Annotated in this window: 101 protein-coding genes and 1 tRNA gene (2 of these 102 only partly in view); 57 read left to right on the forward strand and 45 right to left on the reverse strand. The window is 61.6% G+C overall.

Annotation, left to right across the window (positions count from 1 at the left end; all coding sequences use genetic code 11):
• The 6 genes from AAEZ05_RS04615 to AAEZ05_RS04640 form a co-directional block, all read left to right on the forward strand.
• Positions 1–1152: the 3' portion of a lanthanide ABC transporter ABC transporter substrate-binding protein PedA1 gene (locus AAEZ05_RS04615; protein ID WP_045060439.1), read on the forward strand. 33 nt of this gene lie to the left of the window's left edge; only the last 1152 of its 1185 coding nucleotides appear in the window; its start codon lies off the left edge, out of view; the stop codon is at positions 1150–1152.
• Between the two features lie 42 nt (positions 1153–1194).
• Positions 1195–2154, forward strand: coding sequence for a YVTN family beta-propeller repeat protein (locus AAEZ05_RS04620; RefSeq protein ID WP_045060438.1), 960 nt, complete (start codon positions 1195–1197; stop codon positions 2152–2154).
• A complete protein-coding gene (locus AAEZ05_RS04625) occupies positions 2151–2882 on the forward strand; it encodes a lanthanide ABC transporter ATP-binding protein PedB/LutE (protein ID WP_045060437.1) in 732 nt (243 codons plus the stop codon). The genes AAEZ05_RS04620 and AAEZ05_RS04625 overlap by 4 nt, the downstream gene beginning before the upstream one ends.
• A complete protein-coding gene (locus tag AAEZ05_RS04630; protein ID WP_205892749.1) occupies positions 2879–3670 on the forward strand; it encodes a lanthanide ABC transporter permease protein PedC in 792 nt (263 codons plus the stop codon). The genes AAEZ05_RS04625 and AAEZ05_RS04630 overlap by 4 nt, the downstream gene beginning before the upstream one ends.
• 167 nt (positions 3671–3837) lie before the next feature.
• Positions 3838–4395: a PQQ-dependent catabolism-associated CXXCW motif protein gene (locus tag AAEZ05_RS04635; RefSeq protein ID WP_205892750.1), complete on the forward strand. Its 558-nt coding sequence runs from the start codon at positions 3838–3840 to the stop codon at positions 4393–4395.
• Positions 4396–4451: 56 nt separating this feature from the next.
• Positions 4452–5117, forward strand: coding sequence for a response regulator (locus tag AAEZ05_RS04640; RefSeq protein ID WP_045057702.1), 666 nt, complete (start codon positions 4452–4454; stop codon positions 5115–5117).
• 59 nt (positions 5118–5176) lie between these two features.
• Here AAEZ05_RS04640 and nahK read toward each other — a convergent pair whose 3' ends face one another.
• From nahK to AAEZ05_RS04660, 4 genes are all read right to left on the reverse strand, one after another.
• Entirely contained in the window at positions 5177–7771 is a 2595-nt protein-coding gene (nahK, locus tag AAEZ05_RS04645; RefSeq protein WP_350646755.1) for a hybrid sensor histidine kinase/response regulator NahK/ErcS', read from the reverse strand.
• Positions 7740–8903, reverse strand: coding sequence for a nitric oxide-sensing protein NosP (gene nosP, locus AAEZ05_RS04650; RefSeq protein ID WP_350646704.1), 1164 nt, complete (start codon positions 8901–8903; stop codon positions 7740–7742). Before nosP ends, nahK begins: the two co-directional genes overlap by 32 nt.
• 253 nt (positions 8904–9156) lie before the next feature.
• The gene (locus tag AAEZ05_RS04655; RefSeq protein WP_045057699.1) at positions 9157–10341 is read right to left on the reverse strand and encodes a porin; all 1185 of its coding nucleotides are present in this window, start codon (positions 10339–10341) and stop codon (positions 9157–9159) included.
• Positions 10342–10514: 173 nt separating this feature from the next.
• A complete protein-coding gene (locus tag AAEZ05_RS04660) occupies positions 10515–11321 on the reverse strand; it encodes a sulfite exporter TauE/SafE family protein (RefSeq protein WP_205893762.1) in 807 nt (268 codons plus the stop codon).
• Between the two features lie 158 nt (positions 11322–11479).
• Between AAEZ05_RS04660 and AAEZ05_RS04665 the strand changes: the two genes are divergently transcribed.
• The gene (locus tag AAEZ05_RS04665) at positions 11480–12343 is read left to right on the forward strand and encodes an MBL fold metallo-hydrolase (RefSeq protein WP_350646705.1); all 864 of its coding nucleotides are present in this window, start codon (positions 11480–11482) and stop codon (positions 12341–12343) included.
• A 102-nt stretch (positions 12344–12445) separates the two neighbouring features.
• Here the strand turns inward: AAEZ05_RS04665 and bkdR are convergent, their stop codons facing one another.
• Positions 12446–12934: a Bkd operon transcriptional regulator BkdR gene (gene bkdR / locus AAEZ05_RS04670; RefSeq protein ID WP_122839594.1), complete on the reverse strand. Its 489-nt coding sequence runs from the start codon at positions 12932–12934 to the stop codon at positions 12446–12448.
• Positions 12935–13119: 185 nt separating this feature from the next.
• On the opposite strand from bkdR, the gene AAEZ05_RS04675 reads away from it, so the two are divergent.
• The 5 genes from AAEZ05_RS04675 to AAEZ05_RS04695 all read left to right on the forward strand — a co-directional run bounded on the left by AAEZ05_RS04675 (position 13120) and on the right by AAEZ05_RS04695 (position 19338).
• Positions 13120–14355, forward strand: coding sequence for a 3-methyl-2-oxobutanoate dehydrogenase (2-methylpropanoyl-transferring) subunit alpha (locus AAEZ05_RS04675; RefSeq protein ID WP_122839593.1), 1236 nt, complete (start codon positions 13120–13122; stop codon positions 14353–14355).
• A 1-nt stretch (position 14356) separates the two neighbouring features.
• Positions 14357–15415: an alpha-ketoacid dehydrogenase subunit beta gene (locus AAEZ05_RS04680; protein ID WP_045057695.1), complete on the forward strand. Its 1059-nt coding sequence runs from the start codon at positions 14357–14359 to the stop codon at positions 15413–15415.
• The gene (locus AAEZ05_RS04685) at positions 15416–16687 is read left to right on the forward strand and encodes a dihydrolipoamide acetyltransferase family protein (protein WP_350646706.1); all 1272 of its coding nucleotides are present in this window, start codon (positions 15416–15418) and stop codon (positions 16685–16687) included. It abuts the gene before it with no gap.
• Between the two features lie 3 nt (positions 16688–16690).
• The gene (lpdA, locus tag AAEZ05_RS04690; protein ID WP_350646707.1) at positions 16691–18076 is read left to right on the forward strand and encodes a dihydrolipoyl dehydrogenase; all 1386 of its coding nucleotides are present in this window, start codon (positions 16691–16693) and stop codon (positions 18074–18076) included.
• A gap of 242 nt (positions 18077–18318) precedes the next feature.
• On the forward strand, positions 18319–19338 hold the full coding sequence (locus AAEZ05_RS04695; protein ID WP_045057692.1) for a branched-chain amino acid aminotransferase: 1020 nt from the start codon (positions 18319–18321) through the stop codon (positions 19336–19338).
• A 203-nt stretch (positions 19339–19541) separates the two neighbouring features.
• On the opposite strand, the gene AAEZ05_RS04700 is transcribed toward AAEZ05_RS04695, so the two are convergent.
• The 3 genes from AAEZ05_RS04700 to AAEZ05_RS04710 all read right to left on the reverse strand — a co-directional run bounded on the left by AAEZ05_RS04700 (position 19542) and on the right by AAEZ05_RS04710 (position 22130).
• Entirely contained in the window at positions 19542–20408 is an 867-nt protein-coding gene (locus AAEZ05_RS04700) for a TIGR03915 family putative DNA repair protein (RefSeq protein ID WP_350646708.1), read from the reverse strand.
• The gene (locus AAEZ05_RS04705) at positions 20405–21625 is read right to left on the reverse strand and encodes a putative DNA modification/repair radical SAM protein (RefSeq protein WP_122839587.1); all 1221 of its coding nucleotides are present in this window, start codon (positions 21623–21625) and stop codon (positions 20405–20407) included. The genes AAEZ05_RS04700 and AAEZ05_RS04705 overlap by 4 nt, the downstream gene beginning before the upstream one ends.
• 166 nt (positions 21626–21791) lie before the next feature.
• On the reverse strand, positions 21792–22130 hold the full coding sequence (locus AAEZ05_RS04710) for an FKBP-type peptidyl-prolyl cis-trans isomerase (protein WP_045057689.1): 339 nt from the start codon (positions 22128–22130) through the stop codon (positions 21792–21794).
• Positions 22131–22259: 129 nt separating this feature from the next.
• Here AAEZ05_RS04710 and AAEZ05_RS04715 point away from each other — a divergent pair, with 129 nt between their 5' ends.
• Both AAEZ05_RS04715 and AAEZ05_RS04720 read left to right on the forward strand, forming a co-directional pair.
• Positions 22260–23318 (forward strand): M4 family metallopeptidase, encoded by a 1059-nt coding sequence (locus AAEZ05_RS04715; protein ID WP_350646709.1) that lies wholly within the window; start codon positions 22260–22262, stop codon positions 23316–23318.
• Positions 23315–23638 carry a protealysin inhibitor emfourin gene (locus AAEZ05_RS04720; RefSeq protein ID WP_350646710.1) on the forward strand — a complete coding sequence of 108 codons (324 nt, stop codon included), beginning with the start codon at positions 23315–23317 and terminating at the stop codon, positions 23636–23638. The genes AAEZ05_RS04715 and AAEZ05_RS04720 overlap by 4 nt, the downstream gene beginning before the upstream one ends.
• Before the next feature lie 101 nt (positions 23639–23739).
• Here AAEZ05_RS04720 and AAEZ05_RS04725 read toward each other — a convergent pair whose 3' ends face one another.
• The gene (locus tag AAEZ05_RS04725) at positions 23740–24048 is read right to left on the reverse strand and encodes an RcnB family protein (protein WP_205893755.1); all 309 of its coding nucleotides are present in this window, start codon (positions 24046–24048) and stop codon (positions 23740–23742) included.
• 193 nt (positions 24049–24241) lie between these two features.
• Between AAEZ05_RS04725 and AAEZ05_RS04730 the strand changes: the two genes are divergently transcribed.
• Both AAEZ05_RS04730 and AAEZ05_RS04735 read left to right on the forward strand, forming a co-directional pair.
• The gene (locus tag AAEZ05_RS04730; protein WP_350646711.1) at positions 24242–26053 is read left to right on the forward strand and encodes a monovalent cation:proton antiporter-2 (CPA2) family protein; all 1812 of its coding nucleotides are present in this window, start codon (positions 24242–24244) and stop codon (positions 26051–26053) included.
• 156 nt (positions 26054–26209) lie between these two features.
• The gene (locus AAEZ05_RS04735) at positions 26210–27310 is read left to right on the forward strand and encodes a DNA alkylation repair protein (protein ID WP_350646712.1); all 1101 of its coding nucleotides are present in this window, start codon (positions 26210–26212) and stop codon (positions 27308–27310) included.
• Between the two features lie 94 nt (positions 27311–27404).
• Here AAEZ05_RS04735 and AAEZ05_RS04740 read toward each other — a convergent pair whose 3' ends face one another.
• A complete protein-coding gene (locus AAEZ05_RS04740; protein ID WP_350646713.1) occupies positions 27405–28307 on the reverse strand; it encodes a LysR family transcriptional regulator in 903 nt (300 codons plus the stop codon).
• 121 nt (positions 28308–28428) lie between these two features.
• On the opposite strand from AAEZ05_RS04740, the gene AAEZ05_RS04745 reads away from it, so the two are divergent.
• From AAEZ05_RS04745 to lldD, 3 genes are all read left to right on the forward strand, one after another.
• Positions 28429–30075 (forward strand): GMC family oxidoreductase, encoded by a 1647-nt coding sequence (locus AAEZ05_RS04745; protein WP_350646714.1) that lies wholly within the window; start codon positions 28429–28431, stop codon positions 30073–30075.
• A gap of 200 nt (positions 30076–30275) precedes the next feature.
• Complete coding sequence (locus tag AAEZ05_RS04750) at positions 30276–31898, forward strand: MFS transporter (protein ID WP_045057681.1); 1623 nt, start codon at positions 30276–30278, stop codon at positions 31896–31898.
• A 92-nt stretch (positions 31899–31990) separates the two neighbouring features.
• Positions 31991–33148, forward strand: a complete 1158-nt coding sequence (gene lldD, locus AAEZ05_RS04755; protein ID WP_045057680.1) for an FMN-dependent L-lactate dehydrogenase LldD — start codon at positions 31991–31993, stop codon at positions 33146–33148.
• Between the two features lie 11 nt (positions 33149–33159).
• Here lldD and AAEZ05_RS04760 read toward each other — a convergent pair whose 3' ends face one another.
• Complete coding sequence (locus AAEZ05_RS04760; protein ID WP_350646715.1) at positions 33160–33522, reverse strand: DUF427 domain-containing protein; 363 nt, start codon at positions 33520–33522, stop codon at positions 33160–33162.
• Positions 33523–33850: 328 nt separating this feature from the next.
• Between AAEZ05_RS04760 and AAEZ05_RS04765 the strand changes: the two genes are divergently transcribed.
• The 4 genes from AAEZ05_RS04765 (at position 33851) to AAEZ05_RS04780 (ending at position 37886) form a co-directional block, all read left to right on the forward strand.
• The gene (locus tag AAEZ05_RS04765) at positions 33851–35800 is read left to right on the forward strand and encodes a DNA topoisomerase III (protein ID WP_350646716.1); all 1950 of its coding nucleotides are present in this window, start codon (positions 33851–33853) and stop codon (positions 35798–35800) included.
• A gap of 78 nt (positions 35801–35878) precedes the next feature.
• Positions 35879–36508: a glutathione S-transferase family protein gene (locus tag AAEZ05_RS04770; protein WP_350646717.1), complete on the forward strand. Its 630-nt coding sequence runs from the start codon at positions 35879–35881 to the stop codon at positions 36506–36508.
• A 25-nt stretch (positions 36509–36533) separates the two neighbouring features.
• The gene (locus tag AAEZ05_RS04775; RefSeq protein WP_350646718.1) at positions 36534–37037 is read left to right on the forward strand and encodes a GNAT family N-acetyltransferase; all 504 of its coding nucleotides are present in this window, start codon (positions 36534–36536) and stop codon (positions 37035–37037) included.
• A 519-nt stretch (positions 37038–37556) separates the two neighbouring features.
• Entirely contained in the window at positions 37557–37886 is a 330-nt protein-coding gene (locus tag AAEZ05_RS04780; RefSeq protein ID WP_045057705.1) for a hypothetical protein, read from the forward strand.
• 71 nt (positions 37887–37957) lie between these two features.
• Here AAEZ05_RS04780 and AAEZ05_RS04785 read toward each other — a convergent pair whose 3' ends face one another.
• A complete protein-coding gene (locus tag AAEZ05_RS04785) occupies positions 37958–39460 on the reverse strand; it encodes an aldehyde dehydrogenase family protein (protein WP_045057675.1) in 1503 nt (500 codons plus the stop codon).
• A gap of 230 nt (positions 39461–39690) precedes the next feature.
• Between AAEZ05_RS04785 and AAEZ05_RS04790 the strand changes: the two genes are divergently transcribed.
• Positions 39691–40206, forward strand: a complete 516-nt coding sequence (locus AAEZ05_RS04790; RefSeq protein ID WP_045057674.1) for an HvfX family Cu-binding RiPP maturation protein — start codon at positions 39691–39693, stop codon at positions 40204–40206.
• A 52-nt stretch (positions 40207–40258) separates the two neighbouring features.
• Positions 40259–40957: a dienelactone hydrolase family protein gene (locus AAEZ05_RS04795; RefSeq protein ID WP_350646719.1), complete on the forward strand. Its 699-nt coding sequence runs from the start codon at positions 40259–40261 to the stop codon at positions 40955–40957.
• 75 nt (positions 40958–41032) lie between these two features.
• Here the strand turns inward: AAEZ05_RS04795 and AAEZ05_RS04800 are convergent, their stop codons facing one another.
• On the reverse strand, positions 41033–41647 hold the full coding sequence (locus AAEZ05_RS04800) for a cell wall hydrolase (protein WP_045057672.1): 615 nt from the start codon (positions 41645–41647) through the stop codon (positions 41033–41035).
• Between the two features lie 199 nt (positions 41648–41846).
• Between AAEZ05_RS04800 and AAEZ05_RS04805 the strand changes: the two genes are divergently transcribed.
• From AAEZ05_RS04805 to cahR, 4 genes are all read left to right on the forward strand, one after another.
• On the forward strand, positions 41847–42698 hold the full coding sequence (locus AAEZ05_RS04805) for a CAP domain-containing protein (RefSeq protein WP_045057671.1): 852 nt from the start codon (positions 41847–41849) through the stop codon (positions 42696–42698).
• Between the two features lie 199 nt (positions 42699–42897).
• The gene (chrA, locus tag AAEZ05_RS04810; protein ID WP_045057670.1) at positions 42898–44256 is read left to right on the forward strand and encodes a chromate efflux transporter; all 1359 of its coding nucleotides are present in this window, start codon (positions 42898–42900) and stop codon (positions 44254–44256) included.
• 92 nt (positions 44257–44348) lie between these two features.
• Complete coding sequence (locus AAEZ05_RS04815) at positions 44349–45227, forward strand: serine hydrolase domain-containing protein (RefSeq protein WP_045057669.1); 879 nt, start codon at positions 44349–44351, stop codon at positions 45225–45227.
• 105 nt (positions 45228–45332) lie between these two features.
• Positions 45333–46337 (forward strand): transcriptional regulator CahA, encoded by a 1005-nt coding sequence (gene cahR, locus AAEZ05_RS04820; RefSeq protein ID WP_045057668.1) that lies wholly within the window; start codon positions 45333–45335, stop codon positions 46335–46337.
• A gap of 37 nt (positions 46338–46374) precedes the next feature.
• Here the strand turns inward: cahR and AAEZ05_RS04825 are convergent, their stop codons facing one another.
• Positions 46375–47703, reverse strand: coding sequence for an MFS transporter (locus tag AAEZ05_RS04825; protein ID WP_350646720.1), 1329 nt, complete (start codon positions 47701–47703; stop codon positions 46375–46377).
• Positions 47704–47908: 205 nt separating this feature from the next.
• On the reverse strand, positions 47909–49120 hold the full coding sequence (gene creA / locus AAEZ05_RS04830; RefSeq protein ID WP_045057666.1) for a creatinase: 1212 nt from the start codon (positions 49118–49120) through the stop codon (positions 47909–47911).
• Positions 49121–49455: 335 nt separating this feature from the next.
• Between creA and speF the strand changes: the two genes are divergently transcribed.
• Positions 49456–51639 (forward strand): ornithine decarboxylase SpeF, encoded by a 2184-nt coding sequence (gene speF / locus AAEZ05_RS04835; RefSeq protein ID WP_045057665.1) that lies wholly within the window; start codon positions 49456–49458, stop codon positions 51637–51639.
• Between the two features lie 203 nt (positions 51640–51842).
• Here the strand turns inward: speF and AAEZ05_RS04840 are convergent, their stop codons facing one another.
• Positions 51843–53519, reverse strand: coding sequence for an MFS transporter (locus AAEZ05_RS04840; RefSeq protein WP_350646721.1), 1677 nt, complete (start codon positions 53517–53519; stop codon positions 51843–51845).
• 421 nt (positions 53520–53940) lie between these two features.
• Between AAEZ05_RS04840 and AAEZ05_RS04845 the strand changes: the two genes are divergently transcribed.
• The 6 genes from AAEZ05_RS04845 (at position 53941) to AAEZ05_RS04870 (ending at position 59757) form a co-directional block, all read left to right on the forward strand.
• On the forward strand, positions 53941–55251 hold the full coding sequence (locus AAEZ05_RS04845; RefSeq protein ID WP_350600057.1) for a flavin-containing monooxygenase: 1311 nt from the start codon (positions 53941–53943) through the stop codon (positions 55249–55251).
• Between the two features lie 21 nt (positions 55252–55272).
• Positions 55273–55689, forward strand: coding sequence for a RidA family protein (locus AAEZ05_RS04850; protein WP_045057663.1), 417 nt, complete (start codon positions 55273–55275; stop codon positions 55687–55689).
• A 139-nt stretch (positions 55690–55828) separates the two neighbouring features.
• Positions 55829–56506 (forward strand): DUF1028 domain-containing protein, encoded by a 678-nt coding sequence (locus AAEZ05_RS04855; RefSeq protein WP_045057662.1) that lies wholly within the window; start codon positions 55829–55831, stop codon positions 56504–56506.
• A complete protein-coding gene (argE, locus tag AAEZ05_RS04860; protein WP_350646722.1) occupies positions 56503–57654 on the forward strand; it encodes an acetylornithine deacetylase in 1152 nt (383 codons plus the stop codon). The genes AAEZ05_RS04855 and argE overlap by 4 nt, the downstream gene beginning before the upstream one ends.
• Positions 57655–57950: 296 nt before the next feature.
• On the forward strand, positions 57951–59366 hold the full coding sequence (locus AAEZ05_RS04865; RefSeq protein WP_350646723.1) for a purine-cytosine permease family protein: 1416 nt from the start codon (positions 57951–57953) through the stop codon (positions 59364–59366).
• A 172-nt stretch (positions 59367–59538) separates the two neighbouring features.
• Positions 59539–59757, forward strand: coding sequence for a PLD nuclease N-terminal domain-containing protein (locus AAEZ05_RS04870; protein ID WP_122839556.1), 219 nt, complete (start codon positions 59539–59541; stop codon positions 59755–59757).
• 239 nt (positions 59758–59996) lie between these two features.
• On the opposite strand, the gene AAEZ05_RS04875 is transcribed toward AAEZ05_RS04870, so the two are convergent.
• From AAEZ05_RS04875 to AAEZ05_RS04890, 4 genes are all read right to left on the reverse strand, one after another.
• Positions 59997–60545: a cupin domain-containing protein gene (locus tag AAEZ05_RS04875; protein WP_028623608.1), complete on the reverse strand. Its 549-nt coding sequence runs from the start codon at positions 60543–60545 to the stop codon at positions 59997–59999.
• A gap of 243 nt (positions 60546–60788) precedes the next feature.
• The gene (locus tag AAEZ05_RS04880; RefSeq protein ID WP_350600062.1) at positions 60789–62072 is read right to left on the reverse strand and encodes an NAD(P)/FAD-dependent oxidoreductase; all 1284 of its coding nucleotides are present in this window, start codon (positions 62070–62072) and stop codon (positions 60789–60791) included.
• A gap of 54 nt (positions 62073–62126) precedes the next feature.
• Positions 62127–63617 (reverse strand): aldehyde dehydrogenase, encoded by a 1491-nt coding sequence (locus AAEZ05_RS04885; RefSeq protein WP_350646724.1) that lies wholly within the window; start codon positions 63615–63617, stop codon positions 62127–62129.
• 171 nt (positions 63618–63788) lie between these two features.
• On the reverse strand, positions 63789–65165 hold the full coding sequence (locus AAEZ05_RS04890; RefSeq protein ID WP_045057655.1) for a glutamine synthetase family protein: 1377 nt from the start codon (positions 65163–65165) through the stop codon (positions 63789–63791).
• 280 nt (positions 65166–65445) lie between these two features.
• On the opposite strand from AAEZ05_RS04890, the gene AAEZ05_RS04895 reads away from it, so the two are divergent.
• The 5 genes from AAEZ05_RS04895 (at position 65446) to AAEZ05_RS04915 (ending at position 70774) form a co-directional block, all read left to right on the forward strand.
• Positions 65446–66207, forward strand: coding sequence for a gamma-glutamyl-gamma-aminobutyrate hydrolase family protein (locus AAEZ05_RS04895; protein WP_045057654.1), 762 nt, complete (start codon positions 65446–65448; stop codon positions 66205–66207).
• Positions 66208–66528: 321 nt separating this feature from the next.
• Positions 66529–67671, forward strand: a complete 1143-nt coding sequence (locus AAEZ05_RS04900) for an ABC transporter ATP-binding protein (protein ID WP_205894210.1) — start codon at positions 66529–66531, stop codon at positions 67669–67671.
• A 29-nt stretch (positions 67672–67700) separates the two neighbouring features.
• On the forward strand, positions 67701–68582 hold the full coding sequence (locus tag AAEZ05_RS04905) for an ABC transporter permease subunit (RefSeq protein ID WP_350646756.1): 882 nt from the start codon (positions 67701–67703) through the stop codon (positions 68580–68582).
• Positions 68579–69460 carry an ABC transporter permease subunit gene (locus AAEZ05_RS04910; protein WP_045057651.1) on the forward strand — a complete coding sequence of 294 codons (882 nt, stop codon included), beginning with the start codon at positions 68579–68581 and terminating at the stop codon, positions 69458–69460. Before AAEZ05_RS04905 ends, AAEZ05_RS04910 begins: the two co-directional genes overlap by 4 nt.
• A gap of 216 nt (positions 69461–69676) precedes the next feature.
• Positions 69677–70774, forward strand: coding sequence for a polyamine ABC transporter substrate-binding protein (locus AAEZ05_RS04915; RefSeq protein ID WP_045057650.1), 1098 nt, complete (start codon positions 69677–69679; stop codon positions 70772–70774).
• A gap of 222 nt (positions 70775–70996) precedes the next feature.
• Here the strand turns inward: AAEZ05_RS04915 and thpR are convergent, their stop codons facing one another.
• Positions 70997–71536, reverse strand: a complete 540-nt coding sequence (gene thpR, locus AAEZ05_RS04920) for an RNA 2',3'-cyclic phosphodiesterase (protein ID WP_350646725.1) — start codon at positions 71534–71536, stop codon at positions 70997–70999.
• Between the two features lie 60 nt (positions 71537–71596).
• Here thpR and AAEZ05_RS04925 point away from each other — a divergent pair, with 60 nt between their 5' ends.
• Positions 71597–71791 carry a hypothetical protein gene (locus AAEZ05_RS04925; protein ID WP_045057648.1) on the forward strand — a complete coding sequence of 65 codons (195 nt, stop codon included), beginning with the start codon at positions 71597–71599 and terminating at the stop codon, positions 71789–71791.
• 14 nt (positions 71792–71805) lie between these two features.
• Here AAEZ05_RS04925 and AAEZ05_RS04930 read toward each other — a convergent pair whose 3' ends face one another.
• The 3 genes from AAEZ05_RS04930 to AAEZ05_RS04940 all read right to left on the reverse strand — a co-directional run bounded on the left by AAEZ05_RS04930 (position 71806) and on the right by AAEZ05_RS04940 (position 73498).
• A complete protein-coding gene (locus AAEZ05_RS04930; RefSeq protein ID WP_045057647.1) occupies positions 71806–72159 on the reverse strand; it encodes a DUF1428 domain-containing protein in 354 nt (117 codons plus the stop codon).
• A gap of 2 nt (positions 72160–72161) precedes the next feature.
• On the reverse strand, positions 72162–73244 hold the full coding sequence (locus AAEZ05_RS04935; RefSeq protein ID WP_045057646.1) for a hypothetical protein: 1083 nt from the start codon (positions 73242–73244) through the stop codon (positions 72162–72164).
• 92 nt (positions 73245–73336) lie between these two features.
• Entirely contained in the window at positions 73337–73498 is a 162-nt protein-coding gene (locus AAEZ05_RS04940) for a hypothetical protein (protein WP_160298059.1), read from the reverse strand.
• 184 nt (positions 73499–73682) lie between these two features.
• On the opposite strand from AAEZ05_RS04940, the gene AAEZ05_RS04945 reads away from it, so the two are divergent.
• Positions 73683–73961, forward strand: coding sequence for a hypothetical protein (locus tag AAEZ05_RS04945; RefSeq protein WP_045057645.1), 279 nt, complete (start codon positions 73683–73685; stop codon positions 73959–73961).
• 56 nt (positions 73962–74017) lie between these two features.
• Here AAEZ05_RS04945 and srmL read toward each other — a convergent pair whose 3' ends face one another.
• Positions 74018–75166 carry a PheS-related mystery ligase SrmL gene (srmL, locus tag AAEZ05_RS04950; RefSeq protein ID WP_045057644.1) on the reverse strand — a complete coding sequence of 383 codons (1149 nt, stop codon included), beginning with the start codon at positions 75164–75166 and terminating at the stop codon, positions 74018–74020.
• A 253-nt stretch (positions 75167–75419) separates the two neighbouring features.
• A complete protein-coding gene (locus tag AAEZ05_RS04955) occupies positions 75420–76457 on the reverse strand; it encodes a GGDEF domain-containing protein (RefSeq protein ID WP_082069110.1) in 1038 nt (345 codons plus the stop codon).
• Positions 76458–76734: 277 nt separating this feature from the next.
• On the opposite strand from AAEZ05_RS04955, the gene AAEZ05_RS04960 reads away from it, so the two are divergent.
• The gene (locus AAEZ05_RS04960) at positions 76735–78360 is read left to right on the forward strand and encodes an NADP-dependent glyceraldehyde-3-phosphate dehydrogenase (RefSeq protein ID WP_122839543.1); all 1626 of its coding nucleotides are present in this window, start codon (positions 76735–76737) and stop codon (positions 78358–78360) included.
• Between the two features lie 44 nt (positions 78361–78404).
• A complete protein-coding gene (locus AAEZ05_RS04965; RefSeq protein WP_350646757.1) occupies positions 78405–79448 on the forward strand; it encodes an FUSC family protein in 1044 nt (347 codons plus the stop codon).
• Between the two features lies 1 nt (position 79449).
• On the opposite strand, the gene AAEZ05_RS04970 is transcribed toward AAEZ05_RS04965, so the two are convergent.
• On the reverse strand, positions 79450–80343 hold the full coding sequence (locus AAEZ05_RS04970; protein WP_350646726.1) for a DMT family transporter: 894 nt from the start codon (positions 80341–80343) through the stop codon (positions 79450–79452).
• A 135-nt stretch (positions 80344–80478) separates the two neighbouring features.
• Between AAEZ05_RS04970 and AAEZ05_RS04975 the strand changes: the two genes are divergently transcribed.
• Entirely contained in the window at positions 80479–80916 is a 438-nt protein-coding gene (locus AAEZ05_RS04975) for an Lrp/AsnC family transcriptional regulator (RefSeq protein WP_045057639.1), read from the forward strand.
• A 57-nt stretch (positions 80917–80973) separates the two neighbouring features.
• Positions 80974–81303 carry a YceK/YidQ family lipoprotein gene (locus tag AAEZ05_RS04980; protein WP_350646727.1) on the forward strand — a complete coding sequence of 110 codons (330 nt, stop codon included), beginning with the start codon at positions 80974–80976 and terminating at the stop codon, positions 81301–81303.
• 57 nt (positions 81304–81360) lie between these two features.
• Here the strand turns inward: AAEZ05_RS04980 and AAEZ05_RS04985 are convergent, their stop codons facing one another.
• Positions 81361–82032: a Bax inhibitor-1/YccA family protein gene (locus AAEZ05_RS04985; protein WP_045057637.1), complete on the reverse strand. Its 672-nt coding sequence runs from the start codon at positions 82030–82032 to the stop codon at positions 81361–81363.
• 123 nt (positions 82033–82155) lie between these two features.
• Between AAEZ05_RS04985 and AAEZ05_RS04990 the strand changes: the two genes are divergently transcribed.
• Together AAEZ05_RS04990 and AAEZ05_RS04995 are read left to right on the forward strand one after the other, a co-directional pair.
• Positions 82156–82243 (forward strand) — tRNA-Ser (locus AAEZ05_RS04990).
• 272 nt (positions 82244–82515) lie between these two features.
• Positions 82516–82794 (forward strand): hypothetical protein, encoded by a 279-nt coding sequence (locus AAEZ05_RS04995; RefSeq protein ID WP_045057849.1) that lies wholly within the window; start codon positions 82516–82518, stop codon positions 82792–82794.
• Positions 82795–82877: 83 nt separating this feature from the next.
• Here AAEZ05_RS04995 and AAEZ05_RS05000 read toward each other — a convergent pair whose 3' ends face one another.
• From AAEZ05_RS05000 to AAEZ05_RS05070, 15 genes are all read right to left on the reverse strand, one after another.
• On the reverse strand, positions 82878–85433 hold the full coding sequence (locus AAEZ05_RS05000) for a bifunctional diguanylate cyclase/phosphodiesterase (RefSeq protein WP_045057848.1): 2556 nt from the start codon (positions 85431–85433) through the stop codon (positions 82878–82880).
• 148 nt (positions 85434–85581) lie between these two features.
• Complete coding sequence (locus AAEZ05_RS05005; protein WP_045057847.1) at positions 85582–85764, reverse strand: hypothetical protein; 183 nt, start codon at positions 85762–85764, stop codon at positions 85582–85584.
• A gap of 53 nt (positions 85765–85817) precedes the next feature.
• Positions 85818–87644 (reverse strand): ABC transporter ATP-binding protein, encoded by a 1827-nt coding sequence (locus AAEZ05_RS05010; RefSeq protein WP_350646728.1) that lies wholly within the window; start codon positions 87642–87644, stop codon positions 85818–85820.
• Positions 87645–87744: 100 nt separating this feature from the next.
• Positions 87745–88953, reverse strand: a complete 1209-nt coding sequence (locus AAEZ05_RS05015; RefSeq protein ID WP_350646729.1) for an acyl-CoA dehydrogenase family protein — start codon at positions 88951–88953, stop codon at positions 87745–87747.
• A 24-nt stretch (positions 88954–88977) separates the two neighbouring features.
• A complete protein-coding gene (locus AAEZ05_RS05020) occupies positions 88978–90690 on the reverse strand; it encodes a dipeptide ABC transporter ATP-binding protein (RefSeq protein ID WP_350646730.1) in 1713 nt (570 codons plus the stop codon).
• A complete protein-coding gene (locus tag AAEZ05_RS05025) occupies positions 90687–91550 on the reverse strand; it encodes an ABC transporter permease (RefSeq protein WP_350646731.1) in 864 nt (287 codons plus the stop codon). Before AAEZ05_RS05025 ends, AAEZ05_RS05020 begins: the two co-directional genes overlap by 4 nt.
• On the reverse strand, positions 91547–92539 hold the full coding sequence (locus tag AAEZ05_RS05030) for an ABC transporter permease (RefSeq protein ID WP_350646732.1): 993 nt from the start codon (positions 92537–92539) through the stop codon (positions 91547–91549). Before AAEZ05_RS05030 ends, AAEZ05_RS05025 begins: the two co-directional genes overlap by 4 nt.
• The gene (locus AAEZ05_RS05035; RefSeq protein WP_350646733.1) at positions 92536–94221 is read right to left on the reverse strand and encodes an ABC transporter substrate-binding protein; all 1686 of its coding nucleotides are present in this window, start codon (positions 94219–94221) and stop codon (positions 92536–92538) included. The genes AAEZ05_RS05030 and AAEZ05_RS05035 overlap by 4 nt, the downstream gene beginning before the upstream one ends.
• 217 nt (positions 94222–94438) lie before the next feature.
• Entirely contained in the window at positions 94439–96097 is a 1659-nt protein-coding gene (locus tag AAEZ05_RS05040; protein WP_350646734.1) for a dipeptide ABC transporter ATP-binding protein, read from the reverse strand.
• Positions 96094–96981 carry an ABC transporter permease gene (locus AAEZ05_RS05045; RefSeq protein WP_350646735.1) on the reverse strand — a complete coding sequence of 296 codons (888 nt, stop codon included), beginning with the start codon at positions 96979–96981 and terminating at the stop codon, positions 96094–96096. Before AAEZ05_RS05045 ends, AAEZ05_RS05040 begins: the two co-directional genes overlap by 4 nt.
• Positions 96982–97027: 46 nt before the next feature.
• Complete coding sequence (locus AAEZ05_RS05050; protein ID WP_350646736.1) at positions 97028–98080, reverse strand: NADP(H)-dependent aldo-keto reductase; 1053 nt, start codon at positions 98078–98080, stop codon at positions 97028–97030.
• A 37-nt stretch (positions 98081–98117) separates the two neighbouring features.
• The gene (locus AAEZ05_RS05055) at positions 98118–99467 is read right to left on the reverse strand and encodes an LLM class flavin-dependent oxidoreductase (RefSeq protein ID WP_350646737.1); all 1350 of its coding nucleotides are present in this window, start codon (positions 99465–99467) and stop codon (positions 98118–98120) included.
• On the reverse strand, positions 99464–100738 hold the full coding sequence (locus tag AAEZ05_RS05060; protein ID WP_045057837.1) for an acyl-CoA dehydrogenase family protein: 1275 nt from the start codon (positions 100736–100738) through the stop codon (positions 99464–99466). Before AAEZ05_RS05060 ends, AAEZ05_RS05055 begins: the two co-directional genes overlap by 4 nt.
• A gap of 23 nt (positions 100739–100761) precedes the next feature.
• Positions 100762–101694: an ABC transporter permease gene (locus tag AAEZ05_RS05065; protein WP_045057836.1), complete on the reverse strand. Its 933-nt coding sequence runs from the start codon at positions 101692–101694 to the stop codon at positions 100762–100764.
• A complete protein-coding gene (locus AAEZ05_RS05070; RefSeq protein WP_350646738.1) occupies positions 101691–103286 on the reverse strand; it encodes an ABC transporter substrate-binding protein in 1596 nt (531 codons plus the stop codon). The genes AAEZ05_RS05065 and AAEZ05_RS05070 overlap by 4 nt, the downstream gene beginning before the upstream one ends.
• 1225 nt (positions 103287–104511) lie before the next feature.
• Between AAEZ05_RS05070 and AAEZ05_RS05075 the strand changes: the two genes are divergently transcribed.
• From AAEZ05_RS05075 to AAEZ05_RS05085, 3 genes are all read left to right on the forward strand, one after another.
• Positions 104512–106665 (forward strand): TonB-dependent receptor family protein, encoded by a 2154-nt coding sequence (locus AAEZ05_RS05075; RefSeq protein WP_350646739.1) that lies wholly within the window; start codon positions 104512–104514, stop codon positions 106663–106665.
• A 91-nt stretch (positions 106666–106756) separates the two neighbouring features.
• Complete coding sequence (locus AAEZ05_RS05080; RefSeq protein WP_177328537.1) at positions 106757–106924, forward strand: hypothetical protein; 168 nt, start codon at positions 106757–106759, stop codon at positions 106922–106924.
• A 155-nt stretch (positions 106925–107079) separates the two neighbouring features.
• Positions 107080–107370 (forward strand): hypothetical protein, encoded by a 291-nt coding sequence (locus AAEZ05_RS05085; protein WP_205893780.1) that lies wholly within the window; start codon positions 107080–107082, stop codon positions 107368–107370.
• 265 nt (positions 107371–107635) lie between these two features.
• Here the strand turns inward: AAEZ05_RS05085 and AAEZ05_RS05090 are convergent, their stop codons facing one another.
• Together AAEZ05_RS05090 and AAEZ05_RS05095 are read right to left on the reverse strand one after the other, a co-directional pair.
• Entirely contained in the window at positions 107636–107833 is a 198-nt protein-coding gene (locus AAEZ05_RS05090; protein ID WP_045058841.1) for a YbdD/YjiX family protein, read from the reverse strand.
• A 10-nt stretch (positions 107834–107843) separates the two neighbouring features.
• Positions 107844–109901 carry a carbon starvation CstA family protein gene (locus AAEZ05_RS05095; protein ID WP_045058840.1) on the reverse strand — a complete coding sequence of 686 codons (2058 nt, stop codon included), beginning with the start codon at positions 109899–109901 and terminating at the stop codon, positions 107844–107846.
• Between the two features lie 397 nt (positions 109902–110298).
• On the opposite strand from AAEZ05_RS05095, the gene AAEZ05_RS05100 reads away from it, so the two are divergent.
• The 5 genes from AAEZ05_RS05100 to AAEZ05_RS05120 all read left to right on the forward strand — a co-directional run.
• Positions 110299–111660 (forward strand): cache domain-containing protein, encoded by a 1362-nt coding sequence (locus AAEZ05_RS05100; RefSeq protein ID WP_350646740.1) that lies wholly within the window; start codon positions 110299–110301, stop codon positions 111658–111660.
• Positions 111661–111690: 30 nt separating this feature from the next.
• Positions 111691–112323, forward strand: coding sequence for a response regulator (locus AAEZ05_RS05105; RefSeq protein WP_350646741.1), 633 nt, complete (start codon positions 111691–111693; stop codon positions 112321–112323).
• 51 nt (positions 112324–112374) lie between these two features.
• Positions 112375–112770 carry a hypothetical protein gene (locus tag AAEZ05_RS05110; RefSeq protein WP_152644333.1) on the forward strand — a complete coding sequence of 132 codons (396 nt, stop codon included), beginning with the start codon at positions 112375–112377 and terminating at the stop codon, positions 112768–112770.
• A 316-nt stretch (positions 112771–113086) separates the two neighbouring features.
• Entirely contained in the window at positions 113087–113677 is a 591-nt protein-coding gene (locus tag AAEZ05_RS05115) for an amino acid synthesis family protein (RefSeq protein WP_045062786.1), read from the forward strand.
• A 43-nt stretch (positions 113678–113720) separates the two neighbouring features.
• Positions 113721–114528, forward strand: the 5' portion of a protein-coding gene (locus AAEZ05_RS05120; protein WP_045062787.1) for an alpha/beta fold hydrolase. Its footprint extends 26 nt past the window's final position; only the first 808 of its 834 coding nucleotides appear in the window; the start codon lies at positions 113721–113723; the stop codon falls past the right edge of the window.

A 114528-nucleotide genomic window follows, 5' to 3' on the forward strand; every position in this document is an offset into this window, starting at 1 on the left:
CTGCTGGCGATCGCCTGCACCGCCCTGCCGTCCGCTCACAGCCGGGCCGCCGAGGCGCCGTTGCAGGTGCGGATCGGCTACCTGGGCTATCGCCCCGACCCGGGTCCTGTGCTGTCGAACATCATTGCCGAACCGGACGATGCCGGCTTGCGCGGCGCCGAACTGGCGATCACCGACAGCAACAGTACCGGGCGCTTTCTCAACCAGAGCTACACCCTGGTCGACGGCAGTGCCGACAGCCCGCAAGCCCTGCTCGAGGCCGCCCAGGCGCAACACCGGCAAGGTCTGCGGTTGTTCGTGGTGAACGCCCCGGTCGACAGCCTGCGCCAACTCAGTGCGGCCCTGCCCGACAGCCTGCTGTTCAACGCTGGCAGCCCCGACGACAGCTTGCGCACCACCGACTGCCTGGCGAACGTGCTGCACAGCCTGCCCAGCCGGGCGATGCTGGCGGACGCCCTGGCGCAATTCCTGGTGGTGCGCAAATGGCAGCGGGCGCTGCTGATCGTCGGCCCGACCGCCGACGATCAAGCCTATGCCGCGGCCCTTCGGCGTGCAGCGAAACGCTTCGGCTTGAAGCTGGTGGCGGAGAAAGCCTGGAGTTTCGACAACGACCAGCGCCGCAGCGCCCAGGCCGACATGCCACTGTTCACCCAGACCGCCGAGTACGACGTGGTGCTGGTAGCCGATGAGCGCGGCGACTTTGGTGAATACGTGCCCTACCAGACCTGGTACCCACGCCCCGTCGCCGGCACCCAGGGCCTGACCCCGGTGGGCTGGCACAAAACCGTGGAAACCTACGGCGCCGCGCAGTTGCAGAAGCGTTTCGAAGCCCTGGCCGGACGCTGGATGAACGACCGGGATTTTGCCGCCTGGATCGCCGTGCGCAGCGTCGCCAGCGCGGTGAGCAAGCTGCGCCAGGCAGATCCCCTGGCAATCCGTCAGCTGCAACTCAGCGATCAACTGCCCCTGGACGGTTTCAAGGGCCGCAAGCTCAGTTATCGGCCGTGGAACGGTCAACTACGCCAGCCCATTCCTGTCGTGCAACCCCGGGCGCTGGTCAGCACCTCGCCCCAGGAAGGCTTTCTGCACCCCTTCAATGAGATGGACAGCCTGGGCTACGACAAGCCCGAGGTCAGCTGCCGCTTTCCCTGACCCCTGACGTTCGACAACTACAACAACAAAAAGGAATTCGCCATGCGCCGCACCCTGCTCTCATGCGCCCTGCTACTCGCCGCCGGGCATGCCGCGGCCAGCACCGCCTGGGTCTCCAACGAGAAGGACAACAGCCTCAGCCTGATCGACATGCAGACCCTGCAAGTCACCGATACCCTGCCCGTCGGCCAGCGTCCACGAGGCCTGTTGCTGTCCCACGACAACACGCTGCTGTACATCTGCGCCAGCGACTCGGATCGCGTGCAGGTCATGGACGTCGCCACGCGCAAGATCATCAAGGAACTGCCATCCGGCAAGGACCCCGAGCAGTTCGCCCTGCACCCTAACAATCGCTGGTTGTATGTCTCCAACGAAGACGATGCGCTGGTGACGGTGATCGACACCGAAACCTCCAAGGTGCTGGGCCAGATCAGTGTCGGCGTCGAACCCGAAGGCATGGCCGTCAGTCCCGACGGCAAATGGGCGGTCAACACCAGCGAAACCACCAACATGCTGCACTGGATCGACACCAGCACCCAGACCCTGGCGGACAGCACGCTGGTAGACCAGCGCCCGCGCTTCGTCGAGTTCACCCCAAACGGTGCGCAATTGTGGGCCTCGGCGGAAATCGGCGGCACGGTGACCATTCTCGACGTTGCAACCCGCCAGGTGCTCAAGACCCTGACGTTCCAGATCAAGGGTGTGCACCCGGACAAGGTGCAGCCGGTGGGCATCAAGCTCAGTGCCGATGGCAAATACGGCTTCGTTGCCCTCGGCCCGGCCAATCATGTGGCGGTGATTGATGCCAAGACCTTCGAGATCCTCGATTACCTGCTGGTGGGCCGGCGAGTCTGGCAGATGGCGTTTACCCCGGATCAGAAGCAGCTGCTGGCCACCAACGGGGTCAGCGGTGACGTATCGGTGATCGATGTCGACAGCCTCAAGGTCAGCAAGTCGGTCAAGGTTGGACGTTATCCGTGGGGCGTGGTGGTCACGCCATGAACGCGCTGGAGGTCAGCGACCTGAGTTTTGCCTACGGCGCGCGGGAGGCGTTGCGCAAGGTGAGTTTCAGCCTGGCGCCAGGGCGGTTTGCCGCATTACTGGGGCCCAACGGCGCCGGCAAATCCACGCTGATCGCCTTGCTCACCCGACTCTACGACCTGCAACGCGGCGACATTGTCGTGGGCCAGTGCTCACTGCGCACTACGCCACGCCCGGCCCTCAGGCAGTTGGGTGTGGTGTTCCAGCAAAGTACCCTGGACCTGGACCTCAGCGTCGAACAGAACCTGCGCTACCACGCGGCGTTGCATGGCCTGGGCCGCCGGCAGACCGCGCTGCGGGTCGATGCCGAGCTGGCCCGCCAGGGCCTGACCGAGCGGCGCGGTGAACGGGTTCGCGAGCTCAATGGCGGGCACCGCCGCCGGGTGGAAATCGCCCGTGCGCTGTTGCACGAACCGCGCCTGCTGCTGCTCGACGAGGCCAGTGCGGGCCTCGATCCAGCCAGCCGCCTGGCCCTCAACCAGCATATCCGCAGCCTATGCCGCGAGCAGCAGATCAGCGTGCTCTGGACCACTCACCTGCTCGACGAAGTGCAAGCCGGCGACGACCTGTTGATTCTGCATCAAGGACGCCTGGTCGCCAGCGGTCAGGCTGATGCCCTGAGCCTTGAGCACGGCGGCGACCTGGGTTCGGCTTTCGCGCACCTGACCAACCCGGGAGCTTCACGATGAATGCCTACTGGCACTGCTTCAGCGGCATCGTGCTGCGCGAATGGCTGCGCTTTGTGCTGCAACGCACGCGTTTCCTCAGCGCGCTGGTGCGGCCTTTGCTGTGGCTGCTGGTGTTCGCCGCCGGTTTCCGCGCAGCGCTGGGGATCGCGATCATCGAGCCCTACGACACCTACATCCCCTACGAGGTGTACATCATCCCGGGCCTTGCCTGCATGATCCTGCTGTTCAACGGTATGCAGGGCTCGCTGTCGATGGTCTACGACCGGGAGATGGGCAGCATGCGCGTGCTGTTGACCAGCCCGCTGCCGAGGACCTTCCTGCTGTGCAGCAAGCTGCTGGCCACCGCGCTGATTTCGCTGTTGCAGGTGTATGCCTTCCTGGCGATTGCCTGGGTGTACGGCGTGCAACCGCCGGCCATGGGCCTGCTGGTCGCCTTGCCCGCGTTGCTACTCGTGGCATTGATGCTCAGCGCACTGGGGTTGTTGCTGTCCAACGCCATCCGCCAGCTGGAGAACTTCGCCGGGGTGATGAACTTCGTGATTTTCCCGTTGTTTTTCCTGTCTTCGGCCCTGTACCCGCTGTGGAAGATGCGCGAGTCGAGTGAGTGGTTGTACTGGCTGTGCGCGATCAACCCGTTCACTCATGCGGTGGAGTTGGTGCGATTTGCGTTGTATGAGCGGTTCAATCCGCTGGCGCTGGCCGTCTGCGCTGCATTGACCCTGGTGTTTGCGCTGCTCGCAGTGATGACCTTCAACCCGCAACACGCGGCCCTGCGCAAATCAACCTGAGCCCGCATCGTGTTGGGCACCCCGACAGTGGAGCTTCATTCATTCACCGGGAACGGGGTGCGCAGGGTAAAAATTACTACTTTAGTACTGGTTTTCCTGTCTATCGTCGCATTCCCAAAGCACCGCGACTGGCATGTAATGGGTGCATAACTATAAGGATTGCCCCCATGCCCCGTGCCCGACGTCGCCTTCTGCGTCCCACACTCGCTGCGCTGTCCCTGAGCTTGCTCCTTTGCACCGCCCACGCCGAGACCGCGTTGTTCTCAGCCGACGGTTATCGCATCGGGTTGTACCGCAGCCCTACCCCGGCTCAAGCGCAGGGCGCGACGATCATCGACACCGCCGCCCTGCAAGCCTTGCTGAGCCAGACCCCGCGTCCGGTGTTGATCGACGTCTACCGCCGCCAATGGCTGCAAGGGAAATTCATCGAAGACCAGCCCCACGAAAATCTACCCGGCAGCCATTGGCTGGCCAACACCGGTGACGGTGACCTGACTGCGGCCTGGGCAGAGTATTTCGCGCGTAACCTTGAAGCCTTGACCCAGGGTAATCAGGCACAACCACTGGTGTTCTACTGCCGCTCCGACTGCTGGTTGAGCTGGAATGCGGTCAAGCGCGCTGCCGCGATGGGCTATAAGACACTGTACTGGTACCGCGACGGCCTGGACGCCTGGCAGGCCGCCGACCTGCCCGTGACACCCGCCCAGCCCGAACCCTTTCCCTGATCTTTACGCGTGCGTGTTGTTGCCCCACCATAATCAAAATAATGAGGTGAAAGGCTATGTACAAAATTCTGATTGCCGACGATCACCCGCTGTTTCGCGAAGCCATTCACAATGTCATCAGCGACGGATTCCCCGGCAGTGAAGTGATGGAAACCGCCGACCTGGACAGCGCCCTGCTGTTGACCCAGGACCACGACGACCTGGACCTTATCCTGCTCGACCTGAACATGCCCGGCATGCATGGCCTCAATGGCCTGATCAACCTGCGCAACGAGGCGCCGACCATTCCGGTGGTGATTGTCTCAGCCGAACAGGACAAACAGATCGTGCTGCAAGCCATCACCTATGGCGCGGTGGGCTTCATCACCAAATCCTCGCCACGGGTGCAGATGACCGAGGCCATCCAGCAGATCCTCAACGGCAACGTCTACCTGCCGCCGGACATCATTCGCACGCAGAAAAGCGGCACCCATCGGCGGATGAACGATACGCCCAGCTTTCCCCCGGAACTGCTCCAGGCGCTGACGCGCAAGCAGTTGCTGGTACTGGAGCGCATGACCAAGGGCGAATCGAACAAGCAGATCGCCTACACCCTGGAAATCGCCGAGACCACGGTGAAGGCGCACGTATCGGCGATTTTGCGCAAACTCAATGTGCACAATCGGGTGCAGGCGATTTTGAGTGCAGGGGATATAGATTTCGGTTCATACCTGCGGCGTTAAGTGGCCTGCAAGATCGGATCGTGCCCATCGCGAGCAGGCCGGCAGTACCGGCTCAAGGCTCAAGGCCTGCCAAGCAAATGACTCATCGCCGTCTTCAGCTTCATTGGCCGCACCGGCTTGTGCATCAGGGTGTGGCCCAGCTCGCGAATCTGCAGTTTCAGCTCGTTGCTGTAGTTGGCGGTGATCATCATGGCCGGGATCGTGCAGGCCCGGCGCGCATTGATGCGGGCCACAGCGTCCACGCCGTTCTGCTCGTTATCCAGATGATAATCGGCGATCAGCAGATCGGCGTCCTGGTGGTAATTGTCCACCTGCCGTGCCAGGTCCTGCTCTGACAACGCGGTGACCACCACACACCCCCAGGTCTCCAGTAACGTGCGCATGCCCGCGCAAATGGCTGCGTCGTTATCCAGCACCCATACCCGTGCCCCGCGCAGGCGTTCCAGCATGGGCTCACTCATCAACGGGTTGGGTAACGCCTTGGGCGCACTCGCGCTGATCGGCACCTCGACAGAAAACATCGACCCCCTGCCCGGCCATGAACGCACGTGAATCCGGTGCCCGAGTATCCCGGCAATTTTTTCGACGATCGCCAGGCCCAGCCCCAGGCCGCGATCCTGATCCGGACGCTGCACATCGCCGCGCTTGAACTCCTGGAAAATCTCCTCCAGGCGGTTCTCCGCGATGCCCATGCCGCTGTCCCAGACCTCGATCGACAAGCGCTGGTGATGCCGTCGACAACCCAGCACCACACGACCGCTGTAGGTATAGCGAATGGCGTTGCTGAGCAGGTTGCGCAGGATCCTGGCGAGCAACTGGATGTCGCTGCGCACCAATGCCGAACAGCCGATGAAGTGCAGTTCAAGTCCCTCGCTGCGGGCCACCTGGGTGTACTCGGCGGCGAGGTTCTCCAGCAGTTCGCTGAGGGCGAACGGCGCGATGTCGGCCTTGATCACGCCGGCATCAAGCTTGGAAATATCCACCAGGGTGCCCAGCAGGTTTTCCACGTCCTCCAGCGAATTGCTGACGTTGCGCACCAGGATTTCGTTGGCCATCGGCTCCCGGCGCTCAAGCAAGGCACTGGTGAACAGACGCGCGGCATTCAGTGGTTGCAGCAGGTCGTGGCTGACCGCGGCAAGAAATTTGGTCTTCGACAGGTTGGCCTGTTCGGCGTCGAGCTTGGCCTCGCGCAGCCGCGACTCCACTCGTCGACGCTCATCGATTTCACGCAGCAACTGGTCGTTGAGGGTGGTCAGTTCCGCCGTGCGCTCACGCACGCGCAGCTCCAGGTTCTGATACGCCTGATGCAGCGCCTCGGCGGTACGGCGGCGCTCGGTGATGTCGCGGATCAACACGAAGATCCCCACCACTTCCCCGGTGGCCAGGCGATTGGGCACGTAGGAGCGCAACATGTAGCGCTCCTGGTTATTGATATTGGTTTCGGCGAACTCGAACGTCACGCTCTCCCCGGCCAGGGCCCGCGCCACATAGGCTTCCAGGCGCTGATAATGTTGTTCGCTGTGTACCTCGCGCAGGCTCTGGCCGAGCATTACGCCCCGGGGCCAGCAGTACCATTCTTCGTAGACCTTGTTGGTAAACTCGTAGACCAGGTCGGCATTGAGGTAGGCGATCAGCGCCGGCACGTGGTCGGTGATCAGGCGAATCCAGCGCTCGCTCTCGCTCAGGGCTTCAGCGTGCTGGTAGCGTTCGGTGATGTCGGTGAAGGTGTTGACGAAGCCGCCGGTGGGCAGCGGGTGAGTGCGAATTTCCAGCACCCGGCCATCGTACAGGCGCTGTTCGCATTCCTGCACCGGCCGCCCGTTGACGTCGCGGCTGGCAGGGGTCAACAGGTGCAGTTCACTGTCGGCGATCACCTCGGCAAACGGTCGATGGGCCGCCACGGGCGCCAGGCCACTCAATTCGAGGAAGCGCCGGTTCCACAGTTCCAGCACGCCGTCGGCATTGACCATCGCCACACCCTGGGACAGGTTGTCGACCGCACGCTGCAACAGGTGGGATTTTTGCGCCACCGCCTGCTCGCGGCGCAGGGTCTCGTTGAGTTTGACGTCTGTGATGTCGGTAAACAGGATCACCCGGCCGCCTTCCTGGGTCGGCCGCTCGCTGACTTGCAACCAGCGCCCGTCCTGCAGACGATACAACAGGCTTTCGTCGGCGTGCCCACGAGGCTCTTCGGTGAACAGCCCGGTCGCGCTCATCAGCCGTTTGACCTCGGCCAGGCGCATGCCCGCATTGATCCGCACGCGGCTATGGATCCAGAACGCCTTGAAGCGGCTGTTGAACAGGACGATGCGCTGGTCGGCATCGAACAGCACGAATGCATCGGAAATACTTTCGATGGCGTCGATCAAATGCTGGTGGGCCGTTTCCGCGCGCAGGCGTGCTTCGCTGAGCAAATGGTTGCCCGACTTGAGCTCGGCCATGGCCTGGTTCAACGCATCGGTGCGCTCACGCACCTGCTCGGCCAGTACCACTGAGTGCTGGAAGGCCGCGTAGGGATCATTGCCCCGGGTGACGCCCGACTCGATGCGCTCGATCAGCGCGCTGTTGATCCGCTGCAGCTTTTGATTTTCGTGGCGCAGGCTGGCGAGTTGCGCCTGGAGTTCAGCGCTGTCCAGGGCTGCGGCCCCGGGCAATGGCAACGCCGGTGAAGGTCTGGTTGATATGCATGCCATTGAACTGTTCTCCGTAGGTGTTGAAACCCATCACCCGCTGGTCACGCAAAAATGCCCCGACCTGCTCCAGGTTGCCGCTGTTTTCCAGCTCCATGCGCCGCAGGAAACAGTCGCAGCCGAGGGTCAGCAGCAGCTCGCCAAGTCGCTCGTGCAAGCCGTCGAACAGGTCTTGCAGGTTGGGCAGCATCGGCCCCGGCGTCATGACCGTGAGGACGATGCCGTTTTCCACCGCGCAATAGAAACTCAGGCTCAGGTCCGGATGAACCTGCTGGATGGCCCGCACGTAGTACTGGTCGTTGATGCGCACCGCCAAGGGGTGCGCGGCGAAGATCCGGTGATCGAGCTCGGCCACCGGCACGCCGATGTGCCGGGCGTATTCCTCGGCGGCGGGCTCGGCATTGAGCTCAAAGACCCGCCGCGACGTGCTGTCGGCGCCAGTCACCACCAGTTTTTCCGCCCGGGGCAGAATGTGGTGGGTGGTGAACACTTCGAAATCCAGCCAGGTGTTGACCAGCACCACCACGGCCGCGCCGCTGTGGAACTCGCCGCCGAAATACACGTGGGTACGCGTGAGATAGTTGTCGTCACCGGCCGAGCCACCAAAGTGCGGGATATCGCCCAAGGCGGCGCTGAGGGCAGCCAGGACCATTTCTTCACGGCTCGACAAGCCATCGAGCAGGGTCAGGGCGAAGCTGTTGCCCTTGATCGGTGCCAGGGTATTGCTGCGACAACCACTGACCAGGCGCTCGACCATCTGCTGGGCGTCGATCAGGCTGAAACGCTCCATTTCATCGATGAGCTCAGCGTCGATGGAGAAGTGCCGATGATCAAACCCCACCGCCGTCACGCAATTGCGTCCGTAGCCCAGCGGGGTGATTTCCCCGGCGCTGGTGCAACCGACCAGGCGAATCCCGCCAAAGCTCTGCTGCAATGCCTGGCCAAGCGCCTGCAGGTTGTATTCGGCGGAACAGAAGAACAGCACGAAGCCCAAGTGCGGATGCAGCAACTGCCGCGCCAGCTCCTGGGCCACCTGCTGGGCATCGGTGGCCTGGGACATCGCACTGACCACACCGTCACTGTAAACCTGCTGCATTGTCGCCTCCCGCAGGTGCGCGTGTATGAGGCACGAGTGTACGAACCCGGCAGGCTGCGACCTATGCTACTTGGGTAGCGGGTAGCCGCTTCGATGGGATGAGAGTCGCACGAATATCGCAAACAACGCCCCCCTGTAGGAGCGAACTTGCTCGCGATGGACGTTAACGATAACGGGGACTGCCTGCATACACGCGGTGCCTGTGCGTCCATCGCGAGCAAGCTCGCTCCTACAAGGGGGGGCGAATTTGCTCTTACCAGGTCAACACCGCCCCCACTGCAAAGGTATCGGTGTCTTCATTTTGCGCACTGGTGTCGTGCCCGTTGATTTCGAACTGGTTGTACTCGGCCACCAGCTTGAGGTTGCTGTTGACGTCATGGAACAGCGCAATACCGCGGGTCTCGTAATCCGCGCCGCTGCCGACCACGCCATTGCCGTCGTCCTGGGTCTTGCCATAGGACAGCGCCAGGCGGTTCTTGCCGAGTTTGTAAGAGCCCTGCAGCAGGTAACCGTCGCTGTCGACGTTGCGCAACGTCGGCTCCCCGGCATTGTTGGTAAAGAACGGGTTGATGCCCTTGGCCTGGAAGCCGGAACCGGTCAGCGACAAGCCACCCACCTTCGCCTGCACACCGTAACCAACACCCTTGGAGGTCACGGACTCGACGCTTGGGTCAGTGTTGTCCGAGGTCTGGTAGCTGCCGTTGACCCAGCTGTAGATCTGCGCACCGGCCAGGTCGAACTGGTAGGTGATCTCGCTCTCGGTTCGCGGGTTCTCCTGGTAGGCCTTGCCCGTCGGACTGCTATCGTTGGTGTCCACCGGGTCCATGATCCCCACCGCCACCCGCAAACCGTCCATCACCGGCGTGCGGTAGGTGATCTGCGAAGTGGGAAACGGGTACGGATAACCACTGCCGATATTGCCGAACGACACGCCGCCACCGTCCACCAGGCCCAGGGTATCGCTGACCTGGCCGTAACCGGCGAGCAGTTCGTCGAGCAGGATGTTGGAGCGGGCAAACAGGCCGAAGTCCTTGCCGATCAGCACCTCGCCCCATTCGGGATTGGCGACCGTGCCGTAGAACTGGCGGACGTCGATGGCCGTATCGGTGCCATTGGTTTGACTGTCGTTGATGGTTACCCAGAACGAAGCGCGCGCACCGAGCTTCAGGTCATCGATCTGCTTGCCCATGTTGAAGCCCAGGTAATTGGGCAGGAAGCCCATCTTGACCCGCGACTGGCGCCGGTCGTACTGCTCGCCCTCGCGGTCCACATCACTGTTGACGTAAAAGGCATTGATGTAACCGTCGGTAGAAAAAGTCGTCTGGTCCTTGTCGTACAGCACGATCTCGGCTTGGGCCATCGGGCTCAAGCCCAGGGCCGACAGGCTGGCGATCAAGGCAGGCAAATAACGATGCTTGAAGTTCTTATTGTTGTGCATGACGCGCTCCGCAGCGGGGACTGGATGTCGGAGGCGATTATCGAAAGTGCACCGGCGGCGTCATACGCTGCCTTTGGGGCGATCAGCAGGTGCTTTGGACTGGCTGGCGTGAGGCGGCAAGTTGGGCGTAAGACCGGCCCGCGCCTGGGCCCGCCACTTAGGGTGTAAGACGCTCAGACGCTTGCGCGCAGCAACATACAGGCCGCGATGACCAGGCACAGGCTGGCGAACCCGACCTGCAGGGCCCGGGCCGGGACCCGCGTACAGAATCGCCGGCCGATGATCATGCCGACGATGCTGGCGATAATGAAGCCCACGCCCAGGCCTTCGATGCGCACTCCCGCGTGGAATGCGCCGATCACACCGATGGCCGAGATCAGGCTGATCACCATCAGGGAAGTGGCGACGATGCCGCGCATCTGCACGTCGGTCAGTTGCTTGAACGCCGGGACGATCAGGAACCCGCCGCCTACCCCAAGCAAGCCGGACACCACTCCCGTGACTGCGCCTAACGCGGCCAGGGTCGCGGTGCATTTGGCGGTCCAGGAAAAGCGCCCGGTCTGCTGGTCGAGCATGCAGTTTTTCTGGCCCCAGTTGGCATGGCCGTGGTCGCTCGGCCCCTCGCCCTGGCGCTCGCGACGCAGCATGCGCCAGGCGACCATGATCATCAGCAGGCTGAACAGCATCATCAGGGCCTTTTCCGGAAGCTGATGAGCGAAAAAAATCCCCACCGGCGAAAAGATCGCCCCCAGCAGCGCAATGAGCAACGCTGCGCGATAACGCACCAGCCCGTGGCGCAGACCGTCGATGGCGCCCACTGCGGCCGCACTGCCCACGGCAAATAAGGCAATGGGCGCTGCCTGGGTCATGCTCAGGCCGAGCCCCAATACCAGCGCCGGCACCGCCAGAATGCCGCCCCCAGCCCCGGTCAACCCAAGGACCAGGCCCATCACCCAACCAAAAAAAATTGCCAGTAGCATAAAAAATCTTAATCCATGAAAAACCGGGAACGCCCAGTATCGATGGTGTACAGGATAGAGCCAGGGCGCGATTTTTCCTTCCCCCAATTGCCAGGGGCTGGCCAATCCGGGGCAAATGAATCTACGCTGACCGCTTGTTCAACGAAGAACCGGCCAACATGCCTGCCCTGATTGAAGCTTTTCTTGACCCTGCCTCATCGACCTGGAGCTACGTGATCCACGAGGGCGATGGCAGTGCCTGCGCCATCGTCGACCCGGTGCTGGATTACGACGCCGCGGCCGGTCGCACCGGTACGGTCCAGGCCGATCGCATCAGTGCATTTGTGCGTACTCACCAATTGCAGGTGCAGTGGTTGCTGGAAACCCACGCCCATGCCGATCACCTGTCAGCGGCGCCCTACCTGCGTCGCGAACTGGGCGGCAAGATCGCGATTGGCCAGTCGATCAGCAAGGTCCAGGACGTATTCAAGCGCCTGTTCAACCTGGAGCCCGGGTTTGCCGTCGATGGCTCGCAGTTCGATCACCTGTTTGCACCGGACGAGTCATTCATGATCGGCAATCTCAAGGCGACGGCCTTGCACGTGCCCGGGCACACCCCGGCGGACATGGCCTATCTGGTCGACAGCACGCTGATTCTGGCGGGCGATACGCTGTTTATGCCGGACGTAGGCACCGCTCGCTGCGACTTTCCAGGAGGGAATGCCAACCAGATGTTCGCCTCCATTCACAAGCTGCTGGCGTTTCCGGCCAGCGTGAATCTGTACGTCTGCCACGATTACCCGCCAGAGGGCCGCGAGCCTCGTTGCGTGACCACAGTTGGGGAGCAGCGCAGAAGCAATATTCATGTGCGTGACGGCGTCGACGAAAGCGAGTTTGTGGCCATGCGCAACCAGCGCGATGCCGGTTTGGGCATGCCGAACCTGTTACTGCCGGCGATTCAGGTGAATGTGCGGGCGGGGAATTTGCCGCCGGCTGAAGACAATGGCGTGAGTTACCTGAAAATCCCGCTGAATACATTTTGACTGCGAAAGATCGCAGCCTCGTTTCTCTCGACAGCTCCTACGGGATTGAGGCGGCGCATAGGCTCAATGTAGGAGCTGGCGCAGCCTGCGATCTTTTGATCTTCAGGTAGCCAGCGTCAACCCGTTCGCCGGCAACGGCAGCGCGGTCTTATAGCGCACCTGCTTGAGCGCAAAGCTGGAGCGGATGTTCGCCACCCCGGGCACCTTGGTCAGAAAATCCATCATGAAACGCTCCAGCGACTGAATGGTCGGCACCAGCACCCGGATCAGATAGTCCGGGTCGCCGGCCATCAGGTAGCACTCCATCACTTCCGGGCGATCGGAAATTGCCTCCTCGAAATGCTGCAACGCCTCCTCCACCTGTTTTTCCAGGCTGACGTGAATGAACACGTTGACGTGCAACCCCAGCAGCTCGGCGTCCAGCAGCGTGACCTGCTCGCGAATCAGGCCCAATTCTTCCATCGCCTTGACCCGGTTAAAGCACGGGGTGGGCGACAGGTTGACCGAGCGCGCGAGGTCGGCGTTGGTGATGCGCGCATTCTCCTGAAGGCTGTTGAGAATGCCGATGTCGGTACGGTCCAGTTTGCGCATGAGACAAAATCACCTGTTTTTTATGTTTATGCAGGTTTTTTATCCTCAAATGATCTTCGGCGCAACGAAACAGAGAGAAATATTCTTCTTGAGCCGGCCTATGATTGTTGTAGGACAAGATTTCTTCCACCGAAGAATGACCGTCAGCTCACTACAAGAAATTCACAAGATCGAGCGTAGAAGCCATGAATCAAGCGTACGAACCGCTGCGCCTGCACGTGCCCGAACCTTCGGGTCGCCCAGGCTGCAAAACCGACTTCTCCTACCTGCGTCTGACCGATGCCGGCACGGTGCGCAAACCCCCAATCGACGTTGAACCGGCCGACACCGCAGACCTGGCCAAGGGCCTGATTCGCGTGCTCGATGACCAGGGCAATGCCCTGGGTCCATGGGCTGAAGGCGTACCGTCCGAGATCCTGCGCACAGGCATGCGCGCCATGCTCAAGACGCGCATCTATGACAACCGCATGGTGGTTGCCCAGCGTCAAAAGAAAATGTCGTTCTACATGCAAAGCCTTGGCGAAGAAGCCATCGGCAGCGGCCAGGCCCTGGCGCTGAATGTCGATGACATGTGCTTCCCGACGTATCGCCAGCAGAGCATTCTGATGGCGCGCAACGTGCCGCTGGTGGACCTGATCTGCCAGCTGCTGTCCAACGAGCGCGACCCGCTCAAGGGACGCCAACTGCCGATCATGTACTCGGTCAAGGATTACGGCTTCTTCACCATTTCCGGCAACCTCGCCACCCAGTTCGTACAGGGCGTGGGTTGGGGCATGGCCTCGGCGATCAAGGGCGACACCAAAATCGCCTCGGCGTGGATCGGCGACGGCGCCACCGCTGAGTCGGACTTCCACACCGCCCTCACCTTCGCCCACGTCTACCGTGCACCGGTCATCCTCAACGTGGTCAACAACCAGTGGGCGATCTCGACTTTCCAGGCGATTGCCGGTGGTGAAGCCACGACATTCGCCGGTCGTGGCGTGGGTTGCGGCATTGCCTCCCTGCGGGTCGATGGCAACGATTTCGTCGCGGTCTACGCCGCTTCTGCCTGGGCCGCCGAACGCGCCCGCCGCAACCTTGGCCCGACCATGATCGAATGGGTCACCTACCGCGCCGGCCCGCACTCCACCTCCGATGATCCATCCAAATACCGTCCTGCCGACGACTGGAGCTGCTTCCCGTTGGGCGACCCGATTGCGCGCCTCAAACAGCACCTGATCAAGATCGGCCAGTGGTCCGAAGAGGAACACGTCGCCGTCAGCGCCGAACTGGAAGCCGAAGTCATTGCCGCGCAGAAAGAAGCCGAGAAGTACGGCACCCTCGCCGGAGGCCAGATTCCGAGCGCCGCGACCATGTTCGAGGATGTCTACAAAGAGATGCCGGAGCACTTGAAGCGCCAGCGTCAGGAGTTGGGGATCTGACATGAACGATCACAACAACAATATCGAGCTGGAAACCGCCATGACCACGACCACCATGACCATGATCCAGGCCCTGCGCTCGGCCATGGATGTGATGCTTGAACGTGATGACAACGTCGTGGTCTTCGGCCAGGACGTGGGCTACTTCGGCGGCGTGTTCCGTTGCACCGAAGGCCTGCAAACCAAATACGGCACCTCGCGGGTGTTCGACGCGCCGATTTCCGAAAGTGGCATCGTCGGCGTAGCCGTCGGCATGGGTGCCTATGGCCTGCGCCCGGTGGCAGAAATCCAGTTTGCCGATTACGTTTACCCGGCCTCCGACCAGATCATTTCCGAAGCGGCGCGCCTGCGCTATCGCTCGGCGGGCGAATTCACCGCTCCGATGACCCTGCGCATGCCTTGCGGCGGTGGCATCTACGGTGGCCAGACCCACAGCCAGAGCATCGAGGCGATGTTCACCCAGGTCTGCGGCTTGCGCACGGTGATGCCGTCCAACCCCTACGACGCCAAGGGCCTGCTGATCGCGTCTATCGAGAACGATGACCCGGTGATCTTCCTGGAGCCTAAGCGCCTGTACAACGGCCCGTTCGACGGGCATCACGACCGCCCCGTAACCCCTTGGTCGAAACACCCGTCGGCGCAAGTGCCGGATGGCTACTACACCGTACCGCTGGACGTGGCCGCGATTGCGCGTCCGGGCAAGGATGTGACCATCCTGACCTACGGCACCACGGTCTATGTGTCGCAAGTTGCCGCGGAAGAAACCGGCATCGACGCTGAAGTCATCGACCTGCGCAGCCTGTGGCCGCTGGACCTGGAAACCATCGTCAAATCGGTGAAGAAGACCGGACGTTGCGTGATCGTTCACGAAGCGACCCGCACTTGCGGTTTCGGCGCCGAACTGGCCGCCCTGGTGCAGGAACACTGCTTCCACTACCTGGAAGCGCCCATCGAGCGCGTCACCGGTTGGGACACCCCCTACCCGCACGCGCAAGAGTGGGCGTATTTCCCTGGCCCGACCCGAGTGGGCGCGGCTTTGCATCGGGTTATGGAGGTCTGAATGGGCACGCACGTTATCAAGATGCCGGACATTGGCGAAGGCATTGCAGAAGTGGAATTGTCGGTATGGCACGTCAAGGTCGGTGACCTGGTCGTCGAGGACCAGGTGCTGGCCGATGTCATGACCGACAAGGCGATGGTTGATATTCCATCGCCGGTTCATGGCAAGGTGATTTCACTGGGCGGCGTGCCCGGGGAAGTCATGGCGGTCGGCAGCGTCCTGATCAGCATTGAGGTCGAAGGCGCCGGCAACGTCAAAGAGTCGGCCCAGCCGGTGGTTGCCGCTGTAAAAGAAGCACCGGCACCGAAAGTCGAAGCCGCTGTAGCACACAAACCGGTCGCCGCTGCGCCGTCACGAGCAGCTGTTTGCCAGGGCCCGATAGTCGCTCGCGAGGCCGATGAACGCCCGCTGGCCTCTCCGGCCGTGCGCAAACATGCGCTTGATCTGGGCATCCAGCTGCGTCTGGTGCGTGGCACCGGCCCTGCCGGTCGGGTGCTGCACGAAGACCTCGACGCCTACCTGGCGCAAGGTCAGTCGAGCGCATCGAGCGCCACCGCCGCGTACGCGCCGCGTAACGACGAAGAGCAAATCCCGGTGATCGGCATGCGCCGCAAGATTGCCCAGCGCATGCAGGACGCCACCCAGCGCGCCGCCCATTTCAGTTATGTCGAGGAAATCGACGTCACGGCCGTGGAAGAACTTCGCGTGCACCTGAACGAAAAACACGGCGCGACCCGCGGCAAGCTGACCCTGCTGCCGTTCCTGGTCCGCGCCCTGGTGGTTGCCCTGCATGATTTCCCCCAGATCAACGCCCGCTACGACGACGAAGCCCAGGTCATCACCCGCCTTGGTGCCGTGCATGTAGGCATCGCCACCCAGGCCGACATCGGCTTGATGGTGCCGGTGGTGCGTCACGCCGAAGCCCGCAGCCTGTGGGACAACGCCGCAGAAATCTCGCGCCTGGCCAGCGCTGCACGTAATGGCAAGGCCAGCCGCGACGAGCTGTCCGGCTCGAGCATTACCCTGACCAGCCTTGGCGCGTTGGGCGGTATCGTCAGCACGCCGGTGCTGAACCTGCCGGAAGTGGCCATTGTCGGCGTGAACAAAATTGTCGAGCGCCCGATGGTCGTCAAAGGCCAGATCGTGATCCGCAAGATGATGAACCTCTCCAGCTCCTTCGATCACCGCGTGGTCGATGGCATGGACGCGGCGCAGTTTATCCAGGCCGTTCGCGGCTTGCTCGAACAACCCGCCACCCTGTTTGTGGAGTAGGTCATGCATCAGACTTTGAACACCACGCTGCTGATCATCGGCGGCGGCCCTGGCGGTTACGTGACCGCGATCCGTGCCGGCCAGTTGGGCATCCCGACCATCCTGGTGGAAGGCCAATCCCTGGGCGGCACCTGCCTGAACATTGGCTGCATTCCGTCCAAGGCACTGATTCACGTCGCCGAGCAGTTTCACCAGACCCGCCACCACAGCCAGCACTCGGCCTTGGGGATCAGCGTGGCGGCCCCCACCCTGGACATCGGCAAGAGCGTCGAGTGGAAGGACGGTATCGTTGATCGCCTGACCACTGGCGTTGCCGCGTTGCTGAAAAAGCACAAGGTCCAGGTCATTCAGGGCTGGGCCAAGGTCATCGACGGCAAAACCGTCGAGGTCGGCGACACGCGAATCCAGTGCGAGCATCTGGTGCTGGCCACCGGCTCCACAACCGTGAACCTGCCGATACTGCCGATTGGCGGTCCGATCATCAGCTCGACTGAAGCCCTGGCGCCGACCTCGGTGCCCAAGCGCCTGATCGTCGTTGGCGGAGGTTATATCGGCCTGGAGCTGGGGATTGCCTATCGCAAACTGGGCGCTGACGTGAGCGTGGTCGAGGCGCAGGAGCGCATTCTGCCGGCTTACGATGCCGAACTGACCCAGCCTGTGCATGACGAGCTGAAAAAGCTGGGCGTGAAGCTTTACTTGAAGCATAGCGTCCAAGGCTTTGATTCTTCTAGCAATACCCTCCAGGTTCTTGAGCCGGGGGGCGACACGCTGAATCTGGAAATGGATCAGGTGCTGGTGGCCGTCGGTCGCAAACCCAACACCCAGGGCTGGAACCTTGAGGCCCTGAACCTGGACATGAACGGTGCAGCGATCAAAATCGACGGCCGCTGCCAGACCAGCATGCGCAACGTGTACGCCATCGGCGACCTGAGTGGCGAACCAATGCTCGCGCACCGCGCCATGGCCCAGGGCGAAATGGTCGCCGAGCTGATCAGCGGCAAATCCCGCGAGTTCAACCCGACCGCCATTGCTGCCGTGTGCTTCACCGACCCGGAGCTGGTGGTGGTCGGCAAGACCCCGGACGACGCCAAGGCTGCCGGGCTGGACTGTATCGTTTCCAGCTTCCCGTTCGCGGCCAATGGCCGGGCAATGACACTGGAATCGAAAAGCGGCTTCGTGCGGGTCGTGGCGCGTCGGGACAATCATGTGATTGTCGGCTGGCAGGCGGTCGGCGTCGGGGTTTCGGAGTTATCGACAGCGTTCGGCCAGAGCCTGGAAATGGGCGCTCGCCTGGAAGACATTGCCGGCACCATCCATGCGCACCCGACCTTGGGAGAGGCGGTGCAGGAAGCGGCGTTGCGTGCTCTGGGGCATGCGTTGCATCTGTAGTTCAGAACAATGGATGGCGACAGAAATGGCCCCATCGCCAACAGGCTAGCTCCCACATTTGGAATGCGTTCTCCTGTGGAAGCTAGCCCGCTGGCGATTTCTTTAGGCCAACTCGATTTATCTGCCTGTCATCCGATAGTCCGGGCTGCGAAACAGGCCCGGAATGAAGTATTGTTGTCCCCATCCAAAAAACGTCAGAAGCCTTGAACCGCTTTGGCGGTTGTTCAGTGATAGAGGGTGTCATGGGTAACGAAAGCATCAATTGGGACAAGCTGGGTTTTGATTACATCAAGACAGACAAGCGCTATCTCTCGTACTGGCGTAACGGCGAGTGGGACAAAGGCACCCTGACCGAAGACAACGTGCTGCACATCAGCGAAGGCTCCACGGCCCTTCACTATGGCCAGCAATGCTTCGAAGGCATGAAGGCCTATCGTTGCAAGGATGGCTCGATCAACCTGTTCCGCCCTGACCAGAACGCCCTGCGCATGCAACGCAGCTGTGCGCGCCTGCTGATGCCGTTCGTCGAAACCGAGCAGTTCATCGAAGCCTGCAAGGAAGTGGTTCGTGCCAACGAGCGTTTCATCCCGCCTTACGGTACCGGTGGCGCGCTGTACCTGCGCCCGTTCGTGATCGGCGTAGGTGACAACATCGGCGTGCGTACTGCGCCGGAGTTCATCTTCTCGATTTTCTGCATTCCGGTCGGTGCCTACTTCAAGGGTGGCCTGACGCCGCATAACTTCCTGATCTCCAGCTATGACCGCGCGGCCCCACAAGGCACCGGTGCGGCCAAGGTCGGTGGCAACTACGCGGCCAGCCTGATGCCAGGTTCCCAGGCGAAGAAAGCCCACTTCGCCGACTGCATCTACCTGGATCCGATGACCCACACGAAAATCGAAGAAGTCGGCTCGGCCAACTTCTTCGGGATCACCCACGACAACAAGTTCGTCACGCCGAACTCGCCGTCGGTGCTGCCGGGCATCACCCGTCTGTCGCTGATCGAACTGGCCAAATCGCGCTTGGGCATGGAAGTGATTGAAGGCGACGTGTTGATCGACAAGCTGTCGGACTTCAAGGAAGCCGGCGCTTGCGGTACTGCGGCGGTCATCACGCCGATCGGCGGCATCAGCTACAACGATCATCTGCATGTATTCCACAGCGAAACCGAGGTTGGTCCGGTTACCCAGAAGCTCTACAAGGAGCTGACGGGTGTACAAACCGGCGATATCGAAGCGCCCGCTGGCTGGATCGTCAAGGTCTGACCTGACGCTCGCGACACCCCGGCCCCCCATTGCTGGCGCAATGGGGGGCTTTTTTTGCCTGGGCTATAACAGATTTGGATAGATCTGTAGGAGCTGGCGAGTGAAACGAGGCTGCGATCTTTTGATCTGGCTTTTTCAGAAAACAAGATCAAAAGATCGCAGCCTCGTTTCACTCCGCAGCTCCTACGGGGCTCATGCGGGGTTCATAGGGGTTCATAGGGGTTCATAGGGGTTCCACGGGACGACTCCATCTTGGTTTGACCAATCCGCTTGCCCTGGCGCCCCTTGATCCCGCTGGCCTGGCCATCCTGCTGCTTGCCCGTACGGGCCTGGGTGATCAACCCCGGGATCAACGCCCCCTCCGGCAGATTCTTCCAGAATCGGGCGGGCAAGTGCCCTTCCATGACCTTGGGGTTCAACCGCGCCGGGTTGAAAATATGGCTGTAGTAGGTCAGCCACATGTCACCGTGCGGATCGTCTACGTTCTGCGCCATCTGCTGCCATTGCACCGGGCATTGACGCAGGTAGTTCAACTGCTCGCCATCGTAATAGACCCCATCCCTGGGCGTGGCAATCATCCAGCGATGGCGCCCCATGCGGCCAATGAAATGTTCGCTGGCACTGTGCAGAATGTCGTGGGCGGGCTCATGCCAGGCGACATACTGCGGCCCGACGCAGTCGGGCAATTCAACGAACCGCACAAATGCATGTAAATGATGAGACTCACGCTGTACCTGTTTGATTCTTCTCTGTAATTCACTGCCCAGCTTGTCCCCGGACATCATTGCAGTGCGATCCCCATGACTGACTCGCCACAGCACCTCATACAACAGGCTCCAGCGCTGGTCACCGCGATAACGGGCGGCTTGTTCGAGGGTGTCGAGCAGCGTTCGCGGAATGCGCGCCAGGAACGGCCCCTGTGATTCGGGCAGCGCGTGATCGCTAGCGAACAGGTCCTGCACGCCTTCGCTGGCCCACGCCACCAGGCTTGGATCAACCTCATGGCTCAGGAGCCAGCGCGCTTGCAGGCGCCAGGTCTCGAACAAGTCGTCGCAATCGAGATTGATCATCCCCACAACCCCATTTGCTGCGGCTGCGGGCGGTCGCGCAGTTGTTGATACAGCAGATGGCTGGTGACTTCCGCTTGCTGCGGATGGTAGTCGCTGGTGATGAAGAACGGCTTGGCCTTGGCCAGCACACAGCGCATGCGCGCCAGGTCTTCGTAACGGATGCGACGCTGACGACGCAGTTCCACCAGACGCTCGGTCGTGCGCAGGCCAATGCCGGGAATGCGCGAGATCAGGGACGCCTCGGCACGATTGAGGTCCAGTGGGAAAATATCCCGATTCTCCAGCGCCCAAGCCAATTTAGGGTCGATGTCCAACGCCAGGTGGCCCGGGCCTTTGAACAGCTCCCCGGCGGTGTAGCCATAACTTCGCAGCAGGAAGTCAGCCTGGTACAACCGGTGCTCGCGCATCAAAGGCGGCGCGGCCAGGGGCACGCTTTTCGGACTGTCGGGGATCGGACTGAACGCCGAATAATAGACCCGGCGCAATTTGAAGTTGCCGTACAGCGACTGGGCGCTGTGGAGAATGGTGCTGTCATCGGTGTCATCGGCGCCCACGATCATCTGCGTGCTCTGACCGGCTGGCGCAAACCTCGGCGCTCGCGGCTCGTTGAGAACGGTTTGAACGCCCGTGTAGATCGTCTGCATCGCGCCTTTGATCGAGCCGATGTGTTTTTCCGGTGCCAGGGTTTGCAAGCTGGCGTCCGTGGGCAACTCGATATTGACGCTCAGCCGGTCGGCATAGCGCCCCGCTTGCTCGATCAGCGCCGGATCGGCCTCGGGAATCGTCTTGAGATGGATATACCCGCGAAACTCATGCTCTTCACGCAACAGCCGCGCCACCCGAATCAACTGCTCCATGGTGTAATCCGCCGAACGAATGATCCCGGAGCTCAGGAACAACCCACTGACGCAGTTACGACGATAGAAGTCCATAGTCAGCGTCACTACTTCTTCCGGCGTGAACCGCGCCCTTGGCACGTCGCTGGAGCGGCGGTTGACGCAGTACTGGCAGTCATAGAGGCAGAAGTTGGTCAGCAGGATCTTCAGCAACGACACACAGCGCCCGTCGGGGGTATAGCTGTGACAGATGCCCATGCCATTGCTAGCCCCGAGGCCGCTTTTGCCCTCGGAACTGCGCTTGGGCGCACCGCTGCTGGCGCAGGACGCATCGTATTTGGCGGCGTCGGCGAGAATGCTGAGTTTGTCGATGAGTTCCATGGGGGGCACGCCGCTAACTGTTTGGATATACAGTATAGGGTCGCTGTTCGGGGTTCAAGTTGTTAAACAGCCCTTGGTCCGATTTTTGGAGGGATCAGAGAAGGTCAAAAGATCGCAGCCTCGTTGCACTCGGCAGCTCCTACAGAGTTGAACACGCGGCCAGCGCTCAATCGTCCCGGGTCAGTACTTCCAGCAATTCGATCTCGAAAATCAGGTTCGAATTCGGCGTAATCGCGCCCATGGTCCGCTCGCCATAAGCCAGATGCGCCGGCACCAGCAATTTACGCTTGCCGCCCACCTGCATGCCGAGGATTCCCTGATCCCAGCCCTTGATGACTCGACCCGTGCCAATCACGCACTGAAACGGTTTGCCCCGGCTGTAGGATGAATCAAACTCCGTGCCGTCTTCCAGCCAGCCGCGGTATTGAGTGGTGATCAGGGCGCCCTTGACCGCCGCCTTGCCGTCGCCTGGCAACAGGTCAATGATCTGTAATTCGTCGTTCATGAATCTTGCTCGCTAGCGGTTAATCAGGGCGTTGTCGCAGAATTCGGCGTGGTTGGCAATCCATGGAACTGAAACGGCAACCGTCCGTCCACATGAGTATCGACTCCGTACTCAGGAAAGGACGCTCTGATGACCGACTCACCGCACAGTTTCATTCCGCCCTATATCCTCAACCGCATCATCGCCCGCGGCTCCGAGCGGCAGCGTTCCAGTGCGCAGAGCACCCTCACCCACGTGCGTACGCTGCGCCACACTCCTCGCCCGCCAACGCGCCCGCCTGCGACCACCTTGCTGCCACCGTCCACTCGGCCCGGCTTGGCCGAGCGCAGTATCCATGACGCCCAGGGCAAGATGCTCCTGCCGGGGATGCCGGTGCGCGTTGAGGGCCAGCCGGCGACAGGTGACCCAGCGGTCGACGAAGCCTATGACGCCTTGGGGGCGAGCTATGATTTCTTCTGGAAAGTGCATGGCCGCGACTCGATCGACAATCAGGGTTTTGCCCTGATTGGCACCGTGCATTACGGGCAGGAGTACGAGAATGCGTTCTGGAACGGTGCGCAGATGGTGTTCGGCGACGGCGATGGCGAAATCTTCGAGCGCTTCACTCGCTCCCTGGATGTGATCGGCCACGAATTGACCCACGGCGTGATCGAAAGTGAAGCCGGGCTCCTTTACGCCGATCAGTCCGGGGCGCTCAATGAATCGATATCGGACGTGTTCGGTGTATTGATCAAGCAGCATGTACTGGGCCAGACCGCCGAAGAGGCTGACTGGTTGATCGGCGCCGACCTGCTCGCGCCACAGATCAAAGGCGACGGCCTGCGCTCAATGGCCCACCCCGGCACCGCTTATGACGACCCGCTGCTCGGCAAAGACCCGCAACCCGGGCACATGCGCAATTTTGTCGTCACCGAGGAAGACAATGGCGGCGTGCACATCAATTCCGGCATCCCCAACCGGGCGTTTTACCTGGCGGCCCAGGCGCTGGGCGGATTCGCCTGGCAGAAAGCCGGCCATATCTGGTACGACACGTTGTGCGACCCGCGCCTGGGCACGCAAGCGTCATTCAGTGAGTTTGCCGCGCTGACCATTGAGCAGGCGCTCAAGCGCTTTGGCGCGGACGAACAGTTCGCGGTGGCGCAGGCCTGGGCTGATGTGGGTGTAGAACCGAATCGGGAGTCATTATGAAAACCCTGCCAACCTTGGGCGATGATGCCGTCGTCCACCTTTCCCGCCAGGGCGGCGTCGCCGCCATCCATGCCCTGACACGCCCGCGCAGCATCGACTTCGCGCAATGCGACATCGAGCAGCGCTCGCGCATCTGCAGCGTGCTGGAAGGCTGCCTGCCCTACACCGAACAGGCAGCAGGCCAGGGTGATCAGCGCTTTTATGAAATCGAAGTGCTCTATCGTAGCGGCGAGCAGGATGACCGGATGGTGATGAAAGTGCCTGAAGACCAGGCACCTGGAGATCTGGTACATCTGTGGGACAAGGGCGAAGTGTTTTAAGTCAGCCGAAGGCTGGCAACTCAACCTCCGGTTGCCTGGCAAGGGGCTTCAGAAGCAGCCTTTATCCCGCATTGCCGAAACTTCACCGCATGACCGGGCGTTTATTTTTCCACCGGCGTGATATCGACGATCGTACCGTTGGTGATCATCACCATCATGTACTTGTCATGCACCTGCACCCACTGAGCTTGCTCTACAGGGGCTTTCAGGCCTTTAGCTTTCCAGTTTTTCAGCGCTTTTTCAGGGCGCTGATAAATATCCGGGGCGCGGTCATTGACATTCAGTTCACGGGTATTGGTAGCACTTGGCTGCACGGTTTTTTCAGGTGAGTCAGCCGCTTGAACGATGGGACTGATTCCGGCAACGCCGGCGGCAATGGCCAGGGCGGCGATGAGGGTTTTGCTGTTCATGGTTGATCCTCCAGAAATGTCGTAATACCTGAACTCCGACTACGGGCGGAGAAAATCATTCACTCAGGACGCAACGATTCGCCAAGGCCGGCAAACAGGCTGCATTCATACAATCATGCCGGCCCATGGCTGACGCATCCGGTTACAGGCTTTATCCTTGTCGCCCCCGCCGTACCGAGTTCTGGAGTAAGCCATGCCCCATGAAGGCAATTTGTTGCAAGCCGCTGTCGTCTTTCTGTTTGCGGCGGTGCTGACCGTGCCCCTGGCCAAGCGCCTGCAACTGGGCGCGGTGCTGGGCTATCTGTTTGCGGGAGTGATCATTGGCCCGTCGGTGCTGGGCCTGATCGGCAATCCACAGAGCGTCAGCCATATTTCCGAGCTCGGCGTGGTGTTGCTGTTGTTCATCATTGGGCTGGAATTATCACCGAGACGGTTGTGGGTGATGCGCAAATCCGTGTTTGGCGTCGGCCTTGCACAGGTCCTGCTGACCGGGTCGGTGATTGGCGTGACCGCCTTGTTCATGTTCGGCCAGCCGCTCAACAGTGCCATCGTGCTGGGTCTGGGCCTCGCCCTGTCATCCACCGCCTTCGGCCTGCAGAGCCTCGCCGAGCGCAAGGAACTGACCAGCCCCCACGGCCGACTGGCCTTTGCGATCCTGCTGTTCCAGGACATCGCGGCGATCCCGCTGATCGCCATGGTGCCGCTGCTGGCGGGAGGCGACCACACCTCCACTGCAGCCGAAGATGTCAATCATGGGTTGCGGGTGCTCGGCAGTATCGCCGTGGTGGTGATCGGCGGGCGCTACCTGTTGCGGCCGGTGTTTCGCGTGGTGGCCAGGACGGGGCTGCCGGAAGTGTCCACCGCCACCGCGTTGCTGGTGGTGATCGGCACGGCGTGGCTGATGGACCTGGTGGGCGTGTCGATGGCCCTGGGGGCGTTTCTCGCCGGGCTGCTGCTGGCGGACTCCGAGTACCGTCATGAACTGGAAGCGCAGATCGAACCGTTCAAGGGTTTGCTGTTGGGCCTGTTTTTCATCAGCGTCGGCATGGGCGCCAACCTGAGCCTGCTGCTGAGTGCACCGATCACCGTGCTGGGCCTGACCCTGTTGCTGATCGCCATCAAGTTGCCGCTGCTGTTTGTTGTCGGGCGGCTGGCCGGCGGCCTGGGCAAGGTCAGTGCGATTCGCCTGGGTATCGTGCTGGCGGCGGGCGGTGAATTCGCCTTTGTCGTGTTCAAGATCGGCCGCGACCAGGGCCTGTTCGAGCCGCGCCTTTACGATTTGCTGGTGTTGACCATCACCTTGTCCATGGCCGTGACGCCGCTGCTGTTGCTGGTGTGCGCACGCCTGGTGAGCCCGAAGGTGCAGCCGGTGGTGGTGCCGGAGAAGTTTCGTGAGATCGACACCGACGCCCCGCGAGTGGTGATCGCCGGCATGGGCCGCATGGGGCAGATCGTTGCGCGGATCCTGCGGGCGCAGAACATCAAGTTCGTCGCCCTCGACACTTCAGTGGAAACCATCGAATTGTCTCGCAGTTTTGGCGGCGTGCCGGTGTTCTACGGCAACCCTATGCGCCCGGAAATCCTCAGCGCCGCCAAGGTCGAACAGGCGGAATACTTTGTGATTGCCACCGATGACCCCGACGCCAACATCAAGACTGCCGAGGTGGTGCACAAGCTCTACCCGCACATCAAGATCATCGCCCGCGCCCGTAACCGCCAGCATGTGCACCGCCTGGTGGACCTGGGAGCCGAGGCGATTCGGGAAACCTACTATTCGAGCCTGGAAATGAGCCGCCGCACGCTGGTAGGGTTGGGCCTGACCCAGGCCCAGGCCGACGCCCGCATCAAACGCTTCAAGCATCACGATGAACAGGTGCTGGAAGCCCAGCATGCGATTTATGACGATGAGGCCAAAGTGCTGCAGACGGCGCAGGAAGCCAGGGCGGAATTGGCGAAGCTGTTTGAGTCGGATCAGCTGGAAGAGGAGAAATTGGGTAAGGTTTGAGTTGTTGTTGTGTGGAAGACCGCTATCGCGAGCAGGCTCGCTCCCACATGGGAGCAGTGCATTGTCTGCGCCGCCTCTGGTTGCTCCGGGTGGCGTCTCGACGATGAACGATGCCGCGGCAGATTCAGATAAGTAATGAATTCAAAGGAACCCACAATGGCTGCTGATCAACCCGCTCCTGCGCTCAAGGAAATCTTCAACGCCGAGCGCCTCCGGCACATCGCGACCGAGATGAGCGCGGTGTATCCCGAGTTCAATGCCAAGGCATTCATGAAGATGGCCAACGAAGGCCTCGCCGAATTGTCGATCATGCAGCGCATGGCCCGGGTCAGTGAATGTCTGTATGCGGTGCTGCCGTTGAGCTACGAGGAAACCCTCGGCGTGCTGCGGGCCTTGGCGCCTCGGTTGAACAGCGGTTTCGTCAGCATTTCATTGCCGCATTATGTCGCGACCTACGGCAGCCATGCGTTCGAAGAGTCGATGGCCGCCCTCAAATACTTCACCACGTTCGGTTCATCGGAGTTTGCAATCCGATATTTCCTGCGCAGCGATTTCGAGCGCACCCTGGCGGTCATGCACCAGTGGTCGCTGGATGACAACGAACACGTCCGCCGCCTGGCGAGCGAAGGCAGCCGGCCGCGACTGCCCTGGTCTTTCCGGCTGGAGCGGATTCAGGCTGATCCGGGCCTGGCCGCGGCGATCCTCGACAACCTCAAGGCCGACGACAGCCTGTACGTGCGCAAGTCCGTGGCCAATCATTTGAACGACATCACCAAGGAGCATCCCGACTGGGTGCTGGACCTGATCGAGGGCTGGTCGCTGGAGAACCGGCACACTGCCTGGATCGCCAAACACGCCCTGCGCAGCCTGATCAAGCAAGGCAATCGACGGGCGCTGGCGATCATCGGCGCAGGCGGCAAGGCCGAGGTCCAGATCACGGACGTTCGGGTTGAGCCTCCAGTCATTAAGCTTGGTGAGAAGATCACTCTGTCGTTTGCCGTGCAATCCACGGTCGAGCACGGCCAGCGGCTGGTGATCGATTATGCGATCGACTACGTCAAGGGCAATGGCAGCACCTCGGCGAAGGTGTTCAAGCTCAAGGCGCTGACCCTGCCGGGCAAGGCTTGCGAACGAGTAGCGCGCAGCCAGCAGATCAAGGAGCTCACCACCCGCCGCCATTACGCGGGCAAGCACGCGGTGCATGTGATGGTGAACGGCGAGCGGTTGGCCACAACGGCCTTCGAGATCCTGCCGTGAAACACCAATCCCTTGTTCGCGATGGAGGTACACGATAAGGCGGGGCAACAGGTTACCCGCCGCGACCTTAAGACCATCGCGAGCAAGCTCGCTCCTACAGTGCAGCTTGATCCGTGCCCAGCAACAGGCCCTGCTCGCTCTCACACAACGCCACCACGTAGTCCCACAACACCCGCAGCCGCACCGACTTGTGCAGCTCGCGGCGGGTGCTGATCCAGTAGCTGCGCAGAAGGCTTTCATCCGGCAGTAGCGCCACCAATCCCGGGTCGGCACTGGCCATGTAGCAAGGCAGCACCGCGATCCCCAGCCCCGAGCGTGCCGCCTGCTGCTGGGCGATGACGCTGGTGCTGTGGAACACCACCTGGGGGTTGCGGCAGAAACTGTTGAGAAACATCAGTTCCTGGCTGAACAGCAGGTCGTCGACATAGCCGATCCACGCATGCCGGCCTAGGTCTTCACGGCTGCGCAGCGGGGGCGCACGATTCAGGTAGTCCTGGCTGGCATAGAGCGCCAGGCGGTAGTCCGTGAGCTTGCGGGTGACCAGCATGTCGGCCGCCGGCCGTTCCAGGTGGATGCTGATTTCGGCTTCGCGGTTGAGGATGCTGACAAAACGCGGCACCGCGACCAGCTCCACTTCCAGACCGGGGTAACGCTCGAAGAGGTCACTCATGCGGCTGGCGAGAAACATGATGCCCAGCCCTTCGGTGACACCCACGCGGATCTTGCCAAGGGGCGCCGTCGATTGGGTCATTTCTTCCTGGGCCAGCAACGCGACGTTTTCCATGGCCTCGGCGTGTTTGAGCAGCGCTTCGCCAGCAGGCGTCATCTGGTAACCCTGGGCATGCTGGACGAACAGCGCGGTCCCCAGGCTTTTTTCGATGGCTTCGATATGCCGGGCGACGGTGGCATGGGTGGTGTTCAAACGACGCGCGGCGGTGAGCAAGCGCCCGCTGCGCTGGAGTTCAAGAAAAAACCGCAGGTCATTCCAGTCGAACATCGATCGTCCCCAAGGCCGCACTGTTTAAAAACGCACAGCGGCTGCGCAAAAATTAACATTCTTTAAACGAAAGCTAACAACTAGGATGTCTGACAACAAGAACAACAATACGAGGTCAGGGATGTCGACTTCCCTTGATGAATACGACTATGTAGTGGTCGGGGCCGGTCCGGCCGGTTGTTTGCTGGCCAATCGACTCTCGGCCAACCCGCAGCATCGGGTGTTGCTGCTCGAAGCGGGCGGGCGCGATAACTATGCGTGGATTCACATTCCGGTGGGTTACCTGTTCTGCATCGGCAACCCGCGTACCGACTGGTGCTTCAAGACCGAAGCGCAAGCCGGGCTGCAAGGGCGCGCCCTGAGCTATCCACGGGGCAAGGTGCTGGGCGGCTGCTCCTCGATCAACGGCATGATCTACATGCGCGGCCAGGCGGGCGATTACGACAGCTGGGCCGCCGACGGCAACCCCGGCTGGGGTTGGGACCAGGTGTTGCCGCTGTTCAGGAAAAGTGAAGACCACTTTGCCGGCGACTCGCAGTTTCATGGCGCTGCCGGGGAATGGCGGATCGAACGCCAGCGCCTGTCCTGGCCGATTCTGGACGCGTTCCGTAGCGCCGCCGAACAGAGCGGAATTGCCAGCGTCGATGACTTCAACAAGGGCGACAACGAAGGCTGCGGGTATTTCCAGGTCAACCAGAAAGCCGGGGTTCGCTGGAATGCGGCCAAGGCGTTTCTCAAGCCCGTGCGGCACCGGCCCAATCTCACGGTACTGACTGACGTCGAAGTTGATCGCGTACAACTGGACAATGGCCGCGCCTCGGCGGTCATCAGCCGCTGCCAGGGCCAACCGAGAACATTCAGGGCTCGCCAGGAGATCATCCTGTGCGCAGGCGCCGTCGGCTCGCCAAGTATCCTGCAACGCTCGGGCATCGGCCCTCGCCCACTCCTGCAATCACTCGGCATCGGTGTGGCCCATGAACTACCGGGGGTTGGCGGCAACCTGCAGGATCACCTGCAACTGCGGCTGATCTACAAGCTGGAAAATGCCCGCACCCTGAACCAGATCGCCGGCAGCGTGTGGGGCAAGATGGGCATGGGCCTGCGTTACCTTTACAACCGCAGCGGGCCGCTGTCGATGGCGCCGAGCCAGTTGGGCGCTTTTGCCCGGTCGGGGCCGGAGCAGACCTCGGCCAACCTCGAGTACCACGTGCAGCCGCTGTCGCTGGAGCGCTTCGGCGAGCCGTTGCATGCCTTTCCCGCCTTCACTGCGTCGGTGTGTGATTTGCGCCCCCAAAGTCGTGGTCGCGTGGAAATCCGCAGCGCCAATGCCCAGGACGCGCCACTGATCCAGCCCAACTACCTGAGTCATCCGCAAGACCTGCGGGTCGCGGCGGATGCCATTCGCCTGACCCGGCGCATCGTGTCGGCACCCGCCCTCGCCCGCTTCAACCCGGTGGAATATCTGCCCGGGGACAGTTTGCAAAGCGAGGAAGAACTGCACGAAGCGGCCGCGCGCATCGGCACGACGATTTTTCACCCGGTGGGTACCTGCCGCATGGGCAACGATCGGGACGCGGTGGTCGACGCGCAGCTCAAAGTCCACGGCATCCCCGGTCTGCGGATTGCCGACGCTTCGATCATGCCAAGAATTACCTCGGGCAACACCTGTTCGCCTACGCTGATGATTGCGGAAAAGGCCGCTGAATTGATCCTCAATCCAACCTTAAGGAGCACCACCACGCCAAAGGAACGGGTCACCACCACCTGAAACCCCCGCGCCCCCCCGTAGGAGCTGCCGGAGGCTGCGATCTTTTGATCTTGAAAAGCAACATCAAAAGATCGCAGCCTTCGGCAGCTCCTACGGCGGCGGGGCCTGCACGCACTACCTACATCGAAGTACCGGCACCCGCCCACAAGGCAGGCGCCGACAGTGGAACAAAAAAAACAATCACTGTAAGGGATACCGATATGTCAGAACATGTTCAGCCGCTGGAGACCGTGGGCCGCGCCGAGATCGGTCACGACACCCGCAAGGTCATCTTCGCCTCGTCACTTGGAACGGTCTTCGAGTGGTACGACTTTTTCCTCTACGGCGCGCTCGCCGCAGTGATCAGCAAGCAGTTTTTCTCGGGGGTCAATGACACCACGGCGTTCATCTTTGCCCTGATGGCCTTCGCGGCAGGCTTCATCGTGCGGCCGTTCGGCGCGCTGGTGTTCGGCCGACTGGGCGACATGATCGGGCGCAAGTACACCTTCCTGGCGACGATCGTGCTGATGGGCGTGGCGACCTTCTGCGTCGGCCTGTTGCCCACCTACGCCAGTATCGGCATTGCCGCGCCCATCATCCTGGTGGTGCTGCGCATGCTCCAGGGCCTGGCCCTGGGCGGTGAATATGGGGGGGCGGCTACCTACGTGGCGGAACACGCACCGATCGGCAAGCGCGGCTTCCACACCAGCTGGATCCAGTCCACCGCAACCCTCGGCCTGCTGCTGTCGCTGCTGGTGGTACTGGGTTGCCGCTATTTCACCGGCGACCAGTTTGAAGTCTGGGGCTGGCGGATTCCGTTCCTGTTTTCCATCGTGCTGCTGGGGATTTCCACCTGGATTCGCCTGAGTCTGCACGAGTCCCCCTCATTCGTGAAAATGAAAGAGGAAGGCAAGCTGTGCAAGCAGCCGATTCGTGACTCCTTCGGCAAATGGGAAAACCTCAAGGTGGTGCTGATTGCCCTGTTCAGCATCAACGCCGGTCAGGCCGTCACCTTCTACGCGGCGCAATTCTATGTGCTGTTCTTCCTCACCCAGTTCCTGAAAATGGACCCGGCCCTGGCCAACAGCCTGCTGATCATCAGCGTGATCATCGGCGCGCCGTTCTTCATCTTCTTCGGCTGGCTGTCGGACAAGGTCGGGCGCAAACCGGTGCTGATGCTTGGACTGCTGCTGGCCACGGTCCTGTACTTCCCGATCTTCAAATCCCTGGCGCACTATGCCAACCCCGCCATTGACCTGGCCAGCCAACAGGCGCCGATCACCGTGCTGGCCGACCCGGCCACCTGCACCTTCCAGTTCGATCCAGTGGGCAAAGCGAAATTCGACAGCCCATGCGACAAGGTCAAGACCTTCCTCGTCAAGCAAGGGCTGCCCTACAGCAGCGCCGCAGCCCCCGCTGGCAGCGCCGTGCAGGTCAGCGTCGGCGACGTGAAGATCGACGGCTACGACGAAGCCGCCCTGCGCGGTGCGATCACCCTGGCCGGTTATCCGTCACAGGCAGACACCCAGCTGATCAACAAGCCAATGATCGTGGCATTGATCGTCGGGCTGATCATCATCTCCGCCATGTGCTACGGCCCGCTGGCAGCGCTGATGGTCGAGCTGTTCCCGACGCGCATCCGCTACACCTCGATGTCCCTGCCCTATCACATCGGCAACGGCTGGTTCGGTGGCTTCCTGCCGACGGTGTCGTTTGCGCTGGTGGTGTACACCGGGGATATTTTCTACGGGCTCTGGTACCCGGTGCTGATCACCGGGGTGAGCCTGGTGGTCGGCTTGATCTGTTTGCGTGAGACGAAAAACGTCGACCTGGACACCAACTGACAGCAGACGAAAAAACGCCCCGCACACGCGGGGCGTTTTCGTTAACCTGAGCACATGGGTCATCGCAATCACCAGACCGAGGCAGCGTCTTCATGATCATTTCATCTGCATCCGACTATCGCGAGGCGGCGCGGCGCAAACTCCCGCGCTTTTTGTTCGATTACATCGACGGCGGGGCCTATGCGGAGCATACGTTGCGGGCCAACAGCGCCGATCTTAGCGGCATCAGCCTGCGCCAGCGGATCCTGAAAAACGTCGAGACCCTGAGCCTGGAGACCACCCTGTTCGAACAGAAACTCGCAATGCCAATCGTGTTGGCGCCGGTCGGCCTGACGGGCATGTTTGCCCGCCGGGGTGAAGTCCAGGCCGTCAGGGCTGCGCAAAACAAAGGCATCCCCTTGTGCCTTTCGACGGTATCGGTGTGTTCGATCGAGGAAGTCGTCGCCCAGAGCCAGCAACCGATCTGGTTTCAGCTGTACGTGCTCAAGGACCGCGGTTTCATGAAAAACGCCCTCGAGCGAGCCAAGGCGGCCGGCGTGAAGAACCTGGTATTCACCGTGGACATGCCAACGCCCGGCGCGCGTTATCGCGATGCGCATTCGGGGATGTCCGGCCCGTATGCTTCGACACGGCGCATGCTGCAAGCCATGACCCGGCCCGACTGGGCTTTCAACGTCGGCCTCATGGGCCGTCCCCATGATCTGGGCAACATTTCCAGATACCTCGGCAAGGCCGTGACCCTGGAGGATTACATGGGCTGGCTGGCGAATAATTTCGACCCGTCGATCAGCTGGAGTGACCTGGAGTGGATACGCGATTTCTGGCAAGGACCGATGATCATCAAGGGCATCCTCGATCCCCAGGATGCCAGGGACGCGGTCAGCTTCGGGGCTGATGGCATCGTCGTGTCGAACCATGGCGGCCGCCAACTGGACGGCGTGCTCTCGACCGCCCGGGCATTGCCGCCGATCGTGCAAGCCGTGGCGAATGACCTGACCGTGCTGGTCGACTCGGGCATTCGTTCGGGGCTGGACGTGGTGCGCATGCTCGCGCTGGGTGCCAAAGGCGTCCTGCTGGGACGATCAATGGCCTACGCGCTGGCCGCCGACGGTCAACGCGGAGTGGAAAACATGCTGGATATCTTTGCCAGGGAAATGCGCGTGGCCATGACCTTGACCGGGGTGACGTCGATCGATCAGATCGACGAAACCACCTTGGTCCAGGCACAGCGGCTATCGGACCTGGTTTAACTGGCGTTTTATCAGACCTCGACGTCCAGCAATTCGAACTTAACCTGATTCGGGTAGAACGCGACGTAATCCTTGATCTGCGCCACCGACACCTTGGGCTTCTCGTAACTCCACACCGCGTTGGCCCCCTCATGCCCGGGAACCTGCAGGCTGAAATAGCTGGCGTCGCCCTTGTACGGGCAATAACTGGTGTGATCGGTGCGGGCGAAGTACTTCTCGTCGATGTCTTCGCGCGGGACGTAATACACCGGCGGGTAATTGGCCTCCAGCAGCACCAGCGCGCGCGAGGACGCGGCCACCTGGATGCCGTGGAATTTCACCAGAAGACAGCCCGGTTGTTCAGCAATGGTAATGACAGCGGGGGGAGTTGACATGGAGTGGATTCCTCTTGGAAGACTTGACTCGATCGGTGCGAAAGCTTGTACCCGCGGGGGGCGAGCATCCTCATAAAGGGCAGCTTGGCGTGGTCAAAACCTGCATCACCAGCTATCAGGTATAACCCAAGTTACGCCTGCACGAACGCTTCACAGCCGAACGGAAGCTTCACTCCAGGCCCTTCGGTGACGGGCTCGGCCCAACGGCAGTGGCTCAGGGCAACGAACGGAAACTCATCTGCTGTACATCCATACAGATAAAGGTTGATCCCTCGCCCGTCAACCGCCATTCTGTGCACCTCTCGTACACTGAACATCGATGGTGGTCATGCGGCTGTACCTCTGTGAAAAACCTTCCCAGGCCAAGGATATTGCGGCCGTGCTCGGCGCCCGGCGTCGCGGCGATGGCTGCTGGCTGGGTACGGACGTCACGGTGACCTGGTGCATCGGCCACCTGCTGGAAACCGCGCCACCGGATGCCTACGACGCACGCTACAAGCGCTGGGTGCTGGCAGACCTGCCGATCATTCCTGATAAATGGAAGATGACCGTCAAGCCGCGCACTGCCAGCCAGTACAAGGCAGTCAAACGGCTGCTGGGCGAAGCCGATGAGCTGGTGATCGCCACGGACGCCGACCGCGAGGGCGAAATGATCGCTCGGGAGCTGGTCGAACATTGCCGGTATCGCGGGCCGATTCGTCGCCTCTGGTTATCGGCGCTGGATGACGCATCAATTCGCAAGGCGCTGGCGGCGCTCAAGCCGGGAGCCGAGACGTTCAGCCTGTACCACTCCGCCCTGGGCCGCTCCCGGGCCGACTGGCTGATCGGCATGAACATGAGCCGCTTGTTCACCCTGCTGGGACGGCAGTCCGGTTATCAGGGCGTGTTGCCGGTCGGTCGAGTGCAAACGCCCACCCTGCGCCTGGTGGTGGACCGGGATCGCAGCATTGCCGATTTCGTCCCGGTCGCCTATTGGGCGATTGACGTGCAACTGCTGCACGACGGCACACCATTCACCGCGCAATGGCGCGCAGCTTCCGAGGTTTGCGACGACCAGGACCGCTGCCTGAACCCGGAACTGGCCCGGCAGGCCGCAGCAGCTATCAGCCAGGCGGCCAGCGCCCGGGTGGTCAAGCTGCGTACCGAGCGCCTGCGTGAAGTCGCCCCCCTGCCCTTCGACCTGGGCACTTTGCAGGAGGTCTGTTCGAAGAAACTGGGCCTCGGTGCCCAGGAGACGCTCGACATCGCCCAGGCACTCTACGAAACCCATAAAGTCATCACCTATCCTCGAAGCGACTGCGGCTACCTGCCGGTCAGTCAGCACGGCGAGGCGCCCGGCATTCTGGCAGCGTTAAGGCAGGCCGATCACGGCCTGAACGCATTGAATGATCACCTTGAACCGCACCGACGCTCCCGCGCCTGGAACGATGCCAAGGTCAGCGCTCACCACGGGATCATCCCCACGGCGGCAGCCAAGAACCTCGAGCGACTGGTGGGCAAGCAGCGGGCGGTGTACACATTGATTCGCGCACGCTACCTGGCGCAGTTCCTGCCCAACCACGAGTATGACCGGACCCAGGCCGACTTCGACTGCGCCGGGCAAGCGCTGCGAGCTGTTGGCAAGCAGATCGTCGAGCCTGGCTGGAAACGCGCCCTGCCCGAGGCCCTGGCCCCGGCCAAGGGACGCGAAGCGCCGGTTCCGCAAACCTTGCCGACCCTGGCCGAAGGTCGTGAATGCAAGGTTGTCGACGTCAAGCTCAAGGACCTCTGGACTCAGCCGCCCAAACCCTTCACCGAGGGCGACCTGATCAAGGCGATGAAAAATGTCGCCAAGCTCGTGGAAGATCCGCTGCTCAAGCAAAAACTCAAGGACACTACCGGCATCGGTACCGAAGCGACTCGCGCGTCGATCATCCAGGGGCTGCTCGACCGCGGCTACCTGATTAAAAACGGCAAGGCGCTGGCCGCGACCCCGGCGGCATTCAGCCTGATCGACGCCGTGCCCCGGGCCATTGCCGACCCGGGTACCACGGCGATCTGGGAACAGGCGCTGGACATGGTGCAGAGCGGCGAGATGAGCCTGGAAGAGTTTGTCACCAAACAGGCCGCCTGGATGAGCAAACAGGTGGCCCGCTGCGCAGGCCTGAGCCTGACCATCAGCGGGCCTGCAAGCCCGGCAGGGCGCGGAGCCACGCCGTGGAAAAACAAACGCAAACCGGCCAAGCGCAAACCGGCCACCAGCGCCCGGCGCACGGCAAAACCGGCAAGCAAACCATAAGGGCACTTCGCGCGGACTGTGATGGTCTAGTGTTGTTCAAGCCCGGCGCCAGCCCTACTACCTGAAAAGGCCAAGAACATGATTATCGTCCATCACCTGAACAACTCTCGCTCGCAACGGATTCTCTGGCTGCTGGAAGAACTGGGCATCCCCTATGAGCTCAAGCGCTACCAGCGTGACCCGAAGACCAACCTGGCACCACCGGAGTTGAAGGCAGTCAATGCCCTGGGCAAGTCCCCGGTCATCGAAGACGGTCAACAGACGTTGATCGAGTCTGCGGCCATCATCGATTACCTGATCCGACGCCACGGCCAGGGCCGCCTGCAACCTGACCCCGCCACAGCCGCCTATGATCAATACGTGCAATGGCTGCATTTCGCCGAAGGTTCGGCGATGCTGCCACTGATGCTGAACCTGTACGTGGGTCGACTGGGCGAGGCTGGCGCGCCATTGCATCCACGGATCAACTCGGAAGTGGCCAACTACCTGGGTTACCTCGACACGGCGCTGAGCCAGGGCGACTACCTGCTGGGCGCTGAATTCAGCGCCGCGGACATACAGATGAGCTTTATCGGCGAGATCGCCAGGGCGCAAGGCAAACTCGATCAGTACCCGCACGTCGCCGCCTGGGTCGACCGCTTCCAGAAACGCCCAGCCTACGCGGCCGCACTGAAGACCGGTGGCCCATACGATTTCGCGCCCCACTGATCAACCCGGTCAGGAGCCACTTTTAATGCCCGTGATAGAACTGCACGCCGCCCAACGCGACGATCTGGACACCATTGAAAACCTGATGCAGTTCTACGTGTACGACTTCAGTGAATGGCTCCCGCTGAAGCTCGCAGGGCACGGTTTCTTCAGTATCCAGCCCCAGGTGGACTACTGGAGAAAGCCGGCCACCCGGCCCTTCCTGATTACGGTTGACGGCGAACTGGCCGGCTTCGTGACTGTCGACGACCAGACCCACCTCGATAGCGCGCAGTTGAACTTGGGTTATCTGTTCGTCACTCGACGTTTTCGTGGCCAAGGCGTCGCGAAGTTTGTCGTCTCTGCCCTCTTGAGCGGCCACCCGGGCCAATGGCAAATTTTCCATATCGATGCAAACCAGCCGGCACGGCGGTTCTGGGCCGGACTCATACCGATTCTCACAGGCCACCAGTACAGCCTGCACCAGCGACCGGTGGATGGACATCCCTGCACCTTTTACCGCTTCGAAACCCCGCCCCAGGCCGTCTGAACGGGGCGCGCTGCCTCGCCCTGCTCATTCCAAACCGCTTTGTCCGACAATATGTAGTGAACAAAAATAATCACTACATAACCATTGACGCCTCCGATTTGCCCTTGCATGATGCAGACATCTCCCCGATCGGGAGTACGGCAACATGTTTGAGCAAGCTCGTCTGACCGCCGAGCTGTTATTCCCGGATACACGCTGCCCACAAGGCAGATTGAAGAAGCTGACCTGGCCCGAACGTCCAGTACAAGGACGAGAAGCGCTGGCGATCAATCCTCATGAAGCTTGTGGCCGACCCTGAAAAGTCGGCAGTGGCCTCCAGGTTTTCGCTGCTTCTCTTCGTTGTGACGCTATTGCGTAGCAGTTATTCAACACGACTACATGCAACAGACGCGGGACCTCGCCACATTCGGCGAATGAACGCTGACGTCCTGGTTTCGGTGCCAGGGATCAACTAACCGATGGGCTACCTGTATTAGCGAACCAACTTTGAAAGATCACCAAATGGTCAAGGGGCAAATCATGAATCTGAACAATCAACCCACTATCGAAGAACTGGCTCGCATGTTCGCTGCGCAAAAAGACAGCCACGACAGCCATATTCTGTGGATCAGCAAGTCGGGCCAGGTTCATATGGACTGCCTGGCAACGCACGCCGATGAGACGGAATTCGACAAGAACAACCAGAACCTGCTTGCCCGACTGAAGATGTACCGTCGCGGCCAGGGCTACGTTGGCAAGAAAGCCGCCGCTGATAAAGACTTCATCGGCAGTGTTCTGCAAACGCTGAAACAGGCGTGGGCGTCGATGCAGAACCAGAACGAAGTTCGGGTGATTGACCGGTTCTACTGATACTTCACACCTCTAATATAAAAAGGGCCTGCTCTCGCCAAAGAGCAGGCCCTTTTTTGTAGCCAGCTTTTTTAGCGTTTAACGCCCAGATCAATCTGGGTCATGCGACTGCGAATGGTGAACACCCCATCCCCCGAGAGAATCGCGCTGCGTGCAAACAGGCGACCGCTCTCCCAGTTCGAAAGGCCCAGCTCCGGCTTGCTCAATGCGTACTGGCCATCCACCCAACGGGTGATTCCGTTACCCACGAAAGGCGCATTCACCGCGTTGTAGAAGCGCTCCTGGGTGCTGGCGTCCTCACTGATCAACGACACCGTGAATTGCGGGCTGTAGCGGTTGAACAGGTCGATGGACTGATCCAGGTCATCCACGATTTTCAGACTGACTTCGGGCGTTTCCTCCCATTCCCATTCACGCCCCAGTTGAGCCTCGGGCAATGGCTCAGCCAGCGCTTCGGTGCGGTAGCCATCGGCGCGATAGACCTCGACGCTCGCCGTTTGCCACTCCGGCGGCAAGCGCCCTTCGCTGCCCTCGACGATGTGCAATTTGCAGCCTTGACCACGGCTGTTGCCGGCCTGCTGCAGGGCGTCGAGAAACAACGGCACCAATTCATCGGCCCGGTCGCGGTGAATCAGGCAGACGTTCAGGGTGTTGCAGACTTTACGGTCGAGGGAGTTGCGCACCACGGCGGCAAAACGCCGGGCGTCGGCGTCCTTGTCCGCTATCAGCCAGGCACCTCCGGTGCCGTGCAGGCTGACGGCGGTGCCGGCCTGCTGGGCGATACTGCCCAGCTGGCTGACTGCGCGGCCAGAACCTCGGGCCACGGCCAGCGACAGGCGCCGGTCGGCGAACATGGCCCAACCCGCTGCGTGATTGACACTTTCCACCAGCGACACAGCGCCGGCGGGCAAGCCGGCATCCGCCAGCGCCGGGTTCAATGCATGGGTAACGATGGCCTGGGCAGTGCCCAACGCATCACTGCCGATGCGCAGCACGGCGGTGTTGCCCGTACGCAGAACGCCAGCAGCGTCGGCAAAGACATTCGGTCGACCCTCGAATACAAACGCAACAATGCCCAGCGGTGAGACCACCTGTTCGACCTTCCAGCCGTCATGCTCGACGCAACTGATGACTTTGCCGCGAGACGCCGACGCATCGCGCCAGGCCTTGAGTCCGGCGATCATGTCGCGGCGCATCGGCTCATTGGCCAGCAGTCGCGTGGTGGAACGTCGACGGGCCTTGGCCCGCTCGATATCGGCCAGGTTCGCCGCCTCGATCAACGCCCAGGCCTGCGGGCTTTCCAGGCGCTGCGCGAAGTGGTCGAAAAATTCGCTGATCGCCTCATCCGACACGGCCGACATCGCCTTGAAAGCCGCTTCGGCGCGCTCGATCGCCACGGCTGCCGCTTGCTGGTCAGCCACCGGAATCAAGAGCAATTCACCACTGACCTGCTCCACCAGAAGGTGGTCACCGGGCTGGAACCGCTCAGCCAGTTCGGGGCTGACGACAGTGACACGATTCCCGGCGAACGGAATGGGCGTGCCAGCGACTAGACGATCGAGCGCAAGAGACATGAAGCGGTTTCACCATGCAATGGAGGGGCAGAAAAGGTACCGGAAAATCCCCGAAGCGTCATTCCCGGCATTTCAACCAGCTCAAGCGTATCCATGTGTATCCACCCCCATCCCCGACACACTAACCCTCCAATCTCCCTGGCCCACGACACATCGCTGATACACCCGGCTGATGAAATCCGCCGGTCGATTGGCCAGGCCGATCAAAACGCGCAACGGAGATCCCGCCCATGAACACCTCACTCTCTTCGGCCGTCAAAGGCCTGCACTTCAACCTCGACCGCGCCGGCCGCTGGATGGCGCCGCTGACCTTGCGGGTGTTCCTGGCCTGGGAATTCTTTGAGTCGGGCCTGGAAAAGTGGAACGGGCAGAATTGGTTTGCCGACATTCAGGAGCGATTTCCGTTTCCGTTCAACCAGGTCCCCGCCACCTTCAACTGGGAACTGTCGATGTGGGCCGAGCTGATCTGCGCCCTGGCCCTGCTGGTAGGCCTGGGCACGCGAGTCTCGGCGCTCATCCTGATGGTGGTGACCGTCGTCGCCACCGCAGCGGTCCACTGGCCGGCCGATTGGTCTACATTGAGTGAGCTGGCCCAGGGCTACGCCATCAGCAACAAGGGACATGGCAACTTCAAGCTGCCGCTGATTTACCTCGCCGCTCTCCTTCCGCTGGTATTGACCGGCGCAGGCAAACTCAGCCTCGATGCGCTGCTGGCATGCACTTTCTGGCGCCGTAACATTCGTTGAAATGTTACCGTGGCAAGCTACACCCCCCTCACTCGCGTAGACAGGAGCCACCATGAGCGTAACCACCCAATGGATCGAGATCGACAGCGCCGACGGTAAATTCGGTGCTTACCTGGCGATTCCCCACACGCAAAAAGGCCCGGGGATCGTATTGATCCAGGAGATCTTCGGCGTCAACGAGCACATCCGCTCGGTCGCCGAACAATACGCTGCCGACGGCTACCTGGTGGTCGTGCCGGATCTGTTCTGGCGTAGCGGCGCGCGCATCGAGTTGACGTACGACGAAGCCGGCTGGAAACGCGCCGTCGAACTGATGAATGCCACGGACATCACCAAAGCCCAGGACGACATCAAGCTGGCCATTGCCGCTCTCAAGGACCAGCCGGGCCTGGATGGCGGCGTGGCCTCCATTGGCTACTGCTTCGGCGGCCTGCTGTCCTACCTGACCGCCGCCAACGGCCTGGTGGACGTGGCGATCACCTACTACGGTGGCGGTATCCAGGACCAATTGGACCGCGCCGACGAAATCACCGTGCCGCTGTTGATGCACTTTGGTGAAGAGGACAGCCACATTCCACTGGAAGCGGTGGAAAAAATCGCCGAGCGCTTCGAGAACAACGACTTCGTGGAAATCGTCATCTATCCGCGAGCCGAACACGGTTTCAACTGCTCGCACCGCGACAGCTACAACCAACGGGCTGCGGCTGAAGCCCATGGCAATACGCTGATCTTCCTGGGTCAGGAACTGTAAGACGGCGGCACACGAAAAAGGCACCTGGGAAGGTGCCTTTTTTGTCGCCCATTCCTGAAGCTCGTCTCCACGCCCCTATTTCGCGTCCCCGCCCCGCGGCTTGTAGAACCTGAACCTGCCGATATCCGCCGTCTTGATGTACTTGCCCGCCCAATCCGGCCGCACCGTTTTGTCATGGAAATACATTGCCCCCAGTGTCCGGTCATTGAGCGTGCGGTTCAGCGCCTTGCGCGCGATTTCCTTGGCGACCGCGTACTCGGCATCCTCCCTGACCTGATCCGAACGCCCGTCGCACCACCAGGAAAACTGACAGTTACGGCTTTCCGAGCCCTCCTTGACCACTGCGCATACCGTGTCGGGAAAACCTTCGTGCCCCAGGCGGTTCATGACCACGCTGGCCACGGCTTCCATTTCCCGGGTCTGCCTGCCCTTCGCCTCCCAGTAGATGGAACGCGCAAGACAGGTTATGGCGTCATCCAGCGGCGCCGAGCCGGCGGGATCGACCGCCTGCACCTCCGAGGTGGTGATCGCCTCGGCTTTGGGCACCGGGACATCGGGGCCTTTTTCCGCCGCCTTTTGCTCAAGCACCTCAGCCTTGTCCTCGGCTTTTTGCTGTTCAAGTTCAGTGGCCATCACCTGGCCGCCGACCAGGGAGAGTGCCAGGCAGGTTGCAGTCCACATCAAGCGCATGATCGACCCTTCTCAAAGAACCGGATGGGGCAGCGCATTATCGACGCTGTTACGCGCTAATCGGCGGCCTGGCTTAATTGTAGTCGCCCCAATTCATTTCATCCGGCGGCCAATAAAACTGTTTCCTGGCACAAAAAGGCATTGCGCAAGCGGGGGTGAAATCGCGCATCATGGGCGCAGTCTGCCCAAGGGGATTTTCATGCGCTTCATTTCATCCGTTATGCGCCTCGCCGCGTTGTCGCTGGGCCTGTCATTCGCCGCCCAGGCGCTGGCGGTCGATGAGAAACAACTGATCGATTCGATCAACCTCTACCGCACCCAGCCCCAGCGTTGCGCCGACCAGGTATCACCGGAACTGCCGCCACTGGCAGGTGATCCACGCCTGGCACTGTCGGCAACAAACGTGCGCAACCTGCAGCAAGCCATGGCCAGTGCCGGCTACCCGATGGTCAATGTGCAGGCGATCACCCTGTCCGGCCCGCGCGATGCGCAATCGGCCATGCAAGCCATTCGGGAAAGTTTCTGCCACGTGGTGCTCGACCCGCAGTTTGTCGACATCGGCGTGAGTCGCGACGACCGCGATTGGCGCATCGTGCTGGCGCGGCCGCTGATGTCCGCACGCCTGGGCGATTCCCAGGCCGAAGGCCAGAAAGTCCTAACCCTGCTCAACAACGCCCGCAGCCAGGCTCGCCAGTGCGGCACGCAATCGTTCGCTGCTACCACCCCGCTGGCCTGGAACGCGACATTGGCGAGCGCCGCCGAGACCCATTCGCGAGCCATGGCCAACAACAATTTTTTCGACCACAAGGATCGCGACGGCCGCACGCCGGGTGACCGCGCGGAACTGGCCGGCTACATCGGCCAGCAGATCGGCGAAAACATCGCCGCAGGGCAAGACACCGTGGGCAAGGTCGTCGACGGCTGGATCGCCAGCCCTGGTCACTGCGCCAACCTGATGAACCCCGCGTACAAGGAACTGGGCGCGGCCTACGCGGTAGACCCGAAGAGCGATGCGGGGATTTACTGGACGGCGATGTTCGGCACCCAGTAATGACCGAGGTATCAATTGCTTCGATCTTTCAAATCATGAAGGCGAATTTTTTATTTCTGCGCGACCTGTTCAAGATGGCTGCACTTTTAGCACTTTACGGAACAAGCCCTCATGAACCTCAATTTCGCGTTTGCGTGCATGATCGTCGTGTCGTTTGCGATCGCGTTGGGTCACGGTTAAGTCATTCGGGAGCACCTGTTTGAGCCATCCCCCCTGCTCCGCCGACGAACAGGCTCAGGCATCACCCCGGGCGGTCCCGCTACGGGAAGCCTTCGGGTTCTGGCTCAAACTGGGGTTGATCGGTTTTGGCGGCCCGGCCGGGCAGATCTCGATCATGCACCAGGAACTGGTGGAGCGCCGGCGCTGGATCTCCGAGCGCCGGTTTCTGCACGCCCTCAACTACTGCATGTTGCTACCGGGCCCCGAAGCTCAGCAACTGGCGACCTATCTCGGCTGGTTGATGCACCGCACCTGGGGCGGCGTGATTGCCGGCGCGCTGTTCGTGCTGCCGTCGTTGTTCATCCTCATTGCATTATCCTGGGTCTACATTGCTTTCGGCGAAGTGCCGGTCGTGGTCGGGGTGTTCTACGGGATCAAGCCGGCGGTCACCGCCATCGTGCTGCAAGCCGCGCACCGCATGGGTTCCAGGGTGTTGCAGAACAACTGGCTGTGGAGCATTGCCGGCGCCTCCTTTGCCGCTATCCTGTTGTTGAACGTGCCCTTCCCTTTGATTGTGCTGGCCGCAGCACTCATCGGGTACGTCGGCGGACGCCTTGCCCCCGGAAAATTCACGGTCGGCACAGCGCTGGCCAAGGGTAAATCGTTTGGGCCCGCGCTGATCGATGACGATACCCCGCCCCCCGCACATGCCCGCTTCAGCAGCCTGAAATTGCTGCGCCTGGCGTTTATCGGGGCAATCCTGTGGACGCTGCCGATGGGCGCGCTCACCCTCCTGTTCGGTTGGCACGGCACCTTCACCCAGATGGGCTGGTTCTTCACCAAGGCCGCGCTGCTGACCTTTGGTGGCGCCTATGCGGTGCTGCCCTATGTGTACCAGGGCGCGGTCAGTCATTACGGATGGCTGACACCCACCCAGATGATCGACGGCCTGGCGCTGGGCGAGACCACCCCAGGTCCGTTGATCATGGTGGTGGCGTTCGTCGGCTTCATTGGCGCCTACGTGCAACAGGTATTTGGCCCGGACCAGGCGTTCCTGGCGGGCGCGCTCGCGGCGGCGCTGGTGACCTGGTTTACGTTCCTGCCCTCGTTCCTGTTCATCCTGGCTGGCGGTCCCCTGGTCGAATCGACTCACAACCAACTTAAATTCACCGCGCCGCTGACCGCCATCACCGCAGCGGTGGTCGGGGTGATCCTCAACCTCGCGGTGTTTTTCGGCTATCACGTGCTGTGGCCAGGCGGGTTCAGTGGCGGGTTCGACTGGGTGTCGCTGTTGCTTGCAGTGGTGGCGGCGATCGCGCTGCTGGTTTTCAAGCGCGGTGTGATCGAAGTACTGCTGGCATGCGCGCTGGCGGGCGTGCTGGTGCATTGGCTGCGCTAAGGTCATTCAGCAATGACCGGATGTAAACATTTGATCACCGGCTTTTGCATTCTGGCAAACTCTCGCCGCGCCCCCTTTCAGAGCAGCCAGCAATGCTTTTCTCCCTTATTTCCAACGGTACACCCCTGACCCCGGATCGGTCCGATGCGACGATCCCTTGGTGGAGCTTTACCAAGACCGTGCTGGCGGCTGCCGCCCTGACGCTGGTGCGCGATGGCCTGATCGAGCTGGATCAGCCACTGCCCGAAGGCCCCTTTACCCTGCGCCAATTGTTGCGCCATGAAGCAGGCCTGGCGGACTACAGCGAACTGGCCGATTACCACGGCGCAGTCGCCCGCGGCGACGTTCCCTGGCCGGCGGATGAAATGCTGCAACGCCTTGACGCAAGCCGCCTGCGTTACGCACCGGGAGATGGCTGGCACTATTCGAATGTCGGTTATCTGTACGTGGCGCGACTGATCGAGCGCTTGACTGGCCTTGCCCTGGATGAAGCCCTGGCGCAACGGGTGTTCGTACCGCTTGGCCTGTCCCGGGTCCGTCTCGCCAGGCGTGAAGTCGATCTGCACGGGGTAAACATGGGCGCTGTCGCCACCTATGACCCGGGCTGGGTGTACCACGGGCTGCTGGTAGGGCCGTTGGTGGAGGCCGCCTCGTGCCTGGACCGTTTATACGCTTCAGACTTCCTGGCGCACTCCTTGCTTGCTCAAATGCAGGCAGTGCGCACGCTCGGTGGACCGATCCCGGGACGTCCCTGGATCGCCCCCGGTTACGGCCTCGGCCTGATGCACGGGCCGGTCGAGGGTGGACGCATCCTCAGTGGTCATACCGGCGTCGGCCCCGGCAGTGTCGTGGCGGTTTATCGCAGTGTTTGCGGCCCGGATATCACCACCTGCGCGGTCTTTTCCGATGGCACCGACGAAGGCGCCGTGGAGGCCGAGGCCGTGCGCCTGTTGAGCGAGCACTGGGTGTAATATTCAAGCACTCGGTACCTGCACATGACCCTCAGGAAAACGCGATGATGCCGCAACAGGTTGCTACCTGCGCAGAACGCGTCAATGGTACAGCGGAGAGTATTGATGAAGGCGAACACGCCGCCCGTGGACGGCCCGGCAGGTGAACAACGGCCGGTGAAAACCGTTGGCTTTCTGGTCATTCCCAATTTCACCACTATTGGCTTTGCCTCCTCCGTGGAAACCCTGCGCATGGCCAATATGGCGGCGCGCCGGCCGATGTTTCGCACGGTGGTGATCGGCGCCACACTGGACCCGGTCACCGCCAGCAACGGGATGCGCATCCTGCCTGATTACTCGATCGTCGACGCCCCCGAGCTGGACATTCTGTTCGTGGTCGGCGCAAACCCGATAGTCTCCAATCACAGCAGCCGGCCACTGCTCAACTGGCTGCGCAAGCTTGCCCATCAGCAGGTCACGCTGGGCGGCATCTGCACCGGCAGCCACCTGCTGGCGCGCGCGGATCTGCTCAAGGGTTACCGCTGCACCATTCACTGGGAAGATATCGAGGCACTCAAAGAGCGGTTTCCCGGGATCATCATCTCCAATCAGCTGTTCGAACTGGATCGCGATCGCTACACCTGCTCCGGCGGCGTGGCGTCCATGGACATGACCTTGCAACTGATCGCCCGCGAACCTGGTGGCCGCGACATCGCCGCCCATGCCGCCGAGTTGCTGCTGTGCGACCGGGTGCGCGGGGCGCAGGAGCAGCAGCGCGTGCCTTTAAGGCAGAAGCTGGGGACCTCGCAGCCCAAGCTCAGCCAGATGGTGGCGATCATGGAAGCCAATCTTGAAGAGCCGGTCAGCCTGGAAGAGCTCGCGCGTTTGAACGAAGTGTCGGTGCGCCAGCTGGAGCGCCTGTTTCACAAACACCTGCAGCGCACCCCCAGCCAGTACTATCTGGAGCTACGCCTGTCGCGGGCGCGGCAATTGCTGCTGCGAAGCGAGTCGCAGGTCCGCGATATCGCGCTCGCCTGCGGCTTTGTGTCCCCGGCACATTTTTCCAAATGCTATAGCCGGTTTTTTGGAGTGTCGCCGATCGGTGAGCGCAAGCAGTTGGCAGTGCATTGATGCAAGGACGCCATCGCGGGCAAGCCTTGCTCCCACATTAATCCTGCAAAGCCTTGTGCGCCGTCTCCCGGCTAGCCAGCATGGCCACCAACGCTACCGCTGCAGCGGCCAGCAGATACCAGGCCGGTGCCATCTTGTTACCGGTCATCTGGATCAGCCAGGTCGCGATAAACGGTGCGGTCCCGCCAAACACCGCGTTGGCGATATTGAAGCTGAAGGCAAACCCGCTGAAGCGCACGCGAGTGGGAAATATCTCGGCGAGGAAACACGGCAAGGTGCCGTCATTCATGGCCAGGATTGCACCGAATGCGATCTGGATCATCAACACCACCAGCAGTGGCTGATGATCGAGCATTCCGAACAGCGGGAAGGTCAGCAACAGGAACAACACCGAAGCCGTCAGCAGCATGGTCTTGCGCCCAAAGCGGTCCGACAGCCTGCCCATCAGGAAAATCAGGCCGATGTAGGTCGCCAGGGACACCGTTGACGCCAGGAACGAATCACTTTCGCTCATGCCCATTTCAGTCGACAGGTACGTCGGCATGTAGCTGAGCAGCAGGTAAAACGCCACGGCGTTCAGGCAGGTCACGCCGATGCCGATGATCAGGCTGCGCCGGTGCACGGTCAGCAGCTCGCGAACCGGGGCATGGGTCGCACACTCCTTGGCTTCGAGGCGCTTTTCCATCTCCAGGAACTTGGGCGTGTCCTGCAGGCTCATGCGGATGTAACGCCCCACCAGGCCAAACGGCGCCGCCAGCAGAAACGGCAAGCGCCAGCCCCAGCTGTGCAGGTCCTCGACGCTGAGCCAGGCATGCAGGCCCGCCACGAAGACCGCGCCAAACAACAAACCGGCGGCGGTACTGGCCGGGACAATGCTGGTGTACAGGCCGCGCTTGCCTTCCGGGGCGTACTCGGCGAGGAATGCCGACGCACCGGCGTATTCACCGGACGCAGAGAACCCCTGGAACAGGCGGATCACCAGCAGCAACGCCGGTGCCCACAGGCCGATGTGATTGTAGGTGGGCAGGATGCCGATGCAGAACGTCGAGACCGACATAATCAGGATCGACCAGGACAACGCGCTGCGCCGCCCATACTTGTCACCAAAATGCCCCCAGACCAGGCCACCCAGGGGACGGACGATGAACGACAGGGCAAACACCGCGAACGTCGCCAGCAAGGCGCTGGGCTTGTCGGTCTGCGGGAAGAATGTCAGGGCGATGACGGTGGCCAGGTAACCGTAGGCGGCGTAGTCGAACCATTCGACGAAGTTACCCATGAAGCTGGCACTGGCCGCGCGCCGCAGGGCTTTGCGCTCGGAAGTTCTTTCGTGGGTCTGCGCGAGGGTGAGGCTTGCGGTGCTCATTGCGCACCTCCCGGGGTGGAGGTGCAAAAACGGGGAAGAACAGTCGAGACATGTGACATGACAAATACCCTCTATTGTTTTACTTGGCAGGGATCAAGGTCAGTAAGTGCTGCACGTTCTTGGGCGCGCATGCCGTATGGTGTCCAGCAATGGTCGATAAACAAGCGTGGGAGCGGCGAAGCTCCCACGCTTGTCTGTTACGCCGTTACTTGCGAATGATGTTGTGCTCCGGCCCGTACGGGAATTGGGTGATGTTCTCGCCGCCCTGCTCGTTGACGATCAGGATATCGTGCTCGCGGTAACCGCCAGCCCCCGGCAGGCCTTCGGGCAGCATGATCATCGGTTCGATGGACACCACCATCCCCGGCTCCAGCACCGTGTCGATGTCTTCACGCAGTTCCAGCCCGGCTTCGCGGCCATAGTAATGGCTCAGGGTGCCGAACGAGTGTCCGTAACCGAAAGTGCGGTACTGCAGCAGATCGTGTTCAAGGAAAATCTCATTGAGTTGCTCGGCGATATCGCAGCAGCGCATGCCCGGCTTGATCAGCTTCAGCCCGGCTTCGTGGACCTTGACGTTGACTTCCCACAGGCGCAGGTGCTCATCGGAACAGTGGTCGAGAAACAGCGTGCGTTCGAGCGCCGTGTAATAGCCGGCGATCATCGGGAAGCAGTTGAGGCTGAGGATATCGCCCTTGTTGACCTTGCGCGAGGTCACCGGGTTGTGTGCGCCATCGGTGTTGATGCCGGACTGGAACCAGGTCCAGGTGTCCATCAGCTCCGAGTCCGGGAAGGTCCGGGCGATCTCGCGCACCATGGCCTGGGTCGCATGCAGCGCCACTTCATATTCCGGCACCTGGTCACGCAGTGCTTCGACGATCGCGGCGCCGCCAATGTCCGCCACCCGTGCACCGTGACGGATAATCGCGTGCTCTTCGGCCGACTTGATCATACGCATGCGCATGCAGGGTGCAGCGATGTCCACCAGCTCGGCCTGGGGGTAGCGGCTGGCCAGTTTGTCGCGGTTGAGCAGGTTCAAGTGATCGAACTCGATGCCAATGCGCCCCGCCTTGGGCAAGGCTTGCTGGATGGCGACGAAGTAGTTGTCGCGCTGCCAGTCGGTGTAGACGATGTTCTCGGTGCCCACGGTCCGGCGCCAAGGCTGGCCGCCATCGATGTTGGCGCTGATGGTGACGGCGCTGTCCTGAGTCACGACCAGGGCGTAGGGGCGGCCGAACGAGCAATAGAGGAAATCGCTGTAGTAGTTGATGTTGTGATAGGAAGTGAAGACTGCCGCGTCGATGTTGTTTTGCGCCAGATAAGCGCGCAGTTTGCCCTGGCGGTTGGCGTATTCCTGAGCCGAGAAGGTCGGACTGACTTTTTCGCCGTTCTTGATCTGGATGGTTTTGGGCATTTGCATGTCATTGATCCTTGTCAGTGATTGAGCGACAGAGGGCGCCACTCTGGTGGGCCGCTGGAGATCATTCGAACAGATGCAAGACGAGGTTTTTTGCGCGAATCCGACCTGTAGTTGGTCAGATCCGCTGTGCACGCAACCACATGTTCACGCGGATGCGCGCCGAAACATGGCTTGTCAGGAGTCGACTGCGGATTGTCCGTCGCTACCCATCTGGCCAAACACGTCTATAACCAGTGTTGGCATGATTCAGGTCAGGGAACCTTGATGGTTCCCTCGGTACATTGATTTCTTGCAAACGGTGGACAAGTGAGTGTCCGCCAGGAGATTTCCCCCGCATGAAAATTTTGAAAATTGCTGCCAGTGATTCCGCGATCGACTGCTTCCAGACTTATCGGCAAGTAGTGCCGCTCAGTCAGACCGACTACACCGACATCGCCGTCGCCGTGTTCTCGGTGGAAGACGTGATGGCCGGAGCCCTGGAATCGCTCCAGCGCACCGGCTTCGATATCCCGATTTTCCTCGCCACCTCCCCGGGTACAGGCAACCGCGCGCGTGATGTGTACAAGCACCTGGAAGACGTGCTGCTGCAGGTCAACGGCATCTTTGACCGTTCGCGCAACAATGCCGAATACCATGGCAACCAGCTGGAAACCGCGGCCAAGGCCTATGAAGAAAGCCTGTTGCCGCCATTCTTCGACTCGCTCAAACGCTATACCGAATCAGCCAACGTCACCTTCGCCTGCCCGGGCCATCAGGGCGGCCAGTTCTTCCGCAAGCACCCGGCCGGCCGACAGTTCTTCGACTTTTTCGGCGAGACGCTGTTTCGCGCCGACATGTGCAACGCCGACGTCAAACTGGGCGATCTGCTGATTCACGAGGGCCCTGCGCTGCTGGCGCAGAAACACGCGGCCAAGGTGTTCAACGCCGACAAGACCTACTTCGTGCTCAACGGCACCTCCGCCTCCAACAAGGTGGTAACCAATGCCCTGCTGACGCCCGGCGACCTGGTGCTGTTCGACCGTAACAACCACAAGTCCAATCACCAGGGCGCACTGATCCAGGCGGGCGCCACGCCGGTCTATCTGGAGACCGCGCGTAACCCTTACGGCTTTATCGGCGGCATCGACGCCCATTGCTTCGAAGAGAGCTACCTGCGCGAATTGATCGCCGAAGTGGCACCGGACAAGGCCCAGGTCGCCCGCCCGTTCCGCCTGGCGATCATTCAGCTCGGCACCTATGACGGAACCGTCTACAACGCCCGCCAGGTGGTCGATCGCATCGGCAAGCTGTGTGACTACATCCTGTTCGACTCGGCGTGGGTCGGCTACGAGCAGTTCATCCCGATGATGAAGGACTGCTCGCCACTGCTGCTGGACCTGCACGAAGACGACCCGGGCATCTTCGTCACCCAGTCGGTGCACAAGCAGCAGGCCGGTTTTTCCCAGGCCTCGCAGGTGCACAAGAAAGACCGGCACATCAAGGGCCAGGCCCGCTACTGCAACCATGCGCAGCTGAACAATGCATTCATGGCCCAGGCCTCTACCAGTCCGTTCTATCCGATATTCGCCTCGCTGGATGTCAACGCACGTATCCACGCCGGCCGCAGTGGCCTGAAGCTGTGGGATGACTGCGTGAAATTCGGCATCGACGCGCGCAAGCTGATCCTCGAAGCCTGCACCATGGTCCGCCCGTTCGTGCCCGCGACCATTGAAGGACGTGCGTGGGAAGACTACCCGACCGAAGAAATCGCCAATGACCTGCGGTTCTTCGAGTTTCATCCCAAAGACCGCTGGCATGCCTTCCAGGGCTACGGCGAGAAGCAGTACTTCATCGACCCCTGCAAGTTGCTGTTTACGACCCCGGGCATCGACCCGGTGGATGGCAGCTACACCGACTTCGGCATACACGCCGGCATCCTCGCCAACTTCCTGCGCGAAAATGGCATCGTTCCGGAAAAGTGCGACCTGAACTCGATCCTGTTCCTCCTGACCCCGGCGGAAGACTGGGCGAAGATGACTCATCTGGCCGCGCAGATCGCGCGTTTTGAGCGCTTCGTCAATGACAACGCGCCGATGAGCCGGGTCTTGCCGGCGATCTATGCGCGGTACGAGGAGCGTTATCGCAACTACACGATCCGCCAGCTGTGCCAGGAAATGCACGACCTGTATCGCAGCCACAATGTGCAGCAATTGCAGAAAGCGATGTTCCGCAAGGAACACTTCCCGGTGAAGGCGATGAACCCGCAAGCGGCGCAGTTCGAATTCATCCGCGGCAACATCGAGCTGGTGGCGCTCGCCGATGCCGATGGTCGCATCGCCGCCGAGGGTGCGCTGCCCTACCCGCCTGGCGTGCTGTGCGTGGTGCCCGGGGAAATCTGGGGCGGCGCGGTGCTCAAGTATTTCCTGGCGCTGGAAGAAGGCATCAACTGCCTGCCAGGCTTCACCCCGGAACTTCAGGGCGTGTATTTGAAGGAAGTTGAAGGGCGTATTCGCGCGTATGGGTACGTGATCAAGAACTGACCGGGGTGTACGCAGCGGACTCGCCGCGATCTGCCGCTGCGTTATCCAGAATGACGCCAAGGGTGTTGAGAAACAGATCACTGCTTCGCCGAAAACGCGGCGTCGATTGAGTGATGCTTCCCGGGGTGGGAACAGGTTGGGGCATGCGGCGGCGTGATGGTTCAGAAACAGCCCCCTCCCTTACGAGAGAGGGCGTCGAGGGATCAGTCGTTGAGGATGTCGCGATCCTTGGTTTCCGGCAGGAAGAAGGTGCCCAGCACAGCAGTCATTACGGCAATGACGATCGGGTACCACAGCCCGTAGTAGATATCACCCGTGGCCGCGACCATGGCGAACGCCACCGTCGGCAGGAAGCCGCCGAACCAGCCGTTGCCGATATGGTATGGCAGCGACATCGAGGTGTAGCGGATGCGCGTGGGGAACAGCTCCACCAGCCAGGCGGCAATCGGGCCATACACCATGGTCACGTAGATCACCAGGATGGTCAGCAGCAGCAACACCATGGGGTAGTTGGTCTTCGCCGGGTCGGCCTTTTCAGGGTAGCCGGCCTCCTTGAGCGAAGTGCTCAGCGATGCAGTGAAGGCGTCGTTGCGGGTCTTGAAGTCGGCAGCCGGCATGCCGGTGCCTTCGAAGCTGGTGATCACCTTGTCGCCAATACGCACCTGCGCCACCGTTCCCGGCTCGGCCTTCTCGTTCTTGTAGGGGATGGCGCGCTTGGCCAGCAGGGTCTTGGCCAGATCGCAGGAGCTGGTGAATTTGGCCTTGCCCACCGGGTCGAACTGGAACGAACACTGCTCGGGATCAGCCACCACCGTGACCGGATTGCGCGCCTGGGCGGTGAACACGTCGGGGTTACCGTACTGGGTCAGCGCATGGAAGATCGGGAAGTAAGTGAGCGCGGCCAGAATGCAGCCAGCCATGACGATGCCTTTGCGCCCGATACGGTCGGACAGGCTGCCAAATATCACAAAGAACGGCGTACCGATCAGCAGCGAACCGGCGATCAGCAAGTTGGCAGTCTGCGGGTCGATCTTCAGCGTCTGCAGCAGGAAAAACAGCGCGTAGAACTGCCCGGTGTACCAGACCACAGCCTGCCCTGCCGTGCCGCCCAGCAACGCCATGATAACGATCTTGAGGTTGTCCCAGCGGGCGAAGGACTCGGTCAGCGGCGCCTTCGACGCCTTGCCTTCGGCCTTCATTTTCAGGAACGCTGGCGACTCGCTCAGTTGCAGGCGGATGTACACCGAGATGACCAGCAGCAGGAGCGACAGCAGGAATGGAATCCGCCAGCCCCAGGCCTCAAAGTCTTCGGTGCCCAGAATGGTGCGGCAGGCCAGGATCACCAGCAAGGACAGGAATAGCCCGAGGGTGGCCGTTGTTTGAATCCACGAGGTGAAGAAACCCCGCCGGCCTTTCGGCGCATGTTCGGCCACATAGGTCGCCGCGCCCCCGTACTCACCACCCAGCGCCAGGCCTTGCAACATGCGCAGGGTGATCAGGATGATCGGTGCGGCCACGCCGATAGTCGCGTAACCGGGCAGGAAACCCACCACGGCCGTGGAGATCCCCATGATCACAATGGTGATCAGGAACGTGTGCTTGCGCCCGATCATGTCGCCCAGGCGCCCGAACACGATCGCGCCGAAAGGCCGTACGGCAAACCCGGCGGCGAACGCCAGCAGCGCGAAGATAAAGGCGGTGGTCTCGTTGACCCCGGCGAAAAAATGCTTGGCGATGATCGCTGCGAGCGAGCCGTACAGGTAAAAGTCGTACCACTCGAATACCGTGCCCAGGGAGGACGCGAAGATGACCTTGCGCTCCTCCCTGGTGATCCCCTGATTGGGCGGGCTGCCCGTGGTGGTGTTGTCGATTGCGGCCATGAGTGTTCTCCGTGTGTCTCTTGTTGTAGGCCGGAGTACCCCACTACCAAAACGCCGCACCCAGGCCCTGGGGCTGATGTCGTAACGCATGCGAACAGGCTGACGACCTCGCATCGCTGCAAGGTTTCCTACAGCATAATCAGCTTCGCGCAGTTATCCACTCGACTGCGCGATAAGCCTGGCCTGGCGACTAACCGCGGGCGCCTGTCTGCGGCATCAGGCTGCTATCGACCCGACGATTGAGTTGTTGATCGATCAAACGCATATCCTGCAAATCACCTCAAGCCAAAGCCTCTGCCTCAGTTATTTGTACTCAAATGCCAGCTTAATAATATTTTACCGATACCAGGGTCATCCCTAGTCTTGAGCCCAACAGATGGCAGGCCATAAGCGCCTGAATCCCATGTCGAAGGGTAGAGAGATGACCACTGAAATAACAAAAACAGACACGCTGATTGTCGGCGCCGGTCAGGCTGGCGTGGCGATGAGCGAGCACTTGAGCAAACTCGGGGTGCCGCACCTGGTGCTGGAACGCGAGCGCATTGCCGAACGCTGGCGCACTGGCCGTTGGGATTCGTTGGTGGCCAACGGCCCGGCCTGGCACGATCGGTTTCCCGGCCTCGAATTTGATGACCTGAGCCCCGATGGCTTTGCGCCGAAAGAGCGGGTTGCCGACTACTTCGAAGCCTACGCGAAAAAATTCAATGCCCCCGTGCGTACCGGGGTGGAGGTGTTGAAGGTCGAGCGCAATGTCGGTCGTCCTGGCTTCACCATCGAAACGTCCCAAGGCGTGATCGAAGCCAACCGGGTCGTCGCGGCCACCGGGCCGTTCCAGCGCCCGGTCATTCCGCCCATCGCACCGCAAGATACACCGTTGCTGCAGATCCACTCCGCTGATTACCGCAACCCTGGGCAACTGCCGGAAGGCGCAGTGCTGGTGGTGGGCGCCGGCTCGTCCGGGGTGCAGATCGCCGATGAACTGCAACGTGCCGGGAAAAAGGTCTACCTCTCGGTGGGCGCCCACGACCGCCCTCCTCGCGCTTATCGCAACCGGGATTTCTGCTGGTGGCTGGGGGTGCTCGGCGAGTGGGACCAGGCGGCGATGAAGCCCGGTCGGGAGCATGTGACCATCGCCGTCAGTGGTGCCCATGGCGGGCGGACGGTGGATTTCCGCGGCCTGGCTCATCGCGGCATGACGCTGGTGGGGTTGACCCAGGCCTTCAACGGAAGCGTGGCGACGTTTCGGCCGAACCTGGCCGAGAACCTGGCCCGCGGCGACGAGAACTACCTGGCGCTGCTTGACGCGGCCGACGCCTACATCGAACGCAATGGCCTGGACCTGCCCCATGAACCCGAGGCGCGCCACACCTTCCCCGATCCGGACTGCGTGACCACGCCGATTCTCGAACTTGACCTGGCCCGGGCCGGCGTGACCTCGATTATCTGGGCCACCGGGTTCGCCACCGATTACAGCTGGCTGCACGTCGACGCGTTCGATGAGCACGGCAAGCCCAGGCATCAGCGCGGTGTGTCCAACGAGCCCGGCGTGTATTTCCTCGGCCTGCCGTGGCAGTCCCGGCGCGGTTCGTCGTTTATCTGGGGGGTGTGGCATGACGCCAAATACGTCGCGGACCACATCGCCATCCAGCGCTCATACCTCGACTACCACAATGCCGCACAGCGCCAGGCCGAGACCCTTTCGATCGCGTCCAAAACGCCGATCAGTGCCTAATTCCCTGTTCAGGAGCTCCACATGTCCACGCCAACTCATACCCGTATTCGCATGTTCAACACCAAGGAAACCTACCCCAACCAGAGTCTGGACAACGACCTGTGCCAGGCCGTACGCGCCGGCAATACGGTGTATGTCCGGGGTCAGGTCGGCACCGATTTCGAGGGCAACCTGATCGGCCTCGGTGACCCGCGGGCGCAGACCGAGCAGGCCATGCGCAACGTCAAGCAGTTGCTGGAAGAGGCCGGCAGCGACCTGAGCCACATCGTCAAGACCACCACTTACCTGATCGACCCGCGTTACCGCGAGCCGGTCTATCAGGAGGTGGGGAAATGGCTTAAAGGCGTATTTCCGATTTCCACCGGGCTGGTGGTGTCGGCGCTGGGGCAGCCGCAGTGGTTGATGGAGATTGATGTGATTGCGGTGATTCCGCAGTAAAGACCGCGGCGCAGCCATCGCGAGCAAGCTTCGCTCCCACAGCTAGTCACTCTGGGATTCCCACTGTGGGAGCAAAGCTTGCTCGCGATGAGGCCAGCTCAGACACCACCCTAAAAAAGGCCAACCTAGGAGCCCCCCCATGACCTTCTCCATCGCCGCCCGCTGCCCCGAAACCGGCCAGTTCGGCATCGCCATCAGCTCCTCCAGCATCGCCGTCGGCGCCCGTTGCCCCTGGCTGCTGCCAGGTGTCGGTGCCGTATCGACACAGAACATCACCCTGCCCTCCCTCGGCCCGGAAACCCTGGCCCTGATGGAACAGGGCCTGGCACCCGCAGAAGCCCTGGACAAGGTGCTGACAAGCAATGGCTACAGCCAGTACCGGCAAATCACCGCCATCGACCACCTGGGGCGCACCGCCCATTTCAGCGGCAGCGAAACCCTCGGCAAGCACAATGCAGTGTCCGGCGAGCAATGCGTTGCTGCCGGCAACATGCTCGCGGACCGTTCGGTGATCGAGGCCATGGTCAGCGCATTTGAACACGGTGAAGGGCAACTGGCAGACCGCCTGATCACCGCCATGAACGCCGCGATCGAAGCAGGCGGTGAAGCCGGGCCGGTGCATTCCGCAGCGCTGGTGGTGGTCGGTGAACTGACCTGGCCGATCATCAACCTGCGGGTCGATTGGGCTGACGAAGCGCCGATCGCGCAACTGGAAAAGCTCTGGGAAGCCTACCGTCCCCAGGTCCAGGACTACATCGACCGCGCCCTCGCCCCCGACAGGTCCCCGGGCTATGGCGTCGCTGGAGATGATCGATGAGTCACAGTGTCGACCTGCTCAAAACCCTGGTGGCGTTCGACACCACGAGCCGCGAATCCAACCTGCAGCTCATCGAGTTCGTGCGCGACTACCTGGCGAATTTTTCAGTGCCCTGCGAGCTGATCTACAACGAACAGCGCAGCAAGGCCAATCTGTTCGCCAGCATCGGCCCGGCGGATGTGCCGGGCATCGTCCTCTCCGGCCACACCGATGTGGTGCCGGTCGACGGCCAGCCGTGGACCCTGCCGCCGTTTGCGCTGACCGAGCGCGAGGGCAAGCTGTACGGTCGTGGCACCGCAGACATGAAAGGCTACATCGCCTGCGTGCTCGCCCTGGTGCCGGCCCTGGTGCAGGCGGATCTGCGCATGCCGGTGCACATTGCCCTTTCCTACGATGAAGAAGTCGGCTGCCTGGGTGTTCGCTCGTTGCTCAAGGCGCTGCAGCAGCGACCGGTCAAACCCAGGCTGTGCATCATTGGCGAGCCGACGGAGTTGAAACCGGTGCTGGGTCACAAGGGCAAACTGGCGATGCGCTGCGATATCCACGGCGAGGCCTGCCATTCCGCGTATGCGCCGCTCGGGGTCAACGCGATTGAATACGCCGCCGAGTTGATCGGCGAACTGGGACGGATCGGCAGTCGGCTCAAAGCCCCCGAGCATCAGGACGCCCGTTTCGACCCGCCTTTCAGCACCGTGCAGACCGGCGTCATTAGCGGCGGCAAGGCGCTCAACATCGTCCCCGCCGATTGCCGTTTCGACTTTGAGATTCGCGCGCTGCCGGCCCAGGATCCCAGTGAGGTCGCGCAGCAGCTGCAGCGGTACGCCGAGCAGCAACTGCTGCCGCGCATGCGCGCCGTGAGTGAGCACAGTGGTATCAGCTTCAGCGAACTGTCGGCGTACCCGGGATTGGCGACCGACGCGCACAGCGAAGCGGCAGAACTGCTCGCCGCATTCAGCGGCTCCCGCGAGTTCGCCACCGTAGCCTTCGGCACCGAGGGCGGCCTGTTCGACGCCGCTGGCATACCCACCGTCGTCTGCGGCCCGGGCAGCATGGACCAGGGCCACAAACCCGACGAATTCGTCAGCCTCGACCAACTCGCTGGCTGCGATCAAATGCTGCAACGAATGCTGCTATCCATTTGCAGATAAAGCCCGGCTCGAGCAACTTTCTTCCCTGCAAAAATTCCCTGTGGGAGCGGGCTCGCTCGCGAAGATGGCCTGACATTCAACACCCATAGCGACTGTCAGTCCGCCTTCGCGAGCAAGCCCGCTCCCACATTTTTACCGCGCCCGCAGACCTACTTTTTTTAACGTCTATACCAACAAACTTACTAATTTATCTATCCCGCCCGACCGCACATCATCGACTCCAACAAGAAAAGCGTTGCCCTCGGGCAGCGCTCACCGAAGTACGTCCACGTACTCAAATTGCCTTGGAGTTCCTCATGGTCACCTCTGCAGCAACCTCCGCTCCGCTCATTGAAAAACACACGATCGGCTACGTGCCTCCCGAAGATCGGCATGGAAAAACCCGGGACCTGTTTACCCTCTGGTTCGGCGGCAACATAGCGCCGCTGCCCATCGTCACCGGCGCCCTTGCCGTGCAAATGTTCCACCTCAACCTGGTGTGGGGCATCGTTGCCATCCTCGTTGGGCACCTGGTCGGCGGCGTACTGATGGCGCTGCACTCGGCCCAGGGGCCGCAGATGGGTATCCCGCAAATGATCCAGAGCCGGGCCCAGTTCGGCTCACTGGGTGCGCTGCTGGTGGTGCTGATCGCCGGCATCATGTACATCGGCTTCTTCGCCTCCAACATCGTCCTGGCCGGCAAGTCCCTGCACGGCGTGGTCGACAGCGTGCCGGTGCCGGTGGGCATCGTCATCGGTGCGCTTGGCTCAGGCATCATCGGTATCATTGGCTACCGGTTCATCCACGTGCTCAATCGCATCGGCACCTGGGTGCTCGGTGCCGGCATCGTGCTGGGTTTCGGCTACATCTTCACCCACGTGCAGACCGCCGATTTCCTCACCCGCGGCAGCTTCAACATCTCCGGCTGGCTGGCAACCGTATCCCTGGCCGCGCTCTGGCAGATCGCCTTCGCGCCCTATGTCTCCGACTACTCGCGCTACCTGCCGGCCAACGTGCCGGTAGCCGCCACGTTCTGGACCACCTACCTGGGCACCGTGCTCGGCTCCAGCCTGTCGTTTATCTTCGGCGCCGTGGCTGTGCTGGCCACGCCCGCAGGCATGGACACCATGGACGCGGTCAAACTCGCCACCGGCTCCATCGGCCCACTGATGCTGGTGCTGTTCCTGCTCAGCGTCATCAGCCACAACGCCCTTAACCTCTACGGCGCCGTGCTGTCGCTGATCACCCTGGTGCAAACCTTCGCCTACCGCTGGATCCCCACCGCCAAAAGTCGCGCCGCCATCTCGATCATCGTCCTCGCTGGCTGCTGCTTCGCCGCCGTCGGCGCCTCGGCGGACTTCATCGGCCACTTCGTCGACATGGTGCTGGTGCTGCTGGTGGTGCTGGTGCCGTGGACCGCGATCAACCTGATCGACTTCTACGCGATTCACCAAGGCAAGTACGACATCAACTCCATCTTCCAGGTGGATGGCGGAATCTACGGCCGCTACAACCCACAGGCACTGCTGGCCTACGCAATCGGCATCGTGGTGCAGATTCCGTTCATGAACACGCCGCTGTACGTCGGGCCGATTTCCAAGCACATCAATGGCGCGGACTTATCATGGCTGGTCGGTTTGCTGATCACTTCGCCGCTCTATTACTGGCTGGCCAATCGCGACACCGCTTACAAGCGCCGCCTCTCCACCGGCAAACTGGCCAACTCGATCTAACCCGCACCGCTGGCTCCCTGTGGAGCCACCCTGTGGGAGCGAGCCCTGCTTGCGATGGGTCCGTGACAGCCAATAACTGCCCCGACGGGACACTGATGGAACTCTGTACGCCAATAAAATGAACCCTGAGCGCCCCTGCCCGCCTAACTGAAGGACTATCAGGAGGTGGCTTATGCAAATCGAAACGATCTGGATCGTACTCGCGGCAGTTCTGGTGCTGGTCGAGTTGTGGGCGATTAATCGGGTGCGTAAAGCCGAGGGCAAGTCGAGTAACAAGCTGGTATGGATCGTGGTGATCGTCTTTGTGCCACTGTTCGGATTGCTGGCATGGGCCGTGGCTGGACCCAAGCACACGGCCCGCAACCCGCATTCACCACAGGCCAGGCAGTAAAGCCGGCGACACGCGCCTATAAATCAAAAAAAGCCCCGACGATTCGGGGCTTCGTTATTTCAACTGACACACACCTCCCGTAGGAGCTGCCGAAGGCTGCGATCTTTTGATCTTGGCGTCCGAAAATGGCGTAGGAAATCCCCTCCTGCCGCAAGAATCGAACAGCGTGGCTTGGAACCGCCTGTGACATAGCGAGCTGCGGACGCAGCCTTCGCCACCTGCTGCAGCCCGCAGTGATATCAGAAGTTGGCCGGGGTGTTGGCGCTGATGATTTCCGCTTCATCCTGGCCAATATTGCGGAAGCGGTGCGGCAGCGTCGTCGGGAAGTAATAGCCATCGCCCGCATTGAGCACGCTGATCTGGCCATCGACGGTCAACTCGACCGTGCCGCGCGTCACCAGCCCACACTCCTCGCCTTCCGAATGCACGATGGGCTCTTCCCCCGAGCTCGCCCCAGGTGCGTACTGCTCGCGCAAAAGGCGCATCTGCCGACTCGGCACCGAAGCACCGATCAGCAGCAGCCGCAGCCCGTGACGGCCAAGATCCGGCTGTTCGTTGGCGCGGAAGACGTATTGGTGCTCGCGGGGCGGCTGGTCGAAGGTGAAAAAGTCCGCCAGGGACATGGGGATGCCTTCGAGCAGTTTTTTCAGGGAACTGACTGAGGGACTGACGCGATTCTGTTCGATCAGGGAGATGGTAGCGTTGGTGACGCCGCTACGCCGCGCCAGCTCGCGCTGGGAGAGTTTGTAGCTTTCGCGTACTAGTTTGAGTCGTGAGCCCGTGTCCATGACAGCCTTATGCGAGGAAAACTTAAGGGTTATGGGGGTGGATGGCGGGCGACTTTTGGCCGCGAAGGTACCGCTTCCCTGTCCCGGAGATTTGAAAGTCGGGTATTAAATCACGTTTGGGGGTGTTGCTGTAGGAGCGAGCTTGCTCGCGAAGAACCTCCAGACAACACGTTCATGCAGACAGCACGCGTTATCGTTGACGCCCATCGCGAGCGAGCTCGCTCCTACAGGGAGGCGCCTGCTTTAGATACCGAAGCGATCACGCAGCGCGTAGTACGCGGCGCCCATGGCGGTCAGCGGGGCCTGGAAGGTGCGCCCGCCAAGCATGGGCATGTGCGGCAAGGAGGCGAAGGCGTCGAAGCGCTCGGCGTCGCCGCGGATCATTTCCGAGATCAGTTTGCCGGCCAGGTGCGAGCAAGTGACACCGTGGCCGCTGTAGCCTTGCATGTAGTAGGCGTTTTTCTCGATGCGACCGAATTGCGGCATGCGCGACATGGTCAGCAGGAAGTTGCCGGTCCAGCGATAGTCGATCTTCACGTCCTTGAGCTGCGGGAAGGTCTTGAGGATCTTCGGCTTGATCAGCTGTTCAATGTCGTCCGGCTCGCGTGCACCGTAGACCACGCCACCACCGTACAGCAGGCGGTTATCGGCGGTCAGGCGGTAGTAGTCGAGCAGGTAGTTGCAGTCTTCGACGCAGTAGTTGTTCTTGATCAGGCTGCGCGCGACCTGTTCGGACAGCGGCTCGGTGACGACGATTTGCGAACCGCACGGCATGCTTTTGCTGGTCACTCGATTGTCGAGGCCCTGCGGCAGGTAGGCGTTGCCGGCGATCAGCAAGTACTTGGCGCGCACTACGCCCTTGGCCGTACGCACGGTAATCGGCTCGCCATAGGTGATTTCCACCGCCGCCGATTGTTCGTAGATCTTGCCGCCCAGGCCGATGATCGCCGAGGCTTCGCCGAGCGCCAGGTTAAGCGGGTGAATGTGGCCGCCCTGCATGTCGAGCAGGCCGCCGACGTAATTGTCGCAACCGACTTCACGCTTGATATCGGCCGCATCGAGCATTTTCAGGTTCTTGTTGCCGTAGCGTTCCCAGCTGCTTTTCTGCTCGGCCAGGCCTTTGAGCTGCTTCTTGTTCAGCGCAGCGAAGATACCGCCCGGCTTGTAGTCGCACTGGATGTCGTAGTGCTGTATGCGCTGGCGAATGATGTCGGCGCCTTCGAAGATCATGCTGCCGAGCACTTCGGCCGTCTTGTCGCCGTAGCGCTCTTCGATCACATCGACGTCGCGGCTGTAGGAGTTGACCAGTTGCCCGCCATTGCGACCACTGGCACCAAAACCGACTTTGGCGGCTTCGAGCACGGTCACGCTGTAGCCCGCCTCGCAGAGGAACAGTGCCGAGGACAAACCGGTGTAACCGGCGCCGATCACGCAGACGTCGCAGTCCACCGCGTGTTCCAGCACCGGGAAGTCGCCGGTGAAGTTGCGGGTGGCGGCGTAGTAGCTGTTTACATGTGTCTGTTTCATAGGTTTCTCCGATGGCCGCTGGCATGTGCCGGCGACCGTCGCTTTTTATAGGGTTTAGAGCTTGATCCAGGTCGCTTTCAGTTCGGTGTACTTGTCGAACGCATGCAGCGATTTGTCCCGACCGTTACCCGACTGCTTGTACCCGCCGAACGGCGCCGTCATGTCGCCGCCGTCATACTGGTTGACCCACACGCTACCGGCGCGCAGGCCGCGAGCGAAGGTGTGGGCCTTGCTCAGGTTGCTGGTCCAGACACCCGCCGCCAGGCCGAAGATGCTGTCGTTGGCGATGGCCAGCGCTTCTTCAGCGGTATCGAAGGTGATCAGCGACAGCACCGGGCCAAAGATTTCCTCCCGGGCGATGGTCATGGCGTTGGTCACACCGTCGAAAATCGCCGGCTCCACATACAGCCCACCGGTGGCTTCCAGGGTGCGACTGCCGCCCGCGATCAGTTGCGCGCCCTGGTCTTTACCGACCTGGATATAACGCAGCACGTTGTCCAGTTGACGCTGATCAACTACGGCCCCGACAGTGGTTTGCGGATCAAGGGCGTGCCCCGGTTTCCAGGCCTGCAGTGCCTCCACCAGCAGCGGAATAAACTGCTCGCGAATCGAGCGTTCTACCAGCAACCTCGAGCCAGCGGTGCAGACTTCGCCTTGGTTGAAGGCGATAGCACCCGCAGCCGCCTGGGCCGCCGCGCGCAGATCCGGCGCGTCGGCGAACACCACGTTCGGGCTCTTGCCGCCCGCTTCGAGCCAGACGCGCTTCATGTTGCTTTGCCCGGAATAGATCAACAGCTGCTTGGCAATCGCGGTGGAGCCGGTGAACGCCAGCACATCGACGTCCATGTGCAGCGCCAGGGCCTTGCCGACGGTATGACCGAAGCCCGGCAGTACGTTGAACACGCCTTTGGGAATGCCGGCATCAAGCGCAAGCTGCGCGATGCGGATGGCGGTCAGTGGCGATTTTTCCGAAGGCTTGAGGATGAACGAGTTGCCGGCGGCGAGCGCCGGGGCGAACTTCCAGCTGGCCATGATCAGCGGGAAATTCCACGGCACGATCGCCGCCACGACACCGGCAGGTTCGCGGGTGATGAGGCCAAGCTGGTCGTGGGGCGTGGCGGCGACTTCGTCGTAGATCTTGTCGATGGCTTCGGCGCTCCAGCGGATCGCGTTGGCGGTCGCCGGGATGTCGATGTTCATCGAGTCGTTGATCGGCTTGCCCATGTCGAGGGTTTCGAGCAGGGCGAGTTCTTCCTGGTGCGCCAGGATCAGGTCGGCGAAGCGGATCAGGATGCGCTTGCGTTCGGCCGGGGCCAGATTGGCCCAGACGCCGGATTCGAAAGTACGCCGCGCAACCGCCACGGCTTCGTTGGCGTCGGCTTCGTCGGTGCTGGCGACGTTGGCCAGAAAGCGGCCATCGACCGGACTGATGCATTCGAAAGTGTCACCGCTGTGCGCTGCGCGGTATTGGCCGTCGATGAAGGCGCGGCTTTCGATGGAAAGGGACTGGAAGCGTTGCTCCCAGTCGCTGCGGGTGTTTGTCATGGTTGTGACTCGACGCAGGAAATTAGTGATCGTTGGAATGAATGCCCTGCAGGAACTGGCGAAGGCTGCGATCTTTTGATCTTGATCCTTAAAAAGCAAAGTCAAAAGATCGCAGCCTTCGGCAGCTCCTACAGGGTTATTCGCCCGCCATCAAAGATGGGTGTTGGCCAATCAAACCGTATGCAGGTACCAGTTGTACTCAAGGTCCGAGATGGAGTTCTCGAACTCGGCCAGCTCGCTTTCCTTGCATGCCACGAACACGTCGATGTACAGCGGGTCGATGTAGCGCGCCATGACTTCGCTGTCGTCCAGCTCGCGCAATGCGTCGCGCAGGTTGTTGGGCAGGCTCTGCTCGTTCTGCTCGTAGCTGTTGCCTTCCACCGGTGCGCCCGGTTCGATTTCGTTGGTCAGGCCATGGTGAATGCCGGCCAAAACCGACGCCATCAGCAGATACGGGTTGGCATCAGCGCCGGCAACGCGGTGTTCGATGCGCACCGAGTCTGGCGAACCGGTTGGTACCCGCACCGCCACGGTACGGTTGTCGATGCCCCAGCTGGGCGAGTTCGGCACGTAGAACTGCGCGCCGAAGCGACGGTACGAGTTGACGTTCGGGCACAGGAACGCCATCTGCGCCGGCAGGGTCTCGAGCACACCGCCGATCGCGTGTCGCAGCGCGGCGTTCTGCTCGGGATCCTCGCTGGCGAAGATGTTGTTGCCTTCTTTATCCAGGATCGAGATGTGCACGTGCAGACCATTGCCCGCCTGGCCCGGATACGGCTTGGCCATGAAGGTGGTGTCCATCTCGTGGTCGTAGGCGATGTTCTTCACCAGGCGCTTGAGCAACACCGCATAGTCGCAGGCCTTTATCGGGTCGGACACGTGATGCAGGTTCACTTCGAACTGCGCCGGGGCGCTTTCCTTGACGATGGCGTCAGCAGGGATGCCCTGCTCCTTCGCGCCTTCGAGGATGTCTTGCAGGCAGTCGACGTACTCGTCCAGGTCGTCGATCAGGTACACCTGGGTCGACACCGGACGCTTGCCCGATACCGGTGAGCGCGGCGACTGCGGACGGCCGTTCACGTTGTCCTGGTCAATCAGGTAGAACTCAAGTTCGAAGGCGGCGCAGATCGTCAGGCCCAGGTCGTCGAACTTGCGCACCACGTTGGCCAGCACTTCGCGGGGGTCTGCGAAGAACGCCTGGCCTTCGAGTTCGTGCATGGTCATTAACAGTTGCGCGGTTGGGCGCTTCTGCCACGGCTCAATGCTGAGGGTGCCAGGGATGGGGAAACAGATCCGGTCAGAGTCGCCGATGTCCAGACCCAGGCCGGTGCTTTCCACCGTAGAGCCGTTGATGTCCAGGGCGAAGAGTGACGCCGGGAGGTTGATGCCTTTTTCGTAAACCTTATGAAGACTGGTGCGCTCGATGCGCTTGCCGCGCACCACACCGTTCATATCCGCAATCAGAAGGTCGACGTACAAAACCTCAGGATATTTCTTAAGGAATGCGTTTGCTTCGTTGAGTTGAACGGTACGCAGAGGGACCGACATGATGCACCTATTAGCTGTTAATTATTATGTTCACTACCTTGTTGCGAGCCCAGTCAATCCGAAAGGCCAAGTGAAGTCAATAGCGAACACCTGGCCTATAAAGCTTTATTTTCGGGCCTTTTACGGGGACGAGAGTGCCAAATCGCCCGCGCACACCGCGCATTCCCTAAGGATCGGACGCGCGGCGTTTAGAATTTTTTACATGGGAGTTGTTAATTAAAATCAACAAGGCTAAGCTCCGGAAAAGCTCGTTCAAGTGTGAAACTTCGAGGTGATAAAAATGGCATTCAAGCCATTGATCGGCGTTACTGCGTGCGTCAAACAGATTGGCCTGCACCCCTATCACATCAGCGGCGACAAGTACCTGCGTGCTGTCAGCGTCGCTGCGTTGGGGCTGCCTGTGGTCATCCCTTCCCTGGCTGAGCTGATCGATATCGAGGACCTGCTCGGGCAACTCGACGGCCTGCTGCTGACCGGCTCGCCATCGAATGTGGAACCCTTCCACTATCAAGGCCCGGCCAGCGCCCCCGGCACGGATCACGACCCGGCGCGGGATGCCACCACCCTTCCCCTGTTGCGTGCGGCCATTGCCGCGGGCGTTCCGGTGCTGGGCATTTGCCGCGGCTTTCAGGAAATGAACGTGGCGTTCGGCGGCAGCCTGCATCAAAAGGTCCATGAGCTGCCGGGCATGCTCGATCACCGCGAAGCGGACAGCCCGGAACTGGCCGTGCAGTACGCACCGGCCCATGCCGTGACCACCCAGCCGGGCGGCGTGTTTGAAGCGCTGCAGTTGCCCGCCGAGTTCATGGTCAATTCGATTCACAGCCAAGGCATTGATCGACTGGCACCCGGGCTGCGCGCCGAAGCGGTTGCGCCGGACGGTTTGATCGAAGCGATTTCGGTGCAGGACAGCCCGGCGTTCGCGCTCGGGGTGCAGTGGCATCCGGAGTGGCAGGTGCTGGCGAATCCGCCGTACTTGAGTATTTTCCAGGCGTTTGGCAACGCGTGCCGGCAACGGGCCGCGCTGCGTAACACTCGTTGACCTGACATCAACCCTTTACTGCCCCCGTGAGTCTGCGGGTGCGTCTTTGCGCACCCGTGACTGGCGAAACAACACACTGCGATAACAACAAGTACGACCCAGGCAGCCAGGATGGCGGCGCCGAACAAGCCAGGGCCGATGGGGTAGCCCCCGTAGGAGCTGCCGAAGGCTGCGATCTTTTGACTTTGTTCTTCAAGATCAAAAGATCGCAGCCTTCGGCAGCTCCTACAGGGGTCGCCATCAGCTGACAGCCCAGGTTTGCAATTCACTCTTAAGTCAGGCCGCGTTGGCCCGACGACTGAAACCTGTTGGGAGTTTCACATGGCAAACGCCTCCAGCATCTACAGGAAGGCTCTTGAAGGTCACCAGGCACCGAAAAAGGTGCTGGTGAAAGTCGACCGCGTCACCAAGAAATTCGACGAAACCACCGCAGTCGATGACGTCTCGCTAGAGATCCATCAAGGCGAGATCTTCGCCTTGCTCGGCGGTTCCGGCTCCGGCAAATCGACCCTGCTGCGCATGCTCGCAGGCTTCGAGCGGCCGACCGAAGGACGCATCCTGCTCGACGGCGTCGACATCACCGACATGCCGCCGTACGAACGGCCGATCAACATGATGTTCCAGTCGTACGCCCTGTTCCCGCACATGACCGTGGCGCAGAACATTGCCTTCGGCCTCAAGCAGGACCGTTTGCCTGCCAGCGAAATCGACGCCCGCGTTGAGGAAATGCTGCGCCTGGTGCACATGACCCAATACGCCAAACGCAAGCCGCATCAACTGTCCGGCGGCCAGCGTCAGCGCGTGGCCCTGGCCCGCTCGCTGGCCAAGCGCCCGAAGCTGTTGCTGCTCGATGAGCCGATGGGCGCACTGGATAAAAAGCTGCGCTCGCAGATGCAACTGGAACTGGTGGAGATCATCGAGCGGGTCGGCGTGACCTGCGTGATGGTGACCCACGACCAGGAAGAGGCCATGACCATGGCCCAGCGCATCGCGATCATGCACCTGGGCTGGATCGCCCAGATCGGCAGCCCGGTGGACATCTACGAAGCACCGGTCAGCCGCATGGTGTGCGAATTCATCGGCAACGTGAACGCCTTCGAAGGCACCGTGGTCGAGGACCTAGAGGGTCACGCGATCATTCACAGCAAGGACCTGGAACAGAAGATCTACGTCGGCCACGGTGTCAGCACCTCCGTCCAGGACAAGTCGATCACCTACGCCATCCGCCCGGAAAAAATGCTGGTCAGCACCACCCAACCGGAATTCCGCTACAACTGGTCCAAGGGCAAAGTCCACGACATCGCCTACCTCGGCGGCCACTCGGTGTTCTACGTTGAATTGCCCGGCGGCAAGATCGTGCAGTCGTTCATGGCCAACGCCGAACGCCGTGGCGCGCGCCCGACCTGGGACGACCAAGTCTACGTGTGGTGGGAAGACGACAGCGGCGTGGTACTGCGCTCATGAGAACCTTCAACCAGCAGTTCCTCAGACTGGTGCCCAGCGGGCGCAAACTGGTCATCGGCATTCCGTTCCTGTGGTTGTGCCTGTTCTTCCTGTTGCCGTTCTTTCTGGTAATGAAGATCAGCTTCTCGGAAGCGGCCCTGGCCATTCCGCCGTACTCGGAGATCTACACCTTCGCCGAGCAGAAATTCCAGCTGCTGCTCAACCTTGGCAACTACTCGTTGCTGACCCAGGACGAGCTGTACATCTCGGCCTACTTGGGTTCGCTCAAGGTGGCGTTCCTGAGCACCCTGATGTGTCTGGTGCTCGGTCTTCCGATGGCCTACGCGATCACCAAGGCGAGCAAGGAAACGCAAAACGTCCTGCTGCTGCTGATCATGATGCCGACCTGGACCGCGATCCTGATCCGCGTGTATGCGTGGATGGGCATCCTCAGCAACAACGGGCTGCTCAACGCTTTCCTGATGTGGACCGGCCTGACCTCGCACCCGATCGAGATCCTCAACACCAACACCGCTGTCTACATCGGCGTGGTGTACGCGTACCTGCCGTTCATGGTGCTGCCGCTGTACGCCAACCTGGTCAAACATGACAACAGCCTGCTGGAAGCGGCCTCTGACCTGGGCTCGAGCAACTTCAACAACTTCTGGAAGATCACCGTGCCGCTGGCCAAGAACGGCATCATTGCCGGCTGCATGCTGGTGTTCATTCCAGTGGTCGGCGAGTTCGTGATTCCGGAACTGCTCGGCGGCCCTGAGACCCTGATGATCGGCCGCGTGCTGTGGCAGGAATTCTTCAACAACCGTGACTGGCCGGTGGCTTCCGCCCTGGCGGTGGTGATGCTGTTGATACTGATTGTGCCAATCCTGTTGTTCAACCGTAGCCAGGCCAAAGAGATGGAGGGTCGGGGATGAAACGCTTCGGATTTTCAAAGTTCATGCTGATTTTCGGCCTGTCGTTTATCTATCTGCCGATGCTGATCCTGGTGATCTACTCGTTCAACGCCTCGAAACTGGTGACGGTGTGGGGGGGCTGGTCGGTCAAGTGGTACGTCGGCCTGCTCGACAATACCCAGCTGATGGGCTCGGTGCTGCGCTCGCTGGAAATCGCCTGCTACACCGCGATTGCGGCGGTGGCGCTGGGGACCCTGGCGGCGTTCGTGCTGACGCGGGTCACCCGTTTCAAGGGTCGCACTCTGTTCGGCGGCCTGGTCACGGCGCCCCTGGTGATGCCGGAAGTGATCACGGGCCTGTCGCTGTTGCTGCTGTTCGTCGCTATGGCGCAGTTGATCGGCTGGCCGATGGAGCGTGGCATCGTCACTATCTGGATCGCCCACACCACCTTTTGTGCCGCTTATGTCGCGGTGGTAGTCTCCGCCCGCTTGCGGGAGCTTGACCTGTCCATCGAAGAGGCCGCCATGGACTTGGGGGCCAAGCCGTTCAAGGTGTTTTTCCTGATCACCATTCCGATGATTGCGCCGTCACTGGCGGCCGGCGGCATGATGTCGTTTGCCCTGTCGCTGGATGACCTGGTGCTGGCAAGCTTCGTCTCCGGGCCAGGCTCGACGACCCTGCCGATGGAAGTGTTCTCGGCGGTGCGCCTGGGGGTGAAACCTGAGATCAATGCGGTCGCCAGCCTGATTCTGCTGGCGGTGTCGATCGTGACGTTCATGGTCTGGTATTTCAGTCGTCGCGCTGAAGCCACGCGCAAACGCGCGATCCAGGAAGCGATGGACCAGACGGCCAGCGAGTCGTGGCAGCCTGGTAAGCAAACGGTGGGCGCCACCGCTTGATGTAGGAGCTGCCGCAGGCTGCGATCTTTTGATCTTCGCTTCTATAGAAGCAAAAAAGATCGCAGCCTCGTTTCACTCGACAGCTCCTACGGGGTCCGGCGGGGTCCGATAGGGTCCTGCGGGGTCCTGGGGAGTGACGGGGACGTCGACGGACGGTTTTAGGTTGATTGCAATGTTGCTTTGCGTACTTGAATAAAAAGAAATGGAGTTGTACCGATGAAAATGTTTGGCAGGACTTTGCTGATACTGGCTTTATCAGGCGCAATCGCCACCGGCGCCCAGGCCAATGACAAGGTGCTGCGCGTGTACAACTGGTCGGACTACATCGCCCCGGACACCGTGAAGAAGTTCGAAGACGAGACCGGTATTCGTGTCACCTACGATGTGTTCGACAGTAACGAAACCCTGGAGGCACGGCTGCTCGCCGGCAAATCCGGCTACGACATCGTCGTGCCGTCCAACAGTTTCCTCGCCAAGCAGATCAAGGCTGGCGTTTATCAGGAGCTGGACAAGTCGAAGCTGCCGAACTGGCAAAACCTCAACCCGGTGCTGTTGAAAAACGCCTCCGCCAGCGACCCGAATAACGCGCATGCCTTCCCCTACATGTGGGGTTCGATCGGCATCGGCTTCAACCCGCAGAAGGTCAAGGAAGTACTCGGCGCCAACGCCCCGACCAATTCCTGGGACCTGCTGTTCAAACCGGAAAATGCGCAAAAGCTCAAAGCCTGCGGCATCAGCTTCCTCGATTCACCGACTGAAATGCTCCCCGCCGCCCTGCACTACCTGGGTTATCCCGTGAACTCCCAGGACAAGGCGCAGATCGCCGAAGCCGAGGCGCTGTTCATGAAGATTCGGCCATCGGTGGCGTACTTTCATTCCTCCAAGTACATCTCCGACCTGGCCAACGGCAATATCTGCGTGGCCGTCGGTTACTCCGGCGACGTGCTGCAGGCCAAGGCTCGCGCCCAGGAGGCCGGCGGCAAGGTGACGGTCGACTACAGCATTCCCAAGGAAGGCGCCGGCAGTTTCTACGACATGGTCGCGATCCCCCGGGACGCGGCGAACGTCGACAACGCCTACCTGTTCATGAATTTCCTGATGCGCCCGGACATCATTGCCGAGATCACCAACAACATCGGCTACAGCAACGCCAATTCGGCGGCGACGCCATTGGTGGACGAGGCGATTCGCGATGACCCGGGGTCGTACCCGTCCCAGGCGGTCATCGCGACCTTGTATGCCATTCCGGATATGCCGATCGGGGTTCAGCGGGTGATGACACGGGGCTGGACCCGGGTAAAGCTCGGCAAATAGCACGACTGCTCGCGTAGGAGCTGCCGCAGGCTGCGATCTTTTGATCTGTTCTGGTCTTATGAAGATCAAAAGATCGCAGCCTGCGGCAGCTCCTACGGGTACCTCCGGCAAAAATTTTCCGTTCCGGCAGCGCCTTACCACCGCTGCATTTCTTTCATGAAGAACGGCCTCACCTGGCTCCCTCGGCTCAGGTGAATTTGGCGCCCTCCTCGGGCGCTTTTTTTATGCGCCGCCGAACGGCCAGTCAGCCAGCGCCCGATAACGCCCCTTGTGGGACTCAAACAAAACGAATCGATCAGCCCGCAGAAAAAACGCCGGTGGCGTCGCTGACTCGGGCACCTGCGCCCGGTAATCGCGCATCAGCGTCAGGTGCGGGCGAAACTCCGTTGGCGCATTCTCCAGCCCGAACGGCAGCATCGCTTGTTCCAGCCCATACACCAGGCGCAGCAACGGCGCAGGTGCCTGCTCCGACGCCAGCACCAGCGCGCCCACCCGACGCCAGGCATCCAGACGATCAAGTTCAACCCGCAGGGGCTCATCCGGCACCGCAACCTTGCCAGCCGCCGTGCAGATCTCGGCGATCTGCGCCACGCTGACCGAACCGAGAAACAGCAGTGTCAGGTGAAAATTTTCCGCCGGCACCGGGCGCCCGGTCCTCAATTGCAGCGCGCTGCGCCATTGGGCGATGGCCTTGCGCTGGGCAGGTGCGCAGTCCAGGGCGAAAAACAGCCGCTTGGTCGGCTCGTGGGCTTCTTCGCTCATGCCTGGCAGCTCCTGATAGGCAAGTTATAGTTCAGACAACCCCATCAACGGGAGCGGGTCATGCGAGAGATCATCAGCAAGGAACCCTGGTGGGCAATGCCACCGCGGCCGGGTCAGGACGAGTCCGAGCTGGACTGGGGATGGCTGGTTCACTATAGCGAAGGTGAACCGCGTTTTGAGTTTATCAAAGAGCGACCGACGGACATCGAAATCCGCAACCGCAAGAGCTGCAGGATCACCCCGTCGGCGGAGTGACCCTGCGCCCGGCCTCAGGCCTGCACGATCATGTTAAATCCGCCGAACACCATGCGCTGGCCATCGAAGGGCATCGGGTTGACGTCCGGCTGCATGCGCGGGTCGGACATGAGCTTGTTCATGCCGGCATCGCGGGTGGCCTTGTCCGGCCAGACGATCCAGGAAAACACCACGGTTTCGTCCTCCTTGAGTTTCACCGCCATGGGGAACGACGTGACCTTGCCGTCGGGCACATCATCGCCCCAGCATTCAACAACGCTCAAGGCACCGTTTTCCTTGAAGATGACCGCGGCAGACTCGGCGTGTTTCCTGAATTTTTCACGATTGGCGGTGGGTACCGCAGCGATCAAGCCATCAACGTAAGACATGGTTATTCTCCTGCCGGGGGTAGAGGGTCGAGCTGCTGGATAGTCGATTCCGTCGGGCTCCAGTCGACAGCTGCGCCTTGGGATCCGACCGACGGCTGTTCGACCCTCCCGCCAAGGTTCCCCTCCACCTGCCCCGCCATGTACAAGGTGCCGGCCATCACTCCGGTCGTCGGGTTCTGCACCAGCTTCTGCCAGGCCTTGTCGAAGGTGTTGCCCAGGCTACTGCGGATCAGCGCCTCGCTGTCGGGGCGGTCGTTGGCCCGGATGATTGCGCGTATGCCCGCCACCCCCACGGTGATCAGGCCTCCCGCCAGCTTGCCGGCCGCTGCGGCCACGGCACTGGCGGCGCCGCGCGGGGCCATTTCGGCCTCCATGCGTTGACTGGCACGCTTGGCCACGGGCGCCATGGCCGTATCCGTCGAACCCACGCCCCTGTCACCACCGGCCACGTGAATTTTTTCGATCAGCGCCGAATACGCCGGCAGTGTATTGAGGTCGGTGTGAATGACCTGATAAAGCGAAGCGTCCCGCGCAGCCGGCGGGCCCAGGGCAATGGCCGGGATCTTGTTGGCGCGGGCGTTGAGCTGGTCCATGGGCACGCGATGACGCTGCGCAATCACCTGCAGCTGCTGGCCCATGAGCTGCACGTAGAACTCGGTGGCCTGATGCAGAATCGCATCCGGGTCGACCTCGACGGCCACCGGCGCCAGCACCCTTTCCTGGTATTCATCAAGCAGGTACTGCGCGAGACGATTGGCCGAGGCGTCCTGCTCACCCTTGGCGCTGATGGTGTACCAGCTGACCTTCATCGACATCCATTCCTGGGTCCAGTAGCTGCTGAACCAGGGGATGAAGTTCTCTTCAGTCTGCTCGTAGATTCGCGTGCGCCAATGCTCCATGGAGCCACGCGCGAAGACTTTGGCTTGCTCAGTGGCCGACCGGGAGGCCGCCACGATCTCTCGATCCACCTGTTGCCACGTGGCCTGCGCCACGATGATCGGGGGTTGTCTGACAGGCGCACGCTCAGGCGTGGCGCATCCCGCCACGACCAACAGCACGGCGACGATCAGCGAACGCAGGTTCAAGGTCGCGGCTTCCTGACAAACGTGAGGCCAAACAGGATGCTCGGCGCTCGCAGGGATTGTGGTTTGAGTATAGGCGGCGGTGGCGTGCGCCTTCAGATCGTTTTTACTTTCAGCACCGCCATCGCGAGCAGGCTCGCTCCCACAGGTATTGGTGGTGGACGCAGCAGTTGTGTACGGCGGACATCCCTGTGGGAGCCGGGCTTGCCCGCGATGGCGTCGGTCAGTACACCGCCAAAACCGACCATCATTCCCATCGATAACCACCATCGCCGCGAATGCCTTCCGCAAAAATTTCGTCAGCGTAGGATCAATCCCATCAAGCCATCACCCCAATCCGGAGGGGCCCATCATGTTGATTCATCTCCTGACCTGCCTGGCCCTGACGGCCGTCACGCTGAGCATTTTTTCCTGGCTCATCTTGTCCGAGGAGCAACCGTCATGATCCACTCCGTCACCCTCTCCGTGAGCTTTCCGGTGTTTGGCAATAACTACTATTCCCAGCAAGTGGCATCGCGCAAAGTGTTCGCGCTGGTGTTCGACAAACAGTTTGAAGACCTGCTGATGCCGGCCGCCGCCAATCACTTCAGTAACGAAGTGGTCGGCCTAAACGACCAGTTCCGCTTCCTCAACGACGTGCTGGCCGACCATCTGGCCAACCACGCTACTACCGCGCAAGCGGCACGGCCTTCGCAACAGGCGCAGCGGATAGTGCGCTGATCGTTCAGGGCCAGCCCGGTGTAGCACGATCGACGCGCTGATGCGCGCCTGGGTGCTCAGATCGTGCTCAGATTCATCCTGCTGCCCTTTCCCGGAACCCCTTCATGCAATGCTGACTGGATCACCGAATACACTCTATTGGCCTCTGCGGTGGTGATCGACCTCGAACAATTGCGCAACACCACACGCAGCAGCACGCTCTCCTGGCCCGGCAGTATGCCCAGCCGTTCAATTGCATGAGGTGGCAACTGGGTATATTTCCAGCGATTCTTGAGCTGTACCTCCTCAATCCAGCCAGAGCACTTGCCGGCAGCCAGGCAAATGCGTTCGGTCAACACCTCCTCACTCAGCCCTGGCGTGACCCCCAGCGAAACATCCCGGGCAATCGCCGGCGAACGTGACACGGCGACCCACGGCTTGAGGTCGTGCATCTGCGCCTGCACTTGCTCGTTCTGGTCGCGCAACAGGCGAATATCCGCGATGCCCTTGCGCAACATGGTCAGGCGATCCAGGCCCATGCCTACAGCCAATCCGCCGTGGCGCAGCGGATCGATATCCAGTCGCTGCATTAACGATTTGGCAATGAGACCGCACTCCAGGACCTCGACCGGAATGCGCTCATTCAACACGCTTACTTCGATTCCACCCTCGGTGTAATGATGCCGACTGTCGGTGAAGATCCAGGATTTTTCCGGTACCGCCGATTGCATCACATCGTCGACCAGGCGCAGCAGATGTTCTCGAGTCGACAACGACGGATCGCCCAACACCCAGATGTCCATCTGGTGCGGCTGCGCACAATGCCAGCGATCGCGACTGTCGCGCCGGAACGTAATCCCCGGTGCGGCCAGCAGGATGGTTTCCCCCGGCTGGCGCAATGCCGCCACTCGCTGCAGCGCGGCAGGAATCTGGCTGGTGGTTTGCGTGCGCAGCAGCGAGAACTCATCCACCCAGCAGGTGTGCGCACTGCCGAGCCTGACTTCTGCGGGCTCGTAACCGAGCAGACCGTAATTATCTTCGGCAGAGACAATCCTCGGACCGGTCAACTCCTGCGCCACGGGCCAGCCCTTCGCCGCCAGCCCCCCGAGGACCTCGTCGACCAGCAGTCGCACGGCGTGGTCGGGGCTACCTTTTTCGGTCAGATCGACCTGGGTCAGGGCTTGGTGGACGGCGGCATACGCCAGGAATTTCTTGGGTGCTTGCACTAGGTGATCCTCTATCGACAGTTGTCCCCGGCCTCCTCTGAACAATGAAGCCTGCGGGTTAACGTAACGACACGAGGTGACCTGTCACAACCGAAAAAAGCGCAAAAAAGCATTTTCAGAATGGCGCTACAGACGCGTCCTACCGACGAGGTCCTGCTGACCGCGACCTCCCTGTGGTGCGGGCTTGCTCCGGGCGGCATTCCGACGAAGAGGCCGTGACATCCGACATCAACATCACCTGCCCCGCCACTCATCACATCACCTGATTGCGCCCATTATGCTTGGCCCGGTACAGCGCATCGTCAGCGCGGACCAACAGACTGTCGAGGGTGTCGTCGGGCTGGGCCAAGGCGGTACCGAATGACGCCGTGATGGTGTCCAGCAGCTTGCCATCGCCGCGGGTCTTGATGCGCAGGGACTGGATCTTCAGCCGCAATTGCTCGGCGAAGGCCCGGGCGGTGGCGTGGTCGGGGCACTGTTCCAGCACCACGCAGAACTCTTCGCCGCCATATCGCGCGGCATGGGCATGGGCCGGCAAGGCGTTGCGCAGGGTTTGCGCGACATGCTGCAGCACCCGGTCGCCCAAGGGGTGACCATATTGGTCGTTGAACTGCTTGAAGTGGTCAATATCCAGGATTACCAACGCGAACCCTTGCGATGGCCTGGCCAACGCCTGTTCCAGAACGTGCGTGAGCGCTGCGCGGTTGAGCAGTTCGGTCAGGCCGTCGAGGGTCGCAGCCAGTTGTGCGCGCTGGAGCTTGTCGCGCAGGCTCTTGATCTCGTCCTGGGCGCTGTGCAGCTGGGACAGGAAGCGCTCCTGCTGACTCTGCATCAGCCGGGTACTTTGCTGCAGTTCGCTGAGGATATCCGGCAAGCGCTCGTCGGCGGGCGCCTCGAGCATGTCCAGGCAGTGACCCAGACTGGTCTGGAAACTGCGATTACCCTCCACACTGCGCGACACGTTTCGCGCCATGTCATCGACCAGATTGATGGCTTGCTGTTGACCCGCCCGTGCCACTTCCAGCTCGTCACGAATGATGTAGTCGCGAAACAGCTTCGAGGCGGACTCCGGCGGAAACTGCGGGAAGTCCTCCAGTACTTTGTCCAGCTGGCGGTTGAGCTCCGGCACCTGGCCTTTGCTGTAGGTGTACCACAGCGCGTAGTGCACCGGGTTAGGCGGGATATTGTGACGAACCATCAGGGGGACGGCCTGCTTGAGCAGCGCCGCAGCTTCGCGGGAGTCTTCCGGGTACAGCGCTAGAACAGTCGCTCGCGTCTCTGATTGGCTCATAACGTCACTGTAGTTATTCATCATTGGCAAATAGAAAACCCCCGGAGCATAACCGTCCGTCCGAAGCACGCATAGCCACTGGCCATAATTCACTGCGAAAAAAAGACGGGTTTACCCTGGCGCCGTACACCCCAACAAGGGCTAGGCTTTTCCAGTGAATCGGATTGCTCAACGGCTGCGCTTTCCCAGCCGCCGCGCACATCAACCATGACAAGCGCGGGCCAGGTCTGCTAAAACGTTTCATCTGCGCATCAGCCAATCCAGACGGGGTAGCGACATGACCACTGCACATATCCTTGACCACCTGTTCCCTGAAGCCGGCAGCATCCCGGAGAAATACCGCCTTGAGGGCCAGACCGAACAACGTGAGTACCTGGTCGACGGCGAACTGAAAACCTGGAACGGCCCCCTCGCCCAAGTGCGAAGCCCGGTGTACCTGAGCAGCGATCAGGGCGACCAGCAGGTGATCCTTGGCAGCACGCCGCTGCTGGATGCCGAGACCGCGTTGACCGCCCTCGACGCCGCCGTGCGCGCCTACGACCGGGGCCAGGGTTTGTGGCCGACCATGCGCGTGGCCGAGCGCATCCAGCACGTTGAGACCTTTCTGCGGCACATGCGCGAACAGCGCGAGGCGGTGGTCAAGTTGCTGATGTGGGAAATCGGCAAAAACCTCAAGGACTCGGAAAAAGAGTTCGACCGCACTTGCGACTACATCGTCGATACCATCAATGCGCTCAAGGAACTCGATCGCCGCTCCAGCCGGTTCGAGCTGGAACAGGACACCCTCGGGCAGATCCGGCGCGTACCGCTGGGCGTGGCGTTGTGCATGGGGCCTTACAACTACCCCCTGAACGAAACTTTCACCACGCTGATTCCGGCCCTGATCATGGGCAACACCGTGGTGTTCAAACCGGCCAAGCTTGGCGTGCTGTTGATCCGTCCATTGCTGGAGGCGTTCCGCGACAGCTTCCCGGCCGGGGTGATCAACGTGATCTACGGCAGCGGTCGCGAAACCGTCAGCGCGCTGATGGCCAGCGGCAAGATCGACATCTTCGCGTTTATCGGCACCAACAAGGCCGCCAGTGACCTGAAAAAACTCCACCCCAAACCGCACCGCTTGCGTGCGGCCCTGGGCCTGGATGCAAAGAACCCCGGCATCGTCCTGCCGGAAGTGGATCTGGATAACGCCGTCAACGAAGCCGTGACCGGTTCGCTGTCGTTCAACGGCCAACGCTGCACCGCGCTGAAGATTCTGTTCGTCCATGAAGACGTGGTCGATGCCTTCATCGAGAAGTTCAACGCCAAACTTGCCACCCTTAAACCCGGGATGCCGTGGGAAAACGGCGTGTCCCTCACCCCCCTGCCGGAAGCGAGCAAGGTCGATTACCTGCACGCCCTGGTGGCCGATGCGCAGAGCAAAGGCGCCAGCGTGGTCAATCCCAACGGCGGTGAAACCCGCGCGTCCTTCTTCTACCCGGCGGTGTTGTACCCGGTGACGCCGCAGATGCGTGTCTACCAGGAAGAACAGTTCGGGCCGGTGGTGCCGATCGTGCCGTACCGTCATCTGGATACGGTGATCGACTACGTGCTGGAATCGGATTTCGGCCAGCAGCTGAGCATCTTCGGCACCAACCCGGTGGCGGTGGGCCGGCTGGTCGACACCTTTGCCAACCAGGTCGGCCGGATCAACCTCAATGCCCAGTGCCAGAGGGGACCGGACACCTACCCGTTCAACGGTCGCAAGAATTCTGCAGAAGGCACGTTGTCGGTGCATGATGCCCTGCGGGTGTTTTCGATCCGCACACTGGTGGCGACCAAGTTCCAGGAAAACAACAAGGAACTCATCAGCGAGATCATCAGCGGGCGTAATTCAAGCTTCCTGACGACCGACTACATCTTCTGAGGACAGCCGATCTGACCCTATTCAGAACGCACCGACTGCCACCCCTGCTGCGCCGGTTACTGCGTCCGTTGCTGGACCCGTACCGGCGTTACCAACACGCCAGGCTGATCCATGCGGTGCGGGTTTCGCTCGGGCTGCTGGCGTCGATCCTGCTCACCACCGGCATCAACCTGCCCCATGGCGAGTGGGCGTCGGTGACCATGCTGGTGGTGATCGGGGGCTTGCAGCATCACGGCAACATCGGCAAAAAAGCCGCCGAGCGCGCCGTCGGCACACTGGTCGGTGCCACTATCGGCCTGCTATTGGTGCTGCAGCAGAGCTGGCTGGGAATGCCGTGGCTGACCTATTTCGCGATGTCGGTGGTCTGCGGTTTTTTCTCCTACCACGCCATCGGCAAAGGCGGTTACACCGCACTGCTGGCGGGCATCACTGTATTTATCGTCGCAGGCCATGGGGACAACCCGGTCAGCGATGGCTTGTGGCGCGGGGTCGACATCCTCATCGGGATTGCCCTGGCGCTGGCGTTTTCCTTCGCCCTGCCGCTGTACGCGGTGTTCTCCTGGCGCTACAACCTGGCCGATGCCCTGCGCGACTGCGCGACCCTCTATGGGCGCATCATCAACGGCCAGTCGGTCACGGACGACGAGCACCATCGACTCATGGGCCGGTTGAACAACGTGATGGTGCAACTGCGCTCGCTGATGCCCTCGGTGTCCAAGGAAGTGAAGGTTTCCATGAGCGAACTCGACGCCCTGCAGCGCAACCTGCGCATGTGCGTGTCGACCCTGGAAATACTTGCCAACACCCGCCCCGAGGCCAGTGATCCAGCTGCCATGGGCCAGTTGCAAGCCCTGTTGAAAGCCGAGCACCGGCTGATTCGAGTGCAGCTGGTGGGCATGGCCCGGGCACTGAAAACCGGCGCGTACCAGCGTCTCAACCGGCCTGTAGAGCCGACGCCAGCCCCCAGCCTGGGCGCGCCGGTGTACAGCGCGCTGGACGGTAACCGGTTACTGATTTTGCAGCTGCTGGCCAACGTCGACCAGATGCGCCAACGCCTGGCGAAGACAGCGCCGCGGTGGAGTATCTGACCTACTGCGCCACCCGATGGCGCAACCCCAGGCCCCACCCCTGCTGCATACCCGCCGCCGCCAGCAGAATCGCGCCGACGCCAATCCACTGCAGCATTTGCAGTTGATGACCAAAGGCAAACCAATCGACAAAGATCGCCGCAATCGGATAGATAAAGGACAACGCCCCGGTCAACGCCGTGGGTAATTTCTGAATCGCCCCATACAGCAACACATACATCACCCCGGTATGAACAATGCCCAGCGTCACCAGGCTGGCCCAGGCACTCGGCGCTTGCGGCAGCGCGGAAAAATGCGCAAACGGCGCCAGCAGCAGAACCCCGGTACATACCTGGATCAACGCGATCAAATGCGGCGCAGTACCGGTCAGGCGCTTGATGATCAAGGCGGCGATGGCGTACAGAAACGCCGCACCCAGCGCCAGCGCGATGCCCATCAGGTAGTCATTACCACTCTCGCCCTGAGTGCCGTGGGCACTGACAATCGCCAGCATCCCCATGAACGAAATGCCCAGCCAGAACAGTTTCTGCAGGGTAATTTTTTCGTTGAGGAACGCCGCCGCCAGCCCCACCAGCATGAACGGCTGGACGTTGTACACTGCCGTACCGATGGCAATCGATGCCCGGGAATAGGACGCAAACAGCAGCACCCAGTTGCCGACAATCGCCACGCCGCTAAGCACCGCCAGCAGGAACGTGGTGCGAGTCAACAGGCCGGGACGCAGGAAACCAAAGGCCGCGCAGATCAGCAGCAAGGTGCCGGCACCAAACACACAACGCCAGAACACCACGTCCAGCACCGACTGCCCGGACACCAGTACAAACCAGCCGATGGTGCCGGAAATAAGCATGGCGGCGGTCATCTCGAATGACCCGCGACGGATTGATTTGTCCATCATGTGACTCCTGTAATTGAAGCCAGATTATGCCCATCAGCTGCCCGGCGCCTCCATAGCAAAAAGCAGGCTAGAATCCCCATCTACCTTTTTTACAAAGGTGAATCTGGTTATCGACCTAACGGAGGGTTTGCCATGACCGACGACATCGACCAGGTGCTGATCAAGGCCCTCATGGAAGACTCGCGACGCTCGCTCAAGGCCCTGGCAGGTATCAGCGGCCTGTCTTCGCCCAGCGTGGCCGAGCGCTTGCGCCGCCTCGAAGAACGCGGCGTGCTCAAAGGTTATACCGTCGAGATCGACCCCAAGTGCTTCGGTTATCAGCTGCAGGCCATCGTGCGCATCCGTCCGCTGCCAGGGCAATTGCAGGAAGTGGAACGGCAGATCCAGGCGATCCCCGAATTCACCGAGTGCGACAAGGTCACCGGAGACGATTGTTTCATCGCCCGCCTGCATGTGCGCTCGATGGAACAGCTGGACACCCTGCTCGACCGCCTCAACACCCATGCCGAAACCAACACCGCAATCGTGAAAAAGACCCCGGTCAAACGCCGACTGCCGCCGATGGAATGAGTGATATTTTGTTGCGAAACACGTAGATTGGATGTTTTCCAGCTAAGGATTGGCAGCATGAAAATTCAGGTCATGGCATTGGCAGCGCTGATGCTCGCGGGTTGTGGTACGGTCCAGACGGTGGTGCGCGGCGACGAAGTAGCCTCCCGGGTTCTCAAGGAACAGCAGAGCTATTGCGGCGCAGTCCCGCGTATCTACAGCGGCGTGATCTTCGACTTCTGCTACCTCAATGCCCCGCTCGAAAGAGGCCGCGAAGCCAATACGCCTACCACTGCGCCGGCCATCGTCCTGGTCGATGTGTTGCTGTCCGGCGTGATGGACACCCTGGTGCTCCCTTACACGGTCTACCGGCAACAGGCCGACGGCAGCATTATGGTCGCCCGGTAACCGGGATTGCAGGCAATAAAAAACCCGCCGAGGCGGGTTTTTTATTAGAGCCTGCAATCAATCATCGCGGCTCATGATGCCGAACAGCTGCAACAAGCTGACGAACAGGTTGTAGATCGATACATACAGGCTGATGGTAGCCATGATGTAGTTACGCTCGCCGCCGTGAATGATGGCGCTGGTCTGGAACAGAATGCAGACCGAGGAGAACAGCACAAAACCGGCGCTGATCGCCAGCTGCAGGCCGCTGATCTGGAAGAAGAAGCTGGCAACCACCGCGCCCAGCAACACGAAGAAACCGGCAGTGATGAAACCACTGAGGAAACTCATGTCCTTGCGCGAGATCAGCACATAAGCCGACAGGCCGCCGAACACCAGCGCGGTCATTGCGAAGGCCGAGCTGACCACTTCCGCACCGCCCTGCATGCCCAGGTAGCGATTGAGGATCGGGCCGAGCAGGAAACCCATGAAACCGGTCAGGGCAAACGCCGACACCAGGCCCCACGCGGAATCACGGAGTTTGTTGGTCAGGAAGAAAAGGCCGTAGAAACCGATCAACACCACGAAGATGTTCGGGTAGCCGACACGCATCTGCTGGGCGACATAGGCCATCACGCCGCTGAATGCGAGAGTGAGGGCGAGTAGGCCGTAAGTGTTGCGCAGGACGCGGCTAACCTCTAGCTGCTCAGCCTGCACGCTGTTATTAACTGCGTAATCCTGTTCGCGCATGGCGACACTCCTGTTGGTTTGAAACGTTCAGTCGCAAAGATCATAACAGACGCCTTGTAACAAGCTACTCAGAGAGTTTGACAGTGTGTTTCATTCAGGTATTATGGCGCCCGCAACGCAAACGGAGGTGTGGCCGAGTGGTTTAAGGCAACGGTCTTGAAAACCGTCGACTGTAACAGGTCCATGAGTTCGAATCCCATCGCCTCCGCCATATTTGTACCGACAAAGCCCTGATTATTCAGGGCTTTGTCGTTTCTGGGGTTTGGGCTCCATCTGCTGTGCGCGCGCGAATTCTTGCACTTGTTCCCCCAACTCCTCCCCTCCTGCGCTCCCCCCAAATGCCCCCTTCAGTTCCCATCAATTCATCGACCGAAGCCATTCCGACGCATCAAAAAATTTGAACCGCTTTTGTACACGCTCGCCTAATGATCAGCTTGTGAACATTTGCACAGGCAATGTGCCAATACCGGCATACTCCGAGAGGTGGTCAACGTGGCTAAAGACGAGAAAAAAAGCAAAGGTGACGCTTCCAAAGCCAGCAAGGAATTGAAAGACAAAAAGTCATCACCGGCCAAGAAATCAGCGGCGGCTTCGGCGCTTTCGAAATCTTCCGACAAGAAAGACAAGAAAACAGAGGCCGAGCCGAAAAAATCTGCAAAAAAGGCTGATAGCAAGCCAGAGAAGGCCAAGAAAGCTGATAGCAAGCCAGAAAAGGCCAAGAAATCAGAGAAGTCAGACAAGCCGGCAAAAAAGAACAAGTGACATCTGCTGTCAGCTAGGGCGTTACGCCCTAGCCTCCTCAGGCCGCCGGTAACCCGGGGCTCAAGGAAGCCGCTTCACACGGGCTACGCGCTGACCGACACCAAATCATTGAACGCGTCGACATCCAGCGGTCGACTCAGGTAATACCCCTGTCCTTCATCGCATGACACCGCCTTGAGCAGTTTGAGGTGCTCGGCAGTTTCAATGCCCTCCGCAGTGACCGTCAGCGACAGTGCGCGCCCCAAGCCAACGATCGCGCGGATAATGGCCTTGTCATCCTCACTTTCATCCAGCCGGTTCAAAAAGCTGCGGTCAATTTTGAGGCCGTCGAACGGGAATGCCCGCAGGTAACTCAGCGAGGAGTACCCCGTGCCGAAATCGTCCATGGAGATCCGCACGCCCAGGCGCTTGAGCGTGCGCATCACTTCCAGTGCGCCAGAAGCATCTTCAAGCATCACACTTTCGGTAATTTCCAGTTCTACCCGACCGGGGTCTATGCCGGAATCCTTGAGTGCCTTCTGAATGCGCTCGACCAGATTGCCGCGCTTGAACTCGGTAGACGACAGGTTGACTGATACGAACAAATGCTCCGGCCACAGGACCGCGCAATGGCAGGCGGTGTCGAGCACCCAGTTGCTCAAGGACAGAATCAACCCCGACTCCTCGGCAATGGGAATAAAGACATCCGGGGGTACCAGCCCACGCTCGGGATGCTGCCAGCGCACCAGCGCCTCCGCACCCACCATCTGCCCGTCGGCGATCCGATAGCGTGGTTGAAAATGCAGTTTCAGTTCGCCGTGCTTGATCGCGAACCGCAGATCGTTTTCCAGGCGCCTGCGCTCGATGATCCTGGTGTTCATTTCGCCTGCGTAAAAGCGCCAGGTATTGCGGCCTGCGGCCTTGGCCTCATACAGCGCGATATCGGCATAGCGCAGCAGTTCGGCCGCCTCGCATGCATCGTTTGGCGCCATGGCGATGCCGATGCTGGCACTGACGAACACCTCCTGATCGCCCACCAGCACCGGCCCTTCGATGGATTCGATAAGGCGCTGACAGAGCGCTTCCACTTCGTCCTGGGAACTGACATCGGTGAGAATCAGCACGAACTCGTCACCGCCGACCCGAGCCACCAGGTCCCCGTTGCGTATGCAGTCTGCCAGGCGGGTCGAGACTTCATTAAGCACAAAGTCGCCTGCCGCGTGCCCGAGCAAGTCATTCACCGGTTTGAATCGATCCAGGTCCAGGCTGAGCATCACCAGCGGTTGCTCCGCCGTCGGCACGGCCTTGAGCTTGCCGTCGAGGAACTCTTGCAGGCGTGTCCTGTTAGGTAATCCGGTCAAGGCGTCATGCTGGGAAAGGAATTCGATACGGCGGCGGGCTTCGACCTCCTCGGTGACGTCCGTGGCCGTACCGCGAAAGCCCTTGCCCGCCATATCCCGCGCAGACAGACGGGTGATGCGCTGGCGCCCTTGGCTGTCGACGAAATAGCAGAGGATGCTGATGTCCGGACGGCGATTCGGGATGCTCAGCCACTGAGTCAACGTCCCCAATTCCGTGCTGAGCAGGGCATTGATGGATTCACCGATCCAGGTGCTTCCAGAGAGGCCGGTCACTGCATCAAAGCGATCCGACAAATAGGTGAAACGCCCGCCCCTGTCGATTTCCCACACCCAATCCGAGCTGGCTTCGACCACATCGCGAAACCGTGCTTCGCTGGTGGCGAGCGCATCCTGGCTGCTTTTGAGCGTCGCGAAACTGGCATCCAGCACCCGTGCACCGGCGGTGGTGCGCCGCAGGATGGCCCAGGTCATGAGGCACACCAGCAGCGCCGCGAGGCCGATCAATGGCAACCCTACCGCCAGCAAGCGCGCGCCCGGGGTAGATGGACGCCAGTGCAGGCTGCCCGCCGAACCGTCGTCACCTAACGCAAACACCGATGTCGCTTCGTCCGGTGTGGCGACTCGTAGCTGATTGATGCCGAACTCTTCGCCCATCTTCGCCAGTTTGGCATCGGTAAAAACATCCACGAAGATCAACACCGACGGTGGCCTGCCATCAGGCACCACGGTCGGATCAGTGCCCGGCGTGATGGCTGCTGCCGCCACCAGGGCCGGCACTCCGGCGACATTGATGAATGTCGTCGTAGCCGTTTCCGTCTCCGCGCCCGCTCGGGCCTCGGCAAGAATTCCGGGCAGGGCCTGATGCAACCACTCGCCGGCGGCGACGGACTGCAGTTCACCCTCGATCACTGAGTAAACAGTGTGATCGAGCGCATCAACGACAAACAAACCCTGGAAACCGAAATCCGAATACAGGGTCGGCCCGACGTTTTGTCGCACGAAGGCCCAGTCCGGATCGACTTTGACATGCAGATGCCGGTAGGCATCGCCCCAGAAGGCGTAGTCCTTCACGGTTGTGCGCAGGGACTTTTCCAGCGCTTGCACAGCCTTGCGGGTGTAGAAGGCACTTTCGACTTCTTCGTTCCGATCCAGGTCACGTGCCAGGTAAATGAGCGAGCAGCTGGCCAGGACAAATACCCCCGCCAGCAAGCCGACAAACTTGAACAGCGAGCCACGGGCCAGCGCTACGCTTGAGCGGTTGGACGATGCGCAGGTGACAGCAGGTAGATTGTTGGGCATAGGTTCACGCTATTCGTTGAGGCAACCTTGCCTTAAAGCAAGTTATCGGCCGCTGTCAAAAAATAGTGAGTGCCCGGGTCACTACCGCTCGTCACCGATGAGCGAGCAAGCTCGCTACAAGGGCCGGGGTGTACGCGGGGTTTACAGGCTAAAACCGAAACGCCACCCCGTTGGTCACGTTGATCGCATCCCCCGGATAGAAATTCGCCGAGTCATTGCCCCTGGCGTCATACGCCGTATTCGCCGCCGTGGCATAACGCTCATTGGTCTGGTTGCGCGCGTCGAGAAATTCGCTGGTATTGGTCCCGGTGGTGTAGTCGATTTGCGTCAAAGGTGTAGGTGGTCTTGCTGCCCAGCAGCGTCGAGCCGTCCTTGCGCCAACAGTCAGGCCAGCGCGGCATCCGCCTGCGCACTGAACTGGCGACTCCACAAGCGGAAATACTGCCCGCCCTGACTCAGCAATTCGTCGTGGCTGCCATCCTCGATCACCCGGCCCTTGTCGAACACCAGGATGCGGTCCAGGTGTGCGACGGTCGACAGCCGATGCGCCACCACCAGCACCGTCTTGTCGCCCATGATTTCGTCCAGTTTGTCCTGGATAAAGCGCTCGGTAATCGAGTCGAGGCTCGAGGTTGCTTCGTCCATCACCAGGATCGGCGCGTTCTTGAGCAGCACCCGGGCAATGGCGATGCGCTGGCGCTGGCCCCCGGACAACTTGACGCCCCGCTCGCCCACCAGCGACTCGTAACCGTCTTCCATGCTGTCGATGAATTCGCTGGCACCGGCGCGATGAATCGCCTCGGCCACCTCCTCCATCGAGGCATCCAGGCGCCCGTAATGAATGTTCTCGCGAATGCTGCGGTGGAACAGCCCCGGCTCCTGGGGAATCAGGCCGATTTGCTGGTGCAGGGAATGTTGCGTGGCGTCGCGCACATCGACGCCATCAATCAGCACCGCGCCCTGCTGAACGTCGTAAAGACGCAGCAGCAGGTTGAGCAGCGTGGATTTGCCCGAGCCCGATGAACCCACCAGCCCGACCTTCTGCCCCGCCGGAATGAAAATATTCAGGCGCTGGAAGATCGGCTGGTCAGCACCGTAATTGAAGCCGACATCACGAAATTCGATATCCCCGCGCTTGACCTGCAACGCCGTGGCACCGGGCCGGTCGATCACTTCATGGGGACGAATCAGCGTGCGCACCCCATTGGCAATGTTGCCAGTGGCCTCGAAGAACTCGAGAAAGCGCCGGGACAGGTTGCCGACGTCGCTGATGATCAGCAGCGACAGGCTGGTGGACATTACAAACGCGGCGATGTCGATGCGCTGGTTGCGCCACAGGTACAGCGCCAGCAGCAACAACCCCAGCTTGAGCACCACGCCGCAACTGGTCTGGAACCAGCGAATCTTTTCCATGTAGCCCAGCGAGCGATAGGCCGCCGCCACTTCCTTGTCGAGAAACCGGCCCAGGTAGCCGTGCTCGAAAGCGTGGCGGGCAAACAGGCGAATGTTGGCCAGGTTGGACACCGCATCCACCACCTTGCCCGAGCTGGTGCTGCGCGCCGCGGAGTACTGTTGCGCCAGTGGATGGCTGCGCCGGGCCAGCAGGTAGCACACGGCGATAAACAGCAGCGACCAGCCGGCCATGAACAGTGCCAGCAGGGGTGAGGCTGTCCACAACAGCACCGTGGCCAGGCTCAGGGTCACCAGCAGCGGGATCAGATCGAACAGCAGGATGCTCAGGGTCTGGTTGACCCCCAGGGCGATTTCGGAAACCCGGTGCGCCAGGGCGCCGGCGAATTCGTTGCTGATGAAACGGTGCGAGTGCTTCTGCAAGTAGGCAAACACCACATGGGTGACTGTGCGCCGCTGCAACGGCAGGACGTGGATATGGCAAGCGGCAGCGGCCCGAGTGAACAGCACTTCCAGCACCAGCAGTGCGCCGAACAGTGTCAGCGGCCACTGCAACACTTCGAACGCGCGCTCGGCTTCCAGGCCATTGCTGACGGTGCGGGTAATCTGTCCCAGCCCCCAGGGAATCAACAGGGTGCAGATGACCGCAGCGATCTGCAGCAGCAGGATCGCCAGGTACCAGCCCTTGAAATTGCCGATGAAAAATCGCACGAAAGCCCCGGGTGTCGCAGGCAAGTGCTGCACGTTCCAGTGAAGTTTTCGGTGATCGGATGGGGGGAGCGATGAAAAGGACCAAGTCATGACCAAGGGCATTCCTGAATAACGCCTGTGGCCGCGCAGCTTTCAGGCAAAAATGGGCACACGCGGTGCCCGGTTCAATGGTGCGAGTCCAGCCCCGCGCTTAAAACAGCCCCGAAGTCGGCGGTGGCGTGCCCTTCAATTGCCAGGCCCCAACGGCCGCAGCTTTCCAGTGCCGGGGATTGTGATTGGCCACGGTGCGGGCATTGCGCCAATGGCGGTCAAGGTTGTGCGCGCGGCCGGTGGTAGAAGCGCCACCAACGTCGAACACCAGTTCTGCGGCCTTGAGCGCCGACTCGGCCGCGATGTATTGCGCCTGGGCGACGGCAATGGCCGCCTGGTCCACGGCCTGGGGATCAAGGTCGCCGGCCCAGGCCCGATCGATCGCCTCGGCTGCACGCAGCACCACCGCTTCGGCCGTGAACGCACGGGCCGAGATGTCGCCGACACTGAGCTCGACATAAGGATCATCCACCGACCGCGAGGCGCTGCTGTGCTTGATCGGGCGGGCGTGATCGTTGGCAAAGGCCACGGCATCGTTCAGCGCATTGCGCGCGATGCCCGCCTGCACGGCGGCGAGGAACAACTGCAGGAACGGCGTGACGATCGTGCGCTTGCCCTCCTCCACGGTGCGGGTGCGGATTTCATCCGAGCGCACCAGCACATCATGCAGATGAGTGGTGCCGCTGGCCGTCAGGCGCTGGCCCATCGCGTCGAAGTCATCGAGCAGCTCCAGGCCCTTGCGGTCACGCGGCAGGATGAACGACACCGGCTGCTCGTTCTCATCCAGGGCGACGGCGCTGACCCAGTCGGCATACAACGAACCGGTGCTGTAGTACTTGCTGCCAGTGGCCCGATAGTGCTCGCCGTCGCGCACGATCCGCGCGCTGATTGAACCATTGGCGCCACCGACTTCCCAACCGGCATTACCCACCACGGCGCCCTGCAGGTAGCGCTCGAACCAGCGTTCGCGCTCGCCCTCAGCGCCCTCGGCACCAGACGCCAGCAAGCCCTCGATAAAGCCGAAACCGGGACGCAATGCCTGGGCGACATTGGAGTCGGCCGAGGCGATGCGCATCAGCAAGCCGATCACATCCTTGACCGAGCCTGCGGCGCCGCCAAAACGGGTCGGGATGCGCGTGGTGAACAGCCCCGCCTTGGCGATCTGCGCCACAGCCTCGTAAGGCAGTTGCCGCTCACGCTCGCGCTGAGCTGCACCGGCGGCAATCAGCGGCAGCAACACGTCCGCCCGGGCATTGAGTTCTTCCACCGAGGCAACCGGGGTCTTGGGTACGGCAGTCAACGTAGTCATGGCAATTCCTTGTTCAAGTCGAGCTTAAATGGCGATTTTCCAAAGCCGGGATTCATCGAACAGCCACCCCGGGTTTTCCGGTTCCAGTGGCGGCACGACCAGGGTCACCCCAGCGCCCGGCAGACGCGGCACCGCGCCGAGCAGACGCTGGGTGTATTCATGCTGCGGGCTGTGAAAGAGCGTCTCGACCGCGGCGCTTTCGACGACCTTGCCGTGGCGCATCACCAGCACTTCATCGCTGACGTGCCGGATCACCCCAAGGTCGTGGGAGATAAACAGATACGCCAGGCCCAGGGAGGCTTGCAGATCTGCCAGCAGGTCGAGCACCTGGGCCTGGACCGACACATCAAGTGCCGAGACCGGTTCGTCGCAGATGATCACTTTCGGGTTACTCGCAATGGCCCGTGCAATGGCCACGCGCTGGCGCTGGCCGCCCGACAGCTGCAAGGGGCGACGCGCGGCCAGCTCCCCGGGCAGGCGCACCTGGGTCAGTAGTTCTGCGATCCGTGCGGTTAGCTGCGCAGTGGCAATGCCGGCGACATCCAGCGCATCGGCGAGGATTTGCCCGACGCTCCAGCGCGGGTCGAACGAACTCAGCGGGTCCTGGTAGATCACGCTGATGTCCCGTCGGTGCAGACGCCGCTGCCGTTCCTCGACCCGCTGCGTGCCCGCACCGGACCAGAGCTGGCCGAGAAACCGCACCTGGCCGGCATCCGGTTCCAGCAGGCCAAGGACGATGCGGGCCACGGTGGTCTTGCCGGAACCGGACTCGCCGACGATGCCCAGGGTGCGTCCGGCGCGCAGCTCGAAACTCACGCCATCGACCACCTGGCGCGCCTGCTGGTCAGGCCCGACGTAACGTTTGCCCAACTGCGTGGCTTGCAACACCACAGGGGCGTCCGTGCCCGGCCGGGGTGCTGCGACCACGGCCGTGCGCTGCGGTGACAGCCGCGTGCCCCGCGCATGCTCGGCCGGCACCGCGTCGAGCAGGGTGCGGGTATAGGGATGCCGCGGGTGGCGCAGCACCTGGTCCATCGGCCCCTGCTCGACCACTTCGCCGTGGCGCAGCACCAGCACCTCATCGGCCAGCTGCGCGACCACGGCCAGGTCGTGGCTGATGATCAGCAATGAGTCGCCGCGCGCCTTGATCTCCTGCAGCACTTGCAGAATCTGCGCCTGCACCGTGGCATCCAGCGCCGTGGTCGGCTCGTCGGCGATCACCAGGCCAGGGCTCAGGGCCAGCGCACTGGCGATCAGGGCGCGCTGACGCAGGCCGCCGGACAACTGATCCGGACGCTGGCGGGCACGCAGCTGCGGTTCGGGCACACCGACTTTTTCCAGCAGTTCGATCACCCGCCCGGCGCGGCTGCGACGGTCACCCCAGTTGTGCGTCTTGAGCACCTCGAGAATTTCCTTGCCGACCGGGCGCAGTGGGTCCAGCGACACCAGCGCGTCCTGCAGGACAAAACCGATGCCTTTGCCGCGCAAGTCGCGCCAGCCGCGTTCGGACAACCCGAGCAGATCCTGCCCGCCGTAACTCAGGGTCCGTGCGCTCACTCGCGCACCGGCTCCCGCCAGGCCGATCAGGCTGCGGGCGGTGACGCTTTTGCCGGAGCCGGACTCACCCACCAGGGCCAGGGTCTTGCCCGGGGCCAACGTGAACGACAGGTCCCGCACCACCGACTGGCCGGCAAACTCGATGGACAGGCCCTCGACGATCAGATGTTTGTCACTCATGTCAGACGGCCCTCCAGGCGTTGTTGCAGGTAACGGCCAGCGACCGTGGTCGACAGCGTGGTCAGCACGATGAACAGCCCGGGGAAGAACGTCAGCCACCAGGCATTGGCAATGAAATCGCGGCCCATCGACAGCATCGTCCCCCACTCCGGCGCCGGTGGACGGGCGCCAAGGCCGAGGAAGCTCAAGGCGGACGCCCAGACGATGGCCTGGCCGACGCCCATGGTCAGCGTGACGATCAGCGGGCGCATGGCGTTGGGCAGCAGCTGGCGCGTGATGATTCGCAGGGGTGGATGGCCAAGGGCTTTGGCCGCCTCGATGTACCCGGCATTGCGCACCGCCAGCACCTGGCCCCGGACCATTCGCGCATAGCCAGGCGCCCCGCCCAACCCGGTAGCCACGATCAGCGGGCCAATGCCGCTGCCGAACACCGCCACGAACAGCAGCGCAAGGATCAGGCTGGGGAACGCAAAGAGAATTTCCAGCAACCAGCCGACGCCGCGGTCCAGGTAAGCGCCTCCCAGGCCGCCGAGCAGACCGAGGACGATGGCAATGCTCATCACCAGGGCGGTGGCGGCCAGGCCAATGAACAGCGACTGTCGCGTGCCGTGGATCACCCGGGAAAAGATGTCGCGCCCGGATTGATCGGTGCCGAACCAGTGCGCCCAACCGGGTGGATGGAAGGCATCGTGCGGCACGATCGCCAACGGATCGCTGTGGGCGAACCACTGCGGCAACAGTGCCGCGATGATCAGGAACGCGAGAAAGCTGAAAGCCAGTAACGGCCCAAGGCGCCACTTGCTTGCACTACGCTGCAGCCGAGTGCCGGGCAGCGCTGCTTCGAGGGTGAGTTCACTCATGCCGACTGCTCCTGTTGGCGCGGGTCGACCCACAGATACAGCAGGTCGACGAGGATGTTGGCCAGGACGTATCCGGCGGCGACCACCAGGCTGATGCCGATGGTCAGCGGCAGGTCCTGAGCCTGCACTGCCTGGTACAACTGGCGACCCAGGCCCTTGCGGGAGAAGATCACCTCGATGACCACCGCGCCGCTGATCAGGGCGCCAATCGCCCAGCCCGACAACGAGATGCCGGGCAGCACCGCGTGACGCAATGCGTGCCTGAAACGCACTGCCGTGTCGCTCAGCCCGCGGGTGCGGGCGGTGAGCACGAAGGGTTGATCCAGGGTCATTTCCAGCGACTCGCGGGTGACCTGCGCGATAAATCCGGCCAGCGGAATGGCCAGCGCCACCGACGGCAACACCAGCGTGCGCCAGCCATCGCTACCGGCTGGCGGGAACAGGCGCAGGCCGAAGGCGAACACCGCCAGCAACAGGATCCCCAGCCAGAAATGCGGCAGCGCCGCCGACAGCGTTTCGGCCAGGGAAGCCAGGCTCGACACCCAGCGCCGGCGTCCCGCCGTCAGCACGGTGAGCGCCAGCACCAACACCCAGGCCAGCAACAGCGAAGTGAGGGTCAGTTCCAGCGTCGGCCATGACTGCTCGGCGAGCACCCGGGTGACTGGCAGGTGCTGGGAATAGGACACGCCCAGGTCGCCCTGGACCAACCGCCCCAGGTACAGCACGTATTGCACCGCCAGGGGTTTGTCCAGGCCATATTCGCGCTTGGCCTCGGCAATGGTTTCTGCGGTTGGATTGCCGCTCGGCCCGCCCAGGATCGCCAGCACCGGGTCCCCCGGCATCAAGCGCAGGGCGAAAAACGTCAGCGTGGCGACCGCCCACAGCACCAGCACGCCTCCCAGCAGGCGCCACAGAGCACGCCGCCCCAGGCGAACCAGGCGCTCGCGGCGCGGGTTGGGCCGTTTAGTGGCCAAGGTTTCACTCGTCATTTGTTCACCCATGCGTCATAGAGGTAGGTCACTGCCAGGGAAGGCTCCAGGCGCACGCCCTGGGTGGTCTTGTAGATGCCCAGGCGCGAGCTCTGCGGGTAGGTGGTCAGTTGCAGGTACTGACTGGAAGCCAGCTGCTGTGCCCGGTAATACAACGCCCGGCGCTGTTCGGCGTCCTGGGTGGTCAAGGCGCCCTGCACCAGGCCTTCGAACACCGGATCGGTGTAGCCGGCGGTGTTCTGGTGATAGCCACCGACGCCGGCCGGGCTGATGAAATCGGCGCCGAAGATGATCCGCAGCACGTCGGCGGTGTTGGTGTTCCAGTAGCCCAGACGGATGTCGTAATCCCAGTCAGCCTGGCGCTTGGTGCTCTGCACGTCGCTCATCTGCTCGACGATCAGCTCGAAGCCGGCCAGGCGCGTGGTTGCTTGCACCTGCTCCCACAGGGTGTATTCCGAGGGCGGCGTGCGGTTGCCCATGATCACGCGCACCTGCAAGCGCTTGCCGCCACGGGTGCGGTAGCCCTCGGCATCGCGCGTGGTCCAGCCGGCTTCATCCAGCAGCCGTGCGGCCCTGGCCGGTTGGTAATCCTGGGCATGCTGGAAGTCCGGGCTGTAGAAACGCGTGGCCGAACTGAGCGGGCCCCCTGCCCGGGGAAACTCATTGAAGTAAACGCTCTTCAACGCCCCCTCGACATCGGCACTGCGCACAAACGCCTCGCGTACTTTCAGGTCATTGAACGGCGCGCGGGTGATGTTCAGCGTGCCGTTGGTGGGGTTGCCGGGACGCTGGGCGATGATCAGCGCCAGGTCCAGATTACGCCGGGCGGCTTCGTGGGATTCGGGCGGCAGCGCCTCGATCACATCCACCTCGCCGGCTTGCAGCGAAGCAAAACGCACCGATGGCTCCTGAATGAATTTCCACACGATACGCTCGAGCCACGCCGGGCCCTGGTGTTTGGCGGTGGGCGGCGCCCAGTTGTAATCGGCATTGCGTACCAACTCGACCTGGCTCTGGCGATCCCAGCGCACCACCTTGAACGGCCCGCTGCCCACCGGGCTTTCGCAGTTCACATCACGCGGGCGCGCCAGTGCCGTGGGCGACTGGATACCGAGAAACCCTTGGGCCAGCACCTCCAGGAATGCAGCATAGGGTGTGGCGAGGTGCACGACCGCGGTGTGCGCATCCACCACGTCGGTGCTGCGGTACTGGCGGATGTAGCCGCCAGCAGTACTGGACTGGGTCTTCGGGTTGGCCATGTGATCGAGGTTGGCCTTGACCGCTGTCGCATCGAACGGTGTGCCGTCGGTGAAGCGCACGTCATCGCGCAGGTGGAAGGTGTACGCCAGGCCATCGGCGGAAACCTCCCAGCGCTTGGCCAGCCAGGGCCCGATGCGGCCTTCTTCGTCCATCGACACCAGGGAGTCGAGGTACTGCTGCGCGACGAACACTTGCGGCATGTCCCCGCCCACATGGGGATCAAGGCAGGTGGGTTCGCGGTCAGTGGCGTACACCAGGGTCCCGCCGCTGACCGGCTGATCGCTGCGGGCAACAGCGGATTGATCCTGGTCGCAACCCATCAACAGGCTGCACATCGCAGCGACGCCAAGGAGGGGCAAATGCTTGAGCGACAAGCTGGATCGGCGGTCGTAAGGTCGCAAATAAGGGGCAAGTAATCGCATGGGTCCTGATGCCTATAGTCCGGGAACAGGGCTATTGCACAAGGCATGCCGGGTTTTTTCGGCAGTAAACAGGGGGTTTTCGGCGCAAATCGGGCCTATGAGCAAGGCCAGAAAGAACAATGTGCTTAGCAGGTGTTGATGGACCAACAGTTGCAGTCAGTTTAGGCAAGCGTACATCCGGGATGATTGGGGCGTGCATCAGTGCGTATCGCAAGCCTCAAATCGCCAGTTGCAGATAGAACGCCACAGGCGCGCGTTCGGCTTCCAGGGTCGGGATCGCGTCGATCAGTGCCCGGGTGTAGGGATGTGCGGGGCGGTCGAACACGGTGCGCACCGAGCCGGACTCGACCACCACGCCGTCCTTCATCACCAGCACCCGCTCGCTGACGTGATTGATCACCCCCAAGTCATGGGAGATGAACAGGCAGGCCAGTCCCAGGCGCCGCTTGAGGTCGTCGAGCAGCTCGAGAATCTGCGCCTGCACCGACACGTCCAGCGCCGACACCGGTTCATCGCAGATCAGAATCTGCGGTTGCGACGCCAGCGCCCGGGCGATTGCGATGCGCTGGCGCTGTCCGCCGGACAGCTCAATCGGCCGACGTACCAACAGGCTGGCATCGAGGCGAACCAGATCGAGCAACTCCACGGCCCGCTTGCGCCAGTCACGGCGCGGCAGGCCCGCCACGGCCAGCGCCTCGAACAATACGCGCTGCACGGTGTAACGTGGATCGAAGGAGTTCAGCGGGTCCTGGAACACCACCTGTACCGCACGCCGCGCCTGGCGCTTTTGCCTGGCATCGAGTGCCGCCCAGCGCTGCCCGTTGATCCAGACATCGCCCGCGTCGGCGCTTTCCAGCCCGAGGATCAGGCGGGTCAAGGTCGTCTTGCCCGAACCCGACTCCCCGACGATGCCCAGGGTCTCGCCGCGACGCAGCTGCAACGACACCTGGTCCAGCACCGTACGCCGACGCTGGTCCGGGCCAATAAAGGATTTGCTCAGGCCGCGAGCTTCAAGCAACACCTCGCCCTGGGGTTCAAGCTCGGGCTCCACCACCGCGAGCAGTCTGCGCGCTGGCTGGAAATGCACCGCCCTGGCGGCCCGCAGCAGGGACTGGGTGTACTCATGCTGCGGATCCTGCAGCACCTGCTCGGCAGTGCCCTGCTCGACGATGACTCCATGGCGCATCACCGCCACCCGATCCGCCAGGCGCGAGACCACGGACAGGTCGTGACTGACCATCAACAGCGCGTTGTCGGCGCCGCGCAAGCTTTCCAGCAGGGCGATAACCTGGGCCTGCACCGTTGCGTCCAGGGCCGTAGTGGGCTCGTCGGCAATGATCAGCCGTGGATTGCAGGCGATGGCCGAGGCAATCAACGCCCGTTGCCGCAAGCCGCCGGACAACTGCCACGGGTATTGGCGGGCGCGCAGTTCCGGCTCGGGTACGCCAACATCGCGCAGCAGCTCCAGCACTCGCAGCCGGCGCGCTTCCAGGCCCAATGCCGTGTGCAGCTGCAGCGGCTCTTCGACCTCGGCACCCACCCGACGCAACGGGTCCAGTGCACCCAGCGCGTCCTGCATGACAAAGCCGATACTCGCCCCGCGCAAGCGCTGCCAGTCGCGCTCGTGCAGCTGCCGCAGGTCGATGCCTTGGAACGCCAGTTTGGCAGCATGTACCTGCGCGCCCCGGCCGGTGAGCCCGGCCAGGGTCCGCGCGGTCACGCTTTTGCCCGAGCCCGATTCGCCCACCAACGCCAGGCATTCACCACGATGCAGTTGCAGGCTCACGCCATGCAGCACCGGTTGCGCCTGGCCGAATCGTACGGTCAGGTCGCGGATATCAACCAACGGGCCGAGGGCCTGGATGTTTGCATTCATAGCGGTTTTCCTTCGCTGCGACGCAGCAATTCGCGGCCGATGGCACTGATGGAAACGACGGTGAGGGTGATGATCAATGCAGGCCAGGCCACCAGCCACGGCGCATTCGCCAGGAAGCTGCGCCCGATCGCCATCATCGCGCCCCACTCCGGCGCGGGCGGCGGTGCGCCGAAACCGAGGAAGCTCAGGGCGGCTCCGGCGGTAATGGTCCCGCCAATGCCAATGGTGGCGAGGATCAGCACCGGCTTGAACGCATTCGGCAGCACATGCCGCAGCACCACCGCCAGCTGCGACTGCCCGAGGGTCACCGCCGCTTCGACATAACCGGCATGGCGCACATTGAGCGTCTGCGCGCGCACCAGCCGGGCATAACGAGGAACCCCGGCAATGCCCACCGCGAGGATCAGGTTGGCCGTGCCCTGGCCGAAAAACGTGATGATCACCAGGGCCAGTAACAGGTCCGGAAACGCCAGCAGCACATCAATGCCGCGCATCAGCGCCGCGTCCAGCCAGCGCGGCCCAAGCCCCGACGCCAGGCCCAGTACCGCACCCCAGGCCAGGCCCAGCGCGGTGGCGGCCAGGCCCATGAACAACGACGAGCGCACCCCGTGAATCAACCGGCTGAGGACGTCCCGGCCATTTTCATCGGTGCCCAGCCAATGCAGGCTGCCGGGTGGCTGGAACGCCAGGCGCGCCGACGCGTCCAGCGGATCGAACGGCGCCAGCGCCCCCGGAATCGCCGCCGCCAGGAGCAACAGCAGCACGAACAGCCCGGCCAGCCACAGACCCGGGCGCACCTGGCCGAGCCTGGCCAGGCGCAACGGCCGATACCCGCCCTCGCCCGCTGCCGGTCCCACAATCACCGTCGCAAGTGTCTGCGCCATTCACCTTTCCTTTTGTCGAGCCAAGTCAGTCTGCGTGCGCCTCGGGTCACGGCGCGGGATTGGGAATTCGCTGGTGGATCGCCTGGACCTGCGCCCGCACCTCATCACTGAGCGTGACGTCCAGCGCGCCGAGGTTGTCGCGCAATTGCGCCAGGCTGGTTTGCCCGGTCAAGGCACTGGCCACGAACGGCTTGTCGATGACATAGGCCAGCGCCAGTTGCGCAGCGCTCAGGTTGTGCTGTCTGGCGATCTGCACATAACCGGCGATGGCTTCCTGCGCCGAGGCACTGTCATAACGGTTGAAGGTGCGATACACCGAAGACAGCCGTGAACCTTCGGGACGTGCGCCCCCCAGGTACTTGCCGGTGAGCGCCCCAAACGCCAGGGGCGAATACGCCAGCAGGCCGACGCCCTCGCGATGACTGAACTCCGACAGGCCGCCCTCATACAGCCGATTGAGCAGGCTGTAGGGGTTCTGCACGCTGACAATGCGCGGCAGCCCCAGGCGCTCGCTGTGCTTGAGAAATTCGGCCACGCCCCAGGGCGTTTCGTTGGACACGCCAATGTGCCGCACCTTGCCAGCCTTGACCTGCTCGGCCAGCACCGTGAGGGTTTCCTCGATGGCGACGCTCTCGGCATCGTCCTGGTAAGGGTATTCACGCTGGCCGAAAAAGTTGGTCTTGCGATCGGGCCAGTGCAGCTGATACAGGTCCAGGTAGTCGGTGTGCAGGCGCTTGAGACTGCCGTCCAGGGCCTCGACGATGTTGCGCCGATCATGCCGGCTGAGGCCATCGCGAATATGGTTCTGCCCTGCCGGATCCCGTGCAGGACCGGCGATTTTACTCGCCAGCACCACGTCGCTGCGCCGGCCACTGTTGGCCAGCCAGCTGCCGATGTAGCGCTCGGTGGTGCGCCAGGTGTCGGCCTGGGTCGGTGTCGGGTACATCTCGGCGGTGTCGATGAAATTGATGCCTTCGGCCAGGGCCAGCTCGATCTGCTGGTGGGCATCGCTTTCGCTGTTCTGGTGGCCCCAGGTCATGGTGCCCAGGCCCAGCACGCTGACGTGCAGATCACTGTTGCCTAATTGACGGTAACGCATGGTTCATCCTTTTGTTTAAACAGAGAAACGCCCAGGCTCAGGCCCGCAGCGCGTATTGATTGCCTGGAAACGGCAAGCCAAGGTGCTCGCGCAAGGTGCTGCCGGTGTATTCGTGACGGAACAGGCCGCGCTTTTGCAGCAGCGGCACCACCTCGTCGACGAAGATCTCGACGCCGGAGGGGAACATGTCCGGCATGATGTTGAAGCCGTCTGCGGCGTGCGCCAGGTACCAGTGCGACAAGGTCTCGGCGACCTGCTCGGGGGTGCCCACCAGCAACCGATGGCCCACCAGGATGCGCCGCGACAATTGGCGAATGCTCAGGTTTTCCCGCCGCGCCAGGTTCAACTGTGCCTCCAGAAACCCCTGGGAGCCGCGCTCGAAATCCGCCACCGCGCCAATGCGCTCCCACGGCAGCGGCGCGTCCGGATCCAGTTCGCTGGCGGCAATGCCGACCCGCGCCGCTACCTGTTCCAGCAAGCCGTGTTCGCCGTGCCAGGCATTGAGCTCATCAAATCGCGCATGGGCCTCGGCCTCGGTACTGCCGATCACCGTCGACAGGCCCGGCATGATCTTCAGGTGCTGCGGGTTGCGTCCCCAGCCGAGGGCGCGTTCTTTCATTTCCTGATAGAAAAACTGCCCGTCTTCGAGGGTGGTCTGGGTGGTGAAAATCGCATCGGCGTAACGCGAGCCCAGGGCCTTGCCACCCTCGGACGAACCGGCCTGCACCAGCACCGGCCGGCCTTGGGGCGAGCGCGGCACGTTCAAAGGGCCCTTGACGCTGAAGTGCTTGCCCACAAAATCGATGGTGTGGACTTTTGCCGGGTCGGCAAATCGCCCGGAGCGCGCATCGCCGATGATTGCGTCGTCTTCCCAGCTGTCCCACAGCTTCACCGTGACGTCGATGAATTCGTCGGCGCGGGCGTAGCGATCCACGTGCAAGGGCGCGCCGGCGAGACCGAAGTTCTGCGCGGCGGCGTCACCGGCATTGGTCACCACATTCCACGCCGCGCGCCCACCGCTGATGTGGTCCAGCGAAGCGAAGCGCCGGGCGATGTTGAACGGGTCGTTGTAGGTGCTGGACGCCGTGGCGATCACCCCGATGCGCTGGGTGGCGAGTGCCACGGCGGTCAGCAACACCGTCGGCTCCAGGCGCCCGGCGGGCTGGCTGGCGACATCGCCACCCAGCGCCGGGCCGTCGGCCAGGAAAATCGCATCCAGGCACCCGCGCTCGGAGATCCGCGCGATGTTGCGGTAGTACTCCACGTCCAGATACGCCGTGGCGGGCACTTCAGCCGCACGCCAGGCGCCCGAGTGCGCGCCGAAGCCGAGGATGTTCATGCCCAGGCTCATCTGTCCTTCACGGGTATTGCTCGATACTTTGCTCATACGGCACTCGCTTCGTCACGGGCGCCGCCGGCCTGCTGCCCGGCATCGGCTGCCTGCAGCTGGCGCCAGGCGGCGTTGGGGCTGATGTGGTTGAGGTAGTAGTTACCCAGCGCACGCTCGCGCAGGATCGCCGGGTTATGCGAGGCCAGCGTGCGGGCATTGCGCCAATGCCGATCAAGACGTCGCGACTCGCTGGTGGCGGAGGCCCCGCCCACTTCAAACAGCAAAGTGGTGGCTTCCAGCACTTGTTCGAGCACGATCTGCTGCGCCTGATAAGCGCGAATTTCCGCCTCGGTGTAATGCTGCTCGGTGGCATACCCGCCCTGCTCGGCGTCATGCACCTCCTGCAGCACCTGCGCCACCGCCAGCACCTGGGTACGGGCGGCATAGGCCAGGCTGGACAAACGTCCGATCACCCGCTGCACCAGCGGATCGTCCTTGGGGCTGGACTGCCCCGGGATGCCAAAGGCGCGGGTGCGGCCCTGGACGAACCCGGTGGCGTCACGCAGCACCGCATTGGCGATGCCGGCCAGCGTGGCGAGGTGGAACAGCTGATAGAAAGCGGTCAGGTACGATTCGGCGCGTAATTCGTCTTTCTTGAAACGACGGACGATGTGCGCGGCAGGCACCTTCACCCCGTGGAAGCGCGTGGTGCCACTGCCCGTCAGGCGCTGGCCGAAACCGTCCCAGTCGTCCTCGACCGTCACTCCCGGCGCATCGGTGGGCACCGCCACGCTGACAAAATCATCGCCGTCCAGGGCCACTGCCGCAATCCAGTTCGCGTACAGCGTGCCGGTGCAATAGTACTTCTCGCCATCGAGCAGCCAGCCCGCCTGGTCGTTGCCCGGCTCCACGGCGCTCAGGGTCACCGAGTTGCGCGTGGTGTCGCTGCGCTCGGCCATGGCCGCGCCCCACAGTTGCCCATTGACCACCTTGGCGAACCAGTAGTCCTGGGAATCGCGATCTCGGCTGGACAACCGGCCCTCCACGAACCCGAAATGCGCCCGCACGATTTGCGGCAGGTTCGAGTCGGCTTCACCCAGGTCAATCAACAGGCCAAACAACTGCGGCAGGCTGGCCCCCACGCCGCCCTGCGCTACCGGCACGCGCAATGCGCCAAACCCGGCCGCGCGCAGCCAGCCTACCGCCTCATGGGCCAGTTCGCGCTGCTGTTCGCGCACAACGGCGGTCTCGGCAATGCGCGCAAACACGTCGGCAAAACGCTGGCGCAACAGGGCGTCGGTTACTTCAGGAGAAATCGGGGCATTCATGGTTTTTCCTTTTTCGTAGGCACTCACGCTTGATCGGCCCGAGGGTCGATCCAGCGGTTAATCAAATCCACGGCGAGGTTGACCAGCACATACACCGCAGCGGCGAGCAGGGTCACCCCCAGCACCATGGGCACGTCCTTGTTGCTGGTGGCGTCGAGCATCAGGCGGCCGATACCCTGGCGGGCAAACAGCAACTCGATCACCACGGCACCGCCCAGAAGGCTGGCAAACACAAAACCGGCCAGCGTCACCAGGGGCACCAGCGCATGCCGCAAAGCATGGCGCAGGCGCACGGCCGTCTCGGACAGCCCACGGGCGCGGGCCATCGCAATAAAGGGTTGTTCGAGGGTGTCTTCCAGGGACTGGCGCAACAGCTGCGTCAGCACCGCCGCCACCGGCAAGGCCAGGGCCACCGATGGCAAGACCAGCGAGCGCCAGCCCACCGAACCGGACGGCGGCAACCAGTGCCAGTGAAACGAGAACACCAGCAACAGCACGATGCCGATCACAAACGAGGGCGCAGACGACATCACCAGTTCGCTGCCCGACGCAAACGAGCGAACCCAGGGCGCACGGTTGGCGGTGAGGATCGCGCACACCAGCGCCAGCACCACTGCCAGTACCGCAGCGCTGACTGACAGTTGCAGGGTTGCGCCGACCTGCTCGCCAATCGCCTGGGCCACCGGGATGCGCAGGCGATAGGACTCACCCAGGTCGCCGTGAGCCAGGCGCTGCAGGTAATGGCCGTACTGCACGATCAGCGGCTGATCCAGCCCGTACTCGGCCCGCACCCGTGCCAGCAACTCCGGGGTGGGCAAGGCATCCGGACCACCCAGAATCGCCAACGCCGTGTCGCCGCCACTGAAGTTCACCGCCAGAAACGTCAGCGTCGCCGCGCCCCACAGCACGCCGATACCGGCGAGCAGGCGCAAGGCAACACGCTTGAACAGGTTCATGGTTGCCCCCGGTCCAGCCAGATGCTGGTGAAAAACGGAACGTTGTGGGACGTGTCGAAAATCACGCCCTTGACCTGCTGCCCGTACGCGGTCAGTACCTGGCTTTCCACCGAAGGCACCGCCGGCACCGTCTCCACCAGGCGTTGTTGCGCCTGGCGATACAGCGTCTGCAGCTCCACCGGATCCCGGGAGCGGCGCGCCGCGCTGAGCAGCCGATCCAGCTCGGCATCACGGAAACGTCCGGCGTTCTGGCCGATCAATTTGGCGGTGCTGATGGACTGGCTGTGATACAGCACGAACAAACCGTCGGGCGTGTTGGTGTGCCAGTAACCGGAGGCGATGGCCTGGAATTTCCCGGCATAACGCTTCTCCGTGACGCGGGTCAGCGGCAGCATCTCAATCGGCATGGCGAAGCCGACTTTTTTCAGGTCCGCCTGGATCGCCACCGACACACTGGCCGGAAAGGCCGGGTTGTCGTAGGTCAGCAAAGTGGCCTGCAGGCGCTGCCCGTTTTTGCTGCGATAGCCCTGGGCATCGCGCCCGGTCCAGCCCGCTTCGTCCAGCAGTGCATTGGCAGCGGCGACGTCATAGGCCAGGGCGCTGTTCTCGGGTTGATAGAAGCGGGTATTCGCAGCCAGCAGGTCGGCCTTGCTCAGGAACTCGCCAAACCCGGAGATCCACGCCAAGCCTTCGCGATCGATCGCCTTGGCCACCGCGCGCCGAACCCGTACGTCATCAAAGGGCGCCTGCTCGACGTTGAAGGTCATGCTGCGGCTCGGATTGCCCTTGCGAATCCGGCTGCGCATCACCAGCCCGGGATTGGCCCGAATCGCCGCCGCATTCTGCGCGGGCGCATCCAGGGCGAAATCCGATTGGCCAGACTCCAGCGAAGTGAAGCGGATCATCGCTTCGGGCACATAACTGAGTTCGATGCGATCCAGATACGCCGCACCCACATGCCGCGTGACCGCCGGCGCCCAGTGATAACCGGAACGTTTAACAAAAACCGCGCCCTGATCCCGGGTATAGCTTTGCAGCAGGAACGGGCCGCTGCCGACCGGTTGCGTGGCAATGGTCTTCGGCGCTTCGCGAATCTGCCTGGGCGAAATCATCCCCAGCCAGGACTGGGCCAGCACGTCGAGGAAAGGCGTATAGGGTTCACGCAGACGGGCCTCGAAGGTGTATTCATCGACCACCTTGCCGTCCAGATACGGCGCAATGTAAGCCGCCGCCAATGGCGACTTGGTCGCCGGATCGCGCATGTGTTCCAGGTTGGTTTGCAGCGCCGCGGCGTTGAATTTCTCGCCATCGCTGAAGGTCACGTCGTCGCGCAGGTGAAAGGTGTAGGTCTTGCCGTCCGGGGAAATCTCCCAGGACCGCGCCAGCCACGGGCTGATATTGCCCTCTTCATCCTGATACACCAGGCAATCAAACAAAATGCGCCCCAGCCACTGGATGTTGCCGTTAGACAAGGCATGGATATCAAAACTGCCGGCATCGGACGCGGCGGACACCTTCAGGGTGCCACCGTTGCGCCCTGGAGCAGGCTCATGAAAGTCCGCCGCCGAATAGGTCACCACGCCATTGCTCATGTTCCCGTCAGCACGCTGCGCGCCAGGCTGGGGGGGCGATGGGGGTGAGCAGGCAGTCAGCACACTATATAGAGCGAAAGTGCCGAAAAGTTTGAAGGCCGTTCTCAATGACGCATCCTTGGAGTGGTGACCTGGTAATGTAATCTTTGAGTGGGTGTATGCACTGAGCATGCCAGTGATTAGGGGATGGTGATCGGATTTAAGTTGGTAACCAGAGATGCCCGTTAATACTGGGCCGCCGCTAATAACGAATGAACAGTATTTAGCATTTACAGACTTATAAGCCCACAAAATTATTATATCGATATGCATTTATCTGCAGATTGACTTGTCGTTAAACTTGCAGTTTGTGCAACTGCTGTTGCGCTGCAAACACTTTACATAACACTCGCCAACCATGAGCGCCTGGCAACACCCTCCCCAAAACCAAGGTGCCAGCTTGCCGGCGATGGATTCCGAAGGCGCCGCGATCATCCACAAGCCCGCATTATCGTTGACGTCCATCGCCGGCAAGCCGGCTCCCACAGGGGTTGTGTGTATTCAATAAATGGGCATTACCGTTCACGTCCATCGTCGGAACGCCGCCAGCAGCGCCAGCCTGAAGATGCACACGAACAACCAAGCGCAGCGCGCCGGCTTGACGCCCTGGTCGGCCCGAAGGCCGTCACGGCGAGCTGTAGATTGCAGGCGCCCCGTTAACCACGCTGGCCGAACGCAGGCATTGCGCAGCGGGGAAACCGGCAAGGATGCCGGTTTAGCCGCGCTGGGCCAGGGATGGCCCATCGCGGCGACCCGCGGAGCAATGCCGGAGTGAGGGCACACCGAGCCTAGGCGAGGTGCCGAGTGGTGGGGCAAGAGCGTTTGGTTACTTTGCGCTGTTCAAAGTGACCCGCCGTAAGGGCGGAACCCTAAGTAGCCGTTACCGCAGCAATGGATATGTACACAAAAGCAAGATCAAAAGATCGCAGCCTCGTTTCACTCGACAGCTCCTACAGGAGAAACGGTATGGCCCGCTGTCACGGCAAAAACGGATATGTACACTCAAGTGTTGCCCCACAAACACCAATCCAAATAAAAGAACCCCCAACAGCAAACTTCACAATCAAACACCCACCCAAAGAGCGAAAAGAAGCACTGGCACACTTACTGCTTAGACCCAACCCAAGCATGACTATACGAATAGAAAGCCCAGACAACTCTATCTATTCATTGGGGATTAACTTTGATGCAATCAGTATTCCGGGGAGAGCTACACACGTTAGCGCACGCCATCCGCCAGGCCACCTGGTTAACAACAGTAGGACTAAGCTCCGCCCTGTTGCTCTCAGGCGCCGCCCAGGCAAATGAACAAACCACCACTGGCTCAACCGAACCACAACTGCAAACCGTCACCGTAAAAGGCCAGCAAGCCACCCCCGCCGAAACCGCAAAAACCCAGCTCGACCAAGTACCCGGCGGCACCAGCATCGTCGACAGCGAACAAGTGTCCAAAGGCCGCACCGCCACCCTGCAAGACACCCTCGCCTACCAACCCGGCGTATTCGTGCAATCCACCGGCGGCAACGACGCCGCCAAAATTTCCATCCGCGGCTCGGGCGCCAACACCTCGCCCGGCTACTTCCGCGAAGGCATCAAATTCCTCTTCAACGGCCTGCCCATTACCGGCCCCGGCGGCACACCCTACGAATTCCTCAACGGCTCCGGGGTCAACTACACCGAAATCCTGCGCGGCGCCAACGCCTTCCAGTACGGCGCCTTGAGCCTGGGCGGCGCGATCAACTTCGTCAACCAGACCGGCTACACCGCCCCCGGCCTGCGTCTGCGGGCAGAGGCCGGCAGCTATGGCTACAACAAACAAAGCGCCAGCTTCGGCGGAGTCGAGGGCGACTTCGATTACTACATCAACGCCGACAACTATCGCAGCGACGGCTTTCGCGACTACAGCCTGTCAAAAAGCCAGGGCGTGGTCGCCAACTTCGGCTACACATTCAGCCCCAAGCTCGAAACCCAGCTGATGCTGCGCTACCGCGACGAGTACCACAACGACCCGAGCGCCACTACCCTGGACCAGGTCAAGCACCACAGCGACCGCGCCAGCGCCACCGCTGCCTCCAGCGGCGCCGGCAGCCGTCGCCCGGGCAGCGTCTGGGCCGGCAGCAAGACCACCTACACCTTCGACGACGACGCCACCTTGTCCGTGGGCCTGGCCTACTACGAGTACGCCCACAACAACAGCCCCAACAGCCCGGGCAACCCAAGCTTCTGGACCTGGCACGACCTCAGCGCCGTGATCAACTACGACCGCACTGATCAATGGTTCGGCCACGAAAGCCGCTCCAGCATCGCCTTCACCTCCACCGAACACCTCAAGGGCGAAGTCGACTCCGCCTTCGCCAACAAGCAGACGCGCAAGCGGGTGGACTACGGCTCGTCCTTCGACCACGTGTTCTCGCTGGGTAACGACCTGGAACTGGTCGACGACCTGTGGCTCACCACCGGCGTGTCCGCCATCAACGTGCGTCGCCACGCCAACGTCAAGGAGTCGCTGGTGGCCAACACCACCGCCTTCCCCACCGACGTGACCTACGACAACTGGAGCCTGGCGCCGCGGATCGGTGTGCGCTACCAGTTCAATCCAGACCTGCAGGTGTTCGCCAACGTCAGCCGCTCGGTCGACCCTCCGGCGTCCTGGGAATATTCGGGCTCCGGCCCCACCGCGCCTTATGTGCGGCCGCTGGTGGAACAGAAAGCCAACACCGTGGAGGTCGGCATCAAGGGTTCCGCGGGGATTTTCGACGGCAGCCTGGCGCTGTATCGCTCGTGGGTGAAGGACGAGTTGCTCAACGTCCAGTTGATCGGCGCCACCCCTACCGCTGCCGCCGTCACCGGCGCGTTTAACGCCACGCCGACGATTCACCAGGGCGTTGAAGCCGGTTTAAACACTCGCCTGTGGGACAACGACAGCGGCGAGCAGGTCTCCCTGCGTCAGGTGTACACCTACAACGACTTCTACTATCGCGATGACCCAACCTTCGGCGACAACCAACTGCCGGGCATTCCCAAACACGTGTACCAGGGCGAAGTGCAGTACGAACATCCGAGCGGCTTCTACACCGGGGTCAACGTGCAGTCGGCCTCGCGCACGGCGGTGGATTACGCCAACAGTTTTTATGCGCCCTCCTACACCATTTTCGGCGCGAACGTGGGCTACGAAACGCCGAACAAGGACTGGAAAGTCTCGCTGGACCTGAAAAACCTGGCGAACAAAAAATACGTCACGGCGGTGCAGCCGCTCTACGACGCCAAGGGGCAGGACACCGCATCCCTGTACCCGGGTGACGGGATCGGCGCCTATGTGGCGGTGGAAATGCGCTACTGATGTCGGGACCGGGGCTTGGATCCAACTCGCCCCACTCTGCCTGGTTCGCTGCTAACCTCAGGTCAGGGACGAACTGGACAGAGGAAGACGTATGGGCCATACACCCAAGCACGGCTGGACCTGGGCCTACCAAAAACTTCGCGGGCTGCACTGCTCGCGCTTCACTGCGCTGTATCGGGCGACCCTGTACGCCGTACGCGGCGATACGGGGACGCTCACCAGCGACGATAACTGGCAGAAGATTCGTCTGCGCCGTTAAACACCACCGATAAACACGCTGAGCCGCCGCGCGCACCCGCGCAGGCGGCGCCAGCTGCCACGAAAAATCGCACCCTACCGTTCGTCCACTGGCCAGCACCTATGGCCGGGGCATCCTTCCAATGCTGTGTTAACCACTCGCAAGGAAGATTCAACATGATGAACAGAAAAATTGCGGTGCTCACGCTTGCAGGCGTCATGTCTGCCTTCTCGCTCAACGCTTTCGCGGCCGGCGAATCCACCAGTGGCACGCCGTCGGCGGATGGCACCAGCCAGACCCGCGACCCGGCGCCTAAAGCCACCAACGCCGATCCGGATGCTGCCTCGCTGCCTCAAGGCTCGGACGGCAACACCACCGACAACGGCCCAACGCCCAGCGGTTCCAAGGCGGGCGGTGCGGACAAGGCCGGTGGCGGCAGCAGCAGCGGTGGCAGCGGCGGTAGCTGATCGCAGCTCAGTTTGCTGCAAACACTATCAGTCACTGCAAAAACAACTGTGGGAGCCAGCAGTCACTGCAAAAACAACTGTGGGAGCCAGCAGACACTGCAAAAACAACTGTGGGAGCCAGCCTGCTGGCGATGAACTCAACAACGACGCGTACATCCAGAATGCACGCGTCATCGTTGAAGTCCATCGCCAGCAGGCTGGCTCCCACAGGTATTACTCAAGCATTTAACAAATCAACAAATCATCAAATCAACAAATCAACAAATCAACAACACTTCGGCCCGGCCTTGCTCCCGTACCGCGCCTCCTGCCGCTCCCTGAAAAACATCTCATAATCCATCATCGGCTGGTCCGGGTGCCGGGTCTGCATGTGCTCGACGTAGTTGTCATAGTCAGGCATCCCCACCATCAACCGCGCCGCCTGCCCCAGGTACTTGCCCAGCCGATTCAAGTCATTAAACATGCCGCCCTCCTCAGGCCTCTGGCAGCGCCTGGTACGGTGCTTCCTTATCGGTGCGTTCCTTGCTACCCCAGGCGGCAATACCGACCTTCAGGGCAAAGAACAGGATGCTGAACACCACCAGCAGGAACAGCGCCGTCAGCGTTGCATTGGTGTAGGCGTTGTAGATCACGTGCTGCATCTGGTTGATGTCCTTGGCCGGCGCCAGAATCTGCCCGTTGGCCAGCGCATCGCTGTACTTCTTCGCCAGCGCGAGGAAACCGATCGCCGGGTTGGCATCGAACAGCTTGATGAAACCGGCAGTCGTGGTGCAGATCAACAACCACACCGCAGGCAGCATGGTCACCCACACATAACGCTGACGTTTCATCTTGATCAGCACCACCGTCGCCAGCATCAGCGCGATACCCGCCAGCATCTGGTTGGAGATACCAAACAGCGGCCACAAGGTGTTAATGCCACCCAGCGGATCAATCACTCCCTGATAAAGCAGATACCCCCACATCGCCACACAGCCAGCGGTGGCAATCAGGTTGGCGGCCCACGACTCGGTGCGCTTCAGCGACGGCACAAACGAGCCGAGCAAGTCCTGCAGCATGAAGCGCCCGGCACGGGTACCGGCGTCCACCGCCGTCAGGATAAACAACGCTTCAAACAGAATCGCGAAGTGGTACCAGAACGCCATGGTGTTTTCACCCGGCAGCAACTGGTGCAGGATTTGCGCGATACCCACCGCGAGGGTCGGCGCACCACCGGCACGGGCCAGGATGGTGGTCTCGCCGATATCCCGGGCCACCGCTTCCAGCGCGTCCGGCGTGATCGCAAAGCCCCAGCTGCTGACCGTCTGCGCAACCGTCACCGCATCGGAACCGACGATCGCCGCCGGGCTGTTCATGGCGAAGTACACACCCGGTTCGATCACCGAAGCGGCGACCATGGCCATGATCGCCACGAAGGATTCCATCAGCATGCCGCCGTAACCGATGTAACGGGCATGCCCCTCGCTGGCCAGCAACTTCGGCGTAGTGCCGGAAGCGATCAGCGCATGGAAACCCGACACCGCACCGCAGGCGATGGTGATAAACAGGAACGGAAACAGACCGCCTTTCCACACCGGGCCAGTGCCGTCGATGAACTGGGTCAGGGCTGGCATTTTAAGGTCTGGCATGGTCACCAGGATGCCGATCGCCAGGGCCAAGATGGTGCCGATTTTCAGGAAGGTCGACAGGTAGTCGCGGGGTGCGAGGATCAGCCACACCGGCAGCACCGCAGCGACAAACCCGTAACCAATCAGCATCCAGGTGATCTGGATCCCGGTGAAGGTAAACGCCTTGGCCCACACCGGATCAGCAGCAATCTGGCCACCCAGCCAGATCGAGCCCAGCAGCAGCAACACGCCCACCACCGAGATCTCGCCAATGCGGCCCGGGCGGATATAGCGCATGTAGATGCCCATGAACATCGCGATCGGCACGGTCGCCATCACGGTGAACATGCCCCACGGACTCTCGGCCAGGGCTTTGACCACGATCAGCGCCAGCACCGCGAGGATGATGATCATGATCAGGAAGCAGCCGAACAAGGCGATGGTGCCAGGGATGCGGCCCATTTCCTCACGGACCATATCGCCCAGGGAGCGACCGTTGCGGCGGGTGGACAGGAACAGCACCATGAAGTCCTGCACCGCACCGGCCAGCACCACACCGGCGATCAGCCACAGGGTACCGGGCAGATAACCCATCTGCGCCGCCAGTACCGGACCCACCAAAGGCCCCGCGCCGGCGATGGCCGCGAAGTGGTGACCGAACAGCACGTGTTTATTGGTGGGAACGTAGTCCAGACCATCGTTGTTGAGCACGGCAGGCGTGGCTCGGTTGGGGTCAAGCTGCATCACCTTTTTGGCGATGAACAGGCTGTAGTAGCGATAAGCGACGAGGTAGATGGCGACTGCTGCGACTACGATCCACAGGGCGTTGATGGCTTCGCCGCGGCGCAGGGCCACGACACTCAGCGCGAACGCTCCCAGGACAGCCACGGCAAACCAGGCAAGGTGTTTAGCCAGACGGGGCATATGCGTCTCCTGCCGACAGCGCATGGCTGCGGCGGTAATTTTTATAATTGTGTCCGCTGTGCGGAGCGGGCCCAATATCCGCGCATGCCGTCCACAAATAAATCCGCAGAACTACGTACAACCGGACTACGTAGTTCTACGTAGACGCCCCATCGTTTAGATGCCCAAGCCCACCCCTGTGGGAGCGAGCCTGCTCGCGATAGGGTGTGTCATTCAACAATGATGCTGGCTGATCCACCGCTATCGCGAGCAGGCTCGCTCTCACAAGGGGTTTGGCATTTCAATTGATCGAAATCCCCGCTACAGGTCATTCCGTCCAGCAGCGCTACAGAACCCGCGTATCTTTGGCATATGATGCCGGGCCCTCGCTTTCCCCTCGGCCCGGACAGGAGCCCAGATGCAGCTCAAACACAAAATCGTCGCGCTCGGGATCCTGCCGCTGGTCCTGGCCATCGCCGTCATCTGCGCCCTGGTGATCTCCCTCAACCGCCAACTCGGCGACCAGCAGGCCCAGCTCATCGAAGACAGCATCCTGGCCAGCAAGCGCGCCGAACTGAAAAACTACGTCGAAATGGCGCAAAGCCTCATCGCCCCCCTCTACGACGACGGCCACGGCGACGCCCAGGCCCAGCAAAAAGTCCTGGAAGAACTGCGCAAACTCAGCTTCGGCATCAACGGCTACTTCTTCGTCTACGACCGCGAAGGCCGCAGCCTGATGCACGCGCGCCAGTCCGAACTGGTGGGCAAATACCTCTGGGACATGCAAGACCCCCACGGCCTGCCGGTCATCCAGGCCCTGCTGAAAAGCGCCCAATCCGGCGAAGGCTTCCAGCGCTACGCCTGGAACAAACCCTCCTCCGGCCAGGTCACCGACAAACTCGCCTACGTGATCATGCTCGACCGCTGGGGCTGGATTCTCGGCACCGGCATCTATCTCGAAGACGTCGAACGCGCCACCCAGCAAGCCCGTGACGAAGTTGCCCAAGGCATCCGCAAAACCATGCTCGCCATCGCCGCCGTGGCCCTGGTCGCGGTACTGCTGGTCTTCGCCAGCGGCATGACCCTCAACGTCAGCGAACACCGCCTCGCCGACAAAAAACTCCAGCGCCTGACCCAACGCATCGTCAGCCTGCAGGAAGAAGAACGCTCCCGGGTCTCCCGTGAACTGCACGACGGCATCAGCCAGGTGCTGGTGTCGATCAAGTTCCAGTTCGAACTGGCCAGCCTGGTGCTGGAAAACGGCCAGGACCGCGGCCTGGGCATCCTGCGCGAAGCCACCGAACGCCTGGGCGAAGCCATCGGCGAAGTGCGCAGCCTGTCCCATGACCTGCGCTCATCCCTGCTCGACACCCTCGGCCTGCCCGCCGCAATCGGCCAGCTCGCCGCCGAATTCGAACAACGCAGCGGCCTGAAAGTGAACTACAACGACAACGAATTCGCCTGCGACCTCGTCGACGGCGCCGCCGTCTCGCTGTTTCGCATCGTCCAGGAAGGCCTGACCAATATCGAACGCCACGCCCAGGCCAGCAACGTCGACATCACCCTGCACGGCTGCCCACAGGGCGTGCGCCTGACCCTGGTCGACGACGGCATCGGCTTCAACGTCGCCCAGGTCGAACGTCGCCACACCGGCATCGGCCTGCGTAATATCCGCGAGCGAGTCGACCACTTCGGCGGCCAGTTCACCCTGACATCGACACCGGGCCGCAGCGAACTCGACGTACTGCTGCCCCTCAAACCCACCGGCGCTCCCCGCTGATCACCACCACAACAAGAGTGAATAGCCGCGATGAACCTGCCCTCTCCGATCCGCGTCGCCCTGGTCGACGACCACTCCCTGGTCCGCGACGGCATCAAGGCCCTGCTGTCCGTCATGGCCGACCTGGAAGTCGTCGGTGAAGCCGAAAACGGCGCAGACGCCATCGACATGATCGGACGCTGCCAACCCGACCTGGTACTGGTCGACATCGGCCTCAAGGACATGAACGGCCTGGAACTCACCCGGCTGCTGCGCAACCGCTACCCGGCGCTCAAAGTGCTGGTGCTGAGCATGTACGACAATCACGAATACGTCAGCGAATCCGTGCGCGCCGGCGCCAGCGGCTACGTCCTGAAAAACTCACCCTCCCGGGAAATCATCGCCGCCATCGACGCCATCACCAACGGCGGCTCCTTCTACAGCGCCGAAATCGCCCAGCGCCTGATCGCCGACAAAAACACCGACAACGAACTGACGCCCCGGGAAAGCCAGGTGCTGTACAAAATGGCCCAAGGGCTGAACAACAAGGAAATGGCAAGGGAACTGGATATCAGCGTGCGGACTGTTGAGACGCATCGATTGAGCATTCGTCGCAAGTTGAATATCGATAAGCCGGCGGCGTTGGTGAAGTACGCGATTGATCATGGGATTATTTCGCGGTAGGCGTTCCGACGGACGAGGGCATCGCCCACCGTTCGTGGTGCAACGCAAAACGTGTCTGTAGAGCGAACATCCGCCGCCTCAAGTACCGAGCTGTACAACAGCACCTCTTTACGCGGCAGTGGGCAGCGAGCCCCGCGCTATTCCATCTCCGAGATGGCGCCGTCGAAGCCAACCGAAGTATTTGTCAATAAATTTGCCCCTGCTACAGAATTGAGCGGCGCGATCCAGCGCACCGGCGAAGCATTCCAGTACCTGCCCCTAGCCGTGCCGAGTGGGGACATTCCCGGACGCTACCTGTTCACCGAAGAAGGTTTGCAGCAGTACGCCGCACTGGAGCATGCCTTTGCCGAGTTTAAAATCGAATTGACCGGCGGCGAATCGCCGACACTGCGGCGACTCAAGGAACAGATGGGAGAGCAGAAGAAAAGCGATTTGAAGCCTGACTGATATCAGTGCAAGCACCGGCGGCCTCGGATTCTGAAACGAGGCTGCGATCTTTTGACTGTGTTTTTTACGACAAGATCAACAGATCGCAGCCTCGTTTCACTCGACAGCTCCTACGCGGCTCCTCCGCTGCTAACAAAGCTTGCTCGCGATAACGCACGTCCAGCCACGATATCCATCATCTGCCCCCTTCCTGCAATCCCCGCTAATCCCCTCTTTCAAACCATCCGACCAGAAACTCGCTCCAGGGACTTGTGCTTCCAGTATTATGGTATACCATCAGACGCACAGACACTCTCACCCTATTACGGAGCAGCTCATGAGTTTCGAAATCCGCAAGATCGTCAGCTACGTCGAAGAAACTTTCATCGAAGGCGGCAAGGCCACCGACAAACCCGTGACCATGGTCGGCCTGGCCGTCGTCATGAAGAATCCCTGGGTGGGCAATGGCTTCGTCGAGGACCTGAAACCGCAGATCCGAGAGAACTGCTCCGACCTCGGCGCGCTGATGGTCGAGCGCCTGGTGGGCATCATCGGCGGTGCCGACAAGATCGAAGCATACGGCAAGGCCGCTGTAGTCGGCGCCGATGGCGAGATCGAGCACGCCTCCGCCGTCATCCACACCCTGCGCTTCGGCAATCACTACCGCGAAGCCGTGAAAGCCAAGAGCTACCTGAGCTTCACCAACAAGCGCGGTGGCCCGGGCACTTCGATCCAGATTCCGATGATGCACAAGGATGACGAAGGCCTGCGTTCGCACTACATCACCCTGGAAATGCAGATCGAAGATGCACCGCGCGCCGATGAAATCGTCGTGGTCCTGGGCTGCGCCGACGGCGGCCGCCTGCACCCGCGCATTGGTAACCGCTACATCGATCTTGAAGAACTGGCCGCTGAAAACGCCCAGTAATCGCACAGGGCAACTACAACAAAAAGGCATGCAGGAGCGCTCCATGATTCGGCTCACCGCTGAACGCACCCCGGCTGGCACCAGTTACCTGGCGACCGGCCAAGGCCAGCCCGTGGTTTTGATCCACGGCGTGGGCCTGAATAAAGAAATGTGGGGCGGCCAGGTCGTTGGCCTCGCCACCCAATACCGCGTGATTGCCTACGACATGCTCGGCCACGGCGCCAGCCCGCGCCCGGCAAGCGGCACGCCGCTGCTCGGATATGCCGATCAGTTGCTGGAGTTGCTCGACCACCTGCAATTGCCCAAGGCGACGGTGATCGGCTTCTCCATGGGCGGACTGGTAGCGCGGGCGTTTGCCCTGCACTACCCGGAGCGCCTGGAGGGCATGGTGGTGCTCAACAGCGTGTTCAACCGCAGCCCCGAGCAGCGCGCCGGCGTCATTGCCCGCACCGCGCAAGCGGCCGAGCACGGCCCGGATGCCAACGCCGAAGCTGCCCTGTCGCGCTGGTTCAGCCGCGAGTACCAGGCGGCCAACCCGGCGCAGATCGCGGCCTTGCGCCAGACCCTGGCGAACAATGATCCCCAGGGCTACCTGACCACCTATGAACTGTTCGCCACCCAGGACATGTACCGCGCCGACGACCTGGGCAGCATCCAGGTGCCGACGCTGATCGCCACCGGTGAGCTGGACCCCGGTTCCACCCCGGAAATGGCCGAGCAACTGGCGCGGCGAATTCCCGGCGCGACCGTTGCCGTGCTCGCCGAACAACGGCATATGATGCCCGTAGAATCGCCGCGCCTGGTCAACCAGCTGTTGCTGGAGTTTCTCGACACGGCGCACTCCCGACAAA

Source organism: Pseudomonas sp. HY13-MNA-CIBAN-0226 (assembly GCF_040310305.1).
GTDB lineage: Bacteria > Pseudomonadota > Gammaproteobacteria > Pseudomonadales > Pseudomonadaceae > Aquipseudomonas > Aquipseudomonas gregormendelii.

What these genes read in the sequence shown, in the direction of transcription:
- AAEZ05_RS04620 (WP_045060438.1), top strand. Translation starts at nt 1,195, where the DNA reads ATGCGCCGCACCCTGCTCTCATGCGCCCTGCTACTCGCCGCCGGGCAT.
- AAEZ05_RS04625 (WP_045060437.1), top strand. Translation starts at nt 2,151, where the DNA reads ATGAACGCGCTGGAGGTCAGCGACCTGAGTTTTGCCTACGGCGCGCGG.
- AAEZ05_RS04630 (WP_205892749.1), top strand. Translation starts at nt 2,879, where the DNA reads ATGAATGCCTACTGGCACTGCTTCAGCGGCATCGTGCTGCGCGAATGG.
- AAEZ05_RS04635 (WP_205892750.1), top strand. Translation starts at nt 3,838, where the DNA reads ATGCCCCGTGCCCGACGTCGCCTTCTGCGTCCCACACTCGCTGCGCTG.
- AAEZ05_RS04640 (WP_045057702.1), top strand. Translation starts at nt 4,452, where the DNA reads ATGTACAAAATTCTGATTGCCGACGATCACCCGCTGTTTCGCGAAGCC.
- nosP (WP_350646704.1), bottom strand. Translation starts at nt 8,903, where the DNA reads ATGCAGCAGGTTTACAGTGACGGTGTGGTCAGTGCGATGTCCCAGGCC.
- AAEZ05_RS04655 (WP_045057699.1), bottom strand. Translation starts at nt 10,341, where the DNA reads ATGCACAACAATAAGAACTTCAAGCATCGTTATTTGCCTGCCTTGATC.
- AAEZ05_RS04660 (WP_205893762.1), bottom strand. Translation starts at nt 11,321, where the DNA reads ATGCTACTGGCAATTTTTTTTGGTTGGGTGATGGGCCTGGTCCTTGGG.
- AAEZ05_RS04665 (WP_350646705.1), top strand. Translation starts at nt 11,480, where the DNA reads ATGCCTGCCCTGATTGAAGCTTTTCTTGACCCTGCCTCATCGACCTGG.
- bkdR (WP_122839594.1), bottom strand. Translation starts at nt 12,934, where the DNA reads ATGCGCAAACTGGACCGTACCGACATCGGCATTCTCAACAGCCTTCAG.
- AAEZ05_RS04675 (WP_122839593.1), top strand. Translation starts at nt 13,120, where the DNA reads ATGAATCAAGCGTACGAACCGCTGCGCCTGCACGTGCCCGAACCTTCG.
- AAEZ05_RS04680 (WP_045057695.1), top strand. Translation starts at nt 14,357, where the DNA reads ATGAACGATCACAACAACAATATCGAGCTGGAAACCGCCATGACCACG.
- AAEZ05_RS04685 (WP_350646706.1), top strand. Translation starts at nt 15,416, where the DNA reads ATGGGCACGCACGTTATCAAGATGCCGGACATTGGCGAAGGCATTGCA.
- lpdA (WP_350646707.1), top strand. Translation starts at nt 16,691, where the DNA reads ATGCATCAGACTTTGAACACCACGCTGCTGATCATCGGCGGCGGCCCT.
- AAEZ05_RS04695 (WP_045057692.1), top strand. Translation starts at nt 18,319, where the DNA reads ATGGGTAACGAAAGCATCAATTGGGACAAGCTGGGTTTTGATTACATC.
- AAEZ05_RS04700 (WP_350646708.1), bottom strand. Translation starts at nt 20,408, where the DNA reads ATGATCAATCTCGATTGCGACGACTTGTTCGAGACCTGGCGCCTGCAA.
- AAEZ05_RS04705 (WP_122839587.1), bottom strand. Translation starts at nt 21,625, where the DNA reads ATGGAACTCATCGACAAACTCAGCATTCTCGCCGACGCCGCCAAATAC.
- AAEZ05_RS04710 (WP_045057689.1), bottom strand. Translation starts at nt 22,130, where the DNA reads ATGAACGACGAATTACAGATCATTGACCTGTTGCCAGGCGACGGCAAG.
- AAEZ05_RS04715 (WP_350646709.1), top strand. Translation starts at nt 22,260, where the DNA reads ATGACCGACTCACCGCACAGTTTCATTCCGCCCTATATCCTCAACCGC.
- AAEZ05_RS04720 (WP_350646710.1), top strand. Translation starts at nt 23,315, where the DNA reads ATGAAAACCCTGCCAACCTTGGGCGATGATGCCGTCGTCCACCTTTCC.
- AAEZ05_RS04725 (WP_205893755.1), bottom strand. Translation starts at nt 24,048, where the DNA reads ATGAACAGCAAAACCCTCATCGCCGCCCTGGCCATTGCCGCCGGCGTT.
- AAEZ05_RS04730 (WP_350646711.1), top strand. Translation starts at nt 24,242, where the DNA reads ATGCCCCATGAAGGCAATTTGTTGCAAGCCGCTGTCGTCTTTCTGTTT.
- AAEZ05_RS04735 (WP_350646712.1), top strand. Translation starts at nt 26,210, where the DNA reads ATGGCTGCTGATCAACCCGCTCCTGCGCTCAAGGAAATCTTCAACGCC.
- AAEZ05_RS04740 (WP_350646713.1), bottom strand. Translation starts at nt 28,307, where the DNA reads ATGTTCGACTGGAATGACCTGCGGTTTTTTCTTGAACTCCAGCGCAGC.
- AAEZ05_RS04745 (WP_350646714.1), top strand. Translation starts at nt 28,429, where the DNA reads ATGTCGACTTCCCTTGATGAATACGACTATGTAGTGGTCGGGGCCGGT.
- AAEZ05_RS04750 (WP_045057681.1), top strand. Translation starts at nt 30,276, where the DNA reads ATGTCAGAACATGTTCAGCCGCTGGAGACCGTGGGCCGCGCCGAGATC.
- lldD (WP_045057680.1), top strand. Translation starts at nt 31,991, where the DNA reads ATGATCATTTCATCTGCATCCGACTATCGCGAGGCGGCGCGGCGCAAA.
- AAEZ05_RS04760 (WP_350646715.1), bottom strand. Translation starts at nt 33,522, where the DNA reads ATGTCAACTCCCCCCGCTGTCATTACCATTGCTGAACAACCGGGCTGT.
- AAEZ05_RS04765 (WP_350646716.1), top strand. Translation starts at nt 33,851, where the DNA reads ATGCGGCTGTACCTCTGTGAAAAACCTTCCCAGGCCAAGGATATTGCG.
- AAEZ05_RS04770 (WP_350646717.1), top strand. Translation starts at nt 35,879, where the DNA reads ATGATTATCGTCCATCACCTGAACAACTCTCGCTCGCAACGGATTCTC.
- AAEZ05_RS04775 (WP_350646718.1), top strand. Translation starts at nt 36,534, where the DNA reads ATGCCCGTGATAGAACTGCACGCCGCCCAACGCGACGATCTGGACACC.
- AAEZ05_RS04780 (WP_045057705.1), top strand. Translation starts at nt 37,557, where the DNA reads ATGAATCTGAACAATCAACCCACTATCGAAGAACTGGCTCGCATGTTC.
- AAEZ05_RS04785 (WP_045057675.1), bottom strand. Translation starts at nt 39,460, where the DNA reads ATGTCTCTTGCGCTCGATCGTCTAGTCGCTGGCACGCCCATTCCGTTC.
- AAEZ05_RS04790 (WP_045057674.1), top strand. Translation starts at nt 39,691, where the DNA reads ATGAACACCTCACTCTCTTCGGCCGTCAAAGGCCTGCACTTCAACCTC.
- AAEZ05_RS04795 (WP_350646719.1), top strand. Translation starts at nt 40,259, where the DNA reads ATGAGCGTAACCACCCAATGGATCGAGATCGACAGCGCCGACGGTAAA.
- AAEZ05_RS04800 (WP_045057672.1), bottom strand. Translation starts at nt 41,647, where the DNA reads ATGCGCTTGATGTGGACTGCAACCTGCCTGGCACTCTCCCTGGTCGGC.
- AAEZ05_RS04805 (WP_045057671.1), top strand. Translation starts at nt 41,847, where the DNA reads ATGCGCTTCATTTCATCCGTTATGCGCCTCGCCGCGTTGTCGCTGGGC.
- AAEZ05_RS04815 (WP_045057669.1), top strand. Translation starts at nt 44,349, where the DNA reads ATGCTTTTCTCCCTTATTTCCAACGGTACACCCCTGACCCCGGATCGG.
- cahR (WP_045057668.1), top strand. Translation starts at nt 45,333, where the DNA reads ATGAAGGCGAACACGCCGCCCGTGGACGGCCCGGCAGGTGAACAACGG.
- AAEZ05_RS04825 (WP_350646720.1), bottom strand. Translation starts at nt 47,703, where the DNA reads ATGAGCACCGCAAGCCTCACCCTCGCGCAGACCCACGAAAGAACTTCC.
- creA (WP_045057666.1), bottom strand. Translation starts at nt 49,120, where the DNA reads ATGCAAATGCCCAAAACCATCCAGATCAAGAACGGCGAAAAAGTCAGT.
- speF (WP_045057665.1), top strand. Translation starts at nt 49,456, where the DNA reads ATGAAAATTTTGAAAATTGCTGCCAGTGATTCCGCGATCGACTGCTTC.
- AAEZ05_RS04840 (WP_350646721.1), bottom strand. Translation starts at nt 53,519, where the DNA reads ATGGCCGCAATCGACAACACCACCACGGGCAGCCCGCCCAATCAGGGG.
- AAEZ05_RS04845 (WP_350600057.1), top strand. Translation starts at nt 53,941, where the DNA reads ATGACCACTGAAATAACAAAAACAGACACGCTGATTGTCGGCGCCGGT.
- AAEZ05_RS04850 (WP_045057663.1), top strand. Translation starts at nt 55,273, where the DNA reads ATGTCCACGCCAACTCATACCCGTATTCGCATGTTCAACACCAAGGAA.
- AAEZ05_RS04855 (WP_045057662.1), top strand. Translation starts at nt 55,829, where the DNA reads ATGACCTTCTCCATCGCCGCCCGCTGCCCCGAAACCGGCCAGTTCGGC.
- argE (WP_350646722.1), top strand. Translation starts at nt 56,503, where the DNA reads ATGAGTCACAGTGTCGACCTGCTCAAAACCCTGGTGGCGTTCGACACC.
- AAEZ05_RS04865 (WP_350646723.1), top strand. Translation starts at nt 57,951, where the DNA reads ATGGTCACCTCTGCAGCAACCTCCGCTCCGCTCATTGAAAAACACACG.
- AAEZ05_RS04870 (WP_122839556.1), top strand. Translation starts at nt 59,539, where the DNA reads ATGCAAATCGAAACGATCTGGATCGTACTCGCGGCAGTTCTGGTGCTG.
- AAEZ05_RS04875 (WP_028623608.1), bottom strand. Translation starts at nt 60,545, where the DNA reads ATGGACACGGGCTCACGACTCAAACTAGTACGCGAAAGCTACAAACTC.
- AAEZ05_RS04880 (WP_350600062.1), bottom strand. Translation starts at nt 62,072, where the DNA reads ATGAAACAGACACATGTAAACAGCTACTACGCCGCCACCCGCAACTTC.
- AAEZ05_RS04885 (WP_350646724.1), bottom strand. Translation starts at nt 63,617, where the DNA reads ATGACAAACACCCGCAGCGACTGGGAGCAACGCTTCCAGTCCCTTTCC.
- AAEZ05_RS04890 (WP_045057655.1), bottom strand. Translation starts at nt 65,165, where the DNA reads ATGTCGGTCCCTCTGCGTACCGTTCAACTCAACGAAGCAAACGCATTC.
- AAEZ05_RS04895 (WP_045057654.1), top strand. Translation starts at nt 65,446, where the DNA reads ATGGCATTCAAGCCATTGATCGGCGTTACTGCGTGCGTCAAACAGATT.
- AAEZ05_RS04900 (WP_205894210.1), top strand. Translation starts at nt 66,529, where the DNA reads ATGGCAAACGCCTCCAGCATCTACAGGAAGGCTCTTGAAGGTCACCAG.
- AAEZ05_RS04910 (WP_045057651.1), top strand. Translation starts at nt 68,579, where the DNA reads ATGAAACGCTTCGGATTTTCAAAGTTCATGCTGATTTTCGGCCTGTCG.
- AAEZ05_RS04915 (WP_045057650.1), top strand. Translation starts at nt 69,677, where the DNA reads ATGAAAATGTTTGGCAGGACTTTGCTGATACTGGCTTTATCAGGCGCA.
- thpR (WP_350646725.1), bottom strand. Translation starts at nt 71,536, where the DNA reads ATGAGCGAAGAAGCCCACGAGCCGACCAAGCGGCTGTTTTTCGCCCTG.
- AAEZ05_RS04925 (WP_045057648.1), top strand. Translation starts at nt 71,597, where the DNA reads ATGCGAGAGATCATCAGCAAGGAACCCTGGTGGGCAATGCCACCGCGG.
- AAEZ05_RS04930 (WP_045057647.1), bottom strand. Translation starts at nt 72,159, where the DNA reads ATGTCTTACGTTGATGGCTTGATCGCTGCGGTACCCACCGCCAATCGT.
- AAEZ05_RS04940 (WP_160298059.1), bottom strand. Translation starts at nt 73,498, where the DNA reads ATGGGAATGATGGTCGGTTTTGGCGGTGTACTGACCGACGCCATCGCG.
- AAEZ05_RS04945 (WP_045057645.1), top strand. Translation starts at nt 73,683, where the DNA reads ATGATCCACTCCGTCACCCTCTCCGTGAGCTTTCCGGTGTTTGGCAAT.
- AAEZ05_RS04955 (WP_082069110.1), bottom strand. Translation starts at nt 76,457, where the DNA reads ATGAGCCAATCAGAGACGCGAGCGACTGTTCTAGCGCTGTACCCGGAA.
- AAEZ05_RS04960 (WP_122839543.1), top strand. Translation starts at nt 76,735, where the DNA reads ATGACCACTGCACATATCCTTGACCACCTGTTCCCTGAAGCCGGCAGC.
- AAEZ05_RS04970 (WP_350646726.1), bottom strand. Translation starts at nt 80,343, where the DNA reads ATGGACAAATCAATCCGTCGCGGGTCATTCGAGATGACCGCCGCCATG.
- AAEZ05_RS04975 (WP_045057639.1), top strand. Translation starts at nt 80,479, where the DNA reads ATGACCGACGACATCGACCAGGTGCTGATCAAGGCCCTCATGGAAGAC.
- AAEZ05_RS04980 (WP_350646727.1), top strand. Translation starts at nt 80,974, where the DNA reads ATGAAAATTCAGGTCATGGCATTGGCAGCGCTGATGCTCGCGGGTTGT.
- AAEZ05_RS04985 (WP_045057637.1), bottom strand. Translation starts at nt 82,032, where the DNA reads ATGCGCGAACAGGATTACGCAGTTAATAACAGCGTGCAGGCTGAGCAG.
- AAEZ05_RS05000 (WP_045057848.1), bottom strand. Translation starts at nt 85,433, where the DNA reads ATGCCCAACAATCTACCTGCTGTCACCTGCGCATCGTCCAACCGCTCA.
- AAEZ05_RS05010 (WP_350646728.1), bottom strand. Translation starts at nt 87,644, where the DNA reads ATGACTTGGTCCTTTTCATCGCTCCCCCCATCCGATCACCGAAAACTT.
- AAEZ05_RS05015 (WP_350646729.1), bottom strand. Translation starts at nt 88,953, where the DNA reads ATGACTACGTTGACTGCCGTACCCAAGACCCCGGTTGCCTCGGTGGAA.
- AAEZ05_RS05020 (WP_350646730.1), bottom strand. Translation starts at nt 90,690, where the DNA reads ATGAGTGACAAACATCTGATCGTCGAGGGCCTGTCCATCGAGTTTGCC.
- AAEZ05_RS05025 (WP_350646731.1), bottom strand. Translation starts at nt 91,550, where the DNA reads ATGAGTGAACTCACCCTCGAAGCAGCGCTGCCCGGCACTCGGCTGCAG.
- AAEZ05_RS05030 (WP_350646732.1), bottom strand. Translation starts at nt 92,539, where the DNA reads ATGACGAGTGAAACCTTGGCCACTAAACGGCCCAACCCGCGCCGCGAG.
- AAEZ05_RS05035 (WP_350646733.1), bottom strand. Translation starts at nt 94,221, where the DNA reads ATGCGATTACTTGCCCCTTATTTGCGACCTTACGACCGCCGATCCAGC.
- AAEZ05_RS05040 (WP_350646734.1), bottom strand. Translation starts at nt 96,097, where the DNA reads ATGAATGCAAACATCCAGGCCCTCGGCCCGTTGGTTGATATCCGCGAC.
- AAEZ05_RS05045 (WP_350646735.1), bottom strand. Translation starts at nt 96,981, where the DNA reads ATGGCGCAGACACTTGCGACGGTGATTGTGGGACCGGCAGCGGGCGAG.
- AAEZ05_RS05050 (WP_350646736.1), bottom strand. Translation starts at nt 98,080, where the DNA reads ATGCGTTACCGTCAATTAGGCAACAGTGATCTGCACGTCAGCGTGCTG.
- AAEZ05_RS05055 (WP_350646737.1), bottom strand. Translation starts at nt 99,467, where the DNA reads ATGAGCAAAGTATCGAGCAATACCCGTGAAGGACAGATGAGCCTGGGC.
- AAEZ05_RS05060 (WP_045057837.1), bottom strand. Translation starts at nt 100,738, where the DNA reads ATGAATGCCCCGATTTCTCCTGAAGTAACCGACGCCCTGTTGCGCCAG.
- AAEZ05_RS05065 (WP_045057836.1), bottom strand. Translation starts at nt 101,694, where the DNA reads ATGAACCTGTTCAAGCGTGTTGCCTTGCGCCTGCTCGCCGGTATCGGC.
- AAEZ05_RS05070 (WP_350646738.1), bottom strand. Translation starts at nt 103,286, where the DNA reads ATGAGCAATGGCGTGGTGACCTATTCGGCGGCGGACTTTCATGAGCCT.
- AAEZ05_RS05075 (WP_350646739.1), top strand. Translation starts at nt 104,512, where the DNA reads ATGCAATCAGTATTCCGGGGAGAGCTACACACGTTAGCGCACGCCATC.
- AAEZ05_RS05080 (WP_177328537.1), top strand. Translation starts at nt 106,757, where the DNA reads ATGGGCCATACACCCAAGCACGGCTGGACCTGGGCCTACCAAAAACTT.
- AAEZ05_RS05085 (WP_205893780.1), top strand. Translation starts at nt 107,080, where the DNA reads ATGATGAACAGAAAAATTGCGGTGCTCACGCTTGCAGGCGTCATGTCT.
- AAEZ05_RS05090 (WP_045058841.1), bottom strand. Translation starts at nt 107,833, where the DNA reads ATGTTTAATGACTTGAATCGGCTGGGCAAGTACCTGGGGCAGGCGGCG.
- AAEZ05_RS05095 (WP_045058840.1), bottom strand. Translation starts at nt 109,901, where the DNA reads ATGCCCCGTCTGGCTAAACACCTTGCCTGGTTTGCCGTGGCTGTCCTG.
- AAEZ05_RS05100 (WP_350646740.1), top strand. Translation starts at nt 110,299, where the DNA reads ATGCAGCTCAAACACAAAATCGTCGCGCTCGGGATCCTGCCGCTGGTC.
- AAEZ05_RS05105 (WP_350646741.1), top strand. Translation starts at nt 111,691, where the DNA reads ATGAACCTGCCCTCTCCGATCCGCGTCGCCCTGGTCGACGACCACTCC.
- AAEZ05_RS05115 (WP_045062786.1), top strand. Translation starts at nt 113,087, where the DNA reads ATGAGTTTCGAAATCCGCAAGATCGTCAGCTACGTCGAAGAAACTTTC.